At 62.0% G+C, this 115,343-nt stretch carries 95 protein-coding genes (2 of these 95 only partly in view); 38 read left to right on the top strand and 57 right to left on the bottom strand.

Annotated features, from left to right (window positions below):
• The 14 genes from IF103_RS11745 to hisN all read right to left on the bottom strand — a co-directional run.
• Nucleotides 1-1,126, bottom strand: the 5' portion of a protein-coding gene (locus IF103_RS11745; RefSeq protein WP_023380508.1) for an OprD family porin. It extends 125 nt beyond the left edge of the window; the window shows 1,126 of its 1,251 coding nt (coding positions 1-1,126); it begins with the start codon at nt 1,124-1,126; the stop codon falls past the left edge of the window.
• Nucleotides 1,127-1,200: 74 nt separating this feature from the next.
• Nucleotides 1,201-2,400: a benzoate/H(+) symporter BenE family transporter gene (locus IF103_RS11740; RefSeq protein ID WP_202676138.1), complete on the bottom strand. Its 1,200-nt coding sequence runs from the start codon at nt 2,398-2,400 to the stop codon at nt 1,201-1,203.
• Nucleotides 2,401-2,543: 143 nt separating this feature from the next.
• Complete coding sequence (catA, locus tag IF103_RS11735) at nt 2,544-3,458, bottom strand: catechol 1,2-dioxygenase (protein WP_202676137.1); 915 nt, start codon at nt 3,456-3,458, stop codon at nt 2,544-2,546.
• A 39-nt stretch (nt 3,459-3,497) separates the two neighbouring features.
• Nucleotides 3,498-3,788 carry a muconolactone Delta-isomerase gene (gene catC / locus IF103_RS11730; protein WP_023380505.1) on the bottom strand — a complete coding sequence of 97 codons (291 nt, stop codon included), beginning with the start codon at nt 3,786-3,788 and terminating at the stop codon, nt 3,498-3,500.
• Between the two features lie 120 nt (nt 3,789-3,908).
• On the bottom strand, nt 3,909-5,030 hold the full coding sequence (locus IF103_RS11725) for a muconate cycloisomerase family protein (protein ID WP_202676136.1): 1,122 nt from the start codon (nt 5,028-5,030) through the stop codon (nt 3,909-3,911).
• Between the two features lie 29 nt (nt 5,031-5,059).
• Nucleotides 5,060-6,388, bottom strand: a complete 1,329-nt coding sequence (locus tag IF103_RS11720; protein ID WP_104881793.1) for an MFS transporter — start codon at nt 6,386-6,388, stop codon at nt 5,060-5,062.
• A 54-nt stretch (nt 6,389-6,442) separates the two neighbouring features.
• Nucleotides 6,443-7,204 carry a 1,6-dihydroxycyclohexa-2,4-diene-1-carboxylate dehydrogenase gene (locus IF103_RS11715; protein WP_202676135.1) on the bottom strand — a complete coding sequence of 254 codons (762 nt, stop codon included), beginning with the start codon at nt 7,202-7,204 and terminating at the stop codon, nt 6,443-6,445.
• A 159-nt stretch (nt 7,205-7,363) separates the two neighbouring features.
• Nucleotides 7,364-8,374, bottom strand: coding sequence for a benzoate 1,2-dioxygenase electron transfer component BenC (gene benC / locus IF103_RS11710; protein ID WP_023380501.1), 1,011 nt, complete (start codon nt 8,372-8,374; stop codon nt 7,364-7,366).
• 72 nt (nt 8,375-8,446) lie between these two features.
• Nucleotides 8,447-8,932: a benzoate 1,2-dioxygenase small subunit gene (benB, locus tag IF103_RS11705; protein ID WP_023380500.1), complete on the bottom strand. Its 486-nt coding sequence runs from the start codon at nt 8,930-8,932 to the stop codon at nt 8,447-8,449.
• Complete coding sequence (benA, locus tag IF103_RS11700; protein ID WP_023380499.1) at nt 8,929-10,287, bottom strand: benzoate 1,2-dioxygenase large subunit; 1,359 nt, start codon at nt 10,285-10,287, stop codon at nt 8,929-8,931. Before benA ends, benB begins: the two co-directional genes overlap by 4 nt.
• A 96-nt stretch (nt 10,288-10,383) precedes the next feature.
• Nucleotides 10,384-11,298: an RHS repeat-associated core domain-containing protein gene (locus IF103_RS11695; RefSeq protein WP_252189439.1), complete on the bottom strand. Its 915-nt coding sequence runs from the start codon at nt 11,296-11,298 to the stop codon at nt 10,384-10,386.
• A 93-nt stretch (nt 11,299-11,391) separates the two neighbouring features.
• Entirely contained in the window at nt 11,392-12,348 is a 957-nt protein-coding gene (gene benR / locus IF103_RS11690; RefSeq protein ID WP_202676133.1) for a benABC operon transcriptional activator BenR, read from the bottom strand.
• A 305-nt stretch (nt 12,349-12,653) separates the two neighbouring features.
• Nucleotides 12,654-13,385, bottom strand: coding sequence for a hypothetical protein (locus tag IF103_RS11685; protein WP_027906992.1), 732 nt, complete (start codon nt 13,383-13,385; stop codon nt 12,654-12,656).
• Between the two features lie 383 nt (nt 13,386-13,768).
• Nucleotides 13,769-14,560 (bottom strand): histidinol-phosphatase, encoded by a 792-nt coding sequence (hisN, locus tag IF103_RS11680; RefSeq protein ID WP_186599136.1) that lies wholly within the window; start codon nt 14,558-14,560, stop codon nt 13,769-13,771.
• A gap of 178 nt (nt 14,561-14,738) precedes the next feature.
• On the opposite strand from hisN, the gene IF103_RS11675 reads away from it, so the two are divergent.
• The 3 genes from IF103_RS11675 (at nt 14,739) to IF103_RS11665 (ending at nt 19,463) form a co-directional block, all read left to right on the top strand.
• Entirely contained in the window at nt 14,739-16,094 is a 1,356-nt protein-coding gene (locus IF103_RS11675; RefSeq protein WP_104881800.1) for a delta-60 repeat domain-containing protein, read from the top strand.
• A gap of 180 nt (nt 16,095-16,274) precedes the next feature.
• On the top strand, nt 16,275-17,165 hold the full coding sequence (locus IF103_RS11670; RefSeq protein ID WP_023380492.1) for a universal stress protein: 891 nt from the start codon (nt 16,275-16,277) through the stop codon (nt 17,163-17,165).
• Between the two features lie 156 nt (nt 17,166-17,321).
• Complete coding sequence (locus IF103_RS11665) at nt 17,322-19,463, top strand: TonB-dependent siderophore receptor (RefSeq protein WP_023380491.1); 2,142 nt, start codon at nt 17,322-17,324, stop codon at nt 19,461-19,463.
• An 87-nt stretch (nt 19,464-19,550) separates the two neighbouring features.
• On the opposite strand, the gene IF103_RS11660 is transcribed toward IF103_RS11665, so the two are convergent.
• The 4 genes from IF103_RS11660 to ptrR form a co-directional block, all read right to left on the bottom strand.
• The gene (locus IF103_RS11660; RefSeq protein WP_023380490.1) at nt 19,551-20,072 is read right to left on the bottom strand and encodes an acyloxyacyl hydrolase; all 522 of its coding nucleotides are present in this window, start codon (nt 20,070-20,072) and stop codon (nt 19,551-19,553) included.
• Nucleotides 20,073-20,269: 197 nt separating this feature from the next.
• Nucleotides 20,270-21,016, bottom strand: coding sequence for a phytanoyl-CoA dioxygenase family protein (locus IF103_RS11655; RefSeq protein WP_202676163.1), 747 nt, complete (start codon nt 21,014-21,016; stop codon nt 20,270-20,272).
• Nucleotides 21,017-21,086: 70 nt separating this feature from the next.
• A complete protein-coding gene (locus IF103_RS11650; RefSeq protein ID WP_023380488.1) occupies nt 21,087-21,530 on the bottom strand; it encodes a hypothetical protein in 444 nt (147 codons plus the stop codon).
• 77 nt (nt 21,531-21,607) lie between these two features.
• Nucleotides 21,608-22,474: a putrescine utilization regulator PtrR gene (ptrR, locus tag IF103_RS11645; RefSeq protein WP_023380487.1), complete on the bottom strand. Its 867-nt coding sequence runs from the start codon at nt 22,472-22,474 to the stop codon at nt 21,608-21,610.
• A 105-nt stretch (nt 22,475-22,579) separates the two neighbouring features.
• On the opposite strand from ptrR, the gene IF103_RS11640 reads away from it, so the two are divergent.
• The gene (locus IF103_RS11640) at nt 22,580-23,965 is read left to right on the top strand and encodes an aldehyde dehydrogenase family protein (RefSeq protein WP_023380486.1); all 1,386 of its coding nucleotides are present in this window, start codon (nt 22,580-22,582) and stop codon (nt 23,963-23,965) included.
• A 35-nt stretch (nt 23,966-24,000) separates the two neighbouring features.
• Here IF103_RS11640 and IF103_RS11635 read toward each other — a convergent pair whose 3' ends face one another.
• Nucleotides 24,001-25,914 (bottom strand): P-loop NTPase family protein, encoded by a 1,914-nt coding sequence (locus IF103_RS11635; protein ID WP_104883958.1) that lies wholly within the window; start codon nt 25,912-25,914, stop codon nt 24,001-24,003.
• A gap of 88 nt (nt 25,915-26,002) precedes the next feature.
• The gene (locus tag IF103_RS11630; RefSeq protein ID WP_027907570.1) at nt 26,003-26,902 is read right to left on the bottom strand and encodes a helix-turn-helix domain-containing protein; all 900 of its coding nucleotides are present in this window, start codon (nt 26,900-26,902) and stop codon (nt 26,003-26,005) included.
• 150 nt (nt 26,903-27,052) lie between these two features.
• Here IF103_RS11630 and IF103_RS11625 point away from each other — a divergent pair, with 150 nt between their 5' ends.
• The 3 genes from IF103_RS11625 to IF103_RS11615 all read left to right on the top strand — a co-directional run bounded on the left by IF103_RS11625 (nt 27,053) and on the right by IF103_RS11615 (nt 30,925).
• Complete coding sequence (locus tag IF103_RS11625) at nt 27,053-28,411, top strand: glutamine synthetase family protein (RefSeq protein WP_023380483.1); 1,359 nt, start codon at nt 27,053-27,055, stop codon at nt 28,409-28,411.
• 116 nt (nt 28,412-28,527) lie between these two features.
• Nucleotides 28,528-29,616 (top strand): polyamine ABC transporter substrate-binding protein, encoded by a 1,089-nt coding sequence (locus tag IF103_RS11620; RefSeq protein WP_027907571.1) that lies wholly within the window; start codon nt 28,528-28,530, stop codon nt 29,614-29,616.
• A 13-nt stretch (nt 29,617-29,629) separates the two neighbouring features.
• Complete coding sequence (locus IF103_RS11615; RefSeq protein ID WP_104883959.1) at nt 29,630-30,925, top strand: NAD(P)/FAD-dependent oxidoreductase; 1,296 nt, start codon at nt 29,630-29,632, stop codon at nt 30,923-30,925.
• 335 nt (nt 30,926-31,260) lie between these two features.
• On the opposite strand, the gene IF103_RS11610 is transcribed toward IF103_RS11615, so the two are convergent.
• Complete coding sequence (locus IF103_RS11610; RefSeq protein ID WP_202676132.1) at nt 31,261-32,637, bottom strand: L-serine ammonia-lyase; 1,377 nt, start codon at nt 32,635-32,637, stop codon at nt 31,261-31,263.
• A 146-nt stretch (nt 32,638-32,783) separates the two neighbouring features.
• On the opposite strand from IF103_RS11610, the gene IF103_RS11605 reads away from it, so the two are divergent.
• Nucleotides 32,784-33,728, top strand: a complete 945-nt coding sequence (locus IF103_RS11605) for a LysR substrate-binding domain-containing protein (protein ID WP_202676131.1) — start codon at nt 32,784-32,786, stop codon at nt 33,726-33,728.
• A 50-nt stretch (nt 33,729-33,778) separates the two neighbouring features.
• Here the strand turns inward: IF103_RS11605 and IF103_RS11600 are convergent, their stop codons facing one another.
• From IF103_RS11600 to IF103_RS11555, 10 genes are all read right to left on the bottom strand, one after another.
• Nucleotides 33,779-35,197: an undecaprenyl-phosphate glucose phosphotransferase gene (locus IF103_RS11600; protein WP_104883961.1), complete on the bottom strand. Its 1,419-nt coding sequence runs from the start codon at nt 35,195-35,197 to the stop codon at nt 33,779-33,781.
• A 200-nt stretch (nt 35,198-35,397) separates the two neighbouring features.
• Nucleotides 35,398-36,138 carry a WecB/TagA/CpsF family glycosyltransferase gene (locus IF103_RS11595; protein WP_104883962.1) on the bottom strand — a complete coding sequence of 247 codons (741 nt, stop codon included), beginning with the start codon at nt 36,136-36,138 and terminating at the stop codon, nt 35,398-35,400.
• Nucleotides 36,138-37,325 carry a glycosyltransferase family 2 protein gene (locus IF103_RS11590; protein WP_023380475.1) on the bottom strand — a complete coding sequence of 396 codons (1,188 nt, stop codon included), beginning with the start codon at nt 37,323-37,325 and terminating at the stop codon, nt 36,138-36,140. Before IF103_RS11590 ends, IF103_RS11595 begins: the two co-directional genes overlap by 1 nt.
• Nucleotides 37,322-38,524, bottom strand: a complete 1,203-nt coding sequence (locus IF103_RS11585) for a glycosyltransferase (RefSeq protein ID WP_023380474.1) — start codon at nt 38,522-38,524, stop codon at nt 37,322-37,324. Before IF103_RS11585 ends, IF103_RS11590 begins: the two co-directional genes overlap by 4 nt.
• Before the next feature lie 61 nt (nt 38,525-38,585).
• On the bottom strand, nt 38,586-39,590 hold the full coding sequence (locus IF103_RS11580) for a DUF535 family protein (RefSeq protein ID WP_202676130.1): 1,005 nt from the start codon (nt 39,588-39,590) through the stop codon (nt 38,586-38,588).
• A gap of 7 nt (nt 39,591-39,597) precedes the next feature.
• Nucleotides 39,598-40,572 carry a glycosyltransferase family 2 protein gene (locus IF103_RS11575; protein ID WP_104883964.1) on the bottom strand — a complete coding sequence of 325 codons (975 nt, stop codon included), beginning with the start codon at nt 40,570-40,572 and terminating at the stop codon, nt 39,598-39,600.
• Between the two features lie 63 nt (nt 40,573-40,635).
• Complete coding sequence (locus IF103_RS11570; RefSeq protein ID WP_027907575.1) at nt 40,636-41,160, bottom strand: serine O-acetyltransferase; 525 nt, start codon at nt 41,158-41,160, stop codon at nt 40,636-40,638.
• An 8-nt stretch (nt 41,161-41,168) separates the two neighbouring features.
• Nucleotides 41,169-42,125: a glycosyltransferase family 2 protein gene (locus IF103_RS11565; RefSeq protein WP_023380470.1), complete on the bottom strand. Its 957-nt coding sequence runs from the start codon at nt 42,123-42,125 to the stop codon at nt 41,169-41,171.
• Nucleotides 42,118-42,735 (bottom strand): acyltransferase, encoded by a 618-nt coding sequence (locus IF103_RS11560; RefSeq protein WP_027907576.1) that lies wholly within the window; start codon nt 42,733-42,735, stop codon nt 42,118-42,120. Before IF103_RS11560 ends, IF103_RS11565 begins: the two co-directional genes overlap by 8 nt.
• Before the next feature lie 143 nt (nt 42,736-42,878).
• A complete protein-coding gene (locus IF103_RS11555) occupies nt 42,879-44,345 on the bottom strand; it encodes an FAD-dependent oxidoreductase (RefSeq protein ID WP_104881807.1) in 1,467 nt (488 codons plus the stop codon).
• A 429-nt stretch (nt 44,346-44,774) separates the two neighbouring features.
• Here IF103_RS11555 and IF103_RS11550 point away from each other — a divergent pair, with 429 nt between their 5' ends.
• The 3 genes from IF103_RS11550 (at nt 44,775) to galE (ending at nt 49,943) form a co-directional block, all read left to right on the top strand.
• Entirely contained in the window at nt 44,775-46,301 is a 1,527-nt protein-coding gene (locus tag IF103_RS11550; RefSeq protein WP_027907577.1) for an O-antigen ligase family protein, read from the top strand.
• A gap of 5 nt (nt 46,302-46,306) precedes the next feature.
• On the top strand, nt 46,307-48,904 hold the full coding sequence (locus IF103_RS11545; RefSeq protein ID WP_202676129.1) for a cellulase family glycosylhydrolase: 2,598 nt from the start codon (nt 46,307-46,309) through the stop codon (nt 48,902-48,904).
• A 76-nt stretch (nt 48,905-48,980) separates the two neighbouring features.
• Nucleotides 48,981-49,943, top strand: coding sequence for a UDP-glucose 4-epimerase GalE (gene galE, locus IF103_RS11540; protein WP_027907579.1), 963 nt, complete (start codon nt 48,981-48,983; stop codon nt 49,941-49,943).
• A gap of 28 nt (nt 49,944-49,971) precedes the next feature.
• Here the strand turns inward: galE and IF103_RS11535 are convergent, their stop codons facing one another.
• The 7 genes from IF103_RS11535 to IF103_RS11505 form a co-directional block, all read right to left on the bottom strand.
• Complete coding sequence (locus tag IF103_RS11535) at nt 49,972-50,772, bottom strand: CpsD/CapB family tyrosine-protein kinase (RefSeq protein WP_202676128.1); 801 nt, start codon at nt 50,770-50,772, stop codon at nt 49,972-49,974.
• 12 nt (nt 50,773-50,784) lie between these two features.
• Nucleotides 50,785-52,347: a GumC family protein gene (locus tag IF103_RS11530; protein ID WP_104881810.1), complete on the bottom strand. Its 1,563-nt coding sequence runs from the start codon at nt 52,345-52,347 to the stop codon at nt 50,785-50,787.
• Between the two features lie 20 nt (nt 52,348-52,367).
• Nucleotides 52,368-53,483, bottom strand: coding sequence for a hypothetical protein (locus tag IF103_RS11525; protein WP_027907581.1), 1,116 nt, complete (start codon nt 53,481-53,483; stop codon nt 52,368-52,370).
• Nucleotides 53,484-53,509: 26 nt separating this feature from the next.
• Nucleotides 53,510-54,067, bottom strand: coding sequence for a polysaccharide biosynthesis/export family protein (locus tag IF103_RS11520; RefSeq protein ID WP_023380461.1), 558 nt, complete (start codon nt 54,065-54,067; stop codon nt 53,510-53,512).
• A gap of 267 nt (nt 54,068-54,334) precedes the next feature.
• Nucleotides 54,335-54,511: an EPS-associated small membrane protein EppA gene (gene eppA, locus IF103_RS11515; RefSeq protein ID WP_023380460.1), complete on the bottom strand. Its 177-nt coding sequence runs from the start codon at nt 54,509-54,511 to the stop codon at nt 54,335-54,337.
• 549 nt (nt 54,512-55,060) lie between these two features.
• On the bottom strand, nt 55,061-56,170 hold the full coding sequence (locus IF103_RS11510) for a glycosyltransferase 61 family protein (RefSeq protein WP_027907582.1): 1,110 nt from the start codon (nt 56,168-56,170) through the stop codon (nt 55,061-55,063).
• Between the two features lie 69 nt (nt 56,171-56,239).
• A complete protein-coding gene (locus tag IF103_RS11505) occupies nt 56,240-57,388 on the bottom strand; it encodes a GNAT family N-acetyltransferase (protein WP_023380458.1) in 1,149 nt (382 codons plus the stop codon).
• A gap of 457 nt (nt 57,389-57,845) precedes the next feature.
• Here IF103_RS11505 and IF103_RS11500 point away from each other — a divergent pair, with 457 nt between their 5' ends.
• Nucleotides 57,846-58,019, top strand: coding sequence for a hypothetical protein (locus IF103_RS11500; RefSeq protein ID WP_189673033.1), 174 nt, complete (start codon nt 57,846-57,848; stop codon nt 58,017-58,019).
• A 29-nt stretch (nt 58,020-58,048) separates the two neighbouring features.
• Here IF103_RS11500 and IF103_RS11495 read toward each other — a convergent pair whose 3' ends face one another.
• Nucleotides 58,049-60,292 (bottom strand): putative bifunctional diguanylate cyclase/phosphodiesterase, encoded by a 2,244-nt coding sequence (locus IF103_RS11495; protein ID WP_023380457.1) that lies wholly within the window; start codon nt 60,290-60,292, stop codon nt 58,049-58,051.
• A gap of 140 nt (nt 60,293-60,432) precedes the next feature.
• Here IF103_RS11495 and IF103_RS11490 point away from each other — a divergent pair, with 140 nt between their 5' ends.
• The 3 genes from IF103_RS11490 to IF103_RS11480 all read left to right on the top strand — a co-directional run bounded on the left by IF103_RS11490 (nt 60,433) and on the right by IF103_RS11480 (nt 63,943).
• The gene (locus IF103_RS11490) at nt 60,433-62,052 is read left to right on the top strand and encodes an NADP-dependent glyceraldehyde-3-phosphate dehydrogenase (protein ID WP_104881811.1); all 1,620 of its coding nucleotides are present in this window, start codon (nt 60,433-60,435) and stop codon (nt 62,050-62,052) included.
• A gap of 163 nt (nt 62,053-62,215) precedes the next feature.
• Complete coding sequence (locus IF103_RS11485; protein ID WP_023380455.1) at nt 62,216-62,683, top strand: VOC family protein; 468 nt, start codon at nt 62,216-62,218, stop codon at nt 62,681-62,683.
• A gap of 84 nt (nt 62,684-62,767) precedes the next feature.
• On the top strand, nt 62,768-63,943 hold the full coding sequence (locus tag IF103_RS11480; RefSeq protein WP_027907585.1) for a DUF8534 domain-containing protein: 1,176 nt from the start codon (nt 62,768-62,770) through the stop codon (nt 63,941-63,943).
• Between the two features lie 313 nt (nt 63,944-64,256).
• Here the strand turns inward: IF103_RS11480 and ilvA are convergent, their stop codons facing one another.
• Together ilvA and IF103_RS11470 are read right to left on the bottom strand one after the other, a co-directional pair.
• Nucleotides 64,257-65,819 carry a threonine ammonia-lyase, biosynthetic gene (gene ilvA / locus IF103_RS11475; RefSeq protein WP_202676127.1) on the bottom strand — a complete coding sequence of 521 codons (1,563 nt, stop codon included), beginning with the start codon at nt 65,817-65,819 and terminating at the stop codon, nt 64,257-64,259.
• Between the two features lie 180 nt (nt 65,820-65,999).
• A complete protein-coding gene (locus IF103_RS11470; RefSeq protein WP_023380452.1) occupies nt 66,000-66,431 on the bottom strand; it encodes a PACE efflux transporter in 432 nt (143 codons plus the stop codon).
• A 178-nt stretch (nt 66,432-66,609) separates the two neighbouring features.
• On the opposite strand from IF103_RS11470, the gene wecB reads away from it, so the two are divergent.
• The 5 genes from wecB to IF103_RS11445 all read left to right on the top strand — a co-directional run bounded on the left by wecB (nt 66,610) and on the right by IF103_RS11445 (nt 74,932).
• A complete protein-coding gene (wecB, locus tag IF103_RS11465; protein ID WP_023380451.1) occupies nt 66,610-67,764 on the top strand; it encodes a non-hydrolyzing UDP-N-acetylglucosamine 2-epimerase in 1,155 nt (384 codons plus the stop codon).
• Nucleotides 67,761-69,935 (top strand): cyclic di-3',5'-guanylate-activated glycosyltransferase NfrB, encoded by a 2,175-nt coding sequence (gene nfrB, locus IF103_RS11460; protein WP_104883969.1) that lies wholly within the window; start codon nt 67,761-67,763, stop codon nt 69,933-69,935. The genes wecB and nfrB overlap by 4 nt, the downstream gene beginning before the upstream one ends.
• The gene (locus IF103_RS11455; protein WP_104883970.1) at nt 69,932-72,931 is read left to right on the top strand and encodes a phage receptor; all 3,000 of its coding nucleotides are present in this window, start codon (nt 69,932-69,934) and stop codon (nt 72,929-72,931) included. The genes nfrB and IF103_RS11455 overlap by 4 nt, the downstream gene beginning before the upstream one ends.
• Nucleotides 72,931-73,770, top strand: a complete 840-nt coding sequence (locus tag IF103_RS11450) for a DUF4434 family protein (protein ID WP_023380448.1) — start codon at nt 72,931-72,933, stop codon at nt 73,768-73,770. The genes IF103_RS11455 and IF103_RS11450 overlap by 1 nt, the downstream gene beginning before the upstream one ends.
• 70 nt (nt 73,771-73,840) lie before the next feature.
• A complete protein-coding gene (locus tag IF103_RS11445; RefSeq protein ID WP_186599128.1) occupies nt 73,841-74,932 on the top strand; it encodes a GGDEF domain-containing protein in 1,092 nt (363 codons plus the stop codon).
• 22 nt (nt 74,933-74,954) lie between these two features.
• On the opposite strand, the gene IF103_RS11440 is transcribed toward IF103_RS11445, so the two are convergent.
• Entirely contained in the window at nt 74,955-75,470 is a 516-nt protein-coding gene (locus IF103_RS11440) for a peroxiredoxin (protein ID WP_104883971.1), read from the bottom strand.
• 339 nt (nt 75,471-75,809) lie between these two features.
• Here IF103_RS11440 and IF103_RS11435 point away from each other — a divergent pair, with 339 nt between their 5' ends.
• From IF103_RS11435 to IF103_RS11415, 5 genes are all read left to right on the top strand, one after another.
• Nucleotides 75,810-77,348: an ABC transporter ATP-binding protein gene (locus IF103_RS11435; protein ID WP_104882364.1), complete on the top strand. Its 1,539-nt coding sequence runs from the start codon at nt 75,810-75,812 to the stop codon at nt 77,346-77,348.
• 10 nt (nt 77,349-77,358) lie between these two features.
• Nucleotides 77,359-78,462, top strand: coding sequence for an ABC transporter permease (locus IF103_RS11430; protein WP_023380444.1), 1,104 nt, complete (start codon nt 77,359-77,361; stop codon nt 78,460-78,462).
• An 11-nt stretch (nt 78,463-78,473) separates the two neighbouring features.
• Nucleotides 78,474-79,400, top strand: a complete 927-nt coding sequence (locus IF103_RS11425; RefSeq protein ID WP_027907590.1) for an ABC transporter permease — start codon at nt 78,474-78,476, stop codon at nt 79,398-79,400.
• A 201-nt stretch (nt 79,401-79,601) separates the two neighbouring features.
• Nucleotides 79,602-80,684 (top strand): BMP family ABC transporter substrate-binding protein, encoded by a 1,083-nt coding sequence (locus tag IF103_RS11420; protein WP_023380442.1) that lies wholly within the window; start codon nt 79,602-79,604, stop codon nt 80,682-80,684.
• A 122-nt stretch (nt 80,685-80,806) separates the two neighbouring features.
• Nucleotides 80,807-81,772, top strand: coding sequence for a 2-oxoglutarate and iron-dependent oxygenase domain-containing protein (locus IF103_RS11415; RefSeq protein WP_023380441.1), 966 nt, complete (start codon nt 80,807-80,809; stop codon nt 81,770-81,772).
• 98 nt (nt 81,773-81,870) lie between these two features.
• Here IF103_RS11415 and IF103_RS11410 read toward each other — a convergent pair whose 3' ends face one another.
• Together IF103_RS11410 and IF103_RS11405 are read right to left on the bottom strand one after the other, a co-directional pair.
• Nucleotides 81,871-83,172 carry a sensor histidine kinase gene (locus tag IF103_RS11410; protein WP_023380440.1) on the bottom strand — a complete coding sequence of 434 codons (1,302 nt, stop codon included), beginning with the start codon at nt 83,170-83,172 and terminating at the stop codon, nt 81,871-81,873.
• Nucleotides 83,169-83,861 carry a response regulator transcription factor gene (locus IF103_RS11405; protein ID WP_023380439.1) on the bottom strand — a complete coding sequence of 231 codons (693 nt, stop codon included), beginning with the start codon at nt 83,859-83,861 and terminating at the stop codon, nt 83,169-83,171. The genes IF103_RS11410 and IF103_RS11405 overlap by 4 nt, the downstream gene beginning before the upstream one ends.
• A gap of 191 nt (nt 83,862-84,052) precedes the next feature.
• Between IF103_RS11405 and bamA the strand changes: the two genes are divergently transcribed.
• Together bamA and IF103_RS11395 are read left to right on the top strand one after the other, a co-directional pair.
• Nucleotides 84,053-86,416, top strand: a complete 2,364-nt coding sequence (bamA, locus tag IF103_RS11400) for an outer membrane protein assembly factor BamA (protein ID WP_104883975.1) — start codon at nt 84,053-84,055, stop codon at nt 86,414-86,416.
• A gap of 86 nt (nt 86,417-86,502) precedes the next feature.
• Nucleotides 86,503-86,850 (top strand): hypothetical protein, encoded by a 348-nt coding sequence (locus IF103_RS11395; RefSeq protein ID WP_023380437.1) that lies wholly within the window; start codon nt 86,503-86,505, stop codon nt 86,848-86,850.
• 24 nt (nt 86,851-86,874) lie between these two features.
• Here IF103_RS11395 and IF103_RS11390 read toward each other — a convergent pair whose 3' ends face one another.
• The 4 genes from IF103_RS11390 to IF103_RS11375 form a co-directional block, all read right to left on the bottom strand.
• Complete coding sequence (locus IF103_RS11390) at nt 86,875-88,224, bottom strand: MFS transporter (RefSeq protein WP_023380436.1); 1,350 nt, start codon at nt 88,222-88,224, stop codon at nt 86,875-86,877.
• A 71-nt stretch (nt 88,225-88,295) separates the two neighbouring features.
• Complete coding sequence (locus IF103_RS11385) at nt 88,296-88,628, bottom strand: NIPSNAP family protein (RefSeq protein WP_023380435.1); 333 nt, start codon at nt 88,626-88,628, stop codon at nt 88,296-88,298.
• A complete protein-coding gene (locus IF103_RS11380; RefSeq protein ID WP_023380434.1) occupies nt 88,628-90,349 on the bottom strand; it encodes an FAD-dependent oxidoreductase in 1,722 nt (573 codons plus the stop codon). Before IF103_RS11380 ends, IF103_RS11385 begins: the two co-directional genes overlap by 1 nt.
• Nucleotides 90,346-91,173 (bottom strand): SDR family NAD(P)-dependent oxidoreductase, encoded by an 828-nt coding sequence (locus tag IF103_RS11375; RefSeq protein WP_023380433.1) that lies wholly within the window; start codon nt 91,171-91,173, stop codon nt 90,346-90,348. The genes IF103_RS11380 and IF103_RS11375 overlap by 4 nt, the downstream gene beginning before the upstream one ends.
• A gap of 178 nt (nt 91,174-91,351) precedes the next feature.
• Between IF103_RS11375 and IF103_RS11370 the strand changes: the two genes are divergently transcribed.
• Nucleotides 91,352-92,230: a helix-turn-helix domain-containing protein gene (locus IF103_RS11370; RefSeq protein ID WP_027907780.1), complete on the top strand. Its 879-nt coding sequence runs from the start codon at nt 91,352-91,354 to the stop codon at nt 92,228-92,230.
• Nucleotides 92,231-92,398: 168 nt separating this feature from the next.
• On the opposite strand, the gene IF103_RS11365 is transcribed toward IF103_RS11370, so the two are convergent.
• The 4 genes from IF103_RS11365 to IF103_RS11350 all read right to left on the bottom strand — a co-directional run bounded on the left by IF103_RS11365 (nt 92,399) and on the right by IF103_RS11350 (nt 97,273).
• Nucleotides 92,399-93,172 (bottom strand): IclR family transcriptional regulator, encoded by a 774-nt coding sequence (locus IF103_RS11365; protein WP_027907779.1) that lies wholly within the window; start codon nt 93,170-93,172, stop codon nt 92,399-92,401.
• A gap of 69 nt (nt 93,173-93,241) precedes the next feature.
• Nucleotides 93,242-94,699: an amidase gene (locus IF103_RS11360; RefSeq protein ID WP_202676126.1), complete on the bottom strand. Its 1,458-nt coding sequence runs from the start codon at nt 94,697-94,699 to the stop codon at nt 93,242-93,244.
• Complete coding sequence (locus IF103_RS11355) at nt 94,696-96,006, bottom strand: citrate-proton symporter (protein ID WP_202676125.1); 1,311 nt, start codon at nt 96,004-96,006, stop codon at nt 94,696-94,698. Before IF103_RS11355 ends, IF103_RS11360 begins: the two co-directional genes overlap by 4 nt.
• Before the next feature lie 91 nt (nt 96,007-96,097).
• Nucleotides 96,098-97,273, bottom strand: a complete 1,176-nt coding sequence (locus tag IF103_RS11350) for a M20 aminoacylase family protein (protein ID WP_202676124.1) — start codon at nt 97,271-97,273, stop codon at nt 96,098-96,100.
• Between the two features lie 288 nt (nt 97,274-97,561).
• Here IF103_RS11350 and IF103_RS11345 point away from each other — a divergent pair, with 288 nt between their 5' ends.
• Nucleotides 97,562-98,194 (top strand): SEN1982 family lipoprotein, encoded by a 633-nt coding sequence (locus IF103_RS11345; RefSeq protein WP_202676123.1) that lies wholly within the window; start codon nt 97,562-97,564, stop codon nt 98,192-98,194.
• A 95-nt stretch (nt 98,195-98,289) separates the two neighbouring features.
• Here IF103_RS11345 and IF103_RS11340 read toward each other — a convergent pair whose 3' ends face one another.
• Nucleotides 98,290-99,165: an AEC family transporter gene (locus IF103_RS11340; RefSeq protein ID WP_027907775.1), complete on the bottom strand. Its 876-nt coding sequence runs from the start codon at nt 99,163-99,165 to the stop codon at nt 98,290-98,292.
• Nucleotides 99,166-99,571: 406 nt separating this feature from the next.
• Here IF103_RS11340 and IF103_RS11335 point away from each other — a divergent pair, with 406 nt between their 5' ends.
• Together IF103_RS11335 and IF103_RS11330 are read left to right on the top strand one after the other, a co-directional pair.
• Complete coding sequence (locus IF103_RS11335) at nt 99,572-100,867, top strand: MFS transporter (protein ID WP_023380425.1); 1,296 nt, start codon at nt 99,572-99,574, stop codon at nt 100,865-100,867.
• 114 nt (nt 100,868-100,981) lie between these two features.
• Nucleotides 100,982-101,341 (top strand): hypothetical protein, encoded by a 360-nt coding sequence (locus IF103_RS11330; protein ID WP_104881820.1) that lies wholly within the window; start codon nt 100,982-100,984, stop codon nt 101,339-101,341.
• A 49-nt stretch (nt 101,342-101,390) separates the two neighbouring features.
• Here IF103_RS11330 and IF103_RS11325 read toward each other — a convergent pair whose 3' ends face one another.
• Nucleotides 101,391-102,323, bottom strand: coding sequence for a LysR family transcriptional regulator (locus IF103_RS11325; protein WP_202676122.1), 933 nt, complete (start codon nt 102,321-102,323; stop codon nt 101,391-101,393).
• A 125-nt stretch (nt 102,324-102,448) separates the two neighbouring features.
• Here IF103_RS11325 and IF103_RS11320 point away from each other — a divergent pair, with 125 nt between their 5' ends.
• Nucleotides 102,449-102,715, top strand: a complete 267-nt coding sequence (locus IF103_RS11320) for a DUF2790 domain-containing protein (protein ID WP_023380422.1) — start codon at nt 102,449-102,451, stop codon at nt 102,713-102,715.
• A gap of 1 nt (nt 102,716) precedes the next feature.
• Here IF103_RS11320 and IF103_RS11315 read toward each other — a convergent pair whose 3' ends face one another.
• Nucleotides 102,717-103,412, bottom strand: a complete 696-nt coding sequence (locus IF103_RS11315; RefSeq protein ID WP_202676121.1) for a tRNA (adenine(22)-N(1))-methyltransferase — start codon at nt 103,410-103,412, stop codon at nt 102,717-102,719.
• A gap of 146 nt (nt 103,413-103,558) precedes the next feature.
• On the opposite strand from IF103_RS11315, the gene IF103_RS11310 reads away from it, so the two are divergent.
• Together IF103_RS11310 and IF103_RS11305 are read left to right on the top strand one after the other, a co-directional pair.
• Entirely contained in the window at nt 103,559-103,918 is a 360-nt protein-coding gene (locus IF103_RS11310) for a RidA family protein (RefSeq protein ID WP_023380420.1), read from the top strand.
• 198 nt (nt 103,919-104,116) lie between these two features.
• The gene (locus tag IF103_RS11305; protein ID WP_023380419.1) at nt 104,117-106,117 is read left to right on the top strand and encodes a peptidase U32 family protein; all 2,001 of its coding nucleotides are present in this window, start codon (nt 104,117-104,119) and stop codon (nt 106,115-106,117) included.
• Nucleotides 106,118-106,159: 42 nt separating this feature from the next.
• Here IF103_RS11305 and IF103_RS11300 read toward each other — a convergent pair whose 3' ends face one another.
• On the bottom strand, nt 106,160-107,479 hold the full coding sequence (locus IF103_RS11300) for an LLM class flavin-dependent oxidoreductase (protein WP_023380418.1): 1,320 nt from the start codon (nt 107,477-107,479) through the stop codon (nt 106,160-106,162).
• A gap of 20 nt (nt 107,480-107,499) precedes the next feature.
• Nucleotides 107,500-108,462 (bottom strand): ABC transporter substrate-binding protein, encoded by a 963-nt coding sequence (locus IF103_RS11295; RefSeq protein ID WP_023380417.1) that lies wholly within the window; start codon nt 108,460-108,462, stop codon nt 107,500-107,502.
• Nucleotides 108,463-108,737: 275 nt separating this feature from the next.
• Between IF103_RS11295 and IF103_RS11290 the strand changes: the two genes are divergently transcribed.
• From IF103_RS11290 to IF103_RS11275, 4 genes are all read left to right on the top strand, one after another.
• The gene (locus IF103_RS11290; RefSeq protein ID WP_023380416.1) at nt 108,738-109,346 is read left to right on the top strand and encodes a cysteine dioxygenase family protein; all 609 of its coding nucleotides are present in this window, start codon (nt 108,738-108,740) and stop codon (nt 109,344-109,346) included.
• Entirely contained in the window at nt 109,343-110,929 is a 1,587-nt protein-coding gene (locus IF103_RS11285) for a rhodanese-related sulfurtransferase (protein ID WP_202676120.1), read from the top strand. Before IF103_RS11290 ends, IF103_RS11285 begins: the two co-directional genes overlap by 4 nt.
• A gap of 318 nt (nt 110,930-111,247) precedes the next feature.
• Complete coding sequence (gene mexE, locus IF103_RS11280) at nt 111,248-112,489, top strand: multidrug efflux RND transporter periplasmic adaptor subunit MexE (protein ID WP_023380414.1); 1,242 nt, start codon at nt 111,248-111,250, stop codon at nt 112,487-112,489.
• 12 nt (nt 112,490-112,501) lie between these two features.
• A protein-coding gene (locus IF103_RS11275; protein ID WP_023380413.1) for an efflux RND transporter permease subunit crosses the window boundary here: on the top strand, nt 112,502-115,343 show its 5' portion. 338 nt of this gene lie beyond the right edge of the window; the window shows 2,842 of its 3,180 coding nt (coding positions 1-2,842); its start codon is at nt 112,502-112,504; its stop codon lies off the right edge, out of view.

The following is a 115,343-nucleotide window of genomic DNA, read 5'->3' as shown; positions in this document are numbered from 1 at the left end:
CGTAGCCAAGGTCCAGATCGCGCTCGCGGTCCCTCCCCTCGTAGTCACGGCCTGTGTCGACGTTGTCGCCGGTGATGTAGCGTACGGTCGCGGTCAGTCCAGGAATGCCCATGGCCGCGAAATTGTAGTCGTAGCGCACCTGATAGGACCGCTCATCGGTAGAGGCGAACTCATAGGTCGGCACCTCGTTGCCCAAGGGCGACACATTGGCGAATACCCGTGGGAACGGGCTGTCGCCATAGATCCCCTGGTAGCCCACATGGAAGCTGTGTCCGCCACGCCGGGCCGTGAACAGCGAGAAAAACGCCTGGTTGTCGATGTTGCCCAGCAGTGCGTCGCCATCTTCGTGGGCCGTGAAGTAGCCCAGGTTGGCACTGAGCACCCAATCGCCCAGCGGCTTGCTGTGCTTGAGGCCAACGAAACCCTGCTCGTAGATGTCCTGGAGTTGGCCATACCACAGACTAACGCTGCTTTGATTGGCGTTGAACGCATAGTCACCGCCCGCGTAGTTGAAGGCGTCGCTTTGAGCCTGGCGCTGCGGCACATGGCCGAGCATGGCGTTCATCTTGCCATCACCGGCTTCGTTGCGCAGGTGACTCGAGCTCAGGTGCCCTGCTTGCACGGTCAAGCCATCGAGCTCGGCCGAACTCAGGCTCATACCTTGGTAGGTTGGCGGTAACAAGCGGATATCACTGAAGGTCAACACGGGCAGGTTGGGCTGCAGTTCGCCAACCCGCAGTTCGGTCTTCGACAGCCTGGCCTTGAAGGTTGGCGCCAGGCGGCTGTACTCATCGGCAGCCCGGCCATCACCCTGCACCGGCAGCAACCCGGTATTGACCCGGTCCGGGCTGCTGTCGAGCTTGATGCCCAGCAGGCCCAGGGCATCCACCCCGAAACCAACTGTACCCGGCGTGTAACCTGACTTGAAATCAAGAATGAAGCCCTGGGCCCACTCCTCAGCTTTCGATTGCTGGTTGGCACCGACAATGTCGGAAAAGTCACGACTGAAATAGTAGTTGCGGGCGCTAAGGGTGGCCTTGGCATCCTCGAAGAAACCGCCGTCGGCGGCAAGAAGCGGTTGGCTGAGCAAGGTCAGCCCCAGGGCGACGCAAGGGGTGTGGTTCATTCCGAAGCTCTCTTGATCTTGTTTTTATTGATGAAGCGTTGGGAACACGGGTTTGGCAGGTGACAAGGCTCCTTTCACGGGTTGCGGCGCAGGGCGCCAAGAACTTGCGGTCGTCGCCACCTGAGCAGCGCATGGGCCAGCAGGCCGAACAGCAGGCCCCAGAACGCGGCGGACAAGCCCAGGAAAGAAACGCCCGACGCAGTGACCAGAAAGGTGAACAGCCCCGCATCGCGCTCGACAGGCTCGGCCAGGCTGCGCGCCAAGGCCTCACTGATCGCGCCGTATAGGGCCAGGCCGGCGAGTGCGGCGATCAGGGCGGCGGGAAAGGCCGCGAACAGCGACATCAATGTGGCGCCGGCGATGCCCAGCAGCAGGTACAAGACACTGCCGCAGACCGCCGCCACGTAACGCCGACGGGGGTCTTCATGGGCTTCGTGGCCGGTGCATAGGCTGGCGGTGACGGCCGCCAGATTCAGGCCGTGGCAACCAAACGGCGCGAGCAACGCACCGCCCAACGCACTGGCACTGATCAGCGGGCTGGCGGGTGTCGAATAACCGGCCGTACGCAGCACCGCCATGCCGGGCATGAACTGACCGGTCAGGGCCACCAGCGCCATGGGCAGGGCCAGGCTGAAGACCGCCGGCAGGCTGAACTGCGGCGTGATCCATTGCGGCGTCGCCAGTTGCAGCACCAGCGCCTCGCTGCGAAATGCGCCACTGGTCACGGTAACGGCAGCGCCAACGCACAGCACCGCCGCCACCGCGTAGCGCGGCTGTACCCTGCGCATCAGCAGGTAGGCGACGAACATCGCCAGCACCAGCACAGGTTGTGTGGGCAAGGCGCGGAACACCTCGGTACCGAAGCTGAACAGGATGCCCGCCTGCATGCCGGCTGCAATGGAGCCTGGCAAGTGGGCGATGATGCGGTCGAACGCCCCGCTGATACCGATCAGCAGCAGGAACAGATTGGCCACCAGGTAGGCGCCGACGGCTTGTTCGATGCCCAGTTGCGGCAAGGCAGTGACCAACAGCGCCGACCCCGGGATAGACCAGGCGATCACCACCGGTACCCGGTAACGCAAACTCAGCACTCCACCCAGTACGGCGCTGCCCATGGACACCGCCCAGACCCAGGACGACAGCAGCCCATGGGACAGAGTGGCAGCCTCGGCAGCGTGGAAGATGATGACCAGCGGGCCTGCGTAGGAAATCAGGGTAGCGATGCAGCCGGCAACGATGGCCGACATCGAACAATCTTTGAACAGGTCTTTCATTGGACCTCTCGTAAGACTACTGGCCGGGTTGTGTTGCCGGCTCTTGTTGTCGTGTCGCTTGCTTCGCGGGTAATCCCACGCCTACAGGTCCTGTGCAGTACCCGTAGGAGCGGGTTCACCCGCGAGCAACTCGCCTCGCTGGATCAGCCCTGCTGCAGAGCGCGTGGGCGCCCGCTGCGCTGTTCGGCGTCGTTGTCCGTCGCCTTTTGCAGCTGGAAATCGAACTTCAGTTCGGCATGGCGCCCTTCGGCACTTTCGTGGAACACCACTTCACCGACCAACCCATCGCGTGTCGCATAGGCAAAGTCGTCCCACAGGTACTTGTCGCCCGCCAGGTTGATCTGGGTGGTCAGATGACGGTGCCCCGGCGCCGAAATGAAGAAGTGGATATGCGCGGGGCGCTGGCCATGGCGACCGAGCAGGTCGAGGCACTCCTGGGTCGGCCCCTGTGGGTCGCAGCCGTACCCGGACGGCATGATGGAGCGTGCGCGGTAGCGGCCTTCGGCATCGGTGATGATGCGGCGACGCAGGTTGTACGCCGACTGGCTCTGGTCGAAGAACGAATAGGTGCCCTTGGTGTTCGCGTGCCACAGATCAACGGTGGCGCCTGGCAGCGGCTGGCCTTGTGGATCGAGTACCTGGCCTTCCAGGAACATCACAATGGCTACGCCCTCCTCGCTGCCATCGTCCATGCGCACCTCGCCTTGGGCAATCGGCGCGCCGGCCACGTACAGGGGCCCTTCGATGGTGCGGGGAGTGCCGCCGAGCAAGCCGGCTTCTGCATCCTTGGCGTCCTGCAGCAGGTCGAGGAAGTGCTCGATACCTAGGCCCGCCACCAGCAGCCCGGCCTCACCGCGACCGCCCAGGCGGTTGAGGTAGTCGACGGCCAACCAGAACTCGTCGTCGGTGATGTCCAGGTCTTCGATCAGGCGTGCGGTGTCGTGCAGCAGCCGCTGGATAATGCGCTTCAGGCGCGGGCTGCCGTCATCATTGCCAAAGCCTGCGGCCTCTTCGAAGAACTTCTGGATCTCGGCAGTGTGGGAAATTTTCACGGTCATGATGGTGTACCTCGTGTTGTTCTTGTGCGGTTGCGCGAATCAGCGGTCGTCGCTGTGGATCGACGAGGGGTGACGGCACAGCCCATCGACCTCGATGTCCATGTAGGGGAACAGCGGCAGTTGCATCAGGGTGTCGTGCAGCGCCTCGACGCTGGGCACGTCGAACACGCTGTAATTGGCGTAGTGCCCGGCGATGCGCCACAGGTGGCGCCAGGTGCCCTCGTGCTGCAAGCGCTGGGCAAGCTCCTTTTCGTCGGCCTTTAGTTGCGCGGCCTTGGCCGGGTCCATGTCGACCGGCAACTTCACGGTCATCTTCACGTGGAACAACATAGGGATCTCCTTGCTTCTGGCTTAGCGGGTAAATCGTTAGGGGCGATGCCATCCCCGTGGCGTCTGCTTCGCGGCTAGAACCACGCCTACGGGGTTATGCGTGTTTCTTCCGTAACCGCTTCAGCGGCGGGCGAAGCGCGCCAGGCGTTGTTCGTCCAGGCTCAGGCCCAGGCCGGGGGCACGCGGTACGTGGAGCTGGAAGTCGTGGTACTGAGGCGGTTCGTTGACAATTTCCTCAGTCAGCAGCAGCGGGCCGAACAATTCGGTGCCCCAGGTCAGCTGGCGCAGGGTGAGGAAGGCGTGGGCCGAAGCCAGGGTGCCGATCGAGCCTTCGAGCATGGTCCCGCCGTAGAGGGCGATACCCGCAGCTTCGGCGATCTGCGCGGTGCGCAGCACGGCCCGGGGGCCGCCGTTCTTGGCGATTTTCAGGGCGAAGACGCTGGCGGCACCGTCGGCGGCAAGGCTGAAGGCGTCCTCGATGCTTTCGATGGACTCATCGGCCATGATCGGCGCCGGGCTGCGCTGGTTGAGACGGACCTGCCCGCGGCGGTTGATGCGTGAAATCGGCTGCTCGATCAGGTCGATGCCGCTATCGCCCAATACCTGGCAAGCACGCAGGGCCTGGGACTCGTCCCAGTACTGGTTGACATCCACCCGCACGCTGGCGCGCTCGCCCAGCTCACGCTTGATCGCGACCACGTGCTTGAGGTCCTGCTCCAGCGGGTTGGCGCCGATCTTGAGCTTGAAGACCCGGTGACGGCGCACCTGGAGCATGTGCTCGGCCTCGGCGATATCGCGGGCGGTGTCGCCGCTGGCCAGGGTCCAAGCCACCTCCAGACTGTCGCGCACGCGCCCGCCAAGCAGCTCGCTCACCGGCACGCCTAGCCGCTTGCCCTGGGCATCGAGCAAGGCGCTCTCGATGCCGGACTTGGCGAAGGTGTTGCCCTTGGCCATTTTGTCGAGCTTGAGCATGGCGCTATTGATGTTGTCCGCTGGCAGGCCGATCAGCGCTGGCGCAAGGTGCGCGTCGATGTTGGCCTTGATACCCTCCGGGCTTTCGTAGCCATATGCCAGCCCACCGATGGTGGTGGCTTCGCCGATGCCTTCCACGCCATCGCTGCAGCGCAGGCGCAATACCACCAGGGTTTGATGCTGCATGGTGTGCATGGCCAACTTGTGCGGGCGAATGGTCGGCAGGTCGACGATGATCGCCTCCAGCCGTTCGATAATCGGGCTTGTCATGCAAGGTCTCCGGTTCAGTGAGTTGAAGATCAGGCCTGCGCCGGCGCGGCTATACCGTCGCGCCGGCCGCTGGCCAGGTGCACCGCCATGGCCAGCGCGGCAACCGCGCCGGGGATGGCGAATGCGATGAAGTTGAGTTGCAGCGGCAGGTTGATACCCATCAGCGCACCGCCCAGCAGTGGGCCGACAATGGCCCCGTTACGGCCAATCCCTGAGGCCCAGCCCAGACCGGTGGAGCGCACTGAGAGCCCGTACAGTTGCGCGGCACCGGCATACAGCAGGATTTGCGTACCGATGGTGGTGGCGCCGGCGATGAAGATCAGCAGGTACAGCACCGGCATGGGGCTGTTGACACCGAGCAGGCTGATCGACACGGCGGCGGCGATGAAGAAGGCGACCTTGACCTTGACCAGGTTGAAGCGGTCGCCCAGCCAGCCGCCCAGAATCGCACCGGCCATGCCGCCGAAGTTCAGGGCCAACAGGAACGACAAACTCGAACCCAGGCTGTAGCCGGCGTTGGCCATTAGTTTGGGCAGCCATGAGCTCAGCGCGTAGACCATCAACAGGCAGCAGAAGAACGCCAGCCACAACGCCAGGGTCCGCACGGCCAGGCCGTCGCGGAACAACGCGACTACCGAGGCCCCCTTGCCGTTGCGGTCATGGGCCTGCAACACGTCGTCAGGTTGCACGTCGCAGCTTGGATCGAGGCGTTTGAGCAGTGCGCGGGCTTGTTCGGTACGTCCTTTGCGCACCAGAAAGCCGATGGATTCCGGCAGGTAGTGGAGAATCACCGGCAACAGCAGCAAAGGCACGGCGGCGGCGAAGAACATCGACGCCCAGCCCAGGCGTGGCAACACGAAGATACCAACGCCGGCCGACAGCATGCCGCCCAGTGAGTAGCCGCTGAACATGATCGCTACCAGTGTGCTGCGCAGCCGCTTGGGGGCGTATTCATTCATGAGCGCCACGGCATTGGGCATCAAGCCGCCGCAACCGAGCCCGGCGAAGAAGCGATAGATGCCGAACTCGCTGGGGCTGCTGGCAAAGCCGTTGAGGATGGTGGCCGTGGAAAACAAGGCGAAGCAGATGGCGATGCCCTTCTTGCGCCCGATGCGGTCCGCTAGGCTGCCGAACACCAAGGCACCGAACATCATGCCGAACAGCGCGTAGCTGCCCAGCGCCCCGGCCTGCAGTGGGGTCAGGCCCCACTCTTTCATGATGACCGGCAAGACCACGCCGTAAATGAACAGGTCATAGCCGTCGAAGATCAGCAGCAGGCCGCACCAGGCCATGACCATCCAGTGGAACGGGGTAAAACGGGCATTATCGATGATCGGTTGAACATCAAGGGTTCGCATGGCATCTGTCTCTGTTGTTTTTGTTGTGGAAGAAAACCTTGCCTGGGGCGGCCGTCAGCCGAGGTCACCGCCCCCCACCGGCAGGGTGACGCCGGTGATGTAAGAGGCCTCGTCGCAGGCCAGGAACAAGATCGCGCCGACTTGCTCGTCGATGCTGCCGTAGCGCTTCATCAGGCTGCTGTCGAGGGTCTGGTAGACGATCTGCTGGTACCAGACTTTCTCCTGCTCGCTCTGCTCGGCGCTGTTGCGCGGTACGCGGCGCGGCGGTGCTTCGGTGCCGCCGGGAGCGGTGGCATTGACCCGGATGCCACGGCCAGCGGTCTCGAAGGCCAGGCACGCCGTCAGCGCATTCACACCGCCCTTGGCCGCGCCGTAAGGCACGCGGTTGACGCCACGGGTGGCGATGGACGAAACGTTGACGATGGCGCCGCTGGCGCGTTCGAGCATGTACGGCAGTGCGGCGTGGCAGCACCACAGGGTGGGGAACAGCGAGCGGCGCACTTCGGCCTCGATCTGCTCCACTTCGTAGTGCTCGAACGGCTTGGCCCAGATGGTGCCGCCGACGTTGTTGATGAGAATGTCGAGGCGGCCGAAGGTCTCGACCGCAGACGCCATGACACGGGCGCAGTCGCTGTACTGCTCGAGGTCGGCGGTCAGCGTCAGCATGCCCTCCCCGGCCAGCTCGTGGACCAGTTCGGAGCGGTCTACCGCGACCACTTGCGCGCCTTCGGCCTTTAGCCGCCAGCACACGCCACGGCCGATGCCTTGGGCGGCACCGGTGACCAGGGCGACTTTGCCTTGGAATCGATTGTTCATTGTTCCATTCCTCAACCTGCGATCAGGCGCTCGACACACCCTGTAGGCGCCGGCTTGCCGGCGATCGAAGGCGGAGCCAACGCCGTGCCCTACAGGACGTGCCAATCGAATAAAAGGGGGCCGCCTTCACCCGCACGATGCAGGCAGCCCCATGAAAACTCAGGCAGCCGCCGCGAACTTCTCGTAGAAGAAGTTGGCCGGTGTGATGCCCTGCTCGCGGATGTACTGGCTAACCGCCTCGACCATCGGGGGCGGCCCGCACAGGTACACGTCCACGTCACCGTCGTTGAGGTGGCGCGGCTCGATGTGTTGGGTGACGTAACCTTTGCGTGGGTATTGGCTTTGCGGGTTGGCCACACAGGCGCTGAAGGTGAAGTTGGGGATGCGTGCAGCCAAGGCCTGCAGGCGGTCCAGCTCGACCAGGTCGAAATCGTTGGTGACTCCGTAGATCAGGTGCAGCGGGTGCGCGCTGCCCTGTTCAGCGATTCTCTCCAGCATCGCGGTGAACGGCGCAAGGCCGGTGCCCCCTGCCAGCAGCAACAGCGGGCGCTGGATCGGCCGCAAGTAGAAGCTGCCCAGCGGGCCAGTGAGGCTCATGCTATCGCCGGCCTTGGCCAGGCCACAGAGGAAGCTGCTCATCAAGCCGCCCGGGACGTTGCGGATCAGGAAGCTGACTTCGCCATCCTTTTGCAGCGAGCTGAAGGAGTAGGCACGGCTCTGGTCGCTGCCGGGCACCTTGAGGTTGACGTACTGCCCTGGCAGGAACGCCAGGCGGCTCAGGGACTCGCCCTTGATCGACAAGGCAATGGTGCTTTCCGACAGCTGACGCACATCGCTGATGGCCGCCTCGAAACTGGCCTGTTCGGTCTTGCAGACTTGCGAGGACGCCGGAATACGCACGACACAGTCGCTTTCGGCGCGCATCTGGCAGGTCAGCACATACCCTTCGGCGATTTCGTCCTCGCTCAGGGCATCGTCGATGAAGTTGTCGCCCAGGTCGTATTGCCCGGATTCAGCCTTGCACTTGCAAGTACCGCAGGCGCCGTCGCGGCAGTCCAGCGGAATGTTGATGCCCTGACGGTAGGCGGCGTCGGCGACGGTCTCATGGCCGCTGGCCTCGATGAAACGGGTGACGCCATCTTCGAAATTCAGTGCGATCTGGAAGCTCATGTTGCACCTCGCGGGCGAGCCTGGCCGCGGCGCGCCGTGTGGCACGCCGAACGGCGCTCGCGTTACTGCGGATCAGATGTGGTAGATGTCGATGACCTGACGCACGTAGTCATTCTTCAGGACCACCTTCTTGGCCTTGATCAGCGGTTGCTCGCCGCGCAGGTCCAAGGTGTAGAAGCTGGTACCGAAGTAACTGTCGGTGGTCTTGTAGCGAAAGCTCAGGGTGTGCCAGTTGAAGCGCACCTGACAGCTGCCCTCGCCTTGCTCGACGATCTCGATGTTGCTGATGTTGTGCGAGGTGCGGGTGTCCGGCACAGTCGCGCTGGAACGCTCGGTCTTGATCCGGAACACCCGGTCCTCCAGACCGCCACGGTTGCCATACCAGATCAGCGAGATCTCGCTTTGTGGGTCTTCGGTCAGGGTGTCGTCGTCATCCCAGGAGGGCATCCAGAACGTTACATCGGCTGCGTACAGCTCCAACCAAAGGTCCCACTGGGCATCGTCCAAGTAGCGCGCTTCGCGGTAAAGGAAGTCGCGCACGGTGTCATGCAGGCTCATTGCACGGCCTCCACTGGGATCAGTCGCTGTTCCTGCTCAAGGGCCTTGAGCATGGTTTCCTGCCAGTACTTGTGCTGCAGCACGAACAGGCCTTCATCCTCGGTGCGCACACCCGACAACAACGGCTTGAGCTCAATTTCGCGGGCTGCGTCGTCGGCGCCTTCGACCCAATGCTCAGCGCCGCGGGACATGTCGTTCCAGCCAGTGCCTCCGCCATAGCCGGTCTGGCAGGAACGGAACTCCTCCAGATCGTCCGGCGTGGCCATGCCGCTGACGTTGAAGAAGTCTTCGTACTGGCGGATACGCTTGGCGCGGGCGTCCGCGCTCTCGCCCTTGGGGGCGATGCAGTAGATGGTGATTTCGGTCTTGTTCACCGAGATCGGCCGGGCGATACGGATCTGCGAGCTGAACTGGTCCATCAGGTAGACGTTCGGGTACAGGCAGAGGTTGCGCGAGTTCTCGATCATCCAGTCGGCGCGTGCCTGGCCGAAGTCGGCAGCCAGTTGCTCGCGGCGCTCATAGGCTGGGCGGTCTTCGGGGTTGGCCCAGCGGGTCCACAGCAGCAGGTGGCCGTGGTCGAAGGAGTAGAAGCCACCGCCCTGCTTGGCCCAGGAGCCTGCGCTCATGGTCTTGATTTCTTCGCCGCTCTCGCGCTGCTTGCGCTGGTTCTGAGTGGCGGCGTAGTTCCAGTGCACGGAACTGACGTGGTAACCATCGGCACCGTTTTCGGCAGTGAGCTTCCAGTTGCCTTCGTAGATATAGGAGCTTGCGCCACGCAGCACTTCCAGGCCTTCAGGCGACTGGTCGACGATCATGTCGATGATCTTGGCCGACTCGCCCAGGTGCTCGACCAGCGGTTTGACATCGGCATTGAGGCTGCCGAACAGGAAGCCACGGTACGACTCGAAGCGCGCCACCTTGGTCAGGTCGTGGGAGCCATCGCAATTGAAGCTGTCGGGGTAGCCAGCGTTGCTCGGATCCTTGACCTTGAGCAGCTTGCCGCTGTTGTTGAAGGTCCAGCCGTGGAACGGGCAGGTATAGCTGGAGCGGTTGCCGCGCTTGTGCCGGCAGAGCATGGCGCCGCGGTGGCTGCAGGCGTTGAGGAAGGCATTGAGCTCCCCGTCTTTGTTGCGCGCGATGAAGATCGGCTGACGCCCCATGGTCAGGGTGAGGAAATCGTTCTTCTCGGGGATCTGGCTTTCATGTGCCAGGTAGATCCAGTTGCCCTCGAAGATGTGCTTCATCTCCAGGTCGAACAGGCGCGGGTCGGTGAACATTTCACGCTTGCACCGGTAGACGCCTTTTTCACGGTCGTCCTCGAGCATGGCATTGAGGTAGTCGAATCCCAGGGACATGGCCAGGGTCTCCATTGTTATTGGTAAGGCCATGTCAGGTTAGGGATTCGGGGGATGAGGGACTATCCGGATTGTGCAGACTGCTATCCAGTTTCTTTAACTTTTTTTGGGTTCAAGCCATTCTCGCCTCACCTTGTCCCGAGCTATCGACGCCTTCATTCTTGTTTCAAGAAACTCAATTCTTTCCACGGCATCCGCAAGTTTGTATGCGGCGATATATCGGGGATCAGCCTTACTTTGGACTGGATACTCAACCATGTCGTTGTACAGGTTAATCACATCCCTGTGGGTGCTTGCCCCCGCCCCTTCAACGATGGGGAGATCATTGGGCGAGAACTTGGTGCGAGTTCGAAGCTCATCAATCCACGCCCCCGTATTTCTGCCTTGATAGGAAAGTAGATCTTTCAATTCCGCCCCCGGCACCTTGATTATACCTTCGGCGAATTTTCGGTTATTAGCACTTTTAAGCGTTGGTTGCAGGTGCGATCCAGGTACCTGTTCGAACCTTCTTGGCGGCGAAACTGTTGGACGAACGGGGGCACGCGACGTGGTTCTTAATATCGGCGTCGGTACATGCCCACTGGGATCGATCCTATCCACAGGGTTGCCGCCACAATAACTATAAGGGTTTATCCCACCGGCACCAAACGGACTGAGGCTGTCGGGCGCATTGAAACGCATCAAATCCGAACTGAAGGCTCGGTACCCTTCCCCCAAGAGATAGTACGCTGAAAGCGCTTCCTTTCGCTGGCCGTTGAATCGCAACAGGGAAGCACATGAGTTATCATCATGCCCGTACACCGTGTACTGCACTGAACACGGCACATCACGCCGCAAAAAAATCAATACGGAACCTTGTATATCCGTCGCGTAAAAGGCTACCTGTGCCTCATCACGCTGCGCCAACGCCTGACCTGCGGCGCGCAATAAGGTCGATGCTTGGGCCCCAGGATATTTGACCAACGCCAGCCCATCCGGCGAGTAAAAATACAACTGCTGCGTCGTAGACATAATTGCCACCCATTTATCCATGAAGGCAAATGGTGGGTCGTGCCTAAGCCTCCCGCAACTGGCAGAAATAATAGGTACGCAGCACGGCTGCGCTTATGCGCGTCGCTTGAATGTTTGCGAAGGCAGTTCTCCAAACTGCTGCCGATAGACCTCGGAAAACCGCCCCAAATGCAAGAAACCGTAATCCAGAGCAAGTTCCGTCACACTCCGCACCCCACACATGGGGTCGCTCAGGCATGCATGCACCCGCTCCAGCTTGCGCTGACGCACGTAATGCTTGGGCGTAGTACCCAGATGCTTGTCAAACAAGGTATACAGCGAGCGCAAGCTCATGCAAGCCTGCTCTGCCAGCACCTCAGCCGACAGCTCCAGTTTCAGGTTGCGCTCGATATAGTCAAGAATGCGCTCAAGACCGGCCTGCGGCGCACTAAGACTTTCGCGGCGGATGTTGGTGCTCATCAGAGTCAGCAGCTTGCTGGCGACAATCTGGCTGTAATGGCTCTGCACTCTGGGTAGCGAATCGCTCACTTCCGCTTCATGGCAAACCATTGCCATCAGGTTCACGAAGCCGTCCAGCTCTTCGAGCCGGTAATGGTTTCGCAGGAAGCGCACGCCGCCGTCAGGGCGCTGCCAGCGCTGCTCTGCGCAAATCGAATCGAGCAGATGGGTCGGTACCTTGAGGATGAACTTCTCGCAGTCTTCCGAATATGTCAGGTCGACCGGATCGTCCGGGTTGATCAATAACAACTCGCCCGGCACCAGGTGGTGCTCGCGCTGGTGCCCGCGCCACAGGCAATTGCCGTTGAGCAGGATTTGCAGGTGGTAGATGGTTTCCAGCGCTGGCGAGGTGACGCGCACACTGCCGCCATAGCTGATGCGACACAGGTCGAGCTCGGCGAACTTGCGGTGGCTGAGGCTGGCTTGGGGATGAGTGGTGCGGGACAGGCCGATGCAATGGTGGCCCACGTGCTGGTTGACGTAATCGGACACGGCATAAGGGTCGGCGTGATGGAACACGCTACTGCGCTCGCTCAGCAGGCGGCTTTCCATAGGCAAGGCACTCGGTCTCGTTATTGTTCTGGTCGCCGCGTCCTACTGGCCTGGGGCCTGTGGTTGCGGTCGTTCACGATCATTCTATCGGGCCTGAGGCGCGTCCACTGGGGCAGACGACGTTCGGCGGATCGCCACACACTAAGCAAAAAGGCGGGTGAGTGGCAATCTGAGGCCCGGATTGGGCGTGCGGATAGCGAACGGCTGGAGGGAGAGCTTGGTGCGATTATCGAACATTCTGGTTGGCGTTGACGTCCGGATCGCTGGCAAGGCAATGACTACAGGGTCAGTGCAGACGTTGGGGCTCATTGCACGGGGAGGAAGTTCATCAGCAGCAGGCTCTGGGCGTAGTTGAGGCCGATGCGTCGGTATCGTTCGTCGAGCAGTTCAGCCAGCAGGTCCAGCCTCGCGACGATCTTGCCGAACTCGACGGCGAAACTCAGGTTGCTGCCCTCTTCCGAGATCTCGTTGGAGAACAGCAGCAATACACCATTGGCATCTTGTCGTTGGCTGAGCATCCAGGTGGCTTTTTCGATGTTGCGGGCGGCGTTGTTGATGAACAAGGGGTCGATGGTGTCGGTCATGTAAAACGCCGTGCGCCCACCGTGTGCGGTGATGAGCATGCTGCCGATGGCATAGATGAAAGCCCCGACGCGATCACCGCGAAATTCCGGGCTCAGGGCATAGCTCAAGGCGGCCAGATCACGCCTGTTGCCCAGTTGGGCCAGGGGTTGGCGCTGCTCGATCGCGTGGCGTATCTGCCGTTCGGCGGTGGCGGCGTCGAGGTAGCCGGACAATTTCACCTGGTTGGGGTTACGCAGGTAGAGCTTGTTCATCAGCAGGTACAGGCTTTGAAGGTTGTCGCGCATGGACAGCGTGGCCAAGCGGTCGACGCTGGTCTGGAACAGCTCGCTGGGTTTGCCGTCTCCGAGCTGGCTGACGATATCGCGGCCCTGTTGCTGGGTGCAGGCGCCGAGCGACATCAAGGTTCCTGCCAGCAGCAGTCGTCTTAGGAATTGGGTTTTGCGTACAACCATTGGCACCGGGTCGAAGTCGGCGGCCACGCAGGGGATCGGCGGGGCCTGGCCAAGCATAGAACCCAGAAACGAGAAAAAGTGCGATACGCGGCTTCACGAAACCGGAGCGAGGGAACCCCGGAGCGAAGCGTAGGGGCCGGATGATAGGAGCCAGACTTTTTTGGTTACTTTTTGGGGCGTCTGCCAAAAAGTGACCCGCTGTAAGAGCGGAAAGGTGATTGAGCGTCGCCTTGGCAAATGGATATGCTCATAAACCCAAACACCAAAGCGTCAAACCTAAAACCGAATACGTAGCACAAACACTCACAGCACTATAAAGCAACACCAGCTCAGAGCCCAGATCACCGCACGGATTGAATATCGAAGTTTCCGCTCATTTATATTTACATCGCGTACCGCAACATCTCCAGCACCTGTGCATGCAACTTAGGATCACCACATGCAACCACACACCCACCATGCTGCGCAGAACTTCCATCCCACGCCGTAATCACCCCACCCGCCCCTTCGATGATCGGCATCAGCGCCTGCACGTCATAAGGCTGCAGACTCGCCTCGACAATCACATCGACAAACCCCGAAGCCAACATGCAGTATGCATAGCAATCGCCGCCATAACGCATCAACCGCGCCTTGCCAGCAACGGCTTCGAAGGCCGCCTTGCGTGCGGGTGTGTCGAACATATCCGGCGTGGTGCACATCAAAGTGGCAGACGCCAAGTCAGAACAGGCCCGAGTTTTAAGCAGCGTCTTGTTACCCCAGGCCCCCTCAGGCGTACCCACGAACCGCTCGCCGGTAAAAGGTTGGTTCATCACACCCACCACCGGACGCGATCCATCGTTCAACGCGATCAAGGTACCCCACAGCGGCAAGCCGGTGATGAACGCGCGAGTGCCGTCAATCGGGTCCAGAACCCAGTGCAACGGGCTGCTGCCCAGCGCCGTGCCAAGCTCCTCACCGAGAATGCCATGCTCAGGGTAACGAGCTTGAATAAGTTCGCGCATCGCATCCTCAGCCGCTTTGTCGGCCACGGTCACCGGATCGTACAAGCGCCCTCCCTTGTCCTCGACATCCAGGCTGGCGCGAAAGTACGGCTTGATCGCCAAGGCAGCTGCGTCAGCCAACTGCTCGGCAAAGGCACGGAATTCGCCAATCTGTTCAACGCTCAGGGACATGGGATAGGCCTCGTGGAAATGATGGGGCTCGCATCATACCTGACATAGCGCTTGGCGGTGGAGCGAGCATCCGCGAAGTGTCCGACTGCATTCCCGACCCACCTGTTATTTCTAACAGTTGTTGGACAAGAGCCAATCGCTCAACGTGAGCGTGTCTTGAAACAGGAGAATCGTGAGCATGAACACCAATGAAGGTGCGGGCTACCTCGACAAATCGTATGGCAATCAGGGAGAAGCAAGCGTACCGCCCCTGCCCCCCAAGAACCCAGATAGAGAAACGCTTCAAGTTTACCCATACACCAGCGCTGACGATGGCAGCATGGTCTTTTACGGCTACGACACTGATGATGTCACAACGAGAGAAAAAGGTGTATTTACCCGCCTTGGTGCTGACGGCCAATGGGATGAAGCAACCGGCCATGTTGAAGTTTCCAAAAAGCAGAGTTCGCCACTTCCCTACGAGGTTTTCAACTTCAATGCAATGACCTTTGCAAAATACAAAAATGAAGAACGCTACCTGACAGCCTCGACTGTGATTTACGCCGGCGACACGGACAAAGCTGTCGTACATGTAGCAGTGGGAGCCTACGATAGAACATTCTCTCCGGTTGCCGGATTTGGTGATGATGGCATCGCCCTTCCATCTCCGCCCTTCAAAAAAGAAAACACGTTACTGCCCGAGGCCCTTGTTAAAACCCTCGGGTATAACGAATTTCAAAAGGCCGTTGACTATAGATACAAGCCAAAACTTGCACTTATCGATGACCGCATCATCACCGTTTTCCCTGGCTCGGTGGCAACGTGGGAGGCGCAGGATGACGACCTCTGGTGTGCGCTGCTGGATGCTGCAACAGGAGCACCAGTGCCCGGCCTGGGCGAGGATGGGAAGTCCAGTCAGTTGAAACTGCCAAGAATCAATGGGCAAGCGCTGGTTCCCTACCATGTGGCATTCATGGCCGACGGTGGTTTCGTTGTGGTTGGGCAAGCCGATGGGGCCATCCACCTTCAGCGTTATCAACCGAACGCTCTGCCAGATACGTCCTTTGGAGTACAAGGGTCCATCAAAATACCGGACAGTGGCAACGCCAACCGAGCAGGCCTTGCCATCCACAAAGACGTGATAGTGGCTAGCGTTTCCGTTTGGCCAAGCATCACGACCAGCACGCACTTGCACGGCTACACCGTGCAGGGCGAACCAATTGCCCAGTTCACCCGTGAAGTCAGGGGGGACCTTGAAGGTGGGCAAGTTTTCGACCATCTGCAATTCGACACGCAAGGAAGGTTGCTGCTGGCCGGAACTCGAACCTATCGAAGTGGTGACGATCCAGAGGCACAATCCAGCCTTCACGTAGCAAGACTCAACGTCGATGGAACAGTCGATAATGACTTCGGAAAAAACGGCTTTTCGGAACTTAACGTTTATCATGCAGCCGCCAATGGCATCCACGTCGACGAGAGCGGAGTTCGTATACTGACATTGATGCCAATCACCATAGGCGCGTTCTACGAGAAGGTGGCGAAGTTTCAAGTCTGAATAAAGTTAGTGCACCTCCGCTACGGGGGACGGCACCACGTCAAAACGGCCCGCCCCCGACACGACCGAATCAAAGCCATCGTTGCGCACGAGGTCTAGACTGAACGAACAAGCACGGCATCAACGACCAGAAAACTACACAGGCATGAACCGGGGGGCTGCCACACGTGGAGGTGTGAGATGAGCCAGTTCAAGCGTTTGTTCGTCATGCTCGGCCCACAAATGCGCCACACGCCCGCCCTGCAGCGCGCCGCCGCGCTGGCAGAATCCAGCGGTGCGCTGTTGGATATCAATGTCTTCGTCGACGACGTCGACACCTTTGGTCTGATGAGCGATGGCCGCGAACGTGAGCGCCTGCTCAGCGACAACCGGCAATGGCTGGCCGACGAAGCTGAACAACTGACCAACTCAGGCCTGGATGTCTCCACCGAGTTACTGCTGACCCGCGACCCACTGGCCAGCGCCCTCGAACAAGTCGAGCGCCTTGGTTGCGACCTGCTGATCAAGGACGTGCAACACGAACCCGTGCTCAAGCGCCTGCTGGTGACGCCGCTGGACTGGCAACTGCTCAAGGACAGTCCGGTGGCCGTGCACCTGGTCAGCGATATCCGCCTACCCCTGCCGCGGCAGGTCGCCGCGGCGGTCGACCTCAACAGCCATGGCGCCGGCGAGCACCTCGACGAGCAGGTCATCCGCAGTGCCCACGCCCTGGCGCTGCAATGCAATGCCGAGCTGCACCTGCTGCATGTGTGCGATGCGACCAAGACCCACATTGCTGACTTCGGCGCAGGCACCGTGACCATGCCAGGCTTCGATGGCAGCGTGCGCACCGCGCAACGCGCAGCATTCAACCGCTTGGGTGACCACCACGAAATCCCCCTCGAACGCCGGCATTTTCTGGAAGGCCCGGCGATTCGCGCCATCGCTGAGTTCGTCAACCACAGCCGGGCGGACGTGATCGTCATGGGCAGCCACCGGCACGACGCCATGCAAACGTTCCTGGGCGGCACCACGGCGCACGTGCTGGAACATCCGTTGTGCAACGTGCTCGCGATCAAGGCCACCCGCTGAGCTGACCGTCCACCGCAGCACGCACCCGTGCTGCGGTGGACTAGGACCTGGCACGCGCGCTCCACTTAAAAAGAATGCATTTGATAATGATTCGTAGTAATTTGCGACACTTATCCCCCTTAACCTCCAGCGCCCCTCTCCAGGATCGTACCGTCGATGCGTCGCACGTTCGTTTCGCTTTGTGTGCTTCATGCTGTCTCTGCGCAGGCTTGGGCTGAGCCCGACCCCCAGAGTGAACCCGTCCAGATCGAGCTTCAGGCTCTGAGCATTACCAGTTCCGCCGACAGTGAGCGCGCGGACGGCCCGGTCACCGGCTACAAGGCCACCCGCTCGGCCAGCGCCACCCGTACCGACACTGCCCTGCACGAAACCCCACAATCGGTCAGCGTGGTGCCCAAGGATGTGCTGACGGACACCGGCGCCACCCGCCTGCAGGACGGCCTGGACTATGCCGGTGGTGTCGGCCGTGCCAACAACTTCGGCGGTCAGGGCCTGACCACCTTCACCGTGCGTGGCTTCACGACCGGCGAGTTCTACCGCAACGGTTTCCCGATCAACCGCGGCTACCCGAACGCCCCCGATGCCAACACCGTCGAGCGTCTGGAAGTGATCCGGGGCCCGGCGACCAGCCTGTATGGCCGTGGCGATCCTGGCGGCACCTTCAATGTGGTCAGCAAGCAGCCGCTGCCGGAGTCGCACGTCACCCTGGGTAGCCAGCTCGATGACCAGGGCATGCAGCGGGCAACCTTGGATGCCACTGGCCCGTTGACCCAGGACGGCAACCTCGCCTACCGGCTCAACGTGCTCGGCGAAGGCGGCGACAGCTTCCGCGACAATGTCGAAAGCGAACGCTACAGCGTCGCACCCGTGCTCAGCTGGCAGGTCAACGACGCGACCAAGATCGTCTTCGAAGGCGACTTCATGCGTAACAACCACCCGCTGGACCGTGGCCTGACCCGCCTGCCCAACCAGCTTGGGTCGGCCTCGCGTGACACCAACGTGTGGGGCAAAGGCAGCGACAACATGCTGCACAACGACAACAACATGGCACAGCTGCGCTTCGAGCATGCGCTCAACGAGGACTGGACCCTGGGCGGCGGCACGCAGTGGCTGGACGGCTCGCTCAAGGGCAATGCCATCGAAGCCAACGGTCTGCAGGCCGACGGTCGTACCTTGGGACGCAACTTCAACTACCGCCACCTGGAGTGGCGAGACCGCGATTACCAACTCAACCTGACCGGGCACTTCGACACCGCTGGTTTCAGCCATACCTTGCTGACCGGCATCGAGTACGAAGACTACGATTACAACTCGATCATCCTGCGCTCGGCCGGTGGCAAAACCGACTATCCGATCGACCTGTTCGACCCGGTCTACGACCAGTCCCGCCCTGCCCTGACCCGCACCACGACCCATGACAAGGAAAACCTCAAGACCTGGGCGTTCTTCATCCAGGACCAGGTTGCCCTGACCGAGCGCCTGAAAGCCCTGGCCGGCGTGCGCTTCGAGCGCTTCGAGCATGACTACGTCAACAAGCTCAACAAGGCAGGCGATTTCGACAAGGGTGAGAATGGCGTCACGCCTCGTTTCGGCCTGCTGTACGACCTGACCGATACCGTCGCGGTGTATGCCAACACTGCCCGCTCGTTCAAGCCCAACAGCGGTGCCCCTGCAGGCGGCTCAGGCCGTGGTTTCGACCCCGAGAAAGGCAAGTCGTACGAACTGGGCGTGAAATGGGAAGCGCTCGATCGTCAGCTGAGCGTCGACGCGGCGATCTACCACATCGTCAAGGAAAACGTCCTGGCCAACGACCCGAACGACCCCACCGGCACCTACAAGATTGCAGCCGGCGAAGTGCGTAGCCGTGGCCTGGACATCAACATCGCGGGCAACATCACCCCTGAGTGGCGAGTGATTGGCGGCTATGCGTATGTGGATGCCGAGGTGACCAAGGACACCAGCCTGCCCACTGGTACACGGCTGGCGAATATTCCGCGCAACAGCTTCAGCCTGTTGAACACCTATGAGTTCCAAGATGGACTGGCCAAGGGGCTGGGGCTTGGGGTTGGGGTGAAGTACGTGGACGACCGTCAAGGCCAGACCGCCGCCACGACCTACACCATGGAGCAGTACACCGTGGTCGATCTGCTCAGCTTCTATCAGGTCAATGAACACGTGCGCTTGAACCTGGACCTGAAGAATGTCTTCGACAAAGGCTACGACGAAGGCGCGTTCAACAACTACGTCTACCCAGGCGAACCGCGCACAGTGCAGGCCGGGGTTTCGTACACCTTCTGAAGTGTGATCGTCGGATCGGGCATCCAGCGCCTACTTTTGTAGGCGCCGGCTTGCCGGCGACGAGGCCGCAAGGCGACCCCAGGAACCTCAGAAGCCCTTGCTGTAGAACAGCGAGTACGACTCGATCCCATCGTTTGGCTGCTTGAGGCCGGCGTTGGAGTAATGCATGGCACGAATGCCGACTTTCTGCTCACCCGGCAGCTTCAGACCGAAGCCAATACGGTCCTCGAAGTTGACGGCCGACCCCAGGCGCTGATCGCCGACGTCGGTCTTGGAAAACGCAGCCAGGCCAATACCCGCTTCGATGTAGGGGGTATAGGTGAAACCGCTGAACTCGTAGGTGAACACCGGGCTGAACGACAGCGAGTGGGCACCACTTGCCTCACCGCCTTCCCAATAGGTGTAGGCTGCATCCCAGTAGCCGCTCAGGTAGCCGGTGCTGCTCTCCAACCACTTCTTGTCCCAATCGAACGACAGGCCGATACGGTAGGTCATGTCGCCTTGGCCAGTGGCCCCAACGGCGCCGGACACCTGTGCAGCCTGGGCCAGGTTGGCACCGGCGAGGGCCAGCACAGCGGCGGCCAGCGAAGCGGCGAGACGGGTTTTCATCAATGACTTCTCCTGATGGTCAACACAAGCAGGCCGCTGCCAAGACGGGGCCTGCTAGGCACACGGGGGCTTGAACCCCTCACTTATGGCGGTGGCCGGTGCATCCAACCGGTCACACGAGGTAATACTTTTTTGATTATTGTCCAGTTAATCAAAAAGTTGAAAGGCTTTTGCCACTATTGGCTAATAGCCACGACTTAGTCGTACTCCGCCTCATCATGCTCGCCCAGCAAACGTCGCTGCCTGGGCGTGGCATGCTCCAGCACCTCCGGGTTGAAGCGCCAGGCCAGGTACGGCGAGAATTTCTGCGCCACCATGCGCCGCCCGTAATGCACCTGCAGCATGTCGCGATCGTGCGATTCACTGAGGTTGGCGCCGCCGCTGTGCCAAAGGTCGCTGCGAAACACCAAGGCATCGCCCGCCTTGCACAATACTGGCTCGGCCTCTCTGCCCTGCCATTGGCGTTCGCCTTCCCGTGGCGTGCGGCCCGCGCGATGGCTACCCGGCACCACCCATGTAGGCCCGAGGGACTGGTCGACATCGGTGAGGTACAACTGCGCCGTGAGGATCTGTATTGGTTGCGTGAAATCGCCGTGTTCGCGAAGCCAGGCTGGTAGCGCCATGGGCAGATGGTCCAGATGCAGCGCCATGCCCGGATAACCCGGATGGCTGCGCCATGCCGTCTGACCGATCACGTGGCAGTCGTGACCAAGCACGGCTTCAGCCAAGCTGATAAGCGGCGGCAGATCAAGAAACGGTAACCACAGCGGGTTACGATTGAAGACGCATTTGTAGTGCTCCAGCAGCCCCTGGTAGTCCCAGTGGATGGGTTGCAAGTCGTCGATGGCACAGCGCACCAAGGCCACCCGCAAGGGGTCGAGCACATTGGGGATCAGCACGTAGCCCTGCTCGTCCAGCGACTTGAGCTGGCGCTCCAGGTTCATGGCCAGGTTCATGGCGATACGCTCCTGAGCGGCAGGAGCACATCTGTACTCCTGCGCAGACGTTAACGATTCAACGCCAGTTCAGGTCCACCCGTGCAGGGGTCTTGCCAGTGACCACCACAGGTTGCTGCAACGTCTGGCCCTGGGCATTGGCGACGACTTTGTATTGCCCTGGCGGCAGTTGAACGAATAGCAGTGGCCCGACGTCACTCAAGCTCAGCACGGATTGGCCCTGGGCGCTTTGGATATCGACCTGGGCGCCGGTCTGGAACTTCCCTTCCGACCCAGTGGACAGGGTGACATGCAAGTCATAGCCCGGCGTCTTGCGCAAGGCATTGGCTTCATCCTGGCCGATACCGCCCTGCAGGTAACGGATGCCATTTTGCTCCTGGGGTTGCAGTTGCACCGCCTGCATGTCGATGGGTGCATTGAGGTCGGCGGTGGCCGCCAGCGTCCACGGCAAGGCGAGCGTCAGCAACAGCAAAGCGCCCAGTGCATAGTGATGATTGCGCATGATTCGACCCTCCACATGGGAACGGCTTACCTAGCATTTGACGCCGCGGCCATGCCCGAGTTCGTGCCTGCGCAGGGTCAGCCGACGCGGCGCTCTTCGAGCAATTTCACGAACATGCTCAGGCTGCGCGAGACCGTCCCTCGCCGCCATACCAGCCAGGTCTTGAGGTAACGGAAATCTTCCGACATCGGCCAAGCGCTGACCGTGCTGCACCCTGGCATGTTGTCGAGCATGCTGCGCGGCAGCATGGCCAGGCCCGCGCCCGCGCTCACGCATGCCAGCATGCCGTGGTACGACTCCATCTCATGGATCTTGCCTGGTACCGCCTGGTCCTGGACGAACCAGTTCTCGAAATGGTGGCGGTATGAGCAATTGGCGCGAAACGCATAGATGCTTGCGCCGTTGACATCCTGGGCGCGGGTTACCGGGGTATGGTTAAGGGGCGAAATGATCACCATCTCCTCCTCGAACACCGGAATGCCTTCCAGTGTCGGGTGCAACACCGGGCCATCGACGAACGCGGCCACCAAGCGCCCGGACAACACGCCCTCGAGCATGGTCCCGGAAGGGCCGGTGGAAAGGTCCAGATCCACTTTCGGGTAACGCTGGTTGTAGGCTGCCAACAACGCCGGAATACGTACCGCCGCGGTGCTTTCCAGCGAACCCAGGGCGAAAGTGCCCTGGGGATCCTCCCCGGCCACGGTAAGCCGCGCCTCATGGACCAGGTCGAGAATGCGCCGGGTGTACTCAAGAAAGTTCCAGCCTGCCGGAGACAAGCGCAAGCGGCTCTTCTCGCGGATGAACAATTCAACGCCCAGGTCTTCTTCCAACTGCTTGATGCGGGTGGTCAGGTTCGACGGCACCCGATGAATGTGTTGGGCGGCAGCGCTGATGCTGCCTTGCTCGGCCACCGCCTTGAAGATCTCCAGTTGCACCAGATCCAAAGTCATTCTCCAAACGTGAATGTTTCGCTCATTATTATTCAGTTTTCAATAAAGTCCTACACCACTAGTCTGGGCTGACTGATAAACAACAACGAGCGTACATCCATGAGCCAGATCAGCAGCCTGACCCACGCCATCTCCGTCGACCCCTTCAGCGGCGAGCAGATCGGCCACTACCCTTTCGATACCGACGCCGCACTGGAAGCGGCGCTGCAGCGTGCCAAGGCGGGTTACAGCCAATGGCGCCAGGTGTCCCTGGGTCAGCGCAGCGAGTACCTGCTGGCCCTGGCCAACACGCTGCAAGCCAAGGCTGAAACCTTCGCCCAGATGATCAGCCGCGAGATAGGCAAACCGATCGCCCAGGCCCGTGGCGAAGTGAGCAAGTGCGTTGGTCTGTGCCAGTGGTATGCCGAACACGGCCCGGCGATGCTGGCGCCGGAGCCGACCCAAGTCGAAAAAGCCCGTATCGAATACCGCCCGCTTGGCCCGATCCTGGCCGTGATGCCGTGGAACTTCCCGATCTGGCAAGTATTGCGAGGCGCGGTCCCTGCATTGCTGGCCGGCAACACCTACGTGCTCAAGCACGCGCCGAACGTCATGGGCAGCGCCTATCTGCTGGCCGAGTTGTTCAAGGATGCAGGTTTGCCTGAAGGTGTGTTCGAGGTGCTGAACGTCACCCCCGACGGCGTCACTCGGGCTATCAACGACCCGCGCATTGCGGCCGTCACCCTCACCGGAAGCGTGCGCGCCGGCATGGCCATCGGCGCACAAGCCGGTGCTGCATTGAAGAAGTGCGTGCTGGAACTTGGCGGCTCCGACCCGTTCATCGTGTTGGCGGACGCGGATCTGGATGCCGCGGTCAAGGCTGCTGTGATCGGTCGTTACCAGAACACTGGCCAAGTTTGCGCTGCCGCCAAGCGCTTGATCGTCGAAGCGAGCATCGCCGAAGCATTCACCCGCAAGTTCGTCGAGGCGACCCGCCAGCTGAAAGTCGGCAACCCGCTGGAAGATGACACCTACATTGGCCCGATGGCCCGCTACGACCTGCGTGACGAGCTTGATGGCCAGGTCCAGGCGACCCTCGCCGAAGGCGCGACCCTGCTGCTCGGTGGCCACAAGGTCGAAGGCGTGGGCAACTTCTACGAACCGACAGTGTTTGGCAACGTCACCCCTGACATGACCGCGTTCAAGCAGGAGCTGTTCGGACCGGTGGCGGCGATCATCACCGCACGCGACGCCGACCACGCGGTGGAGCTGGCCAACGACAGCGAGTTTGGTTTGGCTTCGACCATCTACACCGCCGATTACGCTTTGGCCGAGCGCATGACTGCCGCACTGGAAACGGGTGGCGTGTTCATCAATGGCTACTGCGCCTCCGACCCCCGCGTGGCCTTCGGTGGCGTGAAGAAGAGCGGCTTTGGCCGTGAACTTTCGCACTTTGGTGTGCGGGAGTTCACCAACGCCCAGACCGTTTGGCTGGATCGGAACTGACCGATCAATGGGGCCGCTTTGCGGCCCCATTACCCTCAACCCCGCGCCTGGTCCTTGACCCAGTCCAGCATCCCACCCGGCACGATCAACTCATGCCGCGCCCGTGAACACGCGGTATAAAGCCCGGCCAGCGTCCGCGCCCGCTCATTGCGGCCTCCTCCAGTGCTCGGCGCCACCATCAATTCCGGCGATACCATCACCCTGGCGAACTCCATGTTCTTCACATCCCGCACCCGCCCCAGGAACAGCTTCGGCGCCTTGTCCCAGCGGTAACGGCTCTTGGCCTTGGCGAAATGCTCCGGGGTATAGCCTTTGCGCAGCATGTTGGCCACCGCGATGAAGGCCTTGTCGTCGCCTTTGTCCTGCTCCAACGCTTGCCAGCTGGCATAGCGGAACAACATCGGGTGGCGTGGCCGGGTTCCGTACCGGTACAGCTCGATGCAGTCCTCGACGAACAGCTCGAAATCCTTGCGTGCACTTTGCAGCAGGACGAACGGCACCCCTTGGTGCGTCAGTCGCTGGAACCAGCCGAATAGCCCCCACTCGTCATCGACGATCAACGCCGTCGGCTGCTCGGGAACCGTCACGGCATCGAAGAAGCTGACGCGCGTATAGTGCTCGGCGCTGCCACTGAAGGCTGCCTGGATCGACGCCGGGTGGGCCTGGATCAGCGGGTTGAGCACCGCGTCCATGGCCGGCCCGGCGCGCAGCGAATGATCGATGTAACGCTGGCGGATGAAACCGCCATGGTGCGGGCTCAGGCCGTTGAGATTCTGTAGTTCGTCGCCCAGGGCGATGACCGACTGCGGGCTGCGGTCGAGCACGGCCAGCATGGGCGCCGACAGTTCATGGGCCTCATCGACGATGACATGGGTGTAGCGGGCGTCGATCACCTCGAAGGTCAGCGACAACAGCTTCACACGGTGGTAGTCACGCACCGGCAACTGGATCTCACGGGCCGAGGGGCGAACCAGTTCTTGCCAGTACAGGCGCGCTTTATCCAGCAGCACCTCTTGGTCCAAGGGTGTGATACCCGGGCCGGCCCAGGGCAGATGGTGCAGCTGCAACTGGTCGTCCCCGCTGTGGCAGAACGCACGCACGGCCTTGATGCACAGCGCCACCACATCGCGGGCTGCCAGTGGGCCGATGTCCGGGATACCCAGCCATTTCACCACCTGCGCCTCCTGCGGGCGCCACGACAGTTTGGTCCGGTACGGATCACGCAAACGCCAGCCATTGCTGGTCAGGTCGCGGTTGAGTATTTCGTCGGCCAGTTGGCCGAATGTCATCGCGGTGTACGCCTGGGCATCCTTGACCCTGGCCTGCAGCGCCCTGAGCTGACCTTCCGTCAGCGCCAGCAACAATGTACGAGAAGGGTCGAGCAAGCGGGCGAACTGGTGAATCAGAAAGGTCTTGCCAGTGCCTGCGAAGCCCTGCACCGCCACCGACTCGTCGGCACATGACAGGAACTCGCGCAGCAGGCGGTTCTGCTGGTCGCTCAGCATCAGGTCACTGGCCAGCGACGGCAAGTACACGGGGTGCAAGGGCGTGGCGCGCTGCCGGTAGATATCGGCGAACTGAAAGCTCCACTGACCGTCGTCGTCGAGCAACTCCTGAGTGTCATACTGGACCTCGGCCGACAGCAGACCGATACCGTTCTCGCCCAGCATTCCCAAGCCCATGGCGAATGCCTCGCGGTCGTAGCGTTGCGCGACCTGCGCCTGGAACTGACCAGGCGCAGCTGCTTCCACGTCGTTGGCGATACGCACCATCTCCGCCAGTCGGCGCTCCTGGGCTTCGACCGATGGAGTGCCTGACTGGCGCGGCAGGTTCTGCACGAACAGCACGGCGGCAGCCTCCAGCAGGCTGGCGGACAGAAAGAAGTCGCCGGCGGCAGGCTCACGGGCAAGACGGTCAGCTCGATCGCTGGACAAAGGCAGGTAGAACATCGACACCTCGAGGCAGAACAGCCGGGCACGATAACAATTTTCGCCCACAAATGCTGGGCTCAGTGCCGAACCTGCGCAAACGACCGGCTCAGGCCCTGACGCGCTTGAGCGTTTCGCTCGGCAGCTCCCTGAACAACTGTCGGTAACTTTCCGAAAACCGCCCCAGGTGCCAGAACGACCAGCGCATGGCGACTTCCGCCACGGTCACCTCGCCGCCGCGCAGCAAGTCACGGCGTGCGCCGTTGAGCCGCCGCAACCGCAACCACTGTGCAGGCGCCAGGCCCGTGAAGGCCTTGAACGCCTGTTGCAGCTGTCGCAGCGACACACCCGCCACCTCAGCCAGTTGCATCAGGTTCAGGGTTTCTTCCGGGCAGTCCGCCGCCCATTCGCTGACCCTGTGCATGATCGCCCGCTCCTCGCCACGCCGTCCCAAGGCCCCTCCCTGCAGTCGCTGGCAGGCGTTGTCGAGAATGAACAGGCAGTCCTCCAGCAGTTGCTCGGCCAAAGCCTGCCCCTCCAGCGGACAGTCGGCACGGCCAAGGCGTGTCAGGGTGGCGCTCAGCCAACTGCCGAACAACGCGTTCTGGCCACTGCCCAACGGCACCATGAACAACCCCTCCAGACGCTGCGGGTCGAGGCCGTGGCTGGAAAGGAAACGCTGGTCGAACACCACCGCGACTTCCTGGTAGTTCTCCGGGGTGATCCAGATGTTGCGGCTTTGCTCGTTGAGCAGGTAAAGGCTGTCTTCGCTGCGGTCAAAGCAAAACGCCAGCGACCCGCTCGGCGCCGTGAAGAATTGCTCCACGCGGGTATTCAGGCGCTCTTCGTAAACCTCCACGCCATCGAGTCCGAGGCACCGCAATTGGCCATTGAACAGCCCCGGCGACATCTGCCGGTACTGCTGCTGCCAGCCTGGGGTGGCCCGGACTTGCTCGGTTACATCGCTGGTGGTGAAGGCCTGGACCTGCAAGGCATTGGGCGTTGTCACACGCTGTCCCTTTGCACTCTTTTGGTGCATTTATTGACGAAGAAAGTGGATAGATCGCTGCGCGCTGCTGCGGCCAAGATAGCCCTCAGCGCGTCACCTGGGAAGCCACCGGCCCCCACCGCGCCACAAAAACCCAATCAAGAGGTCTGTATGAACGCCCCCTTCGATCAGCTGTCCACTTGGCTGAAAGAACACCGGATCACCGAAGTCGAATGCGTGATCAGCGACCTGACCGGCATCGCCCGCGGCAAGATCGCCCCGACCGCCAAGTTTCTTCACGAGCGCGGCATGCGCCTGCCAGAGAGCGTTTTGCTGCAGACAGTCACTGGCGACTACGTCGACGATGACATCTACTACAACCTGCTCGATGCCGCCGACATCGACATGGTCTGTCGCCCAGACCCGACGGCGGTCTACCAGATCCCTTGGGCCATCGAACCCACCGCGATCGTCATCCACGACACCTTCGACAAACACGGCAACCCCATCGAGCTGTCGCCGCGCAACGTGCTCAAGAAGGTGCTGAAGCTGTATGCCGACAAAGGCTGGCAGCCGATTGTCGCGCCCGAGATGGAGTTCTACCTGACCCAGCGTTGCGAAGACCCGGACTTGCCGCTGCAAGTGCCGCTGGGCCGCTCGGGCCGTGCCGAAAGCGGCCGCCAGTCGTTCTCCATCGACGCCGCCAACGAGTTCGACCCGCTGTTCGAAGACGTTTACGACTGGTGCGAGATCCAGGGGCTGGACCTGGACACACTGATCCACGAAGACGGCCCGGCGCAGATGGAGATCAACTTCCGCCACGGCGATGCCCTGGACCTGGCCGACCAGATCACGGTGTTCAAACGCACCATGCGTGAGGCTGCGCTCAAGCATAACGTGGCGGCCACTTTCATGGCCAAGCCCATCACCGATGAGCCAGGCAGCGCGATGCACCTGCACCAGAGCGTGGTCGACATCGCCACCGGCAAACCGGTGTTCGCCAACGACGATGGCAGCATGAGCGAATTGTTCCTGCACCACATTGGCGGCCTGCAGAAGTACATCCCCAAGCTGCTGCCGATGTTCGCTCCGAACGTCAACTCGTTCCGCCGCTTCCTGCCCGACACTTCGGCACCGGTGAACGTCGAGTGGGGCGAGGAAAACCGTACCGCCGGCCTGCGTGTGCCGACCTCCAGCCCCGAGGCCATGCGTGTGGAGAACCGCTTGCCGGGCGCAGACGCCAACCCCTACCTGGCGATCGCCGCGAGCCTGCTGTGCGGTTACCTGGGCATGGTCGAGAAAATCTCGCCGAGCGCACCGGTGCAGGGCCGCGCCTACGAGCGACGCAACCTGCGCCTGCCGATCACCATCGAAGACGCCCTGCAGCACATGGAAGACTGTGAAACCGTGCAGCAATACCTGGGCAAACAGTTCGTCCAGGGCTATGTGGCGGTCAAACGTGCCGAGCACGAGAACTTCAAGCGTGTGATCAGCTCCTGGGAGCGCGAGTTCCTGCTGCTCAGCGTTTGATTCCCCGGGGCGCCCAGCGCCCCAACCGCCTTGCAAGCGCCCGACGAACCGGGGCGCTGGGCCGCCTTGCGGCCCCCTACACCCAACTCAAAGAAAAAGACCAACGAGGTGTCGACATGCGTCATTTGCAGTCCCTGATCCCCGCAGCATTCACCCTGGTGTTCGCAGCGGCCGCCCAGGCCCAGCCCACCGTGAGCGTGTACAACTGGACCGACTACATCGGCGACACCACGCTGGCAGACTTCCAGGCCAGCAGCGGAATCAAGGTGGTCTATGACGTCTTCGACTCCAACGAGACCCTCGAAGGCAAGCTGCTGGCTGGCCGCACCGGCTACGACGTGGTGGTGCCCTCGAACCACTTCCTCGCCCGGCAGGCCAAGGCCGGCGCCTTTTTGCCACTGGACCGCAGCAAGTTACCGAATTTCAAGCACTTGGACCCCAAATTGCTGAAACAACTTGAACAAAACGATCCGGGCAACCAGTACGCGGTGCCGTATCTGTGGGGCACCAACGGCATTGGCTACAACGTCGACAAGGTCAAGGCCGCGCTTGGCATCGACAAGATCGACTCCTGGGCTGTGCTGTTCGAGCCCGAGAACCTCAAGAAACTCAAGCAATGTGGGGTGGCATTCATGGACTCGCCGGACGAACTGTTCCCGGCCGTGCTCAACTACCTGGGTATGGATCCGCGCAGCGAAAACCCGAAAGACTATGAAAAAGCCGAGGCCCGCTTGCTGGAACTGCGCCCCTCCATCACCTACTTCCATTCCTCCAAATACGTGTCCGACCTGGCCAACGGCGATGTCTGCGTAGCCTTTGGTTATTCCGGCGATGTGTTCCAGGCCGCCAACCGGGCCATCGAGGCCAAGAACGGCGTGAAAATCGCCTATAGCATCCCCAAGGAAGGCAGCAACCTGTGGTTCGACCTGCTGGCCATTCCCAAGGATGCCAACAATCCGGAACAGGCCTTGGCCTTCATCAACTATCTGCTTGACCCACAGGTGATCGCCAAGGTCAGCGCCACGGTTGGCTACGCCAACGCCAACCCCGATGCCAAGGCCTACATGGACGAATCGTTGGTCAACAACCCCGAGATCTATCCGCCTCAGGAGGTACTCGACAAGCTGTATGTGTCGAGCACGCCGAGCCCGAAGATCATGCGTGTCATGACCCGCTCCTGGAGCAAGATCAAGTCCAACCGCTGAGCGAGTTCGCGCCATGCCTCTGAATACCCAACACACTGCGTCCTACTATGCCGCCACGGCGCGTAGCACTGCACCTTACCCCAGCCTCGATACCGAACTGACAGCCGATGTGTGCGTGGTCGGCGGTGGCCTGACCGGGGTCAATACCGCACTGGAACTGGCCGAACGTGGCCTCTCGGTGGTCTTGCTGGAAGCCCGGCGCATCGGCTGGGGCGCCAGCGGGCGCAATGGCGGTCAGTTGATTCGCGGTATCGGCCACGATGTCAGCGGGTTCGCCCGCTATGTGGGCCAGGAAGGCGTGCGTTACCTGAAGCACGCCGGCATCGATTCGGTGGCCCTGGTCGCCCGCCGTATCGAACAATATGCCATCGCCTGCGACTTGCGCTGGGGCTTCTGCGAACTGGCCAACACACCTGCCCAGTTCGCGGCCTTCCAGGATGAACAAGCTGAACTGGCAGCGCTTGGCTATCGCCACGAAACCCGCCTGGTGGGCCCCGAACACCTGCATGAGGTGGTCGCCAGCGACCAGTACGCCGGCGGACTGGTGGATATGGGTTCCGGCCACCTGCACCCACTGGACCTGGTCCAGGGCGAAGCGCGGGCCGCCCTGGCCCTGGGCGTACGGATCTTCGAGCAGAGCCCAGTGCTGCGCATCGAACATGGCACCACGGTGACCTTGCACACCGCGCGCGGCAAAGTGCGCGCGCAAAGCCTGGTATTGGGTTGCAACGCTCACCTGGACGACTTGGAGCCGCGCCTGAGCGGCAAGGTACTGCCCGCTGGCAGCTATGTGGTGGCGACAGAACCGCTGCCCGACTCGCTTGCCAGCACGCTGATCCCTCAGAACATGGCGCTGTGCGACCAGAAAGTCGGCCTGGATTACTACCGCCTTACCGCCGACCGCCGCCTGCTGTTCGGCGGCGCGTGCCACTACTCGGGGCGCGATCCAAAGGACATTGCGGCCTACATGCGGCCGAAGGTCCTCAAGGTGTTTCCCCAGTTGGCAGACGTACGCATCGATTACCAGTGGGGCGGCATGATCGGCATCACCGCCAACCGATTCCCTCAGGTCGGGCGCTTGAGCCAGCATCCGAACGTGTACTACGCACAGGGTTACTCCGGCCACGGCCTGAACGTGACCCACTGGACTGCGAAGCTGCTCGCGGAGTCGATTGCGGTTGGGCAAAGCCAGGGGCTGGATGTATTCAGCGCCGTTCCGCATCTGACCTTCCCGGGTGGCAAGGCGCTGCGTTCACCGCTGCTGGCATTGGGGATGCTGTGGTACCGCTTGAGGGAGGTACTCGGTTAAGAAGGCCGCTTCACCCTGGGGGAGCGAGCCTCGCCCGCGATGCTCTTTTTGTTCGCCGATATGGGGCTGGCGTGGGATCGAGCGCTGCTTACGCGACGCATCGCGAACAAGGCTCGCTCCTTCGGTTGTTCCACGCCGATCAAGGCAAAAGCGGGTTTACCCGCGAAGAACTCGACGCGGTGCAGCCTCTCCGACTTATCAGCAATACATTCAATGCTTTAAGCACCAGATCTGAGATATGACTTTAAGTAGATACTTTTCCGATAATTTACTCAAAGTATCGACTGTAACCTATTGTCTTACATGCCATTTTACAATCATATTTCAGCGCGTCTTCAGCATTCCACGAACGCCACCGCCAAACCACCTCGCGAGGTTTCCTTGTAATTGGCATGCATGTCTGCCCCCGTGTCGCGCATGGTGCGGATTACGCGGTCAAGGGAAATGAAATGCTCGCCATCGCCGCGCAGGGCCATCTGCACGGCATTGATTGCCTTCACCGCAGCAATGGCATTGCGCTCGATGCAAGGCACCTGTACCAGACCACCGACCGGATCGCAGGTCAGGCCCAGGTTGTGCTCCAAGGCAATCTCCGCAGCGTTCTCCAGTTGCGCGGGAGTGGCGCCGAGCACCTCGGCCAGACCGGCGGCAGCCATCGAGCAGGCCGAACCCACCTCCCCCTGGCACCCCACCTCGGCACCCGAGATCGACGCGTTCTTCTTGCACAGGATGCCAACCGCAGCGGCCGCCAGCAGAAATGCCACCACATCGTCATCGCAGGCGTCGGGGTTGAACTTCATGTAGTAGTGCAGCACCGCCGGAATGATCCCTGCCGCACCGTTGGTGGGTGCAGTGACCATACGACCACCGGCAGCGTTTTCTTCATTCACCGCCAGGGCGAACAAGTTCACCCACTCCATTGCACTCAGGGTCGAGCCGATGACATTGGGCTTGCCCAGCTCCTGCAGGCTGCGGTGCAGGCGTGCGGCGCGGCGCTTGACGTTTAGCCCGCCCGGCAGGATGCCTTCGTTGCGCAGCCCATTGGTGACACACTCGCGCATGGCCGACCAGATACCCAACAGGCCCTGGCGCACGTCCTCCTCGCAACGCCAGGCGCGCTCGTTGGCCATCATCAACTGGCTGACACTCAGGCCGTGGGCCTTGCACAAGGCCAACAGTTGGTCGGCGCTGGAGAACTCGTAGGGCAAGGTAACGCGATGCGCGTCGTCGCGCGGTGCGTCGATTTCGCCCTGCTCGACGATGAAGCCACCGCCAATCGAGTAGTAGGTCTGGCTGAACAGCAGCCCTTGTTCACCCTGTGCCTCCAAGGTCATGGCATTGGGGTGGTACGGCAGGCTTTCGTCCAGCAACAGCATGTCGCGGTCATAGTCGAACGCAAGCGGGTGGCTGCCATCGAGCATCAGACATCGCTCTTGCATCAGTTGCCCGATTCGCGGCTCGATGGTTGCCGGGTCGATGCGGTCCGGCCACTGACCCATCAGGCCGAGCAGGCACGCGCGGTCTGTAGCATGACCCACGCCGGTGGCCGACAGCGAGCCGTAAAGACGCACCTGCACCCGACGAATCCGCCCCAGCAACCCCTGCTCACGCAGGGCCAGGGCAAAGGTTGCCGCCGCGCGCATCGGGCCCACTGTGTGAGAGCTGGACGGGCCGATGCCGATTTTGAATAGGTCGAAAACACTGATAGTCATGCTAATGCCTGACCGTGCCAGCCACGTACGCCGCTGCACGGACCTCCCGAAAAATTGAACGGTGATACGAAGTTGCGCGATACTGCCGCGCATACTTTCGGATGACCAACGAAACTTTCTAAGCAAGGCTTTAGCGTAACTAAACGATGAGACGACAACTCAATGGCCAGATGTTCGTCTGGCTGCATGTGTTCTCCTGTGCGGCCCGACACCTGTCTTTCACCCGCTGCGCCCAGGAACTGCACATCACCCCCGGCGCCGTCAGCCAGCAGATGCGCCAGCTCGAAGAGCGCCTGGGTTACCAGCTGTTCCTGCGCCGGGCGCGGGGCGTGGAACTGAGTGCCGAGGGCCAGCGCCTGGCCCAGACCGTGGCCGAAGCCTATGGCAGCATCGAGGCCGAGTTGCTGCGCCTGGATGCCGGGGAGATTCGTGGCACCTTGCGCGTGCGTTCGATTCCTTCCTTCCTGGCTAAATGGCTCACCCCTCGCCTGCCACGCTTCCAACAGCGCTACCCGGATATCGAACTGCGCCTGGTGGCCGAGGACAGTGCCCAGGCATTGCACCCGGATGATTTCGATCTGGCCATCGACCTGAACGACGGCAGCTATCCCGGCATGCTGTCGACGCCATTGCTGGACGAGCAGATCTTCCCGGTCTGTTCGCCCGCGCTGTTAAGGGGGCGCCCACCGTTGCACGGGCCAGCGGACTTGGTGCACTACCCCTTGCTGCACGACATCACGGCCTGGCGCGGCAGTTCCGAGTATGCCGAGTGGGAGTTCTACCTGGACGGCATTGGTGCCCGTGGACTGGATGTACGCCGCGGCCATACCTTCAACCGCAACCACCTGACCATCGAAGCCGCCATTGCCGGCATTGGCGTCGCCATCGCCCGGCGCACACTGCTCAACGACGAACTCGAACGAGGCGCGCTGATCGTGCCGTTCGGTGTACCGATCGCCAACCACAAACGCTATGTCCTGCACTACGCGCCTGGCGGTTTGAGCCAGCCAGGGGCGCGTGCGGTGCATGACTGGCTGGTCGAAGAAGCCGAAGGGTTTCGGGCGTTACACCCTCTGCACGCTCAGGACTGAAGCAATGCTCAGCGGAAGCTTCAAGCTGCGACTGGGCAGCCCTGATGGCTTCAATAGGCGTGCTTGCCCGTAAAGGCATTGAGCGTTCGCACCAGAATCACGAAGTCCAACCACAACGACCAGTTGTTGATGTACTCGATATCGGAGTCCACGCGCTGGATCATCTGTTCGATGTCTTTGGTTTCCCCACGGAAGCCGCGCACCTGGGCCAAACCGGTCATACCCGGTTTGATATTGTGGCGCGCGAAGTAATCCACGATGTCCTGGGAATACAGCGAATCATGTTGCAGGGCATGGGGACGCGGCCCCACCAGCGACATTTCACCTGTCAGCACATTGAACAGTTGCGGCAGTTCATCCAGGCTGGTGCGGCGGATGAATGCGCCTACCCGGGTCAGCCGTGGGTCGTTCTTTTGCGCCTGTTTGACCACGCCAGCTTCCGGCTGGTGGACGTGCATGCTGCGGAACTTCCAGATGCGGAACGATTCGCCGGTCCAGCCGGTGCGTTCCTGGCGGAAGAACACCGGCCCCGGGCTGTCCAGCTTGATGGCAGCGGCAATCGCCAACAGAACCGGTGATGCACACAGCACGATCAGCGCGGCAAGCACCCTGTCCTCCAGGTTCTTGAGGAACAGGCTCATCCCCGTCAACGGCGTCTCGGACAAGGTCAACACGGGAATACCGGCAATTTCACGCACACTGTGGTTGATCAGGCGCAGCGAGAAAATGTCAGGCACCCAGTTGACGGCGATGCACCTGTCGAGCAGCTTGAGGTAAACCTCGCTGATGACCTCCGATCCGCCCAAGGGGGTGACCAGGTAGACCGTGCGCACCGCATGGCGCGTGACGATTTCATCGAGGTCACCCACATGCCCGAGCACCGGCAAGCGCTGCTTGCCGTCAACGCCGTCCTTGCCATTGTCCTGCCCCGCCTCCATCAGCACACAGCCCACTACCCGCTCGCCAAGCCAAGGGTTGTTGCTGATCTTCTGATGCAGGAAGTTGGCCAGCTCCCCTGTGCCGATGATCAGGGCATTGTCCAGCCCGTGGGTCATGAAGCGCTTTTGTACCTCGCACACGGCGATGTGCAGGAATAGTTGGGCGAAGTAACCGATCACGAACAGCTTGCCCACCAGTAAGCGCGAGTAGGTCTCGCTTTGCTTGGTGAGAAACGCCATGACCACGAGAAAGCAGAACGTGACCGACCAAGCCTTGAACAGCCTGAAGGCCTTGATGCTGAGCTTGGCATTGCTGCGGTAGATCGCATAGTGGTCGTAGACCACCGCCAGCGCGCCGATCAGCAACAGCAGCATGATGACGTAGTCGGAAGTGATGTAGCCGAACTGGGTGTAGATCAAGTACCAGGCGATACCGGTGACGGCGATTCCATCGAGGCCAGCTTGAATGGCGTTGCTGACGCTGCTTCTGCGCTGGAGTAAGGAGCGACTGCTTCTGGGTTCGAAAACCATTCTCCGACCTCATCTATGTGAGCGTAGCAAACGTCTTTGCATCCGATTCAACGGGCGCAACAGCCGCTTTCAGTGCCTGAAAGCCCGACGCCCAATGAAAGCCCCACCCCAGCCCGCCAACGAGGCGGTTGTAATCAACTGTAGCAGCGCCGTGTCACCCGCGTGGTCGCAGTGCCCTCCTGCCCTTGCTTTTGGCCGGTTCACACGCCCCGCCGGCTAAGCAACCAGGTGCGCAGCAGAAACAGCGGATTGCCCAGCACATAGCGCACGAACAACCGTTTAGGCTCCCTGAACAAGCGGAACGCCCATTCGCCGCCCAGGCGCCGTATCCAGCGGGGCGCGCGGGTGACCTTGCCCCCTAGGAAATCCAGGATGGCCCCACCACAGACAATCAGACACGGCGAGGCAGCCCGCGCCAGCTGGACGGCAACGGCCTCCTGTTTAGGCATGCCCATGCCCAGAACGATCAGCTCCGGGCGGACCTCGCGCGCCAGTTCGAGATAAGTGTCGGCATCGGCGAAACCATGGTGAATCGAAACAGGCACTACGCCATGAACGCTCGCAGCGTGTGCCACCGCCTGGCTCAGGAAGGGTTCCTGGGTCCCCCAGAACGCCACGCGACGCCCCTTGTAGCTCTGCAACAGTTTTGGGATGAAGTCGGTGCCGTTCATGTTCAGGCCAGGGTCCAGGCCCAGCTGGCGATAGAGGATCGACATGCCTGCCCCGTCCCTCAGCAGCACGTCAGCGCCTGACAACGCATGGCCGTATTGCGCATCACCCACCACCAGGTTCATGGCATGGGCGTTGACGAAACCCAGCACGGTCGGCGCCAGTGGCGCTGACAGCGCTGCCAGTATCCGCTGCTCGTCCGCCGGATCGCTGACCACCCGCAACTTGCCGAGGATCGTCTTCCAGCGCTGTTGCCAGGGGTGCTTGTCCATCAGCCGTCGTCCCTCTTCGAGCGCACCCAATCGACCTGGCGCTTGATCAGAAAACCCAGGTACAGGGGGATCTTCCTGGCGGCATAGAACGGTGCGTACAGCAGCACCGAAAACGAGATCAAACGCCGTGCGAAGCGCCACCACGCCAGCCACACCGCCCCCATCAGCAGCCCCATCGCAGCACTGGCGATCACGGCCGCCAGCCAGGTCCCGAACAACACGCCCGCCAGCCATGAAATGCAGAACAGCGCCACCCAGGAAAGCGTCAGCAGCGCCAGCGGCGGCACCATCAGGTCCAGGGCCATGGCCAGCAGTGCGCCGTTGCGTTGCGTGAAGGCAGCCGCAAGTCGCCTGGGGGCATCCGCCAGCAGCACGCCCAGATGACCGTGCTCCCAACGGGTGCGTTGGGTGTTCAAACCCTCCTGACTGCTTGGAAAGACACTGGTGACCTGCGCATCGCTGCAGAACACAGGCGGTTTGCCGCGCTGGCAGAAATCCAAGCCCAGCTTCAGATCCTCGACCAGATGCCCGTTGGCCAAGTCGACCAAGGCCAGCGCATGCCAGGGCAATGCCATCCCTGCTCCCATGAGCTGGCACGGCAGGCCCAATCGAGCCCAGCCCCGGGGGCGCACAAGGTTCTTCACACGCCAGGCAAATTCGGCGACCTGAACCTTCAGCCCCGCCCCCTGGGGTGCATGCATCAGGTAGAGCGCTTGCACCGGCCGATCGGCTGCAGCGCAGGCGCACGCCAGACGTTCGATAGCACCCTCTGCCACCCGGCAATCGGCGTCGATGATGATGAGCACCTCAGGCGCGTCATCCTTCAAGTGGCGCACGCCGAAGTCCAACGCATAACCCTTGCCGCGCAGGTGCGCATGCTGGCGCTCGACCACTTGCGCCCCCGTGCAACGCGCCAGTGCCGCTGTGTCGTCGGTGCAATTGTCCGCCACCACCAGCAACCGATCGCCCTCGCGCAATTGCGGGCGGATGCTGTCGAGCGTTGCGCGAATCACCGGTGATTCATTGTGCGCCGGTACCAGCACCGCCACGCGGGGGCGCGCCCCGGCCAGCACCGGCGGTGAGCGTGTTGGCAGGCAGGCCGCCAGCACCTGGGTGAACAGCACCAGCACTGGCAGCAGCATGACCAGTGAAACCGCCACCAACAGCCATCCCAGCACGGTAATCATGCGCAGGTCCTGAAGTAATGAGCCAACTTGGCCGCTTCGGTGTCGATATCATGGCGCTGCAACACACGGCGATACGCCGCATCGCCCATTTTCTGCAGTACCTCGGCAGGTTGGTCCAGGCATTCGGCCATGGCGTCGGCCAATTCTTCCACTGCACCTGCCGGGAACAACCAGCCACTCTCGCCCTGGCGGACCAGTTCGGGGATACCGGCCACGTAGGTCGTCAACACCGGCCTGCGCAAGGCCATCGCCTCCATGATGACCACCGGTAGGCCCTCGGCAAAACTGGGCAGCACCAGTGCCCGGGCGGCGAGGATCTCCTCACGGACCTGGGCACTGCTGATCCAGCCGGTGATGCGCACTTGCCCTTGCAAGCCATGCTGCGCAATGAAAGCTTCGATGGGTGGACGCATCTCACCGTCGCCGGCCAGTACCACCTCGAACGGCACCGACCGTGCCGCCAGCAGACGTACAGCCTCCAGCAACAGCAATTGCCCCTTTTGCTCGCACAGCCGCCCCACGCACACCAGCCGAGGCACCGCCGGCGCGTCGACCGCTGGCACTTCGTGGAACGAGCGCTCCAGGCCGCAATGCACCACTTTCACCTTCGCCCAATGCTCATGGGCTACCCAACGGTAAAGCTGGCTGCGCCCATAGGAGCTCACCGCGGCAACGAAGGCGGCGTGCCGCACTTTTTCGCCCATATGGAGAAACTGCGGTTTGTCGAACTCTTCCGGCCCGTGCACGGTGAAGCTGTAGCTCGGCCCGCCCAGGGCGTTGGCCAGCATTACCACTTCAGTGGAGTTGGTGCCGAAATGCGCATGCACGTGCTCGGCGCCGAATGCCTGCAGCCACTGCACTACACGGCAGGCCTCGGCCAGGTAGACCAGATGGTACGGCCAGGGGCGGTCGGCCCGCCGCCCATGGCGCAGCGCCAGGCCAAGCGCCGACATGAAGCGCCGCGGTTGGGCACGTAATACCTCAAACAACGGCATGAACAACCCCTTCAGGCCGTCCTTGAGCACGTAGAGGGTCTTGTCGCGTTCTGCGAGGTCTTCGTCATCCTGCAATTGGGCATCCCAGCCACGCAGGGCGATGCGTTGGATCTCCATGCCCTGGCGTTCCAGGGCGAGGATTTCCCGTCGAATGAAACTATGGCTGACCTTCGGGTACTGATTGATGAAATAAGCAATGCGCATAGGAATCCAAGTCGATGCCCGCGTGATGAATGACCAGGCTTGCTCAGTCGTTTCCAGCCCGTTACTCCAGGCTGTTGGTCACTGGCCTGTCCCCCGATTTCGTCAGGTGATGCAACGTTTCCTGTCCCTGCTGTAGTGGTGATGGCCTGGCTGCGGGTTGAACGGGAAACATGCCCTCGATATGGCCAAACACATCGTCGAGCATGGCGTGACGCCTGCGGTACATCGCCCGCTTTTTCGGGGCGATGTCGTCGGCCGAGCGTCTGGCGGCCTCCAGCGGAATCGTGAAGAAGTCCTCGCGCTCCGACGGCGATGCGCCGTTCTCCAGCCAGATGGTGTCGTAGTTGGCCGCCAGATCGTCGGCCTTTTCGGCGCCGAAATAGCGATGACGATGGTGCCGATAGCGGTCACCGACCGCATAGATACGGGCAGCGCCAAGGGTTCTGGCCAGGCACTTGAGGACTTCGATCAAAAAACTTCTCGGGCGCAGCCCTTCGAAATCCTTGGTCAGGTCCCGGTAGATACTCAACGACCTTTCGCTGTCGATACCCTTGTGTATTCCCTGCACGGCACCGATCAGCACGAAGACTTCACCCCCGGTACCGCCAAGGCTGAAGGCCAGTGATGCCACACGCAGGTCGCCCTGGAACAGGTTGAGCACCAACTCCCCCTCGCGCCGGAACCAGACAGGCCGGTCCAGCACCAGGGTGCACTGGCTGGAATACCCCGACAGATCGCACAGCACCTGATGCTCGTCACGCCCCATCAGCAACAGCCTCGGGAACTGCTCGGCGACAACTTCATAGTGCGACGCTACCGCATCCAGCCGCTGCGGCGCTTCCCACGCCTTGCTGATGTAGGGCCACTGCACCACGCCAATGCTGTCGAAACCCAGCGCCTTGAACCCCTTGGGGCCCAGTGCTGCCGACATGCGCGCCACGAAGGCCTTGAGGTCTTCCCGCTGCTTGATGATCAGTATTCCCAGCTTGAGCTTGTTGTTCAGTGCCCGTAGCGAGTAACCGGGCTGCAGTGTGAGCACGCTTTTCACGATCGACCGATATGTCATGGGTTTCTCACTTGTACTCGATCAGCGCGGATTTGCCAGCGCCGAACCTGTTCAAAAGAAACTTCGCCTGCCCCACCATCTCGGGGAACTTCCCAAGCACCAGAAACACCGCCTGCAGCCAGTTCTCACGCCATGTTCGCCCACCACGGCGTGCCAGGCGCATCGTCTGCAAAGGGTAGATCAGAAGTGGCAGCAGCCCGACACTGCCCAACGACAGGCTGGCCACCACGCTGGCCAGCGGCAGCCCCAGGCCCCAGAACCAGGCCCGACGAGATTCTCTGCGCCAATGTCGCTCGGGCGTCTCGCCATGCAAGTGCGCCCCTTGGGCGAAGGCGTAACCCGCTCGCATGCTCCGCCGCCACCACTGGCTGAAACGGGTCATGTCGGCATCGTGCAGGGTCATCTCCACGCCCAGTCGCCAGATCTTCCAACCGCCGGCGCGCAGCCGCACACACATCTCGGGCTCTTCGCCGGCGATGAGGTCGGCACGAAAGCCCGACACCGCCAGGAAGGCTTCGGCACGTATCAGCGCGTCGCCCCCGCACGCCTTGGTTTCACCCAGTGGTGTGTCCCATTCCAGATCGCACAACAGGTTGTAGATCGAATGCCGCGGGTACCGCTCGCGACGCCGACCGCAGACCACGGCAACCTCTGGATGCGCCTGCAGAAAAGCCTGGGCTTGCTCAAGCCAACCGGCGACCACTTCGCAATCGCCATCGACGAACTGTACCAAGCGCAGCGACGGCATTACCCCGTGCAAATGGGCAAAGCCTTCGTTGCGTGCACGCGCTGCTGTGAACGGGATGGACAGATCCAGCGACACCACCTCGACACCCTGGTCCAAGGCGTGCTGCACCGAGCCATCGGTGGACCCCGAGTCGACATACACCACCGTGTCCGCACAGCCTGCCACGGAGGCCAGGCAACGCTCCAGGCGCAGCCCTTCATTACGGCCGATTATCACGACTCCGATGCCTGTCACCCTGGGCCTCACTCGTCTGCCTTGAACGAAACACGCCTTTTACCGCGCTGCCCTGCGGCTACCTCAGGAACACAAATTGGCCTCGACCGGCTTTCTCGCCTTGATGGTGGCCGGGACACCCACCGCCGCGCAGTTGTCCGGCACGTCGGTGAGGACCACGGCATTGGCGCCGATCAGTACGTTGTTGCCAATGCGGATATTGCCCAGCACCTTGGCCCCGGTGCCAATGTCGACATTGTTGCCGAACACCGGCGCGATGGGCTCCTCCACATTCTTCAAGCCCACCACCACCCCATTGCGAATCCGGCAGTCATCGCCAAAGCGCGCGTAGCCGCTGATCACGATGCCGCCAAAATGGTCGATGACGAAATTGCGGCCTATCACCACCTCGCAGGGCAACTCAACCCCCGTGATGATCTGAATCAGCTTGAACAGCACTCTGTAGACCAACGAGCAGAGCTTGCGCAGGATCGCTGGGCGCACACCGTAGCGCCAGCGACCGAACCGGTAGACCAGCAGAACCCAGAAGCCCTGGGCCCCCCAATCTCCACCATGTGCTCGCAGGTCGGCACGAATGTTCTCGAACATGGTTTAACCTACCGTGTGGGTTGGCGTGCGAACCGGGTCGCGAACAGTGACGACCAGGTGGCTTGGGTATGCAGCCAGCACGCCTTGATAGCCGCCCAGCCACGCCCTTTCAACAGCGCCTTGAGGGCCAGGATCGCATCGCCGAGACTGACCAGCAGCATGTGCAGGATCAACCCCGTGACGCCGTGGTGCTTGCGGAAGTACAGGAGTTCGCTTTCAATCTGATAGGTGGAAATCTGCCGGCTGGCCGCCTCCAGTTCCGCCACCGACTTGGAGCTTTCGCCGCCGATATGCACCACGGTGGTGTGCGGGTAGAACACCACTTTCCAGCCTGCCTCCTTGACGCGCTTGCAGTGGTCCACTTCCTCGTAATACAAGAAGTAGCGAGGGTCGAACAGACCGACCTGGTCGAGTACTTCACGGCGAACCAGGTAGAAGCAGCCCGGCAGCCAATCGCATTCGCGGACCGTGCCGTGGTCCCAGCTCATTTCGTCGACCATCTTCAAGCCAGGGAAGAACCGGTCCAGCCCGGTTCGGGAGACGAAGATGTTCAAAGGGGTCGGAAAGTATCGGCAACAGGGCTGCAGATCACCGTCACGCCCCACCAGGCGTACGCCCAGCACACCGCACTCCGGATGGGCCTCCATGTATTCGAGAGTCTTGTCCAGGGTGTCGCTTGCCACGAATGCATCGGTATTGAGCAACAGCGCGTACTTACCCTGCAGGTGTTCCAGCAGTTGGTTATTGGCCCGCCCAAAACCGACATTGTGCTTGTTGCTGACCAACAATGCCTGGGGGCAGACCTGGGCCATGCGCGCCACCGAGTCGTCGACCGAGGCGTTGTCCACCACCAGGTAACTTGCCAGCTGTTCGCCCCTGGCCTTGCGCAGGGCATCGAACATCGGCTGCAGCAAGGATGCCGTGTTGAAGTTCACCACCATCACATCGACGGGCTTTCTATCCATTGTTGCCCTCCCCGAAGAAATACTCGCGCCGCATGGCCGCCAGCTTCGGCTCCATTACCGGGTCATAGCCACTTTTGCGCTGCTTGATCAGGTCGGCCCACGGGTATGCCTCACAGCGCCGCTCTACTCGCTCGATCAGTTCTTCGGTGGTGCAGATGAATTTGGCCGGGTTGCCGCCCACCACCGTTCCGGGCGGGACGTCCTTGGTGACCACGGCACCTGCGGCAACGACCGAGTCGGGCCCGATGGTCACCCGGGGCATGACGATGACCCCGTGGCCGATGAAGCAGTTGTCGCGAATGTCGATATAGCCCACCGAATCCAGATGCTTGCCATAGCACACGCCAATCAAGGCGGCGACGCCATCGTGGCCCAAAAGGGTACAGTCCGACAGCCCCACGTTGGTGCCCAGACGCACCAGCACAGGGTCCGTCACGTTGCAGCCCACGTTCACATGCAGGTTGCCCCCAACCGAGTAGAACTTGCCCCAGCGTGTCAGGTACTCTCCCCAATCCCTGGCATTGGGGTGGCAAATCTTTTTGTAAAGCGAACCGCCACGTCCTGTTGAGAGTGCGTAATGCTTCAAAGCGCTGCGTATCCATCCGATCATGTTGCTGGCCTCGCACGTAATGCGATCATGGACTGTCCCTGAGGCGACTTCGGTCTCGTTCTTGTTGGTACTGACCGCCTCGCACTCAACCCGTTATCAACCGCGCTGTCGCTGTCGCGCCCCACTGGCGCCATTGCCCTCCTTCAGACAACCGTTCGGCTCGTCGTGCGCATCTTGTCATTGAGGTGATCCACCAGCCGCAGCGCGAATTGCAGCAGTGGCATGGTCGGGTTCGAAGCCCCGCCGGTGGCAAAGATGCTGCTCCCTGCCACGTAGAGATTCTCGGTCCCAAAAACCTTGCAGTCGGTATCCACGACCCCGTGCTGCGCCGATGCAGCCATGCGCGTTGTGCCCATGTGATGGGCGTGCGGCGACATTTTCAGGGGTATGGAGGTGTCGTAGACGAATGGGTTGAGCTTGACGAAGCCAAGTTGTGCTTCGGCGAACTGCTTGGCGAGCTCACTGCCAATGCACTTGATGGTGTGTCGATCGGTAGGGCTGAGCACCCAATTGACATTCACCTTGGCCATGCCCAGGGCGTCTTTTTCATCCAGCAGCGAGATCCGGCTCTGCGCGTTGGGGAACTGCTCGATCATCGTCCCGATTACGCCGTCACCTGGACAACTGAACTGTGCAATCCATTCGATCTTGCTGGCCACGCCCCAATCGCATGCCAGGTTCTCGAGGAAGTTCTTGACTTCGGCGGTCCGCCCGTAGGTCTGCACCTCCTCCACCACGGTCGCCGAAACATTGCCCTTGCCAGCGTGATACTCGGCGACGAAAGCATCGGTGGTGTAGTACTGGCGGCGGTCGGTGGCTTGCCCCTCCTTCAGGATGAAAGAACCTAGGTCGACATTCAGATGCTCCATGAAGCAACGCCCGACCCAACCTTCCTTGTTGGCGATACCCGCCTGCTGAAGGGACTTGCTGTTTAGCAACTGCCTGGCGTTCTCGATGGCGCCCGTGGCCAGGATGAAGTGCTTGGCCTTCAGACGCTCGCGTTGACGGTCGTAGTCCGACACCACCACGGCTGTCACGCTGCCCGAGGCGCTGTCGAACTCCAGGTCGACACAGTTGCAGTTGATGAACACATCCAGGCCATCGGTCTGCTTGAGTTCCGCTTCGTATTTTTGTGCAAAGCGCGTCGGGGGGCTGAGCAGAAACACGTCAGCCTCGAAATCACCGCCTTTGAGGCCGGTATTTATCGGGCGAAAGTCGGCCCCTTTAGGCAGGTCGACAATGTCCATCGCCGCTGGCAGGTAGCGCTCCACCTCCGAATAGGGGATGGGCCAACCCGGCAAGTCGCCGGGGGGCGCAACGGCGAAATCGGAGGGTGTGAAAGGACGGCAGCGGCCCGCCCAATGGTTGGACGTACCCCCCAGAAAACGCAGACGTGTCTCGGCCGGGTACAACTCAAGGCCTGTGGACGTACACGTGTAGAGCGCATGGGAGCGTTCCGAGTGTTCGACTCCGCCGCCTTCCAGCAGCGCCACGAGCCAACCGGCCTTGGCCAGGCGTGTCGCCAGGGTTATACCGGCCGGGCCTGCACCGACAACGCAGAAATCATAGGCGTCACGCAGTTCTTTTTGCGTTTGATAGTCCTTGATCATGCCTGCCCGTCCCGGAAGTACTGAGATGGCAATACCCATCCATTGATGACGACGAACTCGGACTTGGCCTGCGGCTTTGGCGTCGCCCGCGAAACGGTGCCGAATACCGCGCCCCCAATGCCCAGCAGGACGCAATTGCGTAGAAACCGCCTACGACCCAGAAATGGCGCACAAAACTGAAGCTTCCCCATGATCCCCGGACCTATGCCAAGTGTTATCGAGAGGCGTCCCAGCCATTGGAAAGCGCGAATCCTGCCTCGGTGCCCGTTTCTATGCCGAGCCCTGACCGGCTTGCTGCAGGTTCGCCAATGCCAGCAGATCAATCGCCGGCACGGCTTCAATCTCCAACCGATAGCGCTACAGTTCACTATAGTTTCAATCAGCCATGATGCTAGCCGACCTCCACCAAGGGATAGGTGCCCTCAGCCAATGCCTGAACATTTACGTGCCCTGATCGTCATTCTGTTCCTGGCGTGCGTCGTATTCGTGCTGGCGCGCCGACCAGCGACAGACCTGATCCCGGAGCGGGACTTCAAACGTCGCCGTAACCTATGGTTCGGCCTGACACTGCTGGCGTTCTTTTCCCATAGTTTCTGGCTTTATGCCCTGGCGGGTGCGGTCATCATGAGCCTGGCCGGGCGTCGCGAACGCAACCCGATGGCGTTGTTCTTCATGTTGTTGTTCCTGATTCCACCGGCCGCTGTACCGATACCCGGCTTTGGCTTGATCAATTACCTGGTCGACCTCACCCATGTGCGCCTGCTCACCCTCTGCGTGCTACTGCCCGCGGCATGGGCACTGAGCAAGCAAGGCGACACCCAACCCTTCGGTCGCAGTTGGCCCGACAAGTTGCTGGCGGCGAGCATGCTGCTGATGTGCGTACTGTCGCTGCGCGAAACCACCGTCACCGACACGCTGCGTCAGGCGCTGTACCTGTATGTGGACATGTTCCTGCCCTACTACGTCGCCAGCCGCGCGCTGAAGGACCTGGAAGACTTCAAGGATGCCCTGCTGGCCTTCGTGCTGGCCTCGTTCCTACTGTCGATCATCGGCGTGGCCGAGTACGCACGTCACTGGCTGCTGTACAACGCACTGACCGACGCCATGGGCGTGCCCTGGAGCATGAGCAGCTACCTGAGCCGTGGCGGCTCGCTGCGCGCGAGCGCCACCACCGGCCAGGCCATCGTGCTGGGCTACGTGATCAGCGTGGCGATTGGCTTGTTCCTGTTCGTGCAGGCCTATGTACGCAAACCCATCCATCGCTACCTGGGCGCCCTGCTGCTGGCGGCCGGGTTGTTCGCGCCCCTGTCGCGCGGCCCCTGGATCGGCGCTGGGGTCATCGTCGCGGCCTTCATCGCCACAGGCCGGGGCGCGGTCAGGCGCTTCATCCTGCTCGGCCTGGCCGGTGTGCTGTGCGTGCCCCTGCTCACCGTGATACCGGGCGGAGAAAAAGTGCTGAACCTGCTGCCCTTCATTGGCAACATCGAAACCGAGAACATCACCTACCGCCAGCGCCTGATCGACAACTCCTGGATCGTCATCCAGCGCAACCCCTGGTTCGGCTCGTTCGACTTCCGCAGCACCCCCGAGATGCAGTCGATGATCCAGGGCCAAGGCATCATCGATATCGTCAACACTTATGTCAGCCTGGCGTTGCGGGTCGGCATGGTGGGGCTTGCGCTGTTCATCGCCTTCTTCGTGGTCATCCTGATGGGCATCCGCAGATCGATGCGGGCATTCCCCGACAAGGACGATAAACAACGCCTTCTAGGAAGGGCGCTGCTGGCCACGCTGCTGGGCATCATGGTCATTATCTTTACCGTCAGCAGCATCACCGTGATTCCGGTGATCTACTGGTCCGTTGGCGGGCTGGGTGTGGCCTACATCCATATGGTGCGCAAGCTCCGGCAAGAGCAGGCCGCCGAGTTGCCCCATGCCCGCCTTCAAGCCAGGTAAACTCGATGACACGAAGCCCCCTACATTCCCTCATCCGGGCCACGGCCCTGCTTGGCCTGGTTTCGTTGCCCATGGCAACGTGGTCGTCCGATTGGGCCGTCAACATCGAAGAGCGCAACGGTTTGCCCAACATCACCCGGGGTGGCGGGCCGGCGATGATCGCCAAGTTCAGTTTCTTCGCACAACAGTGGAACTGGACCGGCTATTACCCCACCTTCACGGTCAAAGCCCCGCAGCAGTACACCCTCGCCGGTGAAAACAAGGACTTGAACTTCAAGCTCGTCGCAGACATCCGCAAGGACACCCCGCAATCATTGACCTGGGCATTCGACCTGCAGACCGAGCAACGGCACGACGATGTCATGGGCGGCGGCCTGGTGTTCAATTTCGACCCGTCGCTGTTCGCCGGCGAAATGGGTGCACCGCAATTGCTCCCCGGCAATCGAGGCTGGGCCTGGGGTACGGAAGGTAAACGCCGTGTCGAGATGCGCTTCGAACCACCGTTGGCGAAGGTGTACTTCGAGCGTGGCAACCCGGATGAGGTGCGCGCATTCTTCTATGACCGCCAGATAACCCCAGGCCGGCAACAGATCAACGCGGTGCTGAACGTGACGGGCGACATCGCCATCGGCCAGACCCAGTCCGAACGGTTTGGCCTGAGCGACCCGAAAAGCTGGCCACAAGACCAGCTGGACTGGAAAACCTCGCCGGTCGACCTGTCGTTTCTCAACGCAGCAGAAAAACCAGCTGGCAAGCACGGCTTCGTCAAGGCTGACGGTGAACGACTGGTGTTCGCCGACAACACGCCCGTGCGTTTCTGGGGCACCAACCTGTCGGCCTCTGCCCTGTTCGACACCCCGGACCAATACATCAAGCAACAAGCCAAGCGCCTATCGGCACTGGGCTTCAACCTCGTGCGCCTGCACCACCATGACTCACTCTGGGTGCTGCCCAACATCTTCGGCGATGGCAGGACGATCAAGAACACCCAGCAACTCGATGCCGAGTCGCTGAGAAAACTCGATCTGTGGATCAAATGCCTCAAGGAGGAAGGCATCTATGTGTGGCTCGACCTGCACGTACAGCGCTCGCTGATGGACAGCGACGGCATCTATGGCTTCGATGAACTGCCCAAACAATACGGGCGAGCCGAATTCAAAGGCTACGCCTATGTGAACGTCACCATTCAACAACGCATGAAGCAGTTCGCCGAGCAGTACCTGAACCATGTGAATGCCTATACCCAATTGGCCTACAAGGACGACCCCGCCATCGCGGCGGTGCTGATCACCAACGAGAACGACATCACCCATCACTTCGGCAACGCGCTGTTGCCCGACAAGAATGTGCCCAGACACAGCCGGCTCTACATGGATGAGGCCAAGGCGTTTGCCAGTCGCCATGACCTGCCGGAGGACGCCACCTGGCGCGCCTGGGAGCATGGCCCGGCCAAGCTGTTCCTCAACGACCTGGAGCATCGCTTCGATGTCGAGATGATCGAACACCTGCGCAAGATCGGCGTGAAAGTGCCCATCGCCACTACCAGTAGCTGGGGCGGCAATGGCTTGAGTTCGCTGCCGGCGCTCACCACGGGCGATCTGATCGACGTTCACAGCTACGGCGGCATCGGCCAGCTGGAAAAAAACCCGCTGACCAGCGATGGGCTGGTCGACTGGCTGGCAGCCGCCCAGGTAGTGGGCAAGCCATTGACCGTCACGGAGTGGAACAACGAGCCCTTCCCGCTCCCCGATCGCCACTCACTGCCCTTGATCGTGGCGGGTACCGCCAGCCATCAGGGCTGGGACGCATTGATGCAATATGCCTATAGCCAGGAGGGGCTTGGCGATGGCAGGCAAACGGCGGACAACTGGCATGCCTACAACGACCCTGCCCTGATCGCCACCCTCCCGGCGGCGGCCTTGCTGTATCGACGCGGCGATGTGCAGCAGGCGCAGACCCGCTACGTCTTCGCCCCGTCGGTCGAAACCTTGTTCAACCGCTCGATCTCACCGAGTGATTCGGTGCTGCTGCGTACCGCCATGGAAAAAGGCATGTTGCAGATCGCCCTGCCGCAAACGCCGCAATTGCCATGGCTCGCCCAAAGCGACATCCCGGCCAACGCCCAGTTGCTGCATGACCCTGAGCAGTCGCTGCTCGACAACAATGCCACCCAGGCCACCACGGATACCGGTGAGATCACGCGCAATTGGCAGCAAGGCCTCTACACCATCGATACGCCCAAGACCCAGGTCGCCAGCGGCTGGCTCGGCGGCCGCTCGACCCGCTTGTCGAACCTTCAGGTGCAACTGAAGACGCCCTATGCCAGCGTGGCCGTGCAGAGCCTGGACAACCAGCCGCTCGGCCAGTCGCACAGCCTGCTGGTCTCGCTCGGCACGCGGGCCGTGCCCAAGGAAGACAAAAGCACCCCGTTCTATGTCGAGCCCCTGGTCGGCGCCTTGAGTATCGCCGCACCGCCGGGCCTGAAGGCCTATGCCCGCAGTGCCTCGGGACAAGAAACAGTGCTTCCAGCCCGTTACGAAAATGGCCGCTACACCCTGAACTTCGACGGCCAGCACATGGCCAATTGGCTGTTCTTGAAATAGGCCATTCGGCCTTCTACGCTCTGAAAAGACCTGTATTGGCAGGCCCTCAACACTGAATCTGTTCCAGGAGGATTGGATGAAGTACTTGGTTGTCGGAGGCGCAGGCTATATAGGTTCGCACATGGTCAAGTACCTGGCGGACGCAGGTCACGAGGTGGTCGTGGCGGATATCGCGCAAGCACGCCCTGACATCAAGTGGGTCGGGCTGGATGTCGCCGACAAGCACGCACTGGACACCTTGTTCGCCGAATCCCCTTTCGATGCGGTCTTCCACTTCGCCTCCCACATCCAGGTGGGTGAGTCGGTCACCGACCCTGCCAAGTACTACCAGAACAACGTGGCAGCCACCCTGACCCTGCTGCATGCCATGGTACGGGCGAACATCAAGCACCTGATCTTCTCCTCCACCGCTGCCGTCTATGGCGACCCGCAGTACACCCCCATCGACGAGCAACACCCCAAGCTGCCGATCAACCCTTATGGGCGCAGCAAATGGATGGTGGAGCAGATTCTGGAGGACTTCGACCGGGCCTATGGACTGAAATCGGTATGCCTGCGTTACTTCAACGCCGCCGGCGCAGACCCAGGCGGTCAGATCGGCGAGTGCCATGAACCGGAAACCCACCTGATCCCGTTGATCTTGCAGGCCGCGTCAGGACGACGCGAGGCGATTACCGTGTTCGGCCATGACTACGATACCCCCGATGGCACCTGCATCCGTGACTATATCCATGTCAACGATCTGGCCTCGGCGCACGCGCTGGCCGTGGATTATCTGTTGAAGGGCGGCACCAGCACGGTCTTCAACCTGGGCAACGGCCAAGGCTTTTCCGTCCAGCAGGTGATCGACACTGCCCGCGCGGTGACTGGTCGGCCGATCAACGTCAACAAGGCGCCGCGCCGGGCCGGCGACCCACCGACGCTGGTCGCCGATGCCGGCAAGGCGGAAACCGTGCTGGGATGGAAACCGCAATTCACCGCGTTGGAGCAAATCGTCTCGCACGCCTGGAGTTGGGAGCAGCAGTACCCCTGGCACTGACTGCCAAGGGTATGCCGGTCGCCTTCAATCAATAGTAGGAGCGAGTCTGCGGCTCTGCCTTGTTCAGTACCGCGCCGATCAGGTTGGCAGTACCCAAGTGGTACAGGCAGTCTTCGATCTCTTTCTTGCTGTTCTGACCATTGGCCACCACCAACAGCACGCAGTCGAACTTCGGCAGCACGGTGATGGCGTCGTCGGAACTGAGCAGCGGTGGCAGATCGAAGATACAGATGCGCGAGTCGTAGCGATCGCGCAGATCGCCGATCAGGTTGGTCACCCTAGGCGAAGACAACACCTCGGTGGACAGCGGTATCGGCTCACGGGTCGGCAGCACCACGAAGCGCGGCAACGTTGGGTTGACCAGCACCTCTTCCAGCCCGGCCTTGCCAGACAACAGTTCGTTCATGGCCTTGCCCATCGGCAACCCAAGGCTGGCACCCACCCTTGGACGGCGCAGATCGAAGTCCACCAGCAGTGCGGTCTTGGTAGTGTGATGGGCGATACTCATCGCCAGGTTGATTGCCAGCACCGTCTTGCCTGCCTCGGGTGTCGGCGAGGTGATGGCCAAGGTGCGCCAGCCATTTTCCTCCATGGCCTGCAGCACCTGGGTACGCAGGAGGTCGAAGGCCCAGCTCATGTTCGAGTTCTTGTTGTACGCCACGATTCGGTGTCGCTCGAGGTGCTCGGCCCGCAGCGGCACAACGGTGGTTTGTACATAGTCGAATGGGCCAAGTACTTCGGTTTGCTCGACCGCAGGTAGCGGCGTGTCCGAAGCGTTGGGCGATACCTGGTGCAGGGGTTTTCCAAAAGCCGGCGTAATTCTGTCCATCGCTGCTGTTCCCTATTCAAACCGAGCCATAGCTTTGAAAAGCAGAAGGTCCAACGGCATGTACAAGAAATGGACCATCGCTAATATGATAGCAACCAACAACAACCCGGCGACCACCATCAGGGTTCGCGAGCGTTTGCGCTGGGCCAGCTCGGCCTGGGTGGAGATAAACGGCACTGCAACCAGCACACGCTTGCCCACCACGCTTTCCAGGGCACCCACACCGCGTACGCGCTGATTGAGCATTTCCAGCAACATCACCAGTGCACCGCCACCGGCCGGGGCCAGCAATACCCCCAAGGCAACGATTTTCTTGCGGTTGGGCTTGACGGGTTTTTCCGGCATCAGCGGCGGTTCCAGCAGCACGAAACGTTCCGCCTTGTTTTCCTCTTCCAGGCTTTCGGTGATTTTCGCGCCCATCTCCTTGGCGCGAATTTCTTCGTACTTCTTGCGCGCGTTATCGTGATCGCGCATCAACGTCACCAGGCCACGCTCGACTTGAGGCGCTTCAAGAATCTCCGCCTCGTAGCCTTCGATCTTCTTGGTCAGCTGACGCTTTTGCTCGGCAAGCGAGGCGATGCGTGATTGCGCAGCCTCGATGCGCGTGCGCACCCGGGCTGCATCCAGATTCGTCTCAGCTACTGCCATACCATTGCCGCCGGCGGTTTCAAGTGCCTGGATCTTGCGCTTGACCGCCTGTACGTCAGGGTGGGCATCTTTATACCTGCCAAGCAGCCTGGCGTACTCTGCCTTGAGGCTGGCCAGGTCCTGCGGTTGATCTGCCACGCTCCTGCCGTTGTCCGGCTTGACGGTCAACCCGGCCTTGGCAGCGGACAGTTCCAGCTCCAGGTAACGCAGCTCTTCCTGCGCGGCCTTGTAGTCACGGTCGACTTCCCTGAACTCAAGCTCGGAGCGCGACAGCATGCTCATGCGCAGCTCCTGATGCTCCGGCAAGGCATTGGCGTGGGCCTGCTTGAAGTCGGCCAGCTGGTTCTCCAGGCTCGCCAGTTCGGCACCCAACTTGTTCGCTTCCTGGGTCAGGAACTCGGTGGTCTCGCTGGCCCGCTCGGTGCGCTGCTTGACGTTCTCGTTGAGAAACAGCGTGACCAGTTCGTTGGCCACTTCCTTGGCCACTTCTGGACGCTTGTCCTCGTAGGACACATTGAAAGCCACCGTTGCCTCGCCGCGTCCCTTCACGAAGGTACTGACGGTGGCGACCACGATGGAGTTGCGCATCTTCTCGATCTTGTCCGACTCGCTGAATTGCTTGCCCTTGTCGGCGAACAGGCCGTACTTGTCGATGATGCGCAACAGGTTCTCGCGGGTCATCACCCGCTGGCGAATCACTTCGATGCGTTCATCGGCAAAACTGTTGTTGTTTGCCGACACCAGCTCTGGCGAGATTTGCTGTGACTCCACCAGAATGGTGCCGGTCGACTGGTAGATGGGAGGGACCGTGACAGCGACTGCCACGGTGAGTGCAAGAATGACCACGATACTGACCCCCAACAGCAGGGCTCTTTCCTTGATGATTGCCAGGTAATCTTTGAGGGACAGTTCGTATTCAGACTTCATAGAGGCCACCGCGCTGAAATTCAGAGGTCGGGTAATCTATACGTCAAGGTCATTCCAATGATGGTGCCTGTTGCATCCGGCAAGTTGTCTTGCTGGCGTTCCTTGTACATCAACGATAGGCGCAGATCCCAAAAAGGCGAGAGTTCACGACTCGCCCACGCGCTGTAGCTTTGCAAAGTGTTGGGTGTGGTGCCTTTGGCGTCTTGCCAGGAGGCATCCAGCCCCACACGAGTGAGCTCGGTAAGCGCATAACTCCAGCTGCCACGTACTGCATCGAGTTCGGCAAAGCCCCCGGATGCGCTGGCAATGGTGCTTCGCTCGGCACTGAAAATCGCATCGGCTCGTTCCCCGATGTAGCGCAGCGAGACCCCTCCCTCCCCGCGCCTGCCCCCTTCGGAGCCGGACACCTGGTTTACCCCTACATGCACATCCCCGGTGAAACGTTCGGAGAACTGGTACTTCAACCCCACCGTAGGCGTGTAGCTGTTGGAGGCGAACGCCGTGGTGTCGTCCTGCGGCTCGTAACGCCGTGCGATGAAGCTGGTATAGAGGTCGGTGCGCTCGCTCCAGTTGTAAGTCCAGGTCAGCACGTTCGCCAGCTCGTCATAACCGGTCAGCGTGGTGATGTCGTATCGGGCGTGGGAGTACGTGGTTTCGTTGGCCAACGTACTGCGTTCGGTAATGGCATCACTCCAGTTGGCGGTCACCGTCGAGAGCTTCTGCGTGCCGTCGGTTGTCACCACGCCGGTGTCCTGGACCAGCGCCGACAACGTCGAACTTTCGTTGTAGTTCGCCCTCAGGCCGAAGCGGCCCCGCTCCGTTTCCCGCTGCCAGCCAAGGCTGACGTTGGGGTCTTCACGGTCCTTGATAATGGCCGTGTCGGACGAGCGCAGCACTTGCACGCCCAAACCAAAACTGAACTCGTCGCGGCCGAGCGTGCCGACCAGGCCAAAGTCAGGCGCAATGATCGTGCGCGTCACTGCCTTTTCGTCAGACGTCAACAGCAAGGGGTTGCTGTCATACTCGACCGTCGTCGGTACGGCAACCGAACTGTGCCAGATAGCGGCATGAACCATCCCCGAGTACGGCAAAATCAAGAGTGCTGTGGCAACACCCGTATTTCTGAGAAGCGGCATTCTGAGCCTTACTGCACATGGCAAGATCAAGGTACGATCAATGTGTCACCAGCGCGCAGTTGGAAATTGGTGGACATGTCGCGCCCAGACACCAAATCCTTGTAGCGTACTGGCAGTACTTTTTGTGAGTCGCCGTTTTGGCGAACAACTTTTATTTCGCTTTCGTCCGCAAACTTGTCCAGGCCGCCTGACATGCTCAGCGCCTGCAACACTGCCGTGGGTCCATACATTTCAACCGGCCCAGGCTTGATCACTTTACCTTGCACGTAGACGAGATTGCCAGCCGTACTGGTGACCACGACGCTTACATGCGGATCGGCCAGGAAGGGTTCGAGTTTGACTTTGATTTTCTGCGCGACGGTCGTGACATCAAGACCGGCGACATCGACGCGCCCGGCAAGGGGGAAGGTGATACTGCCATCGGGCAGGACCGTGGTTTCCTGGCGCAGGCTTTCTTCCTGCCACACGGAAATCATCAATTTATCGCCGGCACTGAGCTGGTAAACCGGACTCTGATCTTCGGCATGGCTGGTACCCACCCCAACCAGCAGCACGCAGAGCACAGAACACATCAAACGCACCATGGGGGATCCCTCCAGGCAAGTAGCCATGTAAAGAGCACTATGTGAGAACAACAAAAAACAGCTTCTCGCTCCACACCGGTCAAACCACCTGTTGCGACAGTTGACCGCGACACCACAAACCACTCACTGCAACCAGGCAACCTTCAGGTTGTCGGCAAGTGGAATATAGCAACGGCTCGCGAATTGACAAGCTGCGACCCCTGATGCCAACGACCTCGCGTCAAATGCCCGACAGGGCACCCAAGTCGTTGACTCTCCTTGTAAAAATCAAACTTTTCTTCGGTTAGCCACGACGACGAAGCCGATGACAGCGACTGCGAAGAGCCAGCCAGCCGTCGCCAACGGAATTACACTCGCCTGGTTGATGTAGGAGTCGGCAGCGCGCGCCGCGCCACTCAAAAGTATCAATAAAAATATAGATTTAATGAACAGTGTCGAGCGCATGATCCCCTCCTGACAAAGAGGATAAACACGGGGAAGGAAGTGTCTTATTAGCTGCTGATTGGAGCTTATGGGCACAATGATATTACGTCAACGATCCGACACCATAATATATCTCAATGAGGCAGGCCCAATATCGTCAAAAAGTTGCCAGGTTAAATTTGTAGGCTTTTGCGCGTTACGCCCCATTGACCGAAGACGTTGATTCCATTGCAAAACCCTTACGCGACGAGTCTGAACATACGCCGTGCCCTACCCGGGCTCACCGCGCGGGTTGTCACTGCGTTGAAACGGCCGATGTGTTTCACGGCTGATAACCAAAATGCTAATCGTTGTAAGTCCAACCCAGATTTGACGCATTCCAGGCTCTGCGTGAACAGTCTTGAGACGAAGGTCAGACAAGGGGAAAACAGCCGAGGAAGCGGCGTTTACGGGTTGTAAATGAGCCTTCCGAGGCTGTTCTCAACGCAGCATCATCGGGTAGCGAGGCTTTTCGTACAGAGCTTAGGCCTCGCGTGCCGGTGAGAGGGGGACGCGGTACAGGCAACCGGTTTATGACGGCAGTAGATCCAGTGTGCGCTCAACCTCGTCGATATCGATCTTGAAACCCTCGCCGTCCGGTGTCCCGACCACAAAACCGAAATGCTGGTGATCACGATCGGTCATGAACTTGTAGTAGCTGACGAACCGGTTAGGCGGTTGTAGCGCCAGCACCGAGCCTCCGTCCTGAAGTACATTCACGCCGTGCGCCAACTGGCTGCCTTCAACACCTATCACCGTTCTAGCACCTGCACAGGCCGCCACGATGCTCGGCACATCGGTTTTGAGGGGATTGATGATGCGAAAGCCTCGGTGCTTGCGCAGGTGCTCGGCAATCTCAAGCTCGTTGCGCAACAGCCGTAGTTCGCCATCGCCACCGCGCAACAGGAAAACACCAGGATGGGGCGCATGCTCGACATGGGACAGCAACTTCTCCCCCATGCCCCGGTAACGCAGGTGCCTGTTGCGGTTATTGCTCTGGTCGTCGAACAACACCAGTTCGCGAATGAAGGCATTACGCAAACGCAGCGGCCGCATGCCCAACCAGTCTTCATATGCAGGGGCCTGGGCGAACAAGGGGAATTTCGCCGAAGGCGCTGTAGTAATCGGTACGCCCTCATTACAAGCCAACGGATACGTCGCGCAATCCTCCATCAACCAGGTGCCGAACCAGGAGTTGCCGTGCAGCGTGCAATAGGCCGCCGCACGCTCGATTTCATGCTCTACGACAATTCCGGGAAAATGCGTAGGGCGCAAGGACAGCCAGTGGCAGGCATCGTCCTTGTACAGGGCACCGTCGATCAACCATACATCCTTGATCAGGTAGCCTCGCGTGGCGCCATGGTCGACGGTCAAGCCGCCTTCCATCGTCCGGCGCGGGTGCTCGAAGGGATGAAATTCCCAACCGGTTACACGCTCCAGCTGGTTGGGCAGGAAGATAGCGCGTGGCGACACAGTGGTCTCACTCGGGGCAATCTCCCAACTTTTCTCGGCAATGCTTTTAAGGTCGATCTCTGCCTGTCGGGAGAACCGTTTGCGGGCGATGTATTTGTAGGCGGCCAGCGTCAATTTTTTTCGACCCCTAGCAGGTGTGGCACTGAAGGGCGTGACATCGCTTCCCATAGTGAGCTCCCAAGGCTGCGCGGCTAATCGCCAAAAAATCAGCTGATCCGTGTTCTTCCTTAATGCGGATCAATTGGACAACACCCTTTCCATCTTGGGCGGGGACTGAACGTCGGCATAACGACTGCGCAAGGTTTCGACGAATTGCTCGGCAGCCGTCCGTGCGCCATAGAGATAAATCTTGTGCAGGCCGCCGAACACCATTTCACGGTAACGGCTGGCAATCTCTTCTTCGCTCGGCCCCTCAGGCAGGCCCAGGTGAAGTGTCAACTTGTTGCCTTCGACGGCAAACAAGGGGGTGTCCCACAAAAACCGGGCAATGCCGGTCTTGGGTAAACGAACGAACAGGTAGCCGTAGTTGCCGAAGGGGTCGACATCGCCACCGCGCCGTCGTTTCCATTTCAGCAGCCCGTCATCGGGCCGCGCCAGGCACATGCCGATGTCGTAATAGTCGAAGCCGTTGGCCAGCGCCCACTCAAGGGCCATGAACGTGGTGATCGAATTGACCTCGCGCAGTTTTCTGGCGTCCGAAAACACAGCCTCGCAATAGCCGAAGCGCACCGTACTCCAGTAGCGCTTGCCACCTCGAACGACTTCGCATCCCAGATGACAGGCCACGACTTCGTCGCCCAGGGTGATCAGGTCGAGACGGCCAAAGCCCTTGGCCAGGCGCAGCACCTCTTCACTGGGGATCTGCACCGCCCTGCCGCCTTGCCGGGCGGTGGCATAGGGGCGAAGCAACTGCGTATCGGCCATTGCGATGTCCTCATCGGACAACGCCTGACGCATGCTGTAAAGCGGCCGGTTCTTACGGATGCTGCGCCTCAACTCGCTGTCGTAGCGTGCGGTGATATCCTCCAGCGACCGACCAAGCGGCACCACGGCGCTCAGATAATGGGGAACCGTCAAGGCGCCTGAGGTGGGCATTTCGCTGACTACCACCACATGCCCCGATGCAACCGGCGTCGAGTGCCCCTCGCCCGCCTCCCCTTGCTCCTTGCCGGAAATCAGTACCTGAGCCAGCTCGCGCTGTTGCTTTCTGCCGATGTACAGCACCTCGTACGGACTCTCCTGACCCAGCCGGAAGCGAGCCACCTCCCAACGCCAGACACATGCCCGCCCCATCAGCTCACGTATCTTGTGCGAAGCAGTCTTGATCTCGTAACGCGTGGAGGGAGAGATGAATGTGCGAGCAACCGCCGCCAAGGTCTTTTTCATTGCTTCTTCGACGTCCTGTGATGTTGTCTGTGGGCAGGTCGGAAAAAGATCTGGATACATCGCGAAACGTGTATTTAAACACTTGATACGCATGACTTAATCAGAAAATAATGCGCGCCTATTCAGCGATAATTAAAGATGCAAGGCTACCCCTTTGCAAGCGGCACTTTGACACCATCGAGTGCTGTTTTATGGCGTCAATATTTCTTTGACTGAAGTTCTCTTTGAGTACCTCGGTTTATCGCGTATTGCGCCGTTTTAAACCACTCGTCGTTTTCAACACCCCAGCTATTCTTTTGCCCAATGGCTTGGCGTGTCGTTTGCAACATCGGTTTTCGCCGCCAAGCAAGACGACATTCCGACGCAGCAACGGCCAACTTTTATTGCCTACCCACGCGTGCAATGGCGCCTGGTCAGTCACCGGAGATGTAACGTGTCAACGCTTAGTGAAATTGCTATGAACCACGCCAAAATGGCCAAAGGGTTGGCAGAACACACCGCAGAGCCGCCATTGCGGCAGCCAGTGGTCGTCGGGGGCTTCGAGATCAGCGCCTTGGAATTGACGCAGCCCCCCTGCAATGTCGAGGTTCAGGAGCGCTACCTGGACCAGCCCTGCCTGGCCGCCCTGTAATCGCTCGGACGACGCACCGCCGGCGCCTGTCAGGCGCCCGTCGATCGCTGGCGTTGTGGATGTTGGTGCAACCAACGCTGGAACTCGGCAGCGGGCATCGGCCGCCCCAGCAAATAGCCCTGCCCCTGGTCGCAGCCTGTGTTGCGCAGGAAGTCGTATTGCGCCTGGGTTTCGATCCCCTCCGCGGTGATGCGATAACCCAGGGCGTGCCCCAGGTCGACGATGGCCCGGGCCACCGCCACCGCATCATCGTCTTCGGGCAAGTCCTTGATGAAGGCACGGTCAATTTTCAGATGGTCGATGGGCAAGGCGCGCAAATAGGCCAAGGATGAATACCCAGTACCAAAGTCGTCCACGGCCGTTGCGACACCCATCGCCTGCAGCTGGGCCAGTACCGCGCAGGCCTGCTGCTGGCTTTCCATCAACAGGCTCTCGGTGATTTCCACCTCCAGCAGGCTGGGCGACAAGCCGTGCCGCTCCAGGGCCAGTGCCAAGGTGCTGACATAATCGCTACGTTCGATCTGCAGTGCCGCCACGTTGATCGCCAATGGCCCGGGCAGGCAGTCGTGGTCCCTCCAGGCTGCCATCTGCGCGCAGGCCAGCTCCAGCACCAGTTCGCCCAGGGGAATGATCAAACCTGTACGCTCGGCCAGCGGGATGAATTCACCGGGGGAAACCAGGCCATGCTCCGGGTCTCGCCAGCGCAATAACGCCTCCACCCCTTCCAACCGACCGCTGAACAGGTCGAGCTTAGGCTGGTACCACAGCTCGAATTCATTGTTCTGCAGCGCCCGGCGCAGATTGCGCTCCAGTTCCAGGCGTTGTTGCAAGCGCTCGGTCATCTCAGGCTGGTAAGGCTGCCAGGCATTGCGTCCGCCCTCCTTGGCTGCGTACATCGCGGTGTCGGCATGTCGTAACAGGCTGTCGGCGTCCGCACCATGCTGCGGGCACCAGGCCAGACCGATACTGCCTGTGACCAGGCCAGCATTGCCGTTGAGGTCGAATGGCCGTTGCAAGCAGCGCAACAGTGCGCGCACCTGCTGGTTCACCTGACCCTGGCTACCCTGGAGCATGAACACGAACTCGTCCCCCCCCAGGCGACACACGCGGTCGGCACTGTCGAGCTCCTGGAGAAAACGGGCGGTAGCTTGCTGCAGCAGCAAGTCGCCCATGGCATGGCCGAGGCTGTCGTTTACCTGCTTGAAACCGTCGATGTCGAGCATCAACACCGCCAGGCCACGTCCCTGGGTGATAGCCTGGGTCAGTTGCTGCTGGAACAGCACACGATTGGGCAGCCCGGTGATGGTGTCGTAATGAGCGGAGCGCTCAAGCTTGGCCTGGGATTCGCTGAGTTCCACGTTCCGCAGGTGCAACAGACGCTGCTTGCGGCTCAGTTGCGAGATGCACAGGGTAAGCAGCCCGGTACAACCCAGCGAGAACAGGAACCAGGGGGAAGCCAGCAGCCCTGGAAACAACGGCCAGCCGTGAAGCGGCGCGGCCACCAGCTGCCAGTGCCCACCCGGCACCTCCACCGGCAGACTGAGCAGCGGCCTTTCGAACAACCGTGCATCCCCCCAGATCATGGCGCCCTCACCGCCTTTGCCATCGACACCGCGCAAGGCGATGGCAATGTTCAGGTCAGGCCGCAAACCGGCCGAAACCAGCAGCCGCTCCACATCGGTCACCACCGACACGCTGCCCCAATAACGCTTGGCGCTCCCCTCGTCAGCCATGAACACCGGCCGCCGATAGATCAGCGCCGTGCCCCCCTGGTACAGGTGCACCGGGCCGGCCAGTATCGGCTGATGCCGCTCCCTGGCCGCCTGCAACACCGGATACTGGTCCGGCAGACTGCGATAATCCAGGCCAATGACCGCCTGGTTACCCTTGCGCGGATAGATATCGCGGATCACGTCGTTGGGGGCCAGCGCCACATGGCGCATGTAAGGCACCGACGCCAATGCCTCGCGTGCCATGACACGAAAATGCTCAGGGCTGATACCACCATCGGCGGCAATTAATTGCGCGATGCCTTCGGTCTCGCCGAACGCCGCGCGTAACTGCGCCTCCAGCGCTGCGCGCACTCCCGACAACTGCGCGCTCAAGGTGCTGACCTGGTCGCTGCGTTCACGCTGGACATCGAGCCGGCCAAGCAACACCGACAAGCCGATACCGACCAGGGCGAAACCGATGGGCAACAAACGGCTGGCATGACGGCGAATGGCCTCTGACGTCGGGGCCGGCTCGTCTGGAGATGGGTAAAAAATGCTCATGGTCCCGATGCTGGAGGTCGATTGACTGTGTATCGGCGCAAACCGGGCAATGTTGAGCCAGACTGGTGTTTTTCTTCCGGCGGGTGCATGCTCAGGTGCTGAAGCGTTTCACCCTGCCAAATATGTGAGGTGCAGTACCCATGGACCGTCTGCTCGATTCGCTGTTTCCCACTGCCGATGACATCCCCGAAGCGTGGCGCCTGGGAGCGCCGCTGGAACAGCGCGAATACCTCGTCAATGGCGAGTTGAAGCGCTGGGACGGCCCCCTGGCCACCGTCCGCAGCCCGGTCTGGATCAAGGAAAGCGATACAGAGCGCCAAGTCATCCTCGGCAGTGCGCCGCTGCTCGATGCCGATACCGCACTCACCGCCCTCGATGCCGCGGTGCAGGCCTACGACAAGGGCCGCGGTGCCTGGCCGACGATGCGCGTAGCAGAGCGCATCCAGCACGTTGAAACCTTCCTGGCCCGCATGCTTGAGCAACGCCAGGCAGTGGTCAAGCTACTGATGTGGGAAATCGGCAAGAATCTCAAGGACTCGGAAAAAGAGTTCGACCGCACCTGCGACTACATCGTCGACACCATCAACGCCCTCAAGGACCTCGACCGCCGCTCCAGCCGTTTCGAGCTGGAACAGGGCACCCTTGGCCAGATCCGCCGAGCGCCGCTGGGCGTGGCACTGTGCATGGGGCCATACAACTACCCACTCAATGAAACCTTCACCACGTTGATCCCGGCACTGATCATGGGCAACACCGTGGTGTTCAAACCGGCCAAGTTCGGCGTTCTGTTGATTCGTCCGTTGCTCGAAGCCTTCCGCGACAGTTTCCCGCCAGGTGTCATCAACGTCATCTATGGCCGTGGCCGCGAGACCGTCAGTGCCCTGATGGCCAGTGGCGACATCGACGTGTTCGCCTTCATCGGCACCCACAAGGCGGCGAGTGACTTGAAGAAGCTTCACCCGCGCCCGCACCGCCTGCGTGCCGCCCTGGGCCTGGACGCCAAGAACCCCGGCATCGTGTTGCCCGAGGTTGACCTGGACAACGCGGTGGAAGAAGCCGTCACCGGCGCCCTGTCGTTCAATGGTCAGCGCTGCACGGCGCTGAAGATCCTGTTCGTGCACGAGGATGTGGTCGATGCCTTCCTCGACAAGTTCCAACGCAAGCTCGCTACCCTCAAGCCGGGCATGCCATGGGCGCCGGGCGTAGCGCTGACCCCGCTGCCCGAGCAGGGCAAGGTCGACTACCTCGACGGCCTGGTAGCCGATGCCATTGCCAAAGGCGCGCGGGTGCTCAACGAAGGGGGTGGGCAAAGCCGAGGCTCGTTCTTCTACCCCGCCCTGCTCTACCCGGTGGCACCGAGCATGCGTGTCTACCATGAGGAGCAGTTCGGCCCGCTGGTGCCGGTGGTGCCCTACCGCGACCTGCAGACGGTGGTCGACTATGTGCTCGACTCCGACTACGGCCAGCAACTGAGTCTATTCGGCAACGACCCGCAGACCATTGGCAACCTGGTCGACACCTTCGCCAACCAGGTAGGCCGCATCAACATCAATGCACAGTGCCAGCGAGGGCCTGACACGTATCCGTTCAATGGCCGCAAGAACAGCGCCGAGGGCACGTTGTCCGTACACGATGCCCTGAGGGTGTTCTCGATTCGGACCCTGGTGGCGACCAAGTTCCAGGAGGCCAACAAAGCATTGATCAGCGAGATCATCCGTAACCGTCAGTCGAGTTTCCTGACCACTGACTACATCTTCTGATGTCTTGCAACCGCCAGTTCAGGCTGGCGGTATAACGTTTATAGGAATTTGTTCTAACCACCCTGTCGATTTTTCAAGCGCGCAAACGACTCTATGCAGTAGGTAACGTTGGGAGGCTCGCTCGCCGGGTCTTCCGGCATCCACGTCAAAGGAGCGATGAAAAATGACAGTCAAACCCATCCCCGAAGGCCAGCACAGCATCACCCCCTATCTGGGTATCAAGGATGCGAGCAAGGCCATCGAGTTTTACAAGAAAGCCTTCGGCGCCATCGAGATGTTTCGCCTCGATGGCCCGGATGGCCGTGTCGGCCATGCCGAGCTGAAGATCGGCGACTCGTCGTTGATGCTCGCCGACCCTTGCGACATGGAAGGCAGCCTCAAGGCCAGCCAAACCATCAGTGCACCCGCCGTTGGCCTGCACCTGTACGTCGCGGACTGCGACAGCGTCTATGCCCAAGCAATCGCCGCTGGCGCCACCCAACTGCATCCGCTACAAGACCAGTTCTATGGCGACCGCAGCGGCACCTTGAAAGACCCGTTCGGCAACCTCTGGTTCATCTCAACCCACAAGGAAGACCTCAGCGTCGAGGAGATACGCGCACGCGCCGCGAAAATGTTCGGCGGCAACTGAGCGCCAGGCAGCTTGCCTCACGCTTGAAGTTGAAACCCGCGCGGCTTTGCTTGAAGCTTGGGGCTCGTAGCTTGGAGCTGCTCAATGCGAATCATCGACAAGACCGCCGCGCTGGTGCGCAGCCTCACGCCCGCTGAAGAGGAGCTGCTGGTCGGCTTCGCCAACGGCACACTCGCCGGCCCACGCCTACTGCAGGCTAACCAGTGGCTGATGAAAGTGCGCAGCGCCAACCAGTGGCTGGCATGCGACTGCCGCAAGGACGCCCTGCCCGTGCTCAATGTCACGCTAAACGGCAACACTGGCACGCTGTTTCTAAAGAACAACCCCGGCACTGCGGAACATGCTCCAGGCTGCCCATTCAGCAAGGATGAGCGCGAAGACAGTGAGGACGAGCAAGCGCCCAGTTCGCCGGTTGCCTGGCTTGCGCCTGATACACCACTGCGTCTGATCGGTGACTTCCAAAAGGCTGGCGACGGCGTTGAAACCAGCGAGCGACGCGAACAGCAGCGCTTGCTGTCGCTGCTGCTGACCTGGATGGAGACCAGCGGCCTCAATCTGTATGCCTCGCACCTGAAGAAGGACCTTACCGGGCAGTTCGCCGAGCTGCGTGGCGTGGCCAGTCGCTACCCATTGCTGGCGCGGGTGCCAGCCAGCAATTACCTGGAAACCCGCCTGGACATGAAGCACATGATGATGCTCAAGGCCAGGCTGCGCGAAGCGACGGTGTTCGGCAACCACCGCCGCCATGGGCTGATACTCGACTGCGTCGACCAGATCAAGGGGCGCAAGCTGTTCAACAACCGCAACGAGGACGGCTTCGACTTCCAGGGCCACCACCTGTACTGGGGCGGCAGCCGCGCATCCGGGCCGTTGCTGGCGTTGGCGCTCTACTCGCCGACCACGGCCGGCAGCCATTTCTATGAGCTGATTCACGTGGCCAGCGTGCCGGTGCTGTCGCGAGTTCACCTGTTCCCGGTGTACCGTGACGAAGAGCGCGAGCCGCTCAAGGCGCTGGTGTCGTTGATCGACTGGATGGCCAGCAAGGGCGTGAAGGTGCAGATGCGCAGACCGGTGATTGGTGGCCAGGTGATGGACGAGTTGGTGCTCACGTCGGACCAGGATCGCGTGTTGTCGGTATCGTTGCTGGAAAAGCCGCTGGGGCCAGAGCCTGAGACCGAACATTTCAAACGCTACGCCGACTTCAAGAGCTTGGAGACCTTCCGCAAGTATGTGGCGGGGTTCTTCATGCGGGAGCGCTGAAGTGCTTTTTTGGGGGGTGGATGCTTGGCGGCGCTGGTGAGATCGAGCGCCGCCCGCGCGGCGCATCGCGAGCAAGGCTCGCTCCTACGTTTGTTGCGGGCCAGTAACGTCAGTGACAGGCGCGCGCGTCCGCCTGGTTTGTACGACCCCATATTGCGCCGTGCTCTAAAGCGTTCGCGCGCATATCCCACAGATTCATTGGCCCGAAACCGACGTAGGAGCCTTGCTCGCGATGCGCCGCGCGGGCGGCGCTCGATCTACGCATCACCTCCTAACACAAGACCGCCACTTCACCGCCCCTACCTCCCCGGAATCACCCAAGAAACAACCGATACGCCGGGTTATCCGTCTCGTCCCAAAACCGATAGCCCATCTCGTCCAACGCCTGCGGCAAGCTGCCCTGCTCGTCGTCCGGCACTTCCAACGCCGCAAACACCCGGGCCTCGGCTGCTCCGTGGTTGCGGTAATGGAACAAACTGATGTTCCAGCGCTTGCCCAGACGCTCCAGGAAGCCCAGCAAGGCCCCCGGCCGCTCGGGGAACTCGAAGCGCAGCACCCGCTCATTGGCGCCTGGTGCCGCGTGGCCGCCGACAGTGTGACGAACGTGCAACTTGGCCAGTTCGTTGTCGGTCAGGTCGAGTACGTTGTAGCCCTGTTCGCGCAAATGGTTCAGCAGTTGCTCGCGCGGATCATGCAGCGGGTGCGTCTGAACGCCCACGAACAGCCGCGCTTCCTTGCCTGGATAATAGCGGTAGTTGAACTCGGTGATCTGCCGCTTGCCCAGCGCCTGGCAGAAGGCGCGGAAGCTGCCTGGCTGCTCAGGGATGGTCACGGCGATGATCGCCTCGCGCTGCTCGCCCAGTTCGGCGCGCTCGGCGACATGGCGCAGGCGGTCGAAATTGACGTTGGCGCCCGAGTCGATGGCAACCAGAGCCTTACCCTGCACGCCTTCACGGGCTACGTATTTCTTGATGCCCGCCACGGCCAGGGCGCCGGAAGGCTCGGTGATCGAACGGGTGTCGTCGTAGATGTCCTTGATCGCCGCGCACAGCTCGTCGCTGCTGACGGTGACCACCTCATCGACGAAGTGACGGCACAACTCGAAGCAATGCGCGCCGATCTGCGCCACCGCCACGCCGTCGGCGAAAGTACCGACCTGGGGCAGAATCACCCGTTCACCGGCGGCCATGGCAGCCTGCAGGCAATTGGAATCCTCCGGTTCGACACCGATGACCTTGACCTCGGGGCGCAGGTACTTCACGTATGCGGCAATGCCCGCCACCAGTCCGCCGCCGCCAACCGGCACGAAGATCGCGTGCAGCGCACCTGGGTGCTGGCGCAGGATCTCCATCGCAACGGTGCCCTGCCCGGAAATGACATCCGGGTCGTCGAACGGAGGCACGAAGGTCGCCCCCTCATCGTCCGCCAGCTTCAGGGCATGGGCCAACGCGTGGGGGAAGCTCTCGCCGTGCAACACCACATGGCCGCCACGGGAGCGCACACCTTCGACCTTCAGCGACGGGGTGGTAGTGGGCATGACGATGGTCGCTTTGATCCCCAGGTGCGCCGCCGCCAACGCGACACCCTGGGCGTGGTTGCCAGCCGATGCAGTGATCACCCCGCGCTCACGCTGCGCCGTGCTCAAGCGTGACAGGCGGGTGTAGGCACCGCGGATCTTGAACGAGAACGTCGGTTGCAGGTCTTCACGCTTGAGCAGCACCTGGTTGCCCAGGCTTGCCGACAACGCCGGAGCGACTTGCAAGGGAGTCTCGATCGCCAGGTCGTACACCGGCGCGGCGAGAATGCGCCGAACCTGTTCCGACAGCAGTTGCTGGGGGGTGACGAGGGGACGCGGGCTGACACTGAGGTTGGTCATCGATGACTCCTGGTTGTTTTCACGTTGCCCAGGAGTCAGAGAGAAAAAACCCGCCTCCAGGGCGGGTTCGGTGCACGTACGCGCTAGCCCGCCAAACTGATAATGGCGGTAATAATAATGGCGTTGGCGTGCGGGAATGTGTTCATGGGTAGGGAAGTTATCCCGCCGCTAAGCAGGAAGTCAACACTTTGCTTCTTGCGCCGAGACCGGCACATCGAACACTTTGTCGAAGCCCCACTGGAACACGAACGCGTACACGAAGAAGAACACGAACAGTGCCAGGTTGGTGAGCAACGCCGCCCACAAGCTGATGTCCATCCAGTACGCCACCAGTGGCAACAGTATCAACACCAGTCCGCCCTCGAAGCCCAGCGCATGCAGGAACCGCCGCCACAACGTGCGGGTGCGCTGGCGCTGACGCGCCTCCCAACGCTCGAAGGCCCAGTTGAAGCCCATGTTCCAGCTCATGGCGATGCCCGACATCAGCACTGAAAGCACCGTCGAATGGGCCATGCCTGCATCGAACATCAACGACAACGCCGGCGCCACGCACGCCACGGCGATGATTTCGTAAAGGATGGCCTGAACGACCTTGCGGGCCTTGCCTTGCATGTGGGGCTCCTGAGTCACGCGAAAGCGAACGGTACGCCGGTTGACGGGCATGTTCAACGTGCACATTCAGCGCGCCTGCCGGATTGGACAAGCTCTGGTTCCCCTGCTTGTATCTAAATCCTGCAAGCGCGACGCAATCGTACAACTTCGGACATGGAATCGGACGAGGAGCACGACGATGTCCAAAACCGTCATGATGGTATTCGGTACCCGCCCTGAAGCGATCAAAATGGCACCGTTGGCACGCGTACTGCGCGATTGCCCGGCGCTCGACCTGCACATCTGCTCCACCGGCCAGCACCGGGAAATGCTTGAACAGGTGCTCACCGCCTTCGGTCTGACCGTCGACCAGGACCTCAAGGTCATGACCCAGAACCAGACCCTCAACGGGCTGGCACGCGATCTGCTCGACAAGATCGACAAAGCCTACGAGCAGGTACAACCCAAGATCGTGCTGGTCCATGGCGACACCACCACCAGTTTCATCGCCGCCCTGGCAGCGTTCCACCGGCACATCCCCATCGGTCATGTCGAAGCCGGGCTGCGCACCGGCAACCTCCAGCAACCCTGGCCGGAGGAAGCCAACCGACGTTTGACCGGGGTGATCGCCGACCTGCATTTCGCACCCACCACCAAGGCTCGTGACAACCTGCTGCACGAGGGTGTGCCGTTGGAGCACATCGAGGTGACCGGCAACACGGTCATCGACGCCCTGCTCTGGATGCGCGAACACCTGACGCGCAGCCACTGGCGCCCTGCTGCCGACTCGCCGCTCGGCAAGTTGCGCGACGATCAGCGCATGGTCCTTGTCACCGGCCACCGCCGTGAAAACTTCGGCGCGGGCTTCGAGCGTATTTGCCTGGCCCTGGCCGAACTGGCGCTGCGTTACCCGGACGTGCAATTCGTCTACCCGGTGCACCTCAACCCACAGGTGCAAAAAGCCGTGTATGGCGTGCTGTCGGGCCGCGAGAACGTTCACCTGGTCGCCCCCCAGGACTACCAGCACTTCGTCTGGCTGATGAACCGTGCCTACCTGATCCTCACCGACTCCGGGGGCGTGCAGGAAGAGGCGCCCGCGCTGGGCAAGCCGGTGCTGGTGCTGCGCAAGGTGACCGAGCGACCCTCGGTGCTCGAAGGCGGCACGGTCAAGCTGGTCGGTACCCTGACCGAACGCATCGTCAAGGAGACCAGCCAACTGCTCGACGACCCCGAGGCGTACAGCAAGATGGCCAGGGTCTTCACCCCCTTTGGTGATGGTCACGCCAGCGAGAAGATCGCCGATCGCCTGAGCGACTGGCTGGACGCCACCGCCGTTAAACGAGATGACGCATGAGCCTGGCTTTCATCGACTTCCTCACTTATGTGCTGTTCGGCCTGAAAATCCTCGCCATCATCCTGGCGACACTGATGTTTCTGCTGGGCCTGGACGACTTGTTCATCGACCTCTGCTATTGGTGCCGAAAACTGATCCGCCGCTTCCGGATCTATGACAAATACGAAAAAGCCGACGAAAAACGCCTGTACGAAGTGCCGGAAAAACCGCTGGCGATCATGGTCCCGGCCTGGAACGAAGTCGGTGTGGTGGGTGAAATGGCCCGCCTGGCCGCCTCGACCATCGACTACGAGAACTACCAGATCTTCGTCGGCACCTACCCCAACGACCCGCAGACCCAGGCCGATGTCGATGCCGTTTGCCTGCACTATCCCAACGTCCACAAGGTGGTCTGTGCCCGCCCCGGCCCGACCAGCAAGGCTGACTGCCTGAACAACATCATCGACGCCATCCTCAGGTTCCAGGACGATGCACGCATCGAGTTCGCCGGCTTCATCCTGCATGATGCCGAGGACGTGATCTCGCCCATGGAACTGCGCCTGTTCAACTACCTGCTGCCGAACAAGGACATGATCCAGATCCCGGTGTACCCCTACGCACCGGAGTGGAAAGGCTTCACCGCCGGGCACTATGTGGACGAGTTCGCCGAGAACCATGGCAAGGATGTGATCGTGCGCGAGGCACTGACCGGCCAGGTGCCCAGTGCCGGGGTCGGGACCTGTTTCAGCCGCCGGGCCATCAGCGCCCTGCTCGAAGACGGTGACGGCATCGCCTTCGACGTGCAGAGCCTCACCGAAGACTACGACATCGGCTTTCGCCTGAAGCAAAAGGGCATGAAGTGCATCTTCGCCCGCTACTCGATCACCGACCCGGCGCTTGCGCTCAAACACGACTGGCGCGTGGGCATGAGCCGCGAGTTTTCCCAGGTCATCTGCGTGCGCGAGCACTTTCCTCGTGACTGGCAGCATGCCATCCGCCAGAAATCTCGGTGGATCGTCGGTATCGTGTTCCAGGGCACCAGCAACCTGGGCTGGAGCCGCAAGGGCGCGCTTAACTACTTCCTCTGGCGCGACCGCCGCGGGCTGTTCGCCTACCTGCTCAGCTTCCTGGTCAACTTACTGTTCCTGGTGCTGCTGGCGATGTGGCTGGTGACGGTGATCGCCCCCGATTCCTGGCGTTTCATGTCGATTCTGGGAGACAGCTGGCTGCTCTCGACACTGCTCTGGCTCAACGGGTTCATGCTGCTCAACCGCTTGTTCCAGCGTGGCTGGTTCGTCACCCGTTACTACGGCATCGGCGAGGGGCTGCTGTCAGCGCCCCGGATGATGTGGAGCAACTTCGTCAACTTCTTTGCCAACCTGCGCGCCTTGCGCCAGGTCATGGAAATGGGTGACTCGCGGCGCGTCGCCTGGGACAAGACCACCCATGAGTTCCCCGCCCTCACCTCGCCGGCACGTACTCCATTGGGTCAGCGCCTGGTAGCCAAAGGGCTGATCAGCGAGGAACAACTGCAACAAGCCATCACCAGCCCGGTACGTCGCCGCCTTGGCCGCGAGCTGCTGCTGCGCGGCTGGATCAACAGCGAACAACTGGTCGAAGCCCTGGCCGAGCAGCTGGACCTGCCCTGGGCACCGCTGAACCCGTTCAAGCTCGATCGGCAACTGATCGCCAAGCTGCCCCGCAAGCTGGCAACGCACTATGGTGTCCTGCCAGTAGCCGAAGACGGCGACACCCTGATCCTGGCCAGCGAAAGCCCGGTCAGCCAGGTATCGCTCGGCGTCATCAGTCGCCAACTCAAGCGTCCAGTCAAATGCCGCCTGGCCCCACAGGGCCGGGTTACCTTGGGCCTTCGCTATCACTACCCAAGCCGCTGGCAAGAGCCCGAGGTCCACGAGATGCTGCAGGTGCTGGAGCGCCACCAGGACGATACCGACCTGCTAGAGCGGGTCAGTCAGCATCAGGTGATGCTGGGCACACTACTGCAGGTGCGTGGCATGGTCCCGGTCACCCTGTTCAACCAGGCGTTGATCGACTTCGACCCACAGATGCAAAGCCTCGGCGAGCACTTGATCGCCCGCGGCATCATCACCGAGGAGGTGCTGCAACAGGCCCTTGCCGAACAGGCCAGCGAACAGCAGGCCGCCTTTGACCTGACGCGGGAGGTGGTATGAAGCCGCGCGTTACCCTCTCTATCGGCCTGTTGCTGTGCACCACCGCCGTGCCCGTCCTGGCCGCGCCCATGACCGAGTTCCAGCGTTTTACCAGCTACCCCTTCATGGAGCGCAGCTACCGCGAAGCGAAGAAGGACAATTGGGTCGAAGTGGAACGCCTGACCCGGCATGTGCTCAAGCGTGTACCCAACAATGACGAGGCTCGCGCCCTGCTGGTGGAGGCCTTGGCCCACCAGCGCCGCTACAAGGAAGCCGAATCCCTTGCCCAGACGCTGAGCGACAGCCCCGAGTTCGCCGACGCTGTGATGGAGCTTCGCCTGACCTGGATCGAGCAAGACCCGCCACCGGCGAGCCAGGTAGAACGTTGGCTGGCCACCACCGACGGCAATCAACGCGTGCGTTTGTGGCAGGCCTACAGCTTGAGCCTGGCCAAGTTCGGCGGTGCGGCCCGGGCATTGGACTGGCTGAACCAACTGCCGCCAAGAGAGGACGGCCAGGTCATGCGCCTGGTGCGCGCCAACTTCGCCGAGCAGCTGCGCAACTGGAAAGAGACCATCGAACAACTGGAGCCGCTGGCCGAACAAGGCAAACTGCCGGCCAAGGACTGGCAACGGCTGGCCAATGCCTACGTGCAGCAACTGGATGAAAAAGGCCTGACGCGGTTGCTGGATAGCGCCCCATCGCCGCAAGCCGCCAATCAGGCCCGCCTGGCCATGGCCAACCGGGCCATTGCCGTGGGCCATAACGAACAGGCTCAACGTTGGCTGCAGAGCTTGCCCACCGAACAACTGCAACAACCACAGCAGCGCCAACAATTGTGGGAACTGGCACGTGGTGGCGACGATGCCGCGCTGGTTCGGCGCTTGAGCAACGAACTGCAACGCCCCTGCCTGGATACGGTCGACTGGCTGTCGCGCCGCGACCCGGACCTTGCCCGTGAACAGTTCAAGGACTGCACCCCGAGCACCGACGCCCGCGCCTACGCCGTGCTCAAGCAGCGCCTGTATGGCGACCCTCCTCAACCGCCGCAGCCACGCACCGCTGGCGAATGGGAAAGTCGCTACCGGCAAAGCGGCGATCTTGCCGCGCTCGAACAAGTCACTTTCTTGCTGATGGAGCAAGGCCAGCATTCACGCGCCCGCCAACTGATCGAGCAGGCCTTCGACCGCCGCCAAGGCCGACTGACACCTTCCCTGCTGCAGCGCCTGGGCAACCTCTATGCACGCAGCGACGCCCCGCTCGATACCCGGCGCGTACTTGCCCTGGTCCCGAGGGTCGACAGCCATACCCGCGCTCAACTGCTGAGTAGATTGGCCGAAGCCGGCCAGTGCGATGCAGTGCGCCAAGCCATTCCCGCCAACCCTAGCGAAGCAGGCCAGTACCGCGCGCTGGGGCGCTGTGCCATGCCTGACCAACCTGGCGAAGCCGTGGTCTACTACCAGGCCGCCGAACGCCTGGATCCCGGCTCCAGCCGCCTGCCGCTGGCCTATGCCCTGGAAGCCGCTGGCGACTCCGAGTCTGCCTTGCCGATCTGGCGCAGCCTGCCAAGCGATGCCTGGAGCGACAACGCCCGCCTCACCGCCGCGCAAGGTGCGCTCAACGCCGGAGATGCCGAGACCGCCCGACGCTACTGGGACGCCGCCGCCCACACCAGCGCCGACGACTGGGCCCTGGGCGCCGCCATCGCCCAGCGACAGGGCGACCTCCAGACAGCCCTGGACTTCCAGCGTCAGGCACTGGCGCACAGCCCACGGGCCGACCACTACTATGCGGCCTCCAATACCGCGCAACGCGCCGGTGACACCGCGCAGAGCACGGCATGGCTTGCCGAAGCCGTGCGCCTGGATCCTGCCCAACCTCGCTACCGGGCCGACTATGGCATGCGCTTGGCCAGCGCCAGCGACAAGGCTCAACGGCGTCAGTCCATCCCCTACCTGGAGCAGGCGACCCGCGATTTTCCCGAGGACTACCGCCTTGGCGAAACCCTGGCGCTACGCTATGACGAGGTGGAGGACAGTGCCTCCGCGCGGCGCGAGCTGCGCCGCGTCATCGACGTGGAGCAGAATCTGGTCGACGGCGATGATGCGTACGGTAGCCTTGAAGCGCGCATGTACCGCCAGCGCCGCGCCCATGAAACCCTGTCACGGCGCGACACCATCACCCTGGCCAGCACCTGGTCGCCAGCCGGTACCTCGACCAACGACCGCTTCCTGGACAACGGCGTACGTAGCGGCACCTCGCGCAAGGCCCAGTCGCAGAACGTGCAACTGGCCATGTGGGACCACGCGCTAGGTGAAGAACCCAGCCGCAATGGCAGTACGTTGTCGGTCTATGGTCGAGTGCTGTTCGGTGGCCAGAGTCGCAATGAGTATGCCCAGAGCATGGGCACCGGCATCGGCCTGCGCTACAAACCCTTTGGCCGGGCCAACCTCAACCTCTATGCCGAGCTGTACCATCAGCGCCAGATCGATGACGACCACTACCGCGGCCTGAGCCTGGGCGAGCTGCTCAGCCCCAGCAAGGTCGGCAGCAACTGGGGCGACTTGCGCAGCCACGCCGAATCCAGTAACGACCTGTTGTTGCGCGCTACAGCCTCGTTCCTCGACCAAGGCGACTGGCGCAACGATTGGCGGGTGGACGAGGACGACTGGAACGAGCGCTTCCTTTACCTCGATGCCGCCTGGTGGACCCGCGCGGGCGACCATGCCTGGTTATCACGTTTTCAGCAGGGCCACGCCTGGAAACTGCCGGGTACGTCCCCGCAGACGATCATGCCCTACGGCTTCCTTGAGTTTTCCAGCCAGGACCCAAGCAACGACTGGCGTCAGGACTTGCGTACCGGCGTCGGCGTGCGCTGGCAGTGGTGGTTCGACGACGACCGCTACAACGCTTACCGCGGCTCGCTGAAGGTGCGCGCCGAGTACCAGCAGTCGTTGGGCGGCAACCTGTACGAGCGCGCCAACGGCGTGCTGCTTGGTGCGGAGATGACTTTCTGATGCGAACGATCCTGGCAGTCTGCCTGCTCGCACTGTGCCTGCCCGTGGCGGCCGACCAGCGCCTGTTCTACCAACCGCTGGACCGCGATGCCGCTGTGTCCCCTGAGCAATGGCGGCAGCTGTGGCACGCCACCGTTGCGCAAGGCGGCAAGACACTGATCGTGCAATGGAGCGCCTACGGCACCAGCGAGTTTGGCGGCGCCCAGGGCTGGCTGGCTGGCAGCCTGCGCGAAGCCCATGCCCAAGGTCTGGAACTGGTACTTGGCCTGTACATGGACCCGGCCTACTACCAGCGTCTGGACGCGCTCGATGGCGAGGGGCTGGGCAGCTACTGGAAAGCGCAGCTAGGTCGCTCGCTGAGTCAATACAACACCCTTCGCCAGCACTGGGACCTGCCGGTGGCGGGCTGGTACCTGCCCATGGAACTCGATGACCACCACTTTCGTGATGCCGCCCGGCGCGAGGCGCTGTACAGCCAGCTGCAAGCATTCAATCGCAAGCTAGACAAGCCGCTGCACATCAGCGCCTTCAGCGCCGGCACGCTTGCACCAAGGGTCAACGCCGCGTGGCTGGATCAACTGGCCGGGCTAGGCTTGAAGGTCTGGTGGCAGGATGGCGCTGGCACCGCACGGTTGCCTGCACTGGTGCGCCAGGGCTATGAACAGGCGCTGCCGTGCCGGGTGGGCGTGGTGCGTGAAGCGTTCCGTCAGGTCAGCGCTGCGGGACAGACGTTCCGCGCCGAGCCGATGCAGCCTGGGCTGACCGCCGGTTGCCATGCCGAAGCGGTGTTCGCGTTGCGTTACCGACCTTGGGCACGGGGTGTCTTGCCACAGAATTGAGTCGTTGGCTGCGGCCTTATCGCCGACGATAAGCCGGTGCTGACCAGAGCAGTCCTCAAAGGATTAGTTGATGCTGAGAACCATCGAAGAACATGTGCGCAAACAGGTCGCGCCCGCCGCCATACGCGCCGAATTCCGCCAACACGAATACGAGGCCATGCGCCGCTTCTGCCAGCTGATCTTCTGCGTCAGCATTGCCATCTGGCTGATCTTCGACCTGATTGTCAGCTACCTGGGCAATCAGGACTTCACCTGGCTATCCGGGTTGTTCCTCGCCGTGATGGGCAGCCTGACCGTGATCCTTGGCTTCACCCGTAAAAGCCACCACTTCGATGTGCTCAACCTGCTGTTCATCGCAGTCATCACCCTTGGCATGCGCCTGGTCATCGATGGCATCCCGATCGCCCTGCGCCCGGTATGGCTGGTACTGGGTACATCCACCGTGCTGTACAGCGCCTCGGTACTGCCGGTACGGCGCTGGTCATTCTTCTGCGCCATGGCGATCACCTGGGCGATGCTCAACCCCTTCTATGGCACCAACATCGACCTCGACGACCTGGAAGCCGCGATGCTGCTGAGCTATGCGGTGTTTCTCAGTGGCCTGGTGATCTACAGCTACCTGCGCATCCGCCAGGCCAAGCTGCACAACTTCTACATGTCCAAAGTGCTGCTCGACCAGGCTTACATCGATGTGCTCACCGACATCCCAAACCGCCGCTCGTTCATGGCCAAGGCGCAACGGCAACTGCAATCGGCCAAGCCCGGCCAGTACCTGGCGATGATCGACATCGACAACTTCAAGAAGGTGAACGATCTGTACGGCCATGACATCGGCGACGAGGTACTCAAGCGCGTGGCCACCCATATCAAGAGCTCAATGGGTCCCTTCGAGTACGCCAGGCTCGGCGGCGAAGAGTTCGCCATTTTCTTCCAGGGCCTGGACCAACATGGCGCCGAGCAGCAGGTCGACAAGCTCTGCCAGAGGGTGCGAGAAGATCTCGGCGCGCACCCGGTCACCATCAGCATAGGGCTCGCCCAAGTGATGGACGGCGACACCTTGACCAGGGCCCTGATCAAAGCGGACCAGGCGTTGTACGAAGCCAAGCACACCGGCAAGGACCGCTTCGTGTTATGGACCGAGCGGCTGTCGGGGCCGGTGTGAGGTTCAAACCATGGCGCGGTAGTCAGGCCCCGTCCTGGTCGCGTAGGAAATCCAACATGCGCTGCGCGTCGCTGACGTCCAGCTTGCCCGGTGCATCAACCTCGATGCGTCGAACCACCAGGTTATCGGCCAGCAAGGCATAGCGCTGCGAACGGCGGCCCATTCCCCGGGCCGAGCTGTCCTGGGCGAGCCCCAAGGCATCGGTGAAGGCGCAGTTGCCGTCCGCGATCATGGCCACCTCGCCTTGCACCGGGAAGGTCTTGCCCCAGGCGTTCATCACGAAGGCATCGTTCACCGCCACACAGAGGATTTCGTCCACGCCCTGGGCAAACAGCTCCGGGGCTGCCGCCAGATATCCGGGCACATGGCGCTGCGAACAGGTTGGAGTGAACGCACCAGGCAAGCCGAAGATCACCACCCGTTTGCCTGCGCAGCGCGCGTGCAGCGAAAACGCCTGCGGGCCTATCGGACAGGCATTGTGCCCCTCGCTGTACTCATGGAGGGTCGCTTCAGGCAGCAGATCACCGGTTTTGATCATGGGGGGCTCCAAAGGCTGAACATGTGGAATGCTTCGCGTCGGGCGTAGTGTCGCAAGCATCCGCCCAGGGTGCCAGCATAACGCCTCCCACCTGCGCTAGCCTCGCAAGGTCGCACCACCCTGTAGTCGGCGTTCAATCTGAGGCACGCTCAAACACCACGCCATGCGCACCATTGCGGAGCAGTCACGCGCACCAACCGATTGCAAGTACGCCATTCGCACCCTCCCCGCCAGCGCTCGATCCCCTCTACATCCGCCCTTGCGCCACAACCTGACCAGTTGGCCATGTTTTTGCTTTACCCAGCAGACCTGCCACCGCACACCAACAGCGAGTTGCCCATGCCCACCGCCACTGCACCTTTGCGTCTCGAGTTGCGCGCTATCACCAAGCGCTACCCCGGCACGCTGGCCAACGACCGTGTCGACCTCACCATCAAGCCAGGCGAAATCCATGCCTTGCTGGGTGAAAACGGCGCGGGCAAAAGCACCTTGATGAAGATCATCTACGGCGTCACCGCGCCAGACAGCGGCGAAGTCCTGTGGCAAGGCCAGCCCGTACGGGTGCGCGATCCGGCGCAAGCCCGCGCACTGGGCATTGGCATGGTGTTCCAGCATTTCTCGTTGTTCGAAACCCTGAGCGTGGCCGAGAACATCGCCCTGGCCCTCGGTCGTGAAGCCGGTACGCCGAAGCAGTTGGAGCCGCGCATTCGCGAGGTGTCACAGCGCTACGGCATGGGTCTGGCGCCGGAGCGTCTGGTGCATAGCCTGTCGATTGGCGAGCGTCAGCGGGTGGAAATCGTGCGTTGCCTGATGCAGGACATTCGCCTGTTGATTCTCGACGAGCCCACCTCGGTGCTCACGCCCCAAGAGGTCGATGAGCTGTTCATCACCCTGCGCGCCCTGGCGGCCGAAGGGTGCAGCATTCTGTTCATCAGCCACAAACTGAATGAAGTCCGCGCACTCTGCGACACCGCGACGGTCTTGCGCGGTGGGCGAGTTGCCGGGGCCTGTGTGCCACGCCAGTGCAGCGACTTGCAACTGGCGCGGTTGATGGTCGGCGATGCCGAAGGCCTGGAAGCCAGCTACCCAAAAGTGGATGGCGGACCTGTCCGTTTGCGCGTGGACGACCTCAGTTGGCGCAACGCCGATCCGTTCGGCACCTCGCTAAGCCAAGTGCGGCTGGAAGTGCGTAGCGGTGAAATCGTCGGCATCGCGGGGGTCGCCGGCAACGGGCAGGATGAACTGCTGGCGCTGTTGTCCGGCGAAGCCCGTCTGCCGCGCAGCGAACGCGAACGCCTCACCCTCGACCAACAGCCAATGGCTCACCTGCATCCGGACGAACGTCGCCGCCTGGGCATGGCCATTGTCCCAGCCGAGCGCCTGGGCCACGGCGCGGTGCCTGACATGAGCCTTGCCGACAACGCCTTGCTGTCCTCCTTCCACCAAGAGCTGGTAGAGCACGGCATGGTCCGCCGCAACCGCGTGCAGGCCTTGGCCCAGCGCATCGTCCAGCGCTTCGGGGTCAAGACCCCGGACATCCATACCCCTGCACGCAGCCTGTCCGGCGGCAACCTGCAGAAGTTCATCCTCGGCCGTGAAGTGCTGCAGCAACCCAAGCTACTGGTCGCGGCACACCCTACCTGGGGCGTGGACGTCGGCGCGGCGGCCACCATTCACCGCGAGCTGATCGCCCTGCGCGATGCCGGTGCGTCGATTCTGGTGATCTCCGAAGACCTCGACGAGCTGTTCCAGATCAGCGACCGTCTCGGTGCCTTGTGCGGTGGCCGCCTGTCGCCGCTCAAGGCTACCGCGCAGACCACCCTGACCGAAGTCGGCCGCTGGATGGCCGGACAATTCGATAACCCAGCTGCAGCCTGAAGAGAAACCCATGCTATTGACCCTCGAACCTCGTCTGCAGCAATCGCGTCGCCACCTGCTGCTCTCACCGCTGCTGGCCGGCCTGCTGACACTGCTCAGCGGCGCCCTGTTGTTCGCCGCTCTCGGCCACGACCCACTGGCGGCCTTCCACACCTTGCTCATCGAACCGGTGCAGGACCTGTATGGCTTGAGCGAGCTGCTGATCAAGGCCATCCCCATCCTGTTGTGCGCCCTGGGCCTGTCGGTGGCCTATCAGGCGCGCATCTGGAACATCGGCGCCGAAGGCCAGCTACTGATCGGCGCCCTGGCCGGCAGTGCACTGGCAGTGAACATCATCGACTGGACCTCGCCGTGGGCATTGGCGCTGGTGATCACGACCGGCGTGCTGGCTGGGGCAGCCTGGGCCGCAATCGCTGCATGGCTGCGTACGCACTTCAACGCCAACGAGATCCTCACCACCATCATGCTGAACTACATAGCCTTGAACCTGCTGTTGTACTTCGTGCACGGCCCACTGAAGGACCCCGATGGCTACAGCTTCCCGCAGTCGGCCATGTTCGGCGAGGCCAGTCGGCTGCCGACGCTGTTCGAGGATGTGCGCCTGCACGCCGGGGTCTACCTGGTACTGCTGGCCGCCGTCGCGGTGTGGGTGCTGCTATCACGCAGTTTCATGGGCTTTCAGGTACGGGTTCTGGGGCTGGACAGCCGGGCCGCCGGGCTGATGGGCTTTCGCGAAAAGCGCCTGGTCTGGCTGGCCCTGCTGATCAGCGGCGCGCTCGCAGGCCTGGCCGGGGTCTGCGAGGTGACCGGCCCCATCGGCCAACTGGTACCGCAAGTTTCGCCAGGCTATGGCTACGCGGCAATCACCGTGGCCTTCCTTGGCCGCCTCAACCCGCTGGGCATCGTGATCGCGGGCCTGCTCATGGCCCTTCTCTACCTTGGCGGCGAAAACGCCCAGATGGCCCTGAACCTGCCGCAATCGCTGACCGAGCTGTTCCAGGGAATGATGCTGTTCTTCCTGCTGGCCTGCGACCTGCTGATTCTCTACCGCGTGCGCCTGGGCCGCTGGCTGCGGCCGGTAGCCTCGAACAACACCGCGCAAGCCACCGCCTGATCGGAGTGACCATGGATCTCGACCTTGTCAGTAACATCCTTTATGCCATGGTGCGCTGCGGCACCCCGCTGCTGCTGGTAGCCCTTGGCGAGCTGGTGTGCGAGAAAGCCGGCGTACTCAACCTCGGACAGGAGGGTATGATGCTGTTCGGCGCGGTGATCGGCTTCATCGTCGCCTTTTCCACCGGCAGCCTGTGGCTGGGCGTACTGCTGGCCTGCCTGGCCGGTATGCTGTTGGCCGCGCTGTTCGCGCTGGTGGCCCTGGGCTGCCAGGCCAACCAGGTAGCCACCGGCCTTGCATTGACCATCTTCGGCATTGGCCTTTCCGCGTTCGTCGGTTCGGCTTGGGTCGGCAAGCCGCTGACGGGCTTCGAGCCGGTGGCCATCCCTGTGCTCAGCGCTATCCCCCTGATTGGTCACATGGTGTTCAATCAGGATGTGCTGGTGTACCTGTCGTTCACGCTGTTCGGGGTTATCGCCTGGGTGCTGCTCAACACCCGACTGGGCCTGATTCTGCAAGCTGTCGGCGAGAACCCGAACGCCGCCAGTGCCATGGGCTTGCCGGTGTTGCGGGTGCGCACCCTGGCGGTGCTGTTCGGCGGTGCCATGGCCGGCATGGCCGGTGCCTACCTGTCGCTGGCCTACACGCCCATGTGGGCAGAGAACATGAGTGCCGGCCGCGGCTGGATCGCCCTGGCCCTGGTGGTATTCGCCAGCTGGCGGGTCTGGCGAGTGCTGCTTGGGGCGTACCTGTTCGGCCTGGCCAGCATCCTTCATCTGGTGGCCCAAGGCGTCGGCATCAGTGTGCCTTCGAACCTGCTGGCGATGCTGCCTTATGTGGCGACCATCGTGGTGCTGGTGCTGCTGTCGCGTGATGCACGACGTACCCGACTGTACGCGCCAGTGTCGCTCGGCCAGCCCTGGCGTGCGGGGCACTGAGCGCACCCGTTTCAGGCGGCGCAGACTCGTCATGCACCTTTTTTGACCTTGCCGACAGCTTTCTGCCCGACGCGCCCCTGCGATTCGCGCGGGGACGCGGAAAGTTCTCGGCTTGTTGTCCTCTTGGTCAATTTTTTGCAACACGCCGAATGCCAACTTCGGCCCAATAGAACAATACGACAGACACGGAGCCCCAACCCTATGTCCATCCCTTCCCTGAAAAGCCTGGTACGCGGTGTCGCTGCCGCCCTTGGCCTGGCCGCTACTCTCGGCGCCCAGGCTGCCGACCCGCTCAAGGTCGGTTTCGTCTACATCGGCCCCATTGGCGACCACGGCTGGACCTACCAGCACGAACAAGGCCGCCAGGCACTGATCAAGCAGTTCGGCGACAAGGTGCAGACCAGCTATGTCGAGAACGTAGCCGAGGGCGCCGACGCGGAGCGGGTGATCCGCAACATGGCCAAGGGCGGCTACAACCTGGTGTTCACCACCTCGTTCGGCTACATGAACCCCACCATCAAGGTCGCCAAGCAATTCCCCAAGGTCACGTTCGAGCACGCCACCGGCTACAAGCAGGACAAGAACGTCGGCACTTACCTCTCGACGTCGTACCAGGGTCGCTACGTCGCCGGTTTCCTCGCCGCCAAGATGACCAAGACCAGGAAGATCGGCTATATCGCCTCGTTCCCGATTCCTGAAGTCATTCGCGACATCAACGCGATCCAGTTGGCCCTGGACAAGTACAACCCCGGTACCGAGATCAAGGTGGTCTGGGTCAACTCGTGGTTCGACCCAGGCAAAGAAGCCGATGCCGCCAACGCCCTGATCGACCAAGGCGTTGACGTGGTGTTCCAGCACACCGACAGCCCAGCACCGATCCAGACCGCCGAACGCCGTGGCGTTTACTCGATTGGCTACGCCTCGGACATGGCCCACTTCGGGCCGAAGGCGGTGCTGACCTCCATCGTCAACAACTGGGGCCCGCACTATATCCGCAGCACCCAGGCAGTGATGGATGGCGACTGGAAGCCCGAGGACTACTGGGGCGGCCTGGCCGAAGGCACCATCGAGTTGCCGATCAGCGACCTGGTGCCTGCCGATGTGAGAGCAGAAGCCGAGCAGATCATCGCCGGTATCAAGAGCGGCGCCTTCCACCCCTTCACCGGCCCGATCATGGACCAGAAAGGCGAGGTACGGATTCCCGCTGGCGCAGTGGCCAGCAATGCCGAGTTGGCGGGCATGAACTACTACGTCAAGGGCATCACCGCCAACCTGCCGCAGTGACCGACGCAACACGCGCCGTCCCTTTCCATCGTGAAAGAACCGCGCACCAGGGCGCCCAAGCGGCGCCCTTTCCGCTGCCCTGGGTACGAGAAGACTCGCAGCACCTAACCCCCGGAGCCACCATGAACACGCTGCCCATCATCGACATCGCCCCGCTGTACAGCAATGACCGCAACGCCTGGATGGACGTTGCCCGGCAGATCGACCACGCCTGCCGAGCGTGGGGCTTTTACTACATCAAGGGCCACCCCATTGCACCTTCGCGCATCGCCGAGCTAAAGGCCGCTGCAGTCGACTTCTTCGCCCGTCCCGATGAGCAAAAACTGCAAATCGACATCACCCGGTCCACCCACCACCGTGGTTACGGCGCCATCGCCACCGAGCAGCTGGACCCCACCAAGCCCAGCGACCTCAAGGAAACCTTCGACATGGGCTTGCACCTGCCCGCCGACCACCCCGACGTGCTAGCGGGCAAACCGCTGCGTGGGCCCAATCGCCACCCGGACATCCCGGGCTGGGAAGCCCTGGTGCAATGCCACTACCAGGATATGCATGCGCTGTCGCTGACCCTGTTGCGTGCCATGGCCCTGGCCTTGGGCATCGAGGACGATTTCTTCGACCGACGCTTCGCCGACCCGATCAGCGTGTTCCGCATGATCCACTACCCTCCGCGCCAGGCCGCTACCCGTGCCGAACAACAAGGTGCCGGCGCGCATACCGACTACGGCTGCGTGACCCTGCTGTATCAGGACGACATTGGCGGCCTGCAGGTGCAGGATGTGCGTGGCCAGTGGGTCGACGCACCGCCGATCGAAGGCACCTATGTGGTCAACATCGGCGACATGATGGCGCGCTGGAGCAATGACCGTTACAAATCAACGCCTCACCGGGTGATCAGCCCCGTGGGCGTGGATCGTTACGCCATGCCGTTTTTCGCAGAGCCGCACCCGGACACCGAGATCAGTTGCCTGCCCGGCTGCCAAAGTGAGCACAACCCTGCCAAGTACCCGCCGATTTCCTGTAGCGACTACATGCTTTCGCGCTTTGCCGAAACCTACGCCTATCGCCGCGAACCGACCGAGGCCTGAAAACCAGGGTGCCCAGGCCAACGCTTAGGCACCCCTGACGTCCACCTAGGAATCGCAGAGCACCGTTCCGAGCATGGCTCCGGGGCACGGGATGATCCTCACCAAAGGTTGTGCTCGTCGCCACGCGAACGCGCTCGCAGCCCCTGCAACTGGGGCAGCTCGATGCGCACCATCAACCCCCTGTCATCGGCTGCCTGGGCACTGATACTGCCGTGGTGCAGTTCGATGGCCCGTCGCGCAATGGCCAAGCCCAGACCAAAGCCGTCACCGCCGTTGTCAGCCCCCCGGTCGAACGGCTGGAAGATGCTCTCCAGTCGTGTTGGGGCAACCCCTGGCCCATGATCACTGATGCTGACCTGTAGCCGTTCACCGTCGGCCAACAGGCTTGCCTCTACCCGCACCTCGGTGCCTGGTGCCGTGTACCGCACCGCATTGCGGATAACGTTTTCGAAGGCCCGGTACAACAGCTCTTCATGTCCGACCGTGATAAATGGTTGCGGTGCCACCAGCAGCACCTGGCACTGCTTGATACCCGCCTCGAAACGCGCGTCCTCTACGATCTGCGCCAGCAGCTCCACTGCGTCCAGCGCCTCGTAAATGCCGCTGTCGTGGGGGGACTGGGCACGCGCCAGGGTCAACAGCTGCTCGATCAGGTCGTCCATTCGCCGTGACTCGCGTTCGATGCGTGCAATCATCTCGCGCCGGTCCGGTTGTTGGCGCATCAGGCCGATGGCCGCATTCAGGCGCGTGAGCGGTGAGCGAAGTTCATGGGAAATATCGTGCAGCAGGTGCTGTTGCGCTTCCACCAGCGTCTTCAGTTGGCCGGCCATGCGGTCGCAGTCTTCGGCCAGATCGACGATCTCGTCGCGGCGTCGCCCGAGGCGCGGCCGAACCCGCACTTCGAAGCGGCCTTGGGCGACCTGCCCCATCGCTTCGCGCAGCCAAGCCAACGGCCGGGTCAGGTACAAGCTGCACAGCAGGGCGAACAGGGCACTCATCAGGGTCCCGGTGACCAAAGGGCCCAGCCCGCGTGGCGGTGGCCCTTGGCCGGAGACACTGGGCACCGAGGCGCGCAACAGCAGCAAGCGACCATCACGGTCAAGCACCGACTGCTCGAACCGCACCACCTGCACCGGCTTGCCAGCCAGCAATCGGCCCTGGGCATCGTACAGGCCAATCTGTACGTCAGGCGGCTGTGGCGAAACCTCCAGCAGTTGGCGCCCAGCCTGCTCGCCAAATCGCTGCAGCAAGTGCAGTTCGGTGCCAAGCAATGTTCTCAGCGCTGGGTTGTCGCCGCGCAGCTCGTCGAGCATGAAGGCGCCTGCACCTACCAGGAAAGTCAGGCAGTTGGCCAGCCAGAACGCCAGAAACAGCTTCCAGAACAGACGCCGACGCATCATTCGGCGATCAGCATGTAGCCCATGCCCCGCACGCTACGAATCCAGCTGCTGCCGTCAGGCCGCGGGCCCAGTTTGTGGCGGATACTGCTGACGTGTACGTCGATACGCCGGTCATACCGGGTCAACGGGCGGCCCAGGGCATCCAGCGACAGGTTCTGCTTGCTGACCAACTGACCAGCCTGGCGCGTCAGCACCTCCAGAAGGCTGAACTCGGTGCCGGTCAGCTCAAGGTTACGCCCCTCCCACAGCGCCTGCCGACGACTCGGCCAGAGGGTCAAGGCGCCGCTGCTGATGGCATCGGGAATAGCGTTATCGCCAATCAACTGTGGCTGCACCCGGCGCAGGATCGCCCGCAGCCGCGCCACCAACTCGCCCGGCGAGCTGGGCTTGGGCACGTAGTCATCGGCGCCCAGTTCCAGCCCGGCAATGCGGTCGATGTTGTCACCACGAGCGGTGAGCAACAACACCGGAACCTGGCTGCGTGCACGGATGCGGCGCAGTACCTCGATGCCCGAGAAGTCCGGCAGCATCACATCGAGCACCACCATATGAAAACGCCCGCTCAGGGCCAGTGCCTCACCCTCCGCGCCGGTGGCACTGCAGGTGGCGCAAAACCCCTCGCGGGCCAGGTACTGAGCAAGCATATCGGTCAATTCACGGTCGTCATCGACCAACAGCACGGGGATCATCAAGGTTACGCTTCGGCAGGTTCTACTGGGCGCCATGATCCCTGCACGGGCGCTTACTGTCACCGCCAGGCCAGCAAACTTTACACATCTTTACCCTTGGTTAACCGCGCCGAACACACCCCACCCGTATGCTCATCGCCCGCTGGCCTGGCTGGCCCCGCCCTTTGAATACGCCTGTGTGGAACCCACCCATGAATTACCCGCGCCTGATGTTGTCGATCCTGCTGCTCCACGCCTCCCTGGCCCAAGCGCAAGCCTTCAAGATCGCTGACATCCGCGTCAACGGCCTGCAGCGGGTGTCCGCCGGCAGCGTCTTTGGCGCCTTGCCCCTGAACGTGGGCGATCAGGCCGATGACCGACGCCTGGTGGAATCCACCCGCTCGCTGTTCAAGACCGGTTTCTTCCAGGACATCCAGCTGAACCGCGACGGCAATGTCCTGATCATCAACGTGGTCGAGCGCCCCTCGGTGTCGAGCATCGAGATCGAAGGCAACAAGGCGATCAGCACCGAAGACCTGATGAAGGGCCTGAAGCAGTCGGGCCTGGCCGAAGGCGAGATCTTCCAGCGAGCCACCCTCGAAGGCGTGCGTAACGAACTGCAGCGCCAGTACGTGGCCCAGGGCCGCTACTCGGCCGAGGTCGACGCCGAGGTGGTGCCGCAGCCGCGCAACCGTGTGGCGTTGAAGATCAAGATCAACGAAGGCACCGTGGCGGCCATCCAGCACATCAACATCGTCGGCAACACCGTGTTCGACGATGAAGCGCTGGCGCAGCTGTTCGAGCTCAAGACCACCCACTGGCTGTCGTTCTTCAAGAACGACGACAAGTATGCCCGCGAGAAGCTCTCCGGTGACTTGGAACGCCTGCGTTCCTACTACCTGGACCGCGGCTACATCAACATGGACATCGCCTCCACCCAGGTGTCCATCACCCCGGACAAGAAGCACGTCTACATCACGGTCAACGTCAACGAGGGCGAGAAGTACACCGTCCGTGACGTGAAGCTGTCGGGTGACCTGAAGGTGCCGGAAGACCAGGTCAAGTCGCTGCTGCTGGTGCAGCCGGGCCAGGTGTTCTCGCGCAAGGTCATGACCACCACCTCCGACCTGATCACCCGCCGCCTGGGTAACGAGGGCTACACTTTCGCCAACGTCAACGGCGTGCCTCAGCCGCACGACGAAGACCACACCGTGGACATCATGTTCGTGGTCGACCCGGGCAAGCGTGCCTACGTCAACCGCATCAACTACCGCGGCAACACCAAGACCGAAGACGAAGTGCTGCGTCGCGAGATGCGCCAAATGGAAGGTGGCTGGGCGTCGACCTACCTGATCGACCAGTCCAAGACCCGCCTGGAACGTCTGGGCTTCTTCAAGGAAGTCAACGTCGAGACCCCACCGGTGCCGGGCACCGATGACCAGGTCGACGTCAACTACAGCGTCGAGGAACAGGCCTCCGGCTCGATCACCGCCAGCGTTGGTTTCGCCCAGAGCGCCGGCCTGATCCTGGGAGGCTCGATCAGCCAGACCAACTTCCTGGGTACCGGTAACAAGGTGTCCATCGGCCTGACCCGTTCGGAATACCAGACCAAGTACAACTTCGCCTTCACCGACCCCTATTTCACCAAGGACGGTGTCAGCCTGGGTTACAACGTCTTCTACAGCACCACCGACTACAGCGATTACTACGACGATGGCGTGTCGTACTACGCCATCAACAGCTATGGTGCTGGCGTCAGTTTCGGCTACCCGATCAATGAGACATCACGCCTGACCTTCGGCCTGACCCTGCAACACGACGATATCAACCCAGGCACCTACAGCGCCGACGAGATCTACGACTTCATCCAGCGCGAAGGCGACAGTTTCAATAACCTCAAGGCATCGGTCGGCTGGTCCGAGTCGACCCTGAACAAAGGCGTGCTGGCGACTCGCGGTCACTCCCAGGGTCTGACGTTCATGGCCACCACCCCCGGCAGCGACCTGTCGTTCTACAAACTCGAATACGACGGTCAGACTTACCTGCCCATGACCCAGAGCACATCGCTTCGCCTGCACACCAACCTGGGCTACGGCAACGGCTACGGCTCGACCGACAGCCTGCCCTTCTATGAGAATTACACCGCCGGAGGCCTGAATTCGGTACGCGGATTCAAGAGCGGCACCCTCGGCCCGCGCAACACGCCCGCGACCGGCAACTACGCCAGCGCCGGTCAGGCGTACTACTCCGACCGCGACACCGATGCCCTGGGCGGCAACATCCTCATTACCGGAGGCGCCGAAGTGCTCTTTCCCCTGCCCTTCGTCAAGGACCAGCGGCAGTTGCGCAGCTCGGTGTTCGTCGATGCAGGCAACGTGTTTGCCGACACCTGTTATCTGTCAACCACCCAGGGCTGCGGGGGCGTGAGTCTCGATCAGATGGCGCTGTCGGTGGGGCTGGGCTTCACTTGGTATAGCCCCCTGGGCCCGCTGAGCTTCAGCCTGGCCGCGCCGATCAAGAAGCCAGAGGGGGCGCAAACCGAAATGTTCCAATTCTCCTTGGGGCAGACATTCTGATGATTACTCGGTTTTACCCCCGCTTAACCCAAGTTGACAGTGACCTTGCCTATGCTGGAAACCCTTCACGCCAAGCAGGTCAACCCATGACTCCATTCAACGTCTGCGCGCTGGCCACAGCGCTGCACAGCGAAGCGCCAATCGCCGTGCTCGACCTGGTGCAACGGCGACTGGCCGAGATGGTCGGGCCGCACTACACGGTGGTGCTGTGTGGCAGCGGTGAAGGTGGGGGAATCAGCCACTACCATCTGGCCATCCAACACGGTCGCAGCGGCGTTTCACTGGAGCACAGCGGCGTCGTCGAACCTGGTTTCATCGAGCAACTGCTGACGCTGGGCCAGCGAACCCGCGCGATGATCGAGTCCCCCGCATTCGAACGCATGCTCAGTGACGACCCGGCGCGGCCACTGACCTGGATCAGCGACGACGCCTGAGCGCATGTCTTCCCTCCGGCAACCTTAAATCGCCTGTAGCCGCTGCGAACCTCGCAATCTGGCGTGCCAGCCCTGCAGCGACACTGCCAAGGCTGCCAACCCAGCCGGTATCAGCAAGGCGGCGAAGACCTGGCTGAAGCTCCAACCCATGGCCAACATCTGCGCACCGGCGAAGGCGCTGAGAATCGCCCCCAACCGGCCGATACCACTCATCCAGCTGGCCCCAGTGGCCCGCGCCTCGGTCGGGTAAAAGCCCGCGGCCAACGCATTCATGCCTACACTGGCGCCGTTCAGGCCAAAGCCCACGGCCCAGGCAATGGCGCACAGCCAGGCGAAATGCCCGGCCACCTGGCCGATGGCGAAGATCACCGCGCCGCTGAACAGGAACGTCAGCATCAGCACTCGCTGCGGGTGCCAGCGATCCATCGCCCAGCCCACCGTGATGGCGCCCAGCGGGCCGCCGATCTGGAAGCAAGCGGTGACGATGGCCGCTTCGGACACCGAAAAACCCCCTCCCTCCTTCACCAGCGTCGGCAACCAACCGCTGAACAGGTAGACCAGAAACAGAGCCAGCACGTAACCCACCCACAGCATCATCGTACCGAAGCGGTAGCGAGAGGACAGGATGGTGCCTATGGCCCCACCCTTGACGGATGCGCATGCGGGCAGTACGAAGCTGCTGTCGGGGCCGCAGTGTCCAGGTGCCAGGCGCCTGACAATGGCGCGGATTCGTTGTGGGTCGCCCCCTTTGCTGACCAGGAAGGTCACGGATTCCGGAAGACGCAGCCACAGCAAAGGCAGCACCAGCAGCGGTAACACGCCGCCCAGCGCCAGTACGCTGCGCCAGCCTAGATTGGGAATCATCCAGGCACTGACGAAGCCGCCCATGGCCGCACCGAGAGAGAAGCCGCAGAATGCCAGGGTAATCAGCAACGAGCGACTGCGCGCCGGTGCGTACTCGCTGACCAATGTGCTGGCATTGGGCATCGCCGCGCCTAGGCCCAGGCCAGTCAGGAAACGCAGGGCTACCAGGGTTTCCAAGTTGGGGGAAAAGGCCGAGGCAAGGGTCCACAGGCCAAAGAGCAGGACACTGCCCAAGAGCACAGCCTTGCGCCCGTAACGGTCGGCCAGCGGGCCGGCCACCAGAGCGCCAAGGGCCAGGCCGATCAGTGCTGCGCTGAGCACCGGGCCGAGGGCTTGAGGGCCCAGCTGCCATTCGCTTTTCAGTTGCGGGGCGATGAAGCCGATTATGGCGACGTCCAGTCCGTCCAGAGCGATGATCAGGAAGCCGAGGAAGACCACCCATTTCTGGTAGCGGCCGATGGGTTGCTGGTCGATCAACTGGCGAATATCGATAGGGTCGGGAGTTCGCATTGCCTTACCTCTTTTTGTTGTTATCGAGGGCATTGGGCCATAGGTTTTTTTCGGCGGCGCCGGGCCGGTTCCTACAGGCGACTTGCCAGGGCCTTGAATTGCACGGGCTTGATGATTCGCGTCTCCTGGGCCATCACGAGGTCGCGGGTGGCATGCAGATACGCGGCGAAGTCCGGATCGGCGTCGCGGGCCGCGCTGCGGCGTTCGAGGTCATCGAGGCTGTCGTAGCCCCACAGGTGGACGACCTGGTTCAATGTGCCGATGCTGCTCACATAGAACGCCAGCGGCGGGCCCAGGTGACGCAGCAGAATCGGCATCGCCAACTGGTCGAATGCCGCCAGGAAAGCAGGCATGCACCGAGGCCGGATGGTGTAGATGCGGTGGTCGACAATCGCCTTGTCCATCACGCCACCTCCTGTGCCGGGCCAGCCGCGGCCAGTCCTTGGTCGATACCCGCCAGGTGGCGGCCGGTGATGTAACCAAAGGTCATGATCGGCCCCAGGGTGATGCCAGCGCCGGGGTAGTTGCCGCCCATGATGCTGGCTCGGTCGTTACCCACCGCATACAGCCCGGCTATGGCACGCTGGTCGGCACCGAGTACTTCGCCGACCACACTGGTGCGCAGGCCATCGAAGGTGCCGAGGTCGCCCATCACCACTTTCACCGCAAAGTAGGGCCCGTCGCCGACAGGTGCGACACAAGGATTGGGCTGCTGCTGCGGATCGGCCAAGTAGCGGTTGAAACTGGTGCTGCCCCGGCCGAACTGGCGGTCCTCACCGTGTACGGCGCCAAGGTTGTACTCGCGAACCGTGCGCTCCAACCCCCGTGCATCGATACCAGCCTTGCACGCCAGCTCGGCAAGGCTGTTGCCCTTGAGCAAGTAGCCATTGCGCAACAAGGGGCCCAGCGGCATGGGGGCGGGTTTGGCGTAACCGAGTCCGTACTTGGCCAGCGTACGGCGGTCACAGACCAGCCACATGGCGGTTTCGGCCTGGTCGGCGCATGCCTCGATCAAGGCCGCGCCCACATCGTGGTAGGAATTGGACTCGTTGGTGAAGCGCTGGCCAGAACGCAAGACACCAATCACCCCCGGCTTGTAACGGTCAAGCAGGTGCGGGAAAGCGACATGGCGTCCGGCGCCCATCGGGACTTTCGATACCGGCATCCAGGCAGCCGCTGCTTGCAAGCGCATATCCACCCGGGCGCCCAGCGCCTCGGCCATGCGCGCGCCATCGCCGGTATTGCCCGCTGGCACAGGCGAAAAGTGCTCGCCGCCCCGGCGCACGTGGGGATATGCCTGGCCGATGCGTTGCAGGTCGTGGGAAAAACCGCCACACGCAAGCACCACGCCACGCCGGGCCTCGATGCGCAACTCGCCCGCCCCCTGACGGGCCAAGGCCCCGCTGACCCGCCCGCCTTCGCGCAGCAACTGCCTGGCCGGGGTGCCCGTGAGGATCGGAATACCCAAGTCAAGCGCTGACTTCACCAAACGCGCCGCCAGGGCGTTGCCACTGGTCACCTGGGTGCCACGGCGGTACAGCGCCAGCTCCTTGAGGTGGGTCAACAGCCGTTTGGCCACATAGAAGAACGAGGTCAGCGAACGGGTAACGTTGAAGAAATGCTTGAGGTCGGCGTTCGACGAATTGAACATCATGCCGATGAAGGTAATGGTCTTGAGTGGCGGGCGCAGTCGTGCCATGTCGGCACCCAGCTCGCGGATGTCATAGGGTGCGGCAAGTATCGAGCGGCCCACATCGACTCCGCCTTCGACCAGCGGGTGGTAGTCGGGGTACAACGTCGGGACGAACTTGACCGCGGTCTCGCGTTCGAAAAACTCCACCATTTGCGGTCCGTAACGCAGGAAAGCTTCGACTTCGGCCCGCTCGAAGCAGGCTCCGGCTTCGTTTCGCAGGTAGCTCAGCGCCGCGTCATGACTATCGCGCTTGCCGGTCAATGGGTTGCCCGGTATCCACAGCACCCCGCCGGAAAAGGCCGTGGTGCCACCAAAGCAGTCGTCTTTCTCGATCACCAGTACGTCCAGCCCATGCTGCTTGGCAGTGATGGCCGTGGCCAGGCCGCCAGCACCTGCACCGATGACCAGCACATCACATGTGAGCGTGTTCATGGACGTACCCCCTCGAAGCCTGGGCGCGGGATGAGCGCCATGGGCATGCTCTCCAGCCCGCCGTCAACGGTCAGTTCGGCACCATTGATGTAGTCGGCTCGCGGGCTTGCCAGAAACAGCACGGCTTCGACGATGTCCTGCGGCTCGCCGATGCGTTGGTTGGCGGTCATCGCGCTGCGCTGGCGTTCGATTTGCGGGTCGGCATAGAACGCCGCCGACAGCGGCGTGCGGATCAACCCAGGGCATACGGTGTTGCTGCGCACGCCACACGGTCCCCATTCCACGGCGATCTGCCGCGAGAGCATGCTGACCCCGGCCTTGGCCGCACTGTAGGCACCGCTGTTGGGCTGCGGAAAATGGGCGGCAATCGACGCCACGTGCACGATGCGCCCCTGCCTGCGGGCAAGCATCGCCTGGCCGAAGGCCTGCGCGCACAGCAGATAACCGCTGAGATTCACCGCCAACACCTGGTTCCATTGCTCCAGGGTCAGGGTCTGCAGCGCGCCAGGCCGCAGCACACTGGCGTTGTTGACCAACACATCGCAGCGCCCGTGCAGGGCTTGCACCTGGGCCGCGGCCTGCTCGACGCTGGCCGGGTCGGCAATGTCGCATGCCAAGGCGCTCACTTCACCCACGCTGTGCTCACCCAAGGTGGCGGCCAGCGCCCGGCACTTGTCTCGATCGCGGTCGAGCAGTACCACATGGGCCTGCTGCTCGACCAGGGCGCCAGCCAGCGCCGCACCGATGCCTCCGGCCGCGCCGGTGACCACGCAGACGGCCCCGTCCAGACCCAACCAGTGGGAGGAAATCTTGTTGTTATGCATGCCGCTCTCCAGAGTGTTACTTGATCTGGTCGTCAGCCTAGGGCCGAGGCCCCGCCCGGCAGAATGGACAAAACCTGCAAGCAACCCCACATTCCCGACAATTTCGTCCATGCCCCCTGAAGCTCGCGTGCGGCTGTGGCAGAGTGATCGAGTAACGACCAGAACAATTACAACAACCATGAACAAGATCCCGAATTACGCCCTCTACGGCGAGACCGCACAGCCGGTGTGGCATGAGTCCCTGCATGTGGAGTCGATCTCCAAGCGTTCCGGCGCGCACAACTGGGAAATAGCCGCGCACCGTCACGACGGGCTCCTGCAATTGCTCTACCTGCAAAGCGGCAGTGGCGAGGTGCTGTTCGACAGTGAACTCGTGCAGGTGCACGCGCCGTGCGTGGTCTATGTGCCGGCGCAGGTGGTGCATGGTTTCCATTGGGCCGGCCAGGTCGAGGGCCAGGTCATCACTGCCGCGCAGCATCCCCTGGAGAGCATTGCCCAGCTGCTGGCGCCCACCTTGCTGGCACAGATACGTAAACCGCAGGTGCTCGCCCTGCCGCTATGGCGCGGGGAGGAAGACCCGCTGCTACCGCTGTGCCGGGCCTTGAGCGAGGAGTACCACAACCGCGCCCGCGAACATGTGGCAAGTAGCATGTCATTGCTGTTGGCGTTGCTGATCCAGGCGCTGCGACACGCCCATCACGCACCCGACGAAGCACGCCGCCCACCTTCAAGGCGTAGCCAGCAGTTGACCGGGTTCCGTGAACTGGTGGACATGCATTACCGTGCGCACCCGCCACTGGCCTTCTATGCCGGCGAACTGGGCATGACCCTGGCGACCCTTGGGCGGCTGTGCCAGGAGCACTTGGGCATGACGCCAATGAACGTAGTCAATGCGCGGCTAGTGCTGGAGGCCAAACGTGCATTGAGCCACTCGGACGCCTGCGTGAAGGAGATCGCCCATGAACTGGGCTTCGCCGATGTGGGCTATTTCAGTCGGTTCTTTCGCAAACAGTGCGGAGTGAGCCCGAGTACCTTTCGGGCCAACAAGGCCACGTAATTGCGTCTGTCTCGGGTTTGCGCGCGTGTTTCAAGATGCCAGGGCGTTTGTGGAGGGACAGCTGTTTGGCTGTGAACAGACGGCAAGGGCCGCTGCGCGGCCCTATCGCGACACAAGGCCGCCCCCACACCGATCTGGCTAGGCGTTGGAGACTGTTGGAGACTGCGTTCACACCGCCAGCGCCTGCTGCACCTCGCCAACGGTGCTCGCCAGGCTGTTCAGGTGCAGGCTCAGCACACGCTCCACCGGGGCCTGGTCCAGCGGCCAGTGCAAGGCGATGCTGCCCGCCAGCCGCCCATCGGCATGCACTGGCAAGGCAATCGCGCGGATCAGGAACGGCAATCGCACCGGGTACTCCCAGAATCCTTCGGTACGTTGCCCAAAACCGTTATGGGCATCTTCTTCCAGGTTACGCATGACCGCTTCAGCCCCCAGCCGCTCATCGGCCGCCAGGCGCTGGACCTCTTCACGCCCAAGTTCGCCCAGGCATGCCCGACCCATCGCCGAATGGAACAGGCTGGCGTAGTGCCCGACGATCTGGCAGTTGTTCGGGTAACGCTTGCGCAGCACCTGGGGTATCGCGCTTTCCATGACCTCCAGGCGCTGGCCATCGAAACAGGACAGGTCGACCACCAACCCGGTGCGCTCGCTCAGTTCCTGCAACAAGGGCGCCGCACGCTCGACCAACTGGCGCTTGAAACGCAGCTGGCGGTCGCCGAACAGGCGCCGGGCACACAGCCGGTAACGCCGGTCGCTCAGGCCTCGATACACCCATCCCTGCTCCTGCAAGGTCGACAGCATCCGCGACACCGTCGCCTTGGGCAGCGTCGTCAGGTAATGCAGCTCCTCCAGCCCAAGCGCCTGGTGCTCGCCAAGCAATTCGACGATCGCCAGCGCACGCTCCACCGAACGTACGCCACCGGTGTCTGCCGTGCTGCCCATGGGTATGACCTCCCTGTCTGTGCGTGGATGGTCAGAATGCCCAGCAAGATACGGGCCTGCCAAGGGCTGTCACGGTGCCAGCAGTGATGGCGGCGGACACCGTTCGACCCAATGGGTGAGTTGCTCATGGGCGTGGGCCAGTTGCAGCACGGCATGGTCGGCCTGTGCCGGGCCGATGATCTGCAAGCCCATCGGCAAACCTTGGGGATTGAAGCCGACCGGCACGCTGATGCTCGGAAGGCCCGCCAGGGTCGGGCCGATCACCACCTCCATCCACCGGTGATAGGTGTCCATCGTCCGCCCGCCGACCACCTTAGGCCAAGCCTCGCGGGCCTCGAATGGAAACACTTGCGCCGCGGGCAACAGCAAGAAGTCGTAACGTTCGAACAGGCGGCCCATGGCGTGATACCACGCGCTGCGGTCGACCGAAGCCTGGTATATCCGTGCCCCGCTCAAGTGCAGCCCACCCTCCACTTCCCACTGCGCCTCGGGTTTGAGCAGTGCCCGCTTGCCGGGGTCGGCATAGGCAGCGCCGAGGTTGCCGTGCACCAGGAAATGGCGATGGGTGAGCCAGCATTGCCATAAACGTTCCAAGGCGAAGTCCGGTTGGCATGCCTCGACGTGACAACCCAGCTCGGCAAAATCCGCCAATGCCGTTTCGCACAGCCCCATCACCCCGTCCTCCATGGCCAGGTAGCCGTTGTAATCGCCCAGCCAACCCACCCGAACACCCTTGAAGTCGCGCTGCAGACCCTGGGCGAATTCACCAGGCGATGCATTCAACGACAACGGCACTCGAGGGTCGTAACCGGCCTGTACCGACAACAACCGCGCTACGTCCGTTACGCTACGCCCCATCGGCCCTTCGGTCGCCAGTTGCTGCATGAAGACCTCTGGTGCCGGGCCGTGGGGCACGCGGCCTTGGGAGGGGCGCAGGCCATAGACGTTGTTGAACGCTGCCGGGTTGCGCAACGACCCCATCATGTCGCTACCGTCGGCCACCGGCAGCAGGCGCAGGGCCAGCGCCGCCGCTGCCCCGCCACTGCTGCCGCCGGCCACCCGGCTTGGATCGTAGGCGTTGGTGGTGGTGCCAAACAGCGTGTTGTAGGTCTGCGAACCCAGGCCAAACTCCGGCACGTTGCTCTTGCCGAGGATGATCGCCCCGTTGGCCCTTACCCGCGCTACACTGACCGCATCCTGCTGCGGCACCTGCTCGGCAAACAGCGGTGAGCCCATTGTGGTCCGAAGCCCGGCCGTGGCTGCCAAATCCTTGATCGCCTGGGGCATGCCGTGCATCCAGCCGCGCGACCGGCCGCTGGCCAATTCGCGGTCGCAGGCATCGGCCTCGGCCAGCACCGCCTCAGCCGGGCGCAGCGACACCAGCGCATTCACGTGCGGGTTGAAGCGCTCGATGTGGCCGAGGTAAGCCTGCATCACCTCACGGCACGATACCCGACGCCCATGGATCGCCTGGGACAGGGCTTCGGCATCGAGGGCGACGATAGGGTCGATAGCTAACGGCATCACGGTTTCACTCCAAGGTTGAACGCTGCAGACCTGCCCCCACGCGGTGCTTCCTTCAGGCAATAGGTGCCCAGCAGGGTCAGCAGGCAGGCAAACAGTACGTAGAACGACGGCGCCACGGGGGTACCCAGCACCTTGCTCAGCCACGTCACGATCAGCGGAGCAAAGCCGCCGAACACCATCACCGCGACGTTATAGGCCACCGACACCCCGGTGGAGCGCACCTCCACCGGAAACTGCTCGGCCAGTGCAGTGGGCGCAGGCCCGAAGAAGCCGCCAATGGCAGAGCACAGCAGCAGTTGCATCAGTAACAGCCGTTCGATCGACGGCGCCGCCGCCACCCACACATACAGCGGGTACACCATCACGAAGAACGCCAAAGTGAAGGCCATCAGCACCGGCCTGCGGCCCAAACGGTCCGACAGCGCACCCGACAACGGAATGACCACGGTCATCAGCCCCACCGCGAGCATCTGCACCAGCAGCACCTGGTCCAGCGGCAGGCCCAAATTCTTGTGAGCGAAGGTCGGCATGTTCACCAGCACCACGTAGAACGACACCGTCGCGCCACTGGCCAGGCCCATGGACACCAACAGGCTGCGACGGTGTTCACGCAGCACCCGCCACAGGCTCGGCGCCCGCCCCTTGGCCTGCTTGCGTGCCTCGATAAACTCCTCCGGCTCCTCCATGTGCTTGCGAATCCACAGCCCCACCGGCCCGATCAGCAAGCCGAGCACGAACGGAATCCGCCAGCCCCAGCTGTCCAGCGCCTCGGGGGTGCAGAGGTGGGTGACCAGCGCCACCATCGCCGCGCCTGAGAACACCGCCAGGCATTGCCCTACCAGCTGCCACGAGCCGTACAGGCCCTTGCGATGGGCGGGGGCACTCTCGACCAGGAACGCTGTGGCGCTGGCGTATTCACCCCCAGTAGCGAAGCCCTGGAGCATCCGCGCCACCACGATCAGCAGCGGCGCACCCATGCCGATGGCGAGGTAGTTGGGGGCAAAGGCGATCATGGCGATGGATACCGTCATCAGGCGGATGATCAACTGCATCGCCGCCTTGCGCCCCTTGCGGTCAGAGTAGATCCCCAACAGCACGCCACCGACAGGGCGCATGAAAAAGCCCACGCCGAAGGTGGCCAGGGCCATCAGCAACGAGGCGTATTCGTCGTCGGAAGGAAAGAACTGCCGGGCGATGATGCTCGCCAGAAAGCCGTAAACGATAAAGTCATACCACTCCAGCGCGTTACCGATGACAGCCGCGACCACCTGCCGGGTACGCGACGCGCCTGTGTTGGAAATCTGCATGGGAACACTCCATCCATCTGTTGGCCAGAAACGGTTCAGAACAGCCCGGACGCACGCGCCCAGGTTCCAGCGGCAGTCGTCAATGAAGTGGTCAGGCAGGCTCGAGCCAGCGCTCGACAAGCGCGCCCCAGTAGGCTGCGCCAGTCAGCAGGATGTCATCGTTGAAGTCGTAGGCCGGGTTGTGCACCATCGGCCGCTGCAGGCCATTGCCGATGAACAGGTACGCGCCCGGGCAGCGCTGCAGCATCCAGGCGAAGTCCTCGCTGCCCATCAGCTTGCGGGTGTTGCCATCGACCGCCTCGGCGCCGAGCAGCTCCACCCCTACCTGCTGGGCGAAGGCGTTTTCCGCGGCATGGTTGACCAGCACCGGGTAGGCCGGGCGATGCTCGATACTGACGCGGCAACCGTAGCTTTCGGCCTGGCTGATGATGATCGCCCGCACTCGCTCGAGCATCAGTGCGCGCACCTGGGCATCGAGCGCACGCAGGCTCAGGCGCAGCAGGGCCTGCTGCGGGATCACATTGGCCGCTTCCCCCGCCTGCAAGGCGCCGACGGTCACCACGGCCGCTTCCTGGGCGTCGATGTTGCGTGCCACCACTGTCTGCAACGCCATCACCACACTGGCGGCGGCCACCAGTGGGTCGACCGTCAGGTGCGGCATCGAACCATGGCCACCGACGCCTTCGATGATGACCGTGAGCAGGTCCTGCGACGCCATCATCGGCCCTTCGCGAAAACCCAAATGCCCTGCGGGCAGCCCGGGCATGTTGTGCATGCCGAACAGCGCATCGCAGGGGAAGCGCTCCAGCAGCCCATCGGCCAGCATTGCCTCGGCCCCTCCCTGGCCCTCCTCGGCAGGCTGGAAGATCAGCGTCAGGGTGCCATCGAACTGACGCGTCGCTGCCAAGTAGCGCGCGGCCCCCAGCAGCATGGCGGTGTGCCCGTCGTGACCGCAGGCGTGCATGCAGCCCTGGTGTCGGCTGCTGTAGGCCGCGCCCGTGGCCTCGACGATCGGCAGCGCGTCCATGTCCGCGCGCAACCCAAGCGTGCGCGCGCTGCTGCCGTTGCGCAGTACACCAACCACTCCGGTTTTGCCGATGCCGGTGTGTACCTGGTATCCCCAGTCCTTGAGCAACCGGGCGACCAGTGCCGAGGTGCGGTCTTCTTCGAAACCCAGTTCGGGATGGGCGTGGATGTCGTGGCGGATGGCATGCAGGTCACTGGCCACATCGTCGAGCCAGGCCAGGATGTGTTGATGTCGGGACATGTGAAATCTCCTCGCGCGGGTGGGTTCCCGTTCTTGTTGTTCGCTTCGAGATCACGACAGGTAAGGCAGGTCGTGCTTGGCGACAGATAAACGCGTGTAGTGCGCAAGCACAATCGAATGTGGTTCCGAGGAGTGGAACACGCTTGGTGCTGTCCGGGGCGATCATTCGCCCCGCCAGTTTTGAGACCTCCGTCGAGATGCCGTCCTGCCATGATTGCACCCGCTCTAGCGCGTGGGTTCTAATTCCGACCCACCGGTTTTATCTTCGCAATCCAAGGACGCTTCATCATGTACAGGAAGATCGTACCGCTGGCGCTGCTGGCAACCCTGGCTGGCTGCTCCGACACGCCTGAGGCCACTGAGGCCAGTTTTCACAAGGCCGCCCAAGCCTATCTCGACACTCAATACCCCCACTGTTTCGTGGTCAGCTCGTTCCCGACCAAAACCAAGGACTTCGACGTCAACGGCACCAACAAGGCCCTGCACGCCCTGGCCCAGGTCGGAGTGGTCAGCGAGAAGGAAATCTCGCGCACGCAGGTTCCCGAACGTCTGTGGCAACCAGCCCGCACGGATATCTACTACGCCTACGACCTCACCGAAGAAGGTCGCAAGTACTACAAGGCCGATGCACAACGGACGGTCAACGGCAAGACCCGCGGCGGGCTGTGCTTCGGCAAGGCACAGGTCATGGCCATTGAACAGTTCAGCGAACCTGGCGAGAAGATGGGGCACACGGTTTCCGACGTGACCTATACCTACAAGATCACCGGATTGCCGGCCTGGGCATCGAATGACAACGTCAGGTCCAGCATTCAAGACCTGGATCGGGCGGTGGCGACCCACGACGCACCCGTGCGGGAAAAGCGCCTGATGGTGCTGACAGAACAGGGTTGGGTACACGAGCGGTTGTTCGATAAGTGATGTTTGCCTGTACGGGCCCTATCGCCGCCAAGCCGGCTCCTGCAGGATCTGCGTGGTCCCTTTGGGAGTCTGCGGGCGATAAGGCCGGAGCAGGTTCACAACCACCACGCCAACACCACCGGTAGCCAGACAAAGGACAGCACCGTCGAACACATCACCAGGTTCGCTACCTGCTCTGGTGAGCGGTTGGCCCGTACCGCCATCAGGTAGTTGAACACCGCCACCGGCATTGCCGACTGCACCATCAGCACCGCCCGCTCCAGGGTTTCCATACCCAGCAGGGCACCGACCGCCCAGCCCACCGCAGCCCCCAGCACGATGCGCAGGCCACCCAGCAGCATGCCGCTGCCAATGTGCCGCAGACGAATGCTGGCCAGCGATACCCCGAGGGTCAACAACATCAACGGAATGGTCATGCCGCCCAGCAGGTCTACCGTGTTGGCCAGCCAGCGGGGCAATTCGACGTCCAGGAAAATGATCGGCATCGCACCGGCCAGGCTGATGACGATGGGGTTGCGCAACAGCGCCTTGGGTGACGCCGCGGTACCGGAGATGGCCATGCCGACGGTGAACTGGAATATCGACAGCGTCAGGAAAAACGCCACCGCCAGCGCAAGGCCATGCTCGCCAAAGGCATACAGACTGATCGGCAGGCCCATGTTGCCCGTGTTGGGAAACAGAAACGCTGGCAGCAGCACCCGCCAGTGCTGGTCGAAGATGCGGCATACCAGCAAGCCGACCACGACCATGCCGAGTAGGCAAAGCAGGCAGCCCAGAGCCATGCTGGCGAAAGCCGTCGGGTCCAGTTCGGTGCGGCTCAGCGTCGACAACACCAACGACGGCGTGCCAATGGTCATCACCAGGCTGGCAATGAACTCAGTGGGGTAGCTCAAGCCCTTGCGGGCCCAGGCGTAACCGATACCGGCGACGATAAACACCGGCGCCAGTACGGCGAACAACGAAGCGAACATCTACCAAGCCCTCCATGGAGCTGCCCTGTGCACGTGAAGGCGTGACGAGCGTTGACCGATCCAGCCCCAGCGCGCGACATCCCAAAGGGCAAAAAGCGGCATTATGCCGCAGGCTGCAGGCTCTTGGGCAAAACCTTCCAAGGCCTTAGAATCGCGCCTCCTTTTCGCCCGTCGCCTTGAACGGTGGCAACCGGCAGCAATGACAGAGTCCGCGCCTAAGCACATGGCCGCACATGTGAAATAGGCTCAATCGACCCCACCCGACCGCCCTTGCCAAGGTTCCGGTTGAGTCTTGCCCAGGTCGCATCACGAAGGCACACCCGTGCAACAACCCTGGCCGTTCAAGGCCGGGAAAGCGTGCGCGTCAGAAAAGGCGCTTTTTTCGCTTACTCAACCAGAGGTACCTATGTCTCCGCGTTTGCTGGCCATGGCGCTGGCACCCCTGCTCGGGCTGTTCATCATTGCCCTGGGCAACGGCTTCATGTCTTCCCTGACGACCCTGCGCCTGGACGCCGCTGGTGAGTCGCCCTCGATGATCGGTATCGTCTCCTCGGCCTACTTCGTCGGCCTGACCCTGGGCGCGATCTTCAACGACCGCCTGATCCTGCGCATCGGCCATATCCGCGCTTACAGCAGTTTCGCCTCGCTGATCGCCGCGACCATCCTGCTGCAGGGACTGTTCTACGATACCCACGGGTGGATCGCCCTGCGCCTGATCAACGGCTGGGCAACCGTCGGTGTGTTCCTGGTCATCGAAAGCTGGTTGCTGCTGGCGGGCGACGCGAAGATCCGGGGGCGCTTGCTGGCGCTGTACATGATCGCCTTCTACGGTGCTGGCGTGGTAGCCCAGGCGGCCCTGGGCGAAATCACTGGCTGGGGCGCAACCGCACCGTTCATGGTCGCGGGCATGCTCGCGGCGCTGTCGGTGATGCCTATCGTGATTCTGCCGCAGGTGTCGCCGCTGCTGGAGCAGGTCGAACCGCTGAAGCCTCGCCAACTGCTGGGCGTGGCCCCAACCGGGCTGGTCGGCTGCTTCGGCTCGGGCGCGGCCATCGCTGGCGTCTATGCCTTGCTGCCACTGTACCTGCAACGTATCGGCCTGGACGTGGGCGAGGTCGGCAACATGATGGCCTGGGTGATCCTGGGTGCGATGCTGTTGCAGTACCCGGTGGGCCGGTGGTCGGACCGCAAGGACCGCCAGGACGTGCTGATAGCCCTTGGCGCCTTGTGCACGGTACTGTCGGTAGTGATCGTGTTGCTGCCCTCGCAGTCGGTGTTGCTGCCGGCGATGCTGTTCCTGCTGGGTGGCGGGGTGTTCGCACTGTATCCGGTTGCAGTCAGCCACGCAGCCGACCGCGCCCCGGCCGAAGCGCTGGTACCGATGATCCAAGGCCTGCTGCTGATCAACTCACTGGGTTCGGCGCTGGCCCCGCTGGCTATCTCGCCGGTTATGACCAGCTACGGCGAAGTCGGGCTGTTCTGGGCCTTCGCCGTCATCAACCTGGCCATGGTCAGCTTCTTCATGTGGCGCAGGGGCAAGCGACCGGCACCTGAACACCCTGCTCCCTTCGCCCCGGCCACGACCTTCTCGCCCACTGGCGCAGAGCTGCGGGTGACAGAAGATTTGATGCACGCGTGCCAGGAGCATCCCCCCCAACAGCCTGCTCCCTCGCAGGCAGCGCCAAAGGCTGACATCGGGTGATATCCATCGCAGGCGGGTCCACGATACTTCCGGTGACCGCCCGTCGCCCGAAAGGCACGTCAAGGTCCAGCGAAAGCCGAATGAATGACAGATCGTTCCCACGGGAGATTTAACATGGTCCGCATTCGTTCGCTTTCGCTATGCCTCGCCCTGACCTTGGGTATTGCCTCAGGCAGCTTCGCCGCCAGCGGCGGGTATGGAAACGACACCCAGGTCCCGGCAACCCCGTCTGGCGCCCCTTCCAAGCCTAAGCCTTACGATGAAGGCAAAACGTACGACGAAGGCAAGACTGCTGGCGAAAAAGGCAGCAGCGTCAATAGCCCGGGCAGCAGTAAGGATAACGACAGCAGTGACACGGGAAGCGACTCCGACGCCGCCGATGGCGCCAGCGGTGGTTCCAACAGCACCGGTGAAGCGACAGGGTCTGGCGCGGGCAGTACGGGGGGTACCGCCGAGGACCAGGACAGCCGTTGAGAAGCAACCCGGTCAGGCCCCCACCGCGACCCTAGGCACGGGTTCGCGGTCAGCGCCAGAACCTGGGGTCGTCCACCACCTGTTGATGAGCTTCGAACAACGCCGGGAGTTGCTCCTTCAGGTAATCGAGCCAGGTGCGTACCTTGGCATCGAGGTAATGACGCGACGGATAGATGGCGTAGATTTCCCGCTGGCGCAACCGGTGCGGCGCCAGCAGGCGGAACAGGCGGCCTTCCTCGATGGCATGGCTGGCAGAGTAGTATGGCAACAAGCCCACCCCCATGCCCAGTTCAGTGGCTTTGAGCATGGCATCGGCGACGTTGGTGAGGAAGGTGTCCTGGGGCACGACCACACTGCGTCCCTGGTGGTGATCGAATGACCAGTCCTCTTCGAACAAGGGGTCGACCATGCGCAGGCAGGCATGATCGTTCAAGTCTTCCGGCTTGGTCGGCACGCCATGCCGCGCCAGGTACTCGGGTGATGCGCAAAGGATGCTGTAGATGCTGCCCAACGGGATAGCGATCAATTGCGAGTCAGGCAACCCTTTGCCGATGGTGATCACGATATCGTGGCCTTCGTCCAACGGGTCGGGGTTGCGCTGTGACAGGGTCAACTCCATCACCACTTCCGGGCACGCCGCGTTGTAGCGTGCCACCAAGGGCATCATCAACAAGCCCAGGCCATGGGTGCAGTGAAAACGCAGACGCCCCCGGGGGTTGAGGTGGGCACCCCGGGCCTCATCCATGGCTTCGTCGGTCAACGACAGAATGTGCCGTGAACGCTCAAGAAATCGCTCCCCCGCCTCGCTCATGCGCAAGCGCCGCGTGGTGCGGTGTAGCAGCCGGGTCTGCAATTGGTTTTCCAGCTCGGCAACGATGCGCGACACCTGCGCCGCGGATATATCCAGGGCATTGGCGGCCGCGGCAAAGCTGCCGCACTCCACCACCCGGGCGAACGTGCGCATGGCGTGCAGCATGTCCATCGTATTCGGCTCCTTTCTTCGGCCTTATTCGTACATCCAAGGCAGGAATCTATCACGAATTAGGCCATTTATTGTGGATCATCAATGAATACATCATTAGTAAAACATTGAAGAAGGAGCCTGCCATGAAACGTTCGATCGCTTTGCTTGCTTTGTCCGCCGCCCTCGCCTCGTTCGGCGCCGTGGCCGACCAGAGTGCCGGCCAACCGGCCTCCAGCGAGGCCACCTACGAATACGGCATGCCGCTGGATGTGGCCAAAGTCATCTCCGTCACCCCAGCCAGCAACGTCGCCGACTGCCAGGTCGGTACCGCACATATGAAGTACGTCGACCACAAGGGCCAGACCCACGAAGTCGCCTACCGGGAAATGGGCAACTGTTCTCAGCAGTGATTCAGGCCAGGGCCTGGGTGATCCAGGCGACCTGACGAGTGAAGTCACGGGTCTTTTCCTGCGGTACTGCGTCCCGGGCGCGCTCGAAATGGGCCAGTGTCTGCTGTTTCTGACGCAACATGCGCTGCCACTTGGTAATGAACGCCGGACTTTTTTCCTGCAACAGCATTGGGCCGAAGTAAAGTTGTTCGGCGGTGTAGCTCACGGCTTCGCAAGGCTCGGCGACGATGATTTCGTAGTCAAAGCGGTTTTCGCGCAGCAATTCTTCGCGGCAAATCCGGTAGCCGTTGTCCATCAGCCACTGACGCAGTTCCCGCTCGTCGCCATTGGGCTGCAGAATCAGGCGCGTCACGCCCTGCAAGCGGGCCTTGCCCTGTTCCAGAATGTCGCGAATCGTTTCGCCACCCATGCCGCAGATGCTGATGGTGTTGACCCGGTCGGAAGGTTCGATGGCCGCCAGGCCATTGGCCAGGCGAACAGTGATGCGACCTTCCAGGCCGTTCTTGCGCACCTTGCGCTGGGCCGAGGCGAAAGGCGTCTGCGCCACTTCACCCGCCACCCCAGCTTCAATGATGCCGCGCAGCATCAGGGCTACCGGCAGGTAGCCATGGTCCGAGCCGATATCGGCCAGCCGCGCGCCTCGCGGCACATGGGCCGCCACACGCTCAAGGCGCATCGACAAAGTCTGTTCGTTCAACGTGAAGCCCCTTGCTCAACAATCGGGCGCGATTCTGACGGCCAGCGCCCGGCATTACAACGGACGTTGGCCCAACGGTGTCGCTCGACCCGCTCGTCGTGCTCGCGTAGGCTTGCGGGTTTCATTCCGTTGCAAGGCAAACTCCCATGGCAGACCTCATCTACACCCCGGACTCCGACGCCGACTCCATTTCCTCTGACGTCGCCGAGTTCAACGGCATACTGGTCACCACCCAGATTCCCGCCGATATCGAAGCTGACATCACCGCGCAGAGCGAAAGTACCCTGCAGGCCCTGAAGGACGCGCTGGAAAAAGCCGGCAGCGGCATGGACCGCGTCATGCACCTGACCATCTACCTCACCGATATGGCTGACCGCCCTGCGTTCAACGAGGTCTATCAGCGTTTCTTCCAAAAGCCGTGGCCGGTGCGTGCCGCCGTGGGCGTGGCGGCGCTGGCGTTCCCGACCATGCGCGTCGAAGTGACGGCGATGGCCGCCAAGCGCTGATCCGCCGGCAACACCCCGCCGCTGGCAAGCCAGCGCCCAACGGTCCTGCGTTTGTTTCAGCATCTGCCGTCGGGGCCGGCTTGCCGGCGATCACCGGCAACGCCAGTGTTTCTTTCCCACTGAGCAGCCCGAGGATGCCGCCAACCCAATTCACCGCTACAATGCCCGCCTTGACCGTGACAGCCCGACCATAACGACATGTCCCTTCCAAAGAATCACCTGGAACTGCTTAGCCCTGCCCGCGACGTGGCCATTGCCCGCGAAGCCATCCTGCACGGCGCTGACGCCATCTACATCGGCGGCCCGAGCTTCGGCGCGCGCCACAACGCCTGCAACGAAGTCAGCGATATCGCCGAGTTGGTTGAATTCGCCCATCGCTACCATGCGCGAGTGTTCACCACCCTCAACACCATCCTCCACGACAATGAGCTGGAGCCGGCGCGCAAGCTGATCCACCAGCTCTATGACGCAGGTGTCGACGCGCTTATCGTCCAGGACCTGGGTGTGATGGAGCTGGACATTCCGCCGATCGAGCTGCATGCCAGTACCCAGACCGACATCCGCACCCTGGAGCGGGCCAAGTTCCTCGACCAGGCCGGCTTCTCGCAACTGGTGTTGGCCCGCGAGCTGAACCTGCAGCAGATCCGCGCCATTGCCGCCGAAACCGACGCTGCCATCGAGTTCTTCATCCATGGCGCGCTGTGCGTGGCGTTCTCCGGCCAGTGCAACATCTCCCATGCCCAGACCGGTCGCAGCGCCAACCGTGGCGACTGCTCCCAGGCCTGCCGCCTGCCCTACACGCTCAAGGACGACCAGGGCCGTGTGGTGGCCTTCGAAAAGCACCTGCTGTCGATGAAGGACAACAACCAGACCGCCAACCTGCGCGACCTGGTGGATGCTGGCGTGCGCTCGTTCAAGATCGAAGGCCGCTACAAGGACATGGGCTACGTGAAGAACATCACCGCCCACTACCGCAAAGAGCTGGACGCCATCCTCGAAGACCGCCCGGACCTGGCACGCGCCTCCAGCGGTCGTACCCAGCACTTCTTCGTGCCCGACCCGGACAAGACGTTCCACCGTGGCAGCACCGACTACTTCGTCACCGACCGCAAGGTCGACATCGGTGCTTTCGACTCGCCGACCTTCACCGGTCTGCCGGTAGGCGTGGTTGAGAAAGTCGGCAAGCGCGACCTGTTGGTGGTCACCGAGGTGCCGCTGACCAATGGCGACGGCCTGAATGTGCTGGTCAAGCGTGAGGTGGTGGGGTTCCGCGCCAATATCGCCGAACCACGGGGCGAGTTCGAAGAAGACGGCCAGAAACGCTACCGCTACAGGGTCGAACCCAACGAAATGCCCGAGGGCCTGCATAAGCTACGCCCGAACCACCCACTGTCGCGCAATCTGGATCACAACTGGCAGCAGGCCCTGCTGCGCACTTCGTCCGAGCGTCGTGTAGGCGTGGAATGGCACGCCGTGCTACGCGAACAGCGGCTGGCGCTGACGGCCACCAGCGAGGAAGGCGTGAGCGTGCAAGTGGCGCTGGATGGCCCGTTCGGCGAGGCCAACAAGCCGCAACAGGCGCTGGAACAACTGCACGACCTGCTCGGTCAGTTGGGCACCACCCAGTACCACGCCGATGCCATCGAACTGGATGCGCCGCAAGCCTATTTCATCCCCAACTCGCAGCTCAAGGCCCTGCGCCGGGAAGCCATCGAGGCGCTGACCGAAGCGCGGGTCAAGGCTCACCCGCGGGGTGGACGCAAAGCCGAAACCAACCCACCACCGGTGTACCCGGAGTCGCACCTGTCGTTCCTGGCCAACGTATACAACCAGAAGGCTCGCGAGTTCTACCATCGCCATGGTGTGCAACTGATCGATGCCGCCTACGAAGCCCACGAGGAACATGGGGAAGTGCCGGTGATGATCACCAAGCACTGCCTGCGCTTCTCGTTCAACCTGTGCCCCAAGCAGGCCAAGGGTGTGACGGGCGTTCGCACCAAGGTGGCGCCGATGCAACTGATTCAGGGGGATGAAGTACTGACCCTGAAGTTCGACTGCAAGCCCTGCGAGATGCATGTGATCGGCAAGATGAAGCCGCACATCATCGACCTGCCGACACCTGGCAGTGGGGTGGCTCAGGTAGTGGGACACATCAGCCCGGAAGACCTGCTCAAGACCATTGTCCGCGCGCCACATTGATAGCCAGAGGGGCGCATTGCGCCCCTTTCCCAGCGGCTTTCGCTACCGGACGAAACGCGGAATCCGCAGGCCGAGGCTCTCACGCAACGTCGTGCCTTCATACTGGGTGCGATACACCCCGCGCGCCTGCAGCAACGGTACGACCTCCCGGGTGAAGCGCTTGAACTGGCTCGGATGCCCAACGTAGATATTGAACCCGTCCAGCGCCCTTGCCTCGAACCACTCAGTCATCTTCGCCGCCACGGTTTCGGCCGACCCGACGAACGCTCCCGGCCTCAGCTGGCGCCCGTACTCCACGGCTTGGCGCAGACTGAAGCCCTTGTCCCGCGCTTGATCGGCAATGCGCTTGGCATTGGTGAAAAAGCTACTTCGCGCGTACTCAAGGCTTTCTTGGGGAAACGGCGCATCCAGGTCGTATTGGCTGAAATCGTGCCAGCCAAAATTGCGCCCGAATTCCTTGAGCGCCAGCTCGAAGCTGTGGTCCTGCTGGTGATAGTGCCGCTCGATCTCACGGGCCTCGGCATCGCTGTCACCGACGTAGATTTCGGCGCCCGGCAAGACCAGCAACTGGTCCGGGTCGCGCCCCAGTCGCGCCGCCCTGCCCTTGATGTCCTGGTAGAACGCCTGCCCCTGCTCGATGCTAGACGCATGGGTGAACACCACATCGGCAGTGGCTGCGCCCAAGTCACGCCCTTGTTGCGAATCACCCGCCTGGAAGACCACCGGCTGCCCCTGGGGCGAGCGCTGGATGTTCAGTGGCCCCACCACCGAGAAATGCTCACCCTTGTGGTTGAGCGCATGCAGCCTGGACGGATCGAGAAATTGCCCCGTGGCCCGGTCGCGGGGGAACGCATTGTCCTCGTAGGAATGCCAGAGCCCTTGCACCACCTGGACGTGCTCCTGGGCCCTGGCATAGCGAGTATCGTAATCGTAGTGTTCGTCTCGACCATAATTGCCGGCGGTGCCAGCGTCGCCACTGGTGACCACGTTCCAGCCAGCGCGGCCTTTGCTGATAAGGTCCAGGGACGCCAGGCGACGGGCTACGTTGAAAGGCGCGTTGTAGGATGTGGTCAGGGTCCCGACCAGGCCGATATGGCGGGTACTCACCGCAAGCGCCGACAACAGGGTCAGCGGTTCCAGGCGATTGAGATAATGCGACGGCGAGCCAGGTGTGATGAACTGGCTGTCGACGATGAACACCAGGTCGAACAGCGCAGCTTCGGCCTGGCGGGCGATATCGATATACCAGTCGATATTGACGCTGGCATCAGCCGGCAACTCCGGGTCCAGCCACAGGTTGTGCCGCCCAGGGCCGCCGCAACCCATGGTCAGCGCACCCAATTTGATCTGTCTCTTGCTCATACGGGCTAGCCTCCTTGGACCTACTGGTTTTTGGCCTGCGCCGTGGCTGGCTGTTGCAGAGCGGCAGAGAACGAAGTGTCGAACAGGGTAGCGGCGGGGTACGCCTTGATCAAACCGAGCCCTGCGAAGAAGTCCACGGTTTTTTGCGCATCGACCACCACCTGTGGGTTCAACGGTGCCAGGTCGGTACGGGCGCGAGCGAACCAGATGCGGGCGATGTCGCGGTCGGCCCGGGTACGCTTGGCCCAGTCGTCGGCATAGGCTTCGGTATTGGCCGGGTCGCCCAAGGCCCATTCGCGGGCTGTTTTCAGGCGCTGCAGGAAGTCCGCGATTTGCGCGCGCTTGCCCTCGACGGCCTTGGCGTTCGCCACCACGAAGCTCTGCGCTGGAATCAGCCCTTGCGCAGTGGCCAGTACCCGTGCGCCTTGGCGCTCCTGCTGGGTGACGTAGGGTTCCCAGGTGGCGATCACGTCGACCGAACCGCCATCCAGGGCGTGAGAAGCATCCAGTGCACTGAGATAACGCAGCTCGAGCGAGTCGCGGGGCACATTGGCTTTGTCCAGGGCGCTGAACAACAGTTGTTGGCTCCACGAGCCTTTCCAGATCGCTGCGCGCTTGCCGCGCAGATCAGCCAGGCTGTGTATGTTCGAATCCTTGCGCGCGAGGATCGCCACACCGTCCAGATTCTGCCGGCTCACCGCGATGACTTTGATCGGCGCCCCCAGGGCCCCGAGGAACAGCGGCGGTGCATCGCCCAGCAGGCCGAGGTCCAAGCTACCGACGTTCAGCGCTTCGGCCACTGGGGAGCCGGCAGTGAACTGCTTCCATTCCAGTGTGTAGGGCAAGTCATCGAGCACACCCGCCGCTTCCATCACGGAGCGGGCATTGAAGCTCTGGTCACCCACTACCAGGGTTTGCGCACTGACGGCCAGGCTCAGGGCTGAGGCCAGCACGCCTGCAGCCAATTTTTTGAGGTATCGCACGTTCGTCTCCAGGTGCCCTTGGGGCACGGCATGGCAAGTCGATCCGCCCGTGCGGTCTCGCAGATTATTTATGTGTTTTGAATCTAAACAGAGGCCTGTTTATAAGCTAACGACTCGAAACACCCCTGTGAAATGCGTTTTAGGCATAACCTAATGCTTCTGAAATGCGCGCCACTAAATACCAATTATGCATATTAGCTTATGATTATTTTGCATTTTGAGAATATTCTCTGACTTTGCTAGGGTGATTCAGACCTCTCCATCGAGCCCTTACCATGAGCCAACCGCTGCGTCTTGACCGTTTGCGCTTGTTCATAAGCGAACTTTCCGATCTTTTGGACCGGGAGACCGACGAGGCCGCCCTCCTCGACCACGGCCAGGGTCTGCTTGGCAGCCTGGTCGCTCACGATGACTGGCTGCCCGCGGACCTGGCTCAGCCCGATCCGACCCGTTACCAGCAGTACCTGTTGCATTGCGACTCGCGCCAACGCTTTTCCATCGTCAGTTTCGTCTGGGCACCGGGGCAGCGCACCCCGATCCATGACCATCGCGTCTGGGGCCTGATCGGCATGCTGCGCGGAGCCGAATACTCGCAAGGCTTTGCCCGCACCGAACAGGGCGCACTGGTGCCCGCTGGCGAACCTGTACGCATCGATCCGGGGCATGTCGAAGCTGTCTCGCCCCGCATCGGCGACATCCATCAAGTAAGCAATGCCTTCGACGACAGGGTGTCGATCAGCATCCATGTCTATGGCGCCAACATCGGTGCCGTTCGGCGCGCCGTATACCTGGCCGACGGCAGCGAAAAAGCCTTCATTTCCGGATACACCAATACCCGCTTGCCCAACATCTGGGACCTGTCCAAAGAGACCCCTGACCTATGAGTACTGTGACCACCCGGACCTACCAGGACATTCGTCGAGCCCTGCTGGCCCATCAGGAGCTGGCACTGATCGACGTCCGAGAAGAAGACCCGTTTGCCCAGGCGCACCCATTGTTCGCCGCCAACGTTCCGTTGTCGAAACTGGAACTGGAAATGTTCGCCCGCGTACCGCGTCGCAGTACCGCCATGACCCTGTATGACGATGGTGAAGGACTCGCGGACCGAGCGGCGGAGCGCCTGCTGGCGCTGGGCTACAGCGATGTGGCATTGCTGCAGGATGGCCTGGCCGGCTGGCGCGCTGCCGGCGGCGAGCTGTTCAGAGACGTCAACGTACCGAGCAAAGCCTTTGGCGAGTGGGTCGAGAGCGTGCGCCATACCCCGTCGCTGGCGGCCGAGCAGGTGCAGGCGTTGCTGGATGCCAAGGCCGATGTGGTGGTACTCGACGCCCGGCGTTTCGATGAATACCAGACGATGAGCATACCGGGCGGTATCAGCGTGCCGGGTGCGGAATTGGTGCTGCGGGTTGCCGAGCTGGTGCCCAGCGCCGACACCCAGGTGATCGTCAACTGCGCCGGGCGCACCCGCAGCATCATCGGCACTCAGTCACTGGTCAATGCCGGGATCCCCAACCCGGTGGCAGCGCTGCGCAATGGCACCATCGGCTGGACCTTGGCGGGGCAACAACTGGCCCATGGCCAACAGCGCCGCTTTACCGAAGTGACCGAGTCCAACCGTGCCGTGGCAGCCAAGCGTGCGCGCAAGGTTGCCGATAAGGCCGGTGTGCTGCGCCTGGAGGTCAAGGGGCTCAGGGTCTGGCAGGCCGACAGCCACCGCACCACGTACCTTTTCGATGTGCGCACACCTGAGGAATATGCCAAGGGCCATGTGCCTGGAAGCCGTTCGGTGCCTGGCGGGCAGTTGGTGCAGGAGACCGACCATGTGGCCAGCGTGCGCGGTGCGCGTATCGTGTTGGTCGATGACGATGGCGTGCGGGCGAACATGAGTGCTTCGTGGCTGGCGCAGATGGGCTGGCAGGTGGCTGTGTTGGATGGGCTTACCCAGGACCACTTCAGCGAGACAGGTGACTGGAAAGCCCCGCTGCCGCCACTGCCGCAAGTGACCGAAATCAGTGTCGAGCAGTTGCAAGGCTGGCTCGAATCCGCCAGTACCGTAGTGCTGGATTTCACGGCCAGTGCCAACTACGTCAAGCATCATGTTCCGGGTGCCCATTGGGCTATCCGGGCGCAACTGCCCCAGGCCCTGGAGCGGTTGCCTGTAGCCGAACGTTATGTGTTGACTTGCGGCACTGGCCTGCTCGCCCGTTTCGCAGCCGTCGACCTGCAAGCACTGACCCACACGCCCGTGTATCTGCTCAGCGGGGGCACCGCCAGCTGGATTGCCGCTGGCAAGCCGCTGGAGAGCGGTGAGACCCATTTGGCGGTGGCGCGCACCGACCGCTACCGCCGGCCTTATGAAGGCACCGATAACCCGCGCGAGGCCATGCAAGGTTATCTGGATTGGGAGTTTGGTCTGATTGCGCAGTTGGAGCGCGATGGCACTCATGGATTCCAGGTGCTGAGCTAGGGTCTGTAAGAAAAGTCTTGAGACGAAGGTCTGGCAAGGCGAAAACAGCCGAGGAAGCGGAGTTTACGGGTTGTAAAGAGCATTCCGAGGCTGTTTTCAACGCAGCATCACCGAGTTTCAAGGCTTTTCGTACAGAGCCTGGAGAAAACGGGGCCGCTTCGCTCGGAGGGACGCCTGCAGCGCTGATCCATGCCCCACATCGATGTCTGACCACGCCTTATCATTGCGCGTGATAATAACCTTCGTTCCATTCGATTCGTGCGCTACGCGCAAGACACTCACACTCCGCCCACTACTAATACATTGGCGGAGTTCTCCATGGAACAATCACTCAAACCCTTGCGCTTCCCCCTCGCTGCCCTGGCAGTCGTGGTGCTGAGCGCATGCGGTCGAACCCCGGACGCCGTGCAGGCCCCCGCCGCACCGAAAGTCAGCGTCGCCAAGGTGATCGAGCAACCGATCAACGAGTGGGACGAGTTCACCGGCCGCCTCGAAGCGCCAGAAACCGTTGAAGTACGCCCTCGGGTCTCAGGCCAGATCGACTTGGTAGCCTTCACCGAAGGTGCCCAGGTCAAGAAAGGCGACCTGTTGTTCCAGATCGACCCACGTCCGTTCCAGGCTGAAGTCCGCCGACTCGAAGCCCAACTGCAACAAGCCAAGGCCACCGCCATTCGCAGCGCCAACGAAGCCCGCCGTGGCGAGCGCCTGCGCGACAGCAACGCGATCTCCGCGGAATTGGCCGAATCGCGCAGCAGTGCCGCCGCCGAAGCCCGTGCCGGCGTCGATGCCATCCAGGCCCAACTGGACCTGGCCCGCCTGAACTTGAGCTTCACCCGCGTCACTGCGCCGATCAGCGGCCGGGTCAGCCGCGCTCAGTTCACCGCCGGCAACATCGTCACCGCCGATGTCACCCCGCTGACCAGCGTGGTGTCCACCGACAAGGTGTATGCCTACTTCGACGCCGACGAACGCGTGTACCTGAAGTACACCCAACTGGCCCGCGAAGGCCAGCGCGGTCAGAGCACGCCTGTTTACCTGGGCCTGACCAACGAAACCGGCAACCCACACCTGGGCCAGATGAACTTCGTCGACAACCAGGTCAACCCACGTACCGGCACCATCCGCGGCCGCGCCGTGTTCGATAACCGCGACGGCCAGTTCACGCCAGGCCTCTATGCGCGGCTGAAGCTGGTCGGCAGCGCCCAGTACGATGCGGTGCTGATCAACGACGAAGCCGTGGGTACGGACCTTGGCAAGAAGTTCGTGCTGGTCATGGACAAGGACAACAAGGCCAGCTATCGCCCAGTAGAACTGGGGCCGAAGCTCGAAGGACTGCGCATCGTGCGCAGCGGTCTGACCAAGGACGATCGCATCGTGGTCAAGGGCCTGCAGCGTGTGCGTCCGGGGTCGCCAGTGACGCCGGAAGAAACGCCTATGGCCAGCGAGCAGACCCTCGCCGCCCTCGCCCAGCAACGCCAAGCCCTCGAGGCCAGCAATCGGACGCAGAAGGTAGCGGGCTCCACCGAAAAAGTCGCCAGCGCCCAAGCGCCACGCGGTTAAGGGATCACACCGATGAACTTTTCGAAATTCTTCATTACCCGGCCGATCTTCGCTGCCGTGCTGTCGCTGGTGCTGTTGATCGCGGGCTCGATCTCGCTGTTCAAGCTGCCGATCAGCGAATACCCGGAAGTGGTACCGCCCACCGTGGTGGTGCGCGCCAACTTCCCCGGCGCCAACCCCAAGGTGATTGGCGAAACCGTCGCAGCGCCGTTGGAGCAGGCCATCACTGGTGTCGAGAACATGCTGTACATGTCCTCGCAGTCCACCGCCGATGGCAAGCTGACCCTGACCATCACCTTTGCCCTGGGCACCGACCTGGACAACGCGCAGGTGCAGGTACAGAACCGCGTCACGCGTACCCAGCCCAAGCTGCCTGAGGAAGTGACCCGCATTGGTATCACCGTCGACAAGGCATCGCCCGACCTGACCATGGTCGTGCACTTGACCTCGCCGGATAACCGCTACGACATGCTCTACCTGTCCAACTACGCCATCCTCAACATCAAGGACGAACTGGCGCGCCTGGGCGGCGTCGGCGACGTGCAACTGTTCGGCATGGGCGACTACTCGCTGCGGGTATGGCTCGACCCGAACAAGACCGCTTCGCGTAACCTGACCGCCAGCGATGTGGTGGCCGCCATTCGCGAGCAGAACCGCCAGGTGGCCGCCGGCCAGCTGGGCGCCCCGCCCGCCCCTGGCAGCACCAGCTTCCAGCTGTCGATCAACACCCAAGGTCGCCTGGTCAACGAGGAAGAGTTCGAGAACATCATCATCCGTGCCGGTGCCGATGGCGAAATCACTCGCCTGAAGGACATCGCCCGCGTCGAGCTGGGCTCCAGCCAGTACGCACTGCGCTCGCTGCTGAACAACCAGCCGGCGGTGGCCATCCCGATCTTCCAGCGGCCTGGCTCGAACGCCATCGAAATCTCCGACGAAGTGCGGGCGAAAATGGCCGAGCTGAAGAAGGACTTCCCGGAAGGGATGGACTACAGCATCGTCTATGACCCGACCATCTTCGTTCGTGGCTCCATCGAAGCGGTAGTGCACACCTTGTTCGAAGCACTGGTGCTGGTAGTGCTGGTGGTGATCCTGTTCCTGCAGACCTGGCGCGCCTCGATCATCCCGCTGCTGGCCGTCCCGGTGTCGCTGATCGGCACCTTCGCGGTGATGCACCTGTTCGGTTTCTCGCTCAATGCCCTGTCGTTGTTCGGGTTGGTATTGGCCATCGGTATCGTGGTGGACGACGCCATCGTCGTGGTGGAGAACGTCGAACGTAACATCGGGCTTGGCCTGAAACCGCTTGAGGCCACGCAAAAGGCCATGGGCGAAGTGACCGGTCCGATCATTGCCACTGCCCTGGTGCTGTGCGCGGTGTTCGTGCCTGCTGCGTTCATTTCTGGCCTGACCGGGCAGTTCTATAAGCAGTTCGCCCTGACCATCGCCATTTCGACCGTGATTTCGGCATTCAACTCGCTGACCCTGTCGCCGGCGCTGGCTGCCGTGCTGTTGAAGGAGCATCACGCGCCCAAGGACCGCTTCTCGCGGTTCCTCGACAAGCTGCTGGGTAGCTGGCTGTTCGCGCCGTTCAACCGTTTCTTCGACCGTGCCTCCAATCGCTACGTCGGCGGCGTGCGCCGGGTCATCCGCTCCAGCGGCATCGCCCTGTTCGTCTACGCTGGCCTGATGGGCCTCACCTACCTGGGCTTTTCGTCCACCCCGACCGGTTTCGTACCGGCCCAGGACAAGCAGTACCTGGTGGCCTTTGCCCAGTTGCCAGACGCGGCGAGCCTCGACCGTACAGAGGCGGTCATCAAGCGCATGAGCGAAATCGCCCTCAAGCAACCCGGCGTCGCCGACTCGGTAGCCTTCCCGGGGCTGTCGATCAACGGCTTCACCAACAGCCCCAATAGCGGCATCGTGTTCACCCCGCTCAAGCCGTTCGATGAGCGCAAGGACCCGAGCCAGTCGGCTGCAGCCATCGCCGCTGCGTTGAATGCCCAGTTCGCTGACATCCAAGACGCCTACATCGCGATCTTCCCACCGCCACCGGTACAAGGCCTGGGCACCATCGGCGGCTTCCGCCTGCAGATCGAAGACCGGGGCAACCTGGGCTACGAAGCGCTGTACAAGGAAACCCAGAACATCATCGCCAAGAGCCACAACGTGCCGGAGCTGGCTGGCCTGTTCACCAGTTACCAGGTCAATGTGCCACAAGTCGATGCCGCCATCGACCGTGAGAAGGCCAAGACCCATGGCGTGGCGATCACCGACATCTTCGACACCCTGCAGGTCTACCTCGGCTCGCTGTACACCAACGACTTCAACCGCTTCGGTCGCACCTACCAGGTCAACGTCCAGGCCGAACAGCAGTTCCGCCTCGATGCCGAGCAGATCGGCCAGTTGAAGGTACGCAACAACCTCGGCGAGATGATCCCGCTGGCGACCTTCCTCAAGGTCAGCGACACCTCCGGACCTGATCGGGTGATGCACTACAACGGTTTCATCACCGCGGAAATCAACGGCGCGGCCGCACCTGGCTACAGCTCCGGCCAAGCCGAGGCCGCCATCGAGAAGCTGCTCAAAGAGGAACTGCCCAATGGCATGACCTTCGAATGGACCGACCTGACCTACCAGCAGATCCTCTCGGGCAATACCGCACTGCTGGTGTTCCCGCTGTGCGTGCTGCTGGCGTTCCTGGTGCTGGCCGCCCAGTATGAAAGCTGGAGCCTGCCGCTGGCGGTGATCCTGATCGTGCCGATGACCCTGCTGTCGGCCATTACCGGGGTGATCGTATCGGGTGGCGACAACAACATCTTCACCCAGATCGGCTTGATCGTACTGGTCGGACTGGCAT

Source organism: Pseudomonas sp. SK2 (genome assembly GCF_016772395.1).
GTDB classification, from domain to species: domain Bacteria; phylum Pseudomonadota; class Gammaproteobacteria; order Pseudomonadales; family Pseudomonadaceae; genus Aquipseudomonas; species Aquipseudomonas taiwanensis.
This window is presented reverse-complemented; position numbering and strand designations above follow the sequence as displayed.

Bases quoted from the DNA above. Each gene is read 5' to 3' on its own strand.
- IF103_RS11740 (WP_202676138.1), bottom strand. From the start codon at position 2,400: ATGAAAGACCTGTTCAAAGATTGTTCGATGTCGGCCATCGTTGCCGGC.
- catA (WP_202676137.1), bottom strand. From the start codon at position 3,458: ATGACCGTGAAAATTTCCCACACTGCCGAGATCCAGAAGTTCTTCGAA.
- catC (WP_023380505.1), bottom strand. From the start codon at position 3,788: ATGTTGTTCCACGTGAAGATGACCGTGAAGTTGCCGGTCGACATGGAC.
- IF103_RS11725 (WP_202676136.1), bottom strand. From the start codon at position 5,030: ATGACAAGCCCGATTATCGAACGGCTGGAGGCGATCATCGTCGACCTG.
- IF103_RS11720 (WP_104881793.1), bottom strand. From the start codon at position 6,388: ATGCGAACCCTTGATGTTCAACCGATCATCGATAATGCCCGTTTTACC.
- IF103_RS11715 (WP_202676135.1), bottom strand. From the start codon at position 7,204: ATGAACAATCGATTCCAAGGCAAAGTCGCCCTGGTCACCGGTGCCGCC.
- benC (WP_023380501.1), bottom strand. From the start codon at position 8,374: ATGAGCTTCCAGATCGCACTGAATTTCGAAGATGGCGTCACCCGTTTC.
- benB (WP_023380500.1), bottom strand. From the start codon at position 8,932: ATGAGCCTGCATGACACCGTGCGCGACTTCCTTTACCGCGAAGCGCGC.
- benA (WP_023380499.1), bottom strand. From the start codon at position 10,287: ATGTCCCTGGGATTCGACTACCTCAATGCCATGCTCGAGGACGACCGT.
- IF103_RS11695 (WP_252189439.1), bottom strand. From the start codon at position 11,298: ATGTCTACGACGCAGCAGTTGTATTTTTACTCGCCGGATGGGCTGGCG.
- benR (WP_202676133.1), bottom strand. From the start codon at position 12,348: ATGGAAAGCCGCCTGCTGAGCGAGCGCAGTAGCGTGTTCCATCACGCC.
- IF103_RS11685 (WP_027906992.1), bottom strand. From the start codon at position 13,385: ATGGTTGTACGCAAAACCCAATTCCTAAGACGACTGCTGCTGGCAGGA.
- hisN (WP_186599136.1), bottom strand. From the start codon at position 14,560: ATGTCCCTGAGCGTTGAACAGATTGGCGAATTCCGTGCCTTTGCCGAG.
- IF103_RS11675 (WP_104881800.1), top strand. From the start codon at position 14,739: ATGAACACCAATGAAGGTGCGGGCTACCTCGACAAATCGTATGGCAAT.
- IF103_RS11670 (WP_023380492.1), top strand. From the start codon at position 16,275: ATGAGCCAGTTCAAGCGTTTGTTCGTCATGCTCGGCCCACAAATGCGC.
- IF103_RS11665 (WP_023380491.1), top strand. From the start codon at position 17,322: ATGCGTCGCACGTTCGTTTCGCTTTGTGTGCTTCATGCTGTCTCTGCG.
- IF103_RS11660 (WP_023380490.1), bottom strand. From the start codon at position 20,072: ATGAAAACCCGTCTCGCCGCTTCGCTGGCCGCCGCTGTGCTGGCCCTC.
- IF103_RS11655 (WP_202676163.1), bottom strand. From the start codon at position 21,016: ATGAACCTGGAGCGCCAGCTCAAGTCGCTGGACGAGCAGGGCTACGTG.
- IF103_RS11650 (WP_023380488.1), bottom strand. From the start codon at position 21,530: ATGCGCAATCATCACTATGCACTGGGCGCTTTGCTGTTGCTGACGCTC.
- IF103_RS11640 (WP_023380486.1), top strand. From the start codon at position 22,580: ATGAGCCAGATCAGCAGCCTGACCCACGCCATCTCCGTCGACCCCTTC.
- IF103_RS11635 (WP_104883958.1), bottom strand. From the start codon at position 25,914: ATGTTCTACCTGCCTTTGTCCAGCGATCGAGCTGACCGTCTTGCCCGT.
- IF103_RS11625 (WP_023380483.1), top strand. From the start codon at position 27,053: ATGAACGCCCCCTTCGATCAGCTGTCCACTTGGCTGAAAGAACACCGG.
- IF103_RS11620 (WP_027907571.1), top strand. From the start codon at position 28,528: ATGCGTCATTTGCAGTCCCTGATCCCCGCAGCATTCACCCTGGTGTTC.
- IF103_RS11615 (WP_104883959.1), top strand. From the start codon at position 29,630: ATGCCTCTGAATACCCAACACACTGCGTCCTACTATGCCGCCACGGCG.
- IF103_RS11610 (WP_202676132.1), bottom strand. From the start codon at position 32,637: ATGACTATCAGTGTTTTCGACCTATTCAAAATCGGCATCGGCCCGTCC.
- IF103_RS11605 (WP_202676131.1), top strand. From the start codon at position 32,784: ATGAGACGACAACTCAATGGCCAGATGTTCGTCTGGCTGCATGTGTTC.
- IF103_RS11600 (WP_104883961.1), bottom strand. From the start codon at position 35,197: ATGGTTTTCGAACCCAGAAGCAGTCGCTCCTTACTCCAGCGCAGAAGC.
- IF103_RS11595 (WP_104883962.1), bottom strand. From the start codon at position 36,138: ATGGACAAGCACCCCTGGCAACAGCGCTGGAAGACGATCCTCGGCAAG.
- IF103_RS11590 (WP_023380475.1), bottom strand. From the start codon at position 37,325: ATGATTACCGTGCTGGGATGGCTGTTGGTGGCGGTTTCACTGGTCATG.
- IF103_RS11585 (WP_023380474.1), bottom strand. From the start codon at position 38,524: ATGCGCATTGCTTATTTCATCAATCAGTACCCGAAGGTCAGCCATAGT.
- IF103_RS11580 (WP_202676130.1), bottom strand. From the start codon at position 39,590: ATGACATATCGGTCGATCGTGAAAAGCGTGCTCACACTGCAGCCCGGT.
- IF103_RS11570 (WP_027907575.1), bottom strand. From the start codon at position 41,160: ATGTTCGAGAACATTCGTGCCGACCTGCGAGCACATGGTGGAGATTGG.
- IF103_RS11565 (WP_023380470.1), bottom strand. From the start codon at position 42,125: ATGGATAGAAAGCCCGTCGATGTGATGGTGGTGAACTTCAACACGGCA.
- IF103_RS11560 (WP_027907576.1), bottom strand. From the start codon at position 42,735: ATGATCGGATGGATACGCAGCGCTTTGAAGCATTACGCACTCTCAACA.
- IF103_RS11555 (WP_104881807.1), bottom strand. From the start codon at position 44,345: ATGATCAAGGACTATCAAACGCAAAAAGAACTGCGTGACGCCTATGAT.
- IF103_RS11550 (WP_027907577.1), top strand. From the start codon at position 44,775: ATGCCTGAACATTTACGTGCCCTGATCGTCATTCTGTTCCTGGCGTGC.
- IF103_RS11545 (WP_202676129.1), top strand. From the start codon at position 46,307: ATGACACGAAGCCCCCTACATTCCCTCATCCGGGCCACGGCCCTGCTT.
- galE (WP_027907579.1), top strand. From the start codon at position 48,981: ATGAAGTACTTGGTTGTCGGAGGCGCAGGCTATATAGGTTCGCACATG.
- IF103_RS11535 (WP_202676128.1), bottom strand. From the start codon at position 50,772: ATGGACAGAATTACGCCGGCTTTTGGAAAACCCCTGCACCAGGTATCG.
- IF103_RS11530 (WP_104881810.1), bottom strand. From the start codon at position 52,347: ATGAAGTCTGAATACGAACTGTCCCTCAAAGATTACCTGGCAATCATC.
- IF103_RS11525 (WP_027907581.1), bottom strand. From the start codon at position 53,483: ATGCCGCTTCTCAGAAATACGGGTGTTGCCACAGCACTCTTGATTTTG.
- IF103_RS11520 (WP_023380461.1), bottom strand. From the start codon at position 54,067: ATGGTGCGTTTGATGTGTTCTGTGCTCTGCGTGCTGCTGGTTGGGGTG.
- eppA (WP_023380460.1), bottom strand. From the start codon at position 54,511: ATGCGCTCGACACTGTTCATTAAATCTATATTTTTATTGATACTTTTG.
- IF103_RS11510 (WP_027907582.1), bottom strand. From the start codon at position 56,170: ATGGGAAGCGATGTCACGCCCTTCAGTGCCACACCTGCTAGGGGTCGA.
- IF103_RS11505 (WP_023380458.1), bottom strand. From the start codon at position 57,388: ATGAAAAAGACCTTGGCGGCGGTTGCTCGCACATTCATCTCTCCCTCC.
- IF103_RS11500 (WP_189673033.1), top strand. From the start codon at position 57,846: ATGAACCACGCCAAAATGGCCAAAGGGTTGGCAGAACACACCGCAGAG.
- IF103_RS11495 (WP_023380457.1), bottom strand. From the start codon at position 60,292: ATGAGCATTTTTTACCCATCTCCAGACGAGCCGGCCCCGACGTCAGAG.
- IF103_RS11490 (WP_104881811.1), top strand. From the start codon at position 60,433: ATGGACCGTCTGCTCGATTCGCTGTTTCCCACTGCCGATGACATCCCC.
- IF103_RS11485 (WP_023380455.1), top strand. From the start codon at position 62,216: ATGACAGTCAAACCCATCCCCGAAGGCCAGCACAGCATCACCCCCTAT.
- IF103_RS11480 (WP_027907585.1), top strand. From the start codon at position 62,768: ATGCGAATCATCGACAAGACCGCCGCGCTGGTGCGCAGCCTCACGCCC.
- ilvA (WP_202676127.1), bottom strand. From the start codon at position 65,819: ATGACCAACCTCAGTGTCAGCCCGCGTCCCCTCGTCACCCCCCAGCAA.
- IF103_RS11470 (WP_023380452.1), bottom strand. From the start codon at position 66,431: ATGCAAGGCAAGGCCCGCAAGGTCGTTCAGGCCATCCTTTACGAAATC.
- wecB (WP_023380451.1), top strand. From the start codon at position 66,610: ATGTCCAAAACCGTCATGATGGTATTCGGTACCCGCCCTGAAGCGATC.
- nfrB (WP_104883969.1), top strand. From the start codon at position 67,761: ATGAGCCTGGCTTTCATCGACTTCCTCACTTATGTGCTGTTCGGCCTG.
- IF103_RS11455 (WP_104883970.1), top strand. From the start codon at position 69,932: ATGAAGCCGCGCGTTACCCTCTCTATCGGCCTGTTGCTGTGCACCACC.
- IF103_RS11450 (WP_023380448.1), top strand. From the start codon at position 72,931: ATGCGAACGATCCTGGCAGTCTGCCTGCTCGCACTGTGCCTGCCCGTG.
- IF103_RS11445 (WP_186599128.1), top strand. From the start codon at position 73,841: ATGCTGAGAACCATCGAAGAACATGTGCGCAAACAGGTCGCGCCCGCC.
- IF103_RS11440 (WP_104883971.1), bottom strand. From the start codon at position 75,470: ATGATCAAAACCGGTGATCTGCTGCCTGAAGCGACCCTCCATGAGTAC.
- IF103_RS11435 (WP_104882364.1), top strand. From the start codon at position 75,810: ATGCCCACCGCCACTGCACCTTTGCGTCTCGAGTTGCGCGCTATCACC.
- IF103_RS11430 (WP_023380444.1), top strand. From the start codon at position 77,359: ATGCTATTGACCCTCGAACCTCGTCTGCAGCAATCGCGTCGCCACCTG.
- IF103_RS11425 (WP_027907590.1), top strand. From the start codon at position 78,474: ATGGATCTCGACCTTGTCAGTAACATCCTTTATGCCATGGTGCGCTGC.
- IF103_RS11420 (WP_023380442.1), top strand. From the start codon at position 79,602: ATGTCCATCCCTTCCCTGAAAAGCCTGGTACGCGGTGTCGCTGCCGCC.
- IF103_RS11415 (WP_023380441.1), top strand. From the start codon at position 80,807: ATGAACACGCTGCCCATCATCGACATCGCCCCGCTGTACAGCAATGAC.
- IF103_RS11410 (WP_023380440.1), bottom strand. From the start codon at position 83,172: ATGATGCGTCGGCGTCTGTTCTGGAAGCTGTTTCTGGCGTTCTGGCTG.
- IF103_RS11405 (WP_023380439.1), bottom strand. From the start codon at position 83,861: ATGATCCCCGTGCTGTTGGTCGATGACGACCGTGAATTGACCGATATG.
- bamA (WP_104883975.1), top strand. From the start codon at position 84,053: ATGAATTACCCGCGCCTGATGTTGTCGATCCTGCTGCTCCACGCCTCC.
- IF103_RS11395 (WP_023380437.1), top strand. From the start codon at position 86,503: ATGACTCCATTCAACGTCTGCGCGCTGGCCACAGCGCTGCACAGCGAA.
- IF103_RS11390 (WP_023380436.1), bottom strand. From the start codon at position 88,224: ATGCGAACTCCCGACCCTATCGATATTCGCCAGTTGATCGACCAGCAA.
- IF103_RS11385 (WP_023380435.1), bottom strand. From the start codon at position 88,628: ATGGACAAGGCGATTGTCGACCACCGCATCTACACCATCCGGCCTCGG.
- IF103_RS11380 (WP_023380434.1), bottom strand. From the start codon at position 90,349: ATGAACACGCTCACATGTGATGTGCTGGTCATCGGTGCAGGTGCTGGC.
- IF103_RS11375 (WP_023380433.1), bottom strand. From the start codon at position 91,173: ATGCATAACAACAAGATTTCCTCCCACTGGTTGGGTCTGGACGGGGCC.
- IF103_RS11370 (WP_027907780.1), top strand. From the start codon at position 91,352: ATGAACAAGATCCCGAATTACGCCCTCTACGGCGAGACCGCACAGCCG.
- IF103_RS11365 (WP_027907779.1), bottom strand. From the start codon at position 93,172: ATGGGCAGCACGGCAGACACCGGTGGCGTACGTTCGGTGGAGCGTGCG.
- IF103_RS11355 (WP_202676125.1), bottom strand. From the start codon at position 96,006: ATGCAGATTTCCAACACAGGCGCGTCGCGTACCCGGCAGGTGGTCGCG.
- IF103_RS11350 (WP_202676124.1), bottom strand. From the start codon at position 97,273: ATGTCCCGACATCAACACATCCTGGCCTGGCTCGACGATGTGGCCAGT.
- IF103_RS11345 (WP_202676123.1), top strand. From the start codon at position 97,562: ATGTACAGGAAGATCGTACCGCTGGCGCTGCTGGCAACCCTGGCTGGC.
- IF103_RS11340 (WP_027907775.1), bottom strand. From the start codon at position 99,165: ATGTTCGCTTCGTTGTTCGCCGTACTGGCGCCGGTGTTTATCGTCGCC.
- IF103_RS11335 (WP_023380425.1), top strand. From the start codon at position 99,572: ATGTCTCCGCGTTTGCTGGCCATGGCGCTGGCACCCCTGCTCGGGCTG.
- IF103_RS11330 (WP_104881820.1), top strand. From the start codon at position 100,982: ATGGTCCGCATTCGTTCGCTTTCGCTATGCCTCGCCCTGACCTTGGGT.
- IF103_RS11325 (WP_202676122.1), bottom strand. From the start codon at position 102,323: ATGGACATGCTGCACGCCATGCGCACGTTCGCCCGGGTGGTGGAGTGC.
- IF103_RS11320 (WP_023380422.1), top strand. From the start codon at position 102,449: ATGAAACGTTCGATCGCTTTGCTTGCTTTGTCCGCCGCCCTCGCCTCG.
- IF103_RS11310 (WP_023380420.1), top strand. From the start codon at position 103,559: ATGGCAGACCTCATCTACACCCCGGACTCCGACGCCGACTCCATTTCC.
- IF103_RS11305 (WP_023380419.1), top strand. From the start codon at position 104,117: ATGTCCCTTCCAAAGAATCACCTGGAACTGCTTAGCCCTGCCCGCGAC.
- IF103_RS11300 (WP_023380418.1), bottom strand. From the start codon at position 107,479: ATGAGCAAGAGACAGATCAAATTGGGTGCGCTGACCATGGGTTGCGGC.
- IF103_RS11290 (WP_023380416.1), top strand. From the start codon at position 108,738: ATGAGCCAACCGCTGCGTCTTGACCGTTTGCGCTTGTTCATAAGCGAA.
- IF103_RS11285 (WP_202676120.1), top strand. From the start codon at position 109,343: ATGAGTACTGTGACCACCCGGACCTACCAGGACATTCGTCGAGCCCTG.
- mexE (WP_023380414.1), top strand. From the start codon at position 111,248: ATGGAACAATCACTCAAACCCTTGCGCTTCCCCCTCGCTGCCCTGGCA.